This window comes from Pseudomonas sp. FG13, assembly GCF_057809755.1.
Genome location: NZ_JBMDKO010000014.1, coordinates 1 through 115343, shown reverse-complemented (window position 1 = coordinate 115343; position 115343 = coordinate 1). Strand labels below are relative to the sequence as shown.

95 protein-coding genes and 3 pseudogenes are annotated in these 115343 nt (G+C 59.9%); 60 read left to right on the top strand and 38 right to left on the bottom strand.

Annotated elements, in window-relative coordinates:
* Nucleotides 1-13: 13 nt before the first annotated feature.
* The 5 genes from ACODTO_RS14165 to tag all read right to left on the bottom strand — a co-directional run bounded on the left by ACODTO_RS14165 (nt 14) and on the right by tag (nt 3745).
* On the bottom strand, nt 14-184 hold the full coding sequence (locus ACODTO_RS14165) for a hypothetical protein (protein WP_176562970.1): 171 nt from the start codon (nt 182-184) through the stop codon (nt 14-16).
* A gap of 28 nt (nt 185-212) precedes the next feature.
* Entirely contained in the window at nt 213-1001 is a 789-nt protein-coding gene (locus tag ACODTO_RS14160) for an SDR family NAD(P)-dependent oxidoreductase (protein ID WP_139641431.1), read from the bottom strand.
* 166 nt (nt 1002-1167) lie between these two features.
* The gene (locus tag ACODTO_RS14155; RefSeq protein WP_489106600.1) at nt 1168-1524 is read right to left on the bottom strand and encodes a DUF6124 family protein; all 357 of its coding nucleotides are present in this window, start codon (nt 1522-1524) and stop codon (nt 1168-1170) included.
* 733 nt (nt 1525-2257) lie between these two features.
* Entirely contained in the window at nt 2258-3145 is an 888-nt protein-coding gene (locus ACODTO_RS14150) for a lysophospholipid acyltransferase (protein WP_024777765.1), read from the bottom strand.
* 42 nt (nt 3146-3187) lie between these two features.
* Nucleotides 3188-3745 (bottom strand): DNA-3-methyladenine glycosylase I, encoded by a 558-nt coding sequence (gene tag / locus ACODTO_RS14145; RefSeq protein WP_139641429.1) that lies wholly within the window; start codon nt 3743-3745, stop codon nt 3188-3190.
* Between the two features lie 81 nt (nt 3746-3826).
* On the opposite strand from tag, the gene glyQ reads away from it, so the two are divergent.
* The 4 genes from glyQ (at nt 3827) to ACODTO_RS14125 (ending at nt 8228) form a co-directional block, all read left to right on the top strand.
* The gene (gene glyQ, locus ACODTO_RS14140) at nt 3827-4780 is read left to right on the top strand and encodes a glycine--tRNA ligase subunit alpha (RefSeq protein ID WP_024777767.1); all 954 of its coding nucleotides are present in this window, start codon (nt 3827-3829) and stop codon (nt 4778-4780) included.
* On the top strand, nt 4777-6831 hold the full coding sequence (gene glyS, locus ACODTO_RS14135) for a glycine--tRNA ligase subunit beta (protein WP_139641427.1): 2055 nt from the start codon (nt 4777-4779) through the stop codon (nt 6829-6831). Before glyQ ends, glyS begins: the two co-directional genes overlap by 4 nt.
* Nucleotides 6832-6834: 3 nt before the next feature.
* Nucleotides 6835-7368 carry a D-glycero-beta-D-manno-heptose 1,7-bisphosphate 7-phosphatase gene (gene gmhB / locus ACODTO_RS14130; protein ID WP_139641425.1) on the top strand — a complete coding sequence of 178 codons (534 nt, stop codon included), beginning with the start codon at nt 6835-6837 and terminating at the stop codon, nt 7366-7368.
* 80 nt (nt 7369-7448) lie between these two features.
* Entirely contained in the window at nt 7449-8228 is a 780-nt protein-coding gene (locus ACODTO_RS14125) for a lysophospholipid acyltransferase family protein (RefSeq protein ID WP_139641423.1), read from the top strand.
* A 155-nt stretch (nt 8229-8383) separates the two neighbouring features.
* Here the strand turns inward: ACODTO_RS14125 and ACODTO_RS14120 are convergent, their stop codons facing one another.
* On the bottom strand, nt 8384-8755 hold the full coding sequence (locus ACODTO_RS14120; RefSeq protein ID WP_489106605.1) for a sensor histidine kinase: 372 nt from the start codon (nt 8753-8755) through the stop codon (nt 8384-8386).
* A 1038-nt stretch (nt 8756-9793) separates the two neighbouring features.
* Nucleotides 9794-9922: pseudogene (locus ACODTO_RS14115) on the bottom strand (hypothetical protein); the annotation flags it as partial.
* Nucleotides 9923-10134: 212 nt separating this feature from the next.
* Between ACODTO_RS14115 and ACODTO_RS14110 the strand changes: the two are divergent.
* Entirely contained in the window at nt 10135-10869 is a 735-nt protein-coding gene (locus ACODTO_RS14110; protein ID WP_175362262.1) for a response regulator transcription factor, read from the top strand.
* A 115-nt stretch (nt 10870-10984) separates the two neighbouring features.
* Here the strand turns inward: ACODTO_RS14110 and gabP are convergent, their stop codons facing one another.
* The 5 genes from gabP to dnaA all read right to left on the bottom strand — a co-directional run bounded on the left by gabP (nt 10985) and on the right by dnaA (nt 18881).
* Nucleotides 10985-12379 (bottom strand): GABA permease, encoded by a 1395-nt coding sequence (gene gabP / locus ACODTO_RS14105; RefSeq protein WP_175385374.1) that lies wholly within the window; start codon nt 12377-12379, stop codon nt 10985-10987.
* 300 nt (nt 12380-12679) lie between these two features.
* Complete coding sequence (gene gyrB / locus ACODTO_RS14100) at nt 12680-15097, bottom strand: DNA topoisomerase (ATP-hydrolyzing) subunit B (protein WP_139641414.1); 2418 nt, start codon at nt 15095-15097, stop codon at nt 12680-12682.
* A gap of 5 nt (nt 15098-15102) precedes the next feature.
* Nucleotides 15103-16206 carry a DNA replication/repair protein RecF gene (gene recF, locus ACODTO_RS14095; protein ID WP_489106599.1) on the bottom strand — a complete coding sequence of 368 codons (1104 nt, stop codon included), beginning with the start codon at nt 16204-16206 and terminating at the stop codon, nt 15103-15105.
* Between the two features lie 17 nt (nt 16207-16223).
* Nucleotides 16224-17327, bottom strand: coding sequence for a DNA polymerase III subunit beta (gene dnaN / locus ACODTO_RS14090; protein WP_139641410.1), 1104 nt, complete (start codon nt 17325-17327; stop codon nt 16224-16226).
* A gap of 39 nt (nt 17328-17366) precedes the next feature.
* Nucleotides 17367-18881: a chromosomal replication initiator protein DnaA gene (dnaA, locus tag ACODTO_RS14085; protein ID WP_139641408.1), complete on the bottom strand. Its 1515-nt coding sequence runs from the start codon at nt 18879-18881 to the stop codon at nt 17367-17369.
* A 564-nt stretch (nt 18882-19445) separates the two neighbouring features.
* On the opposite strand from dnaA, the gene rpmH reads away from it, so the two are divergent.
* From rpmH to glmS, 21 genes are all read left to right on the top strand, one after another.
* Nucleotides 19446-19580, top strand: coding sequence for a 50S ribosomal protein L34 (gene rpmH, locus ACODTO_RS14080; RefSeq protein ID WP_003213577.1), 135 nt, complete (start codon nt 19446-19448; stop codon nt 19578-19580).
* Between the two features lie 16 nt (nt 19581-19596).
* The gene (rnpA, locus tag ACODTO_RS14075; protein WP_041023039.1) at nt 19597-19998 is read left to right on the top strand and encodes a ribonuclease P protein component; all 402 of its coding nucleotides are present in this window, start codon (nt 19597-19599) and stop codon (nt 19996-19998) included.
* Nucleotides 19991-20236 (top strand): membrane protein insertion efficiency factor YidD, encoded by a 246-nt coding sequence (yidD, locus tag ACODTO_RS14070; protein ID WP_010465488.1) that lies wholly within the window; start codon nt 19991-19993, stop codon nt 20234-20236. Before rnpA ends, yidD begins: the two co-directional genes overlap by 8 nt.
* A 2-nt stretch (nt 20237-20238) precedes the next feature.
* Nucleotides 20239-21921, top strand: a complete 1683-nt coding sequence (gene yidC, locus ACODTO_RS14065) for a membrane protein insertase YidC (protein WP_489106598.1) — start codon at nt 20239-20241, stop codon at nt 21919-21921.
* Between the two features lie 79 nt (nt 21922-22000).
* On the top strand, nt 22001-23371 hold the full coding sequence (mnmE, locus tag ACODTO_RS14060) for a tRNA uridine-5-carboxymethylaminomethyl(34) synthesis GTPase MnmE (protein WP_489106597.1): 1371 nt from the start codon (nt 22001-22003) through the stop codon (nt 23369-23371).
* 539 nt (nt 23372-23910) lie between these two features.
* On the top strand, nt 23911-25803 hold the full coding sequence (gene mnmG / locus ACODTO_RS14055) for a tRNA uridine-5-carboxymethylaminomethyl(34) synthesis enzyme MnmG (RefSeq protein ID WP_139641405.1): 1893 nt from the start codon (nt 23911-23913) through the stop codon (nt 25801-25803).
* A gap of 5 nt (nt 25804-25808) precedes the next feature.
* Nucleotides 25809-26444: a 16S rRNA (guanine(527)-N(7))-methyltransferase RsmG gene (gene rsmG, locus ACODTO_RS14050; protein ID WP_175362313.1), complete on the top strand. Its 636-nt coding sequence runs from the start codon at nt 25809-25811 to the stop codon at nt 26442-26444.
* 18 nt (nt 26445-26462) lie between these two features.
* A complete protein-coding gene (locus ACODTO_RS14045; protein ID WP_139641403.1) occupies nt 26463-27260 on the top strand; it encodes a ParA family protein in 798 nt (265 codons plus the stop codon).
* 9 nt (nt 27261-27269) lie between these two features.
* Nucleotides 27270-28142 carry a ParB/RepB/Spo0J family partition protein gene (locus tag ACODTO_RS14040; protein WP_139641402.1) on the top strand — a complete coding sequence of 291 codons (873 nt, stop codon included), beginning with the start codon at nt 27270-27272 and terminating at the stop codon, nt 28140-28142.
* Between the two features lie 148 nt (nt 28143-28290).
* Nucleotides 28291-28698 (top strand): F0F1 ATP synthase subunit I, encoded by a 408-nt coding sequence (locus ACODTO_RS14035; protein WP_139641401.1) that lies wholly within the window; start codon nt 28291-28293, stop codon nt 28696-28698.
* 16 nt (nt 28699-28714) lie between these two features.
* On the top strand, nt 28715-29584 hold the full coding sequence (atpB, locus tag ACODTO_RS14030; protein ID WP_024777786.1) for a F0F1 ATP synthase subunit A: 870 nt from the start codon (nt 28715-28717) through the stop codon (nt 29582-29584).
* 134 nt (nt 29585-29718) lie between these two features.
* Nucleotides 29719-29976, top strand: a complete 258-nt coding sequence (atpE, locus tag ACODTO_RS14025; RefSeq protein ID WP_003097235.1) for a F0F1 ATP synthase subunit C — start codon at nt 29719-29721, stop codon at nt 29974-29976.
* Between the two features lie 58 nt (nt 29977-30034).
* Entirely contained in the window at nt 30035-30505 is a 471-nt protein-coding gene (locus ACODTO_RS14020) for a F0F1 ATP synthase subunit B (RefSeq protein WP_030139033.1), read from the top strand.
* Between the two features lie 12 nt (nt 30506-30517).
* Nucleotides 30518-31054: a F0F1 ATP synthase subunit delta gene (locus tag ACODTO_RS14015; protein ID WP_003187192.1), complete on the top strand. Its 537-nt coding sequence runs from the start codon at nt 30518-30520 to the stop codon at nt 31052-31054.
* A 21-nt stretch (nt 31055-31075) separates the two neighbouring features.
* A complete protein-coding gene (gene atpA / locus ACODTO_RS14010) occupies nt 31076-32620 on the top strand; it encodes a F0F1 ATP synthase subunit alpha (RefSeq protein WP_024777788.1) in 1545 nt (514 codons plus the stop codon).
* Nucleotides 32621-32670: 50 nt separating this feature from the next.
* Complete coding sequence (atpG, locus tag ACODTO_RS14005; protein ID WP_030139034.1) at nt 32671-33531, top strand: F0F1 ATP synthase subunit gamma; 861 nt, start codon at nt 32671-32673, stop codon at nt 33529-33531.
* A 27-nt stretch (nt 33532-33558) separates the two neighbouring features.
* Entirely contained in the window at nt 33559-34935 is a 1377-nt protein-coding gene (gene atpD, locus ACODTO_RS14000; protein WP_024777789.1) for a F0F1 ATP synthase subunit beta, read from the top strand.
* A gap of 45 nt (nt 34936-34980) precedes the next feature.
* Entirely contained in the window at nt 34981-35406 is a 426-nt protein-coding gene (locus ACODTO_RS13995) for a F0F1 ATP synthase subunit epsilon (RefSeq protein ID WP_024777790.1), read from the top strand.
* 114 nt (nt 35407-35520) lie between these two features.
* Nucleotides 35521-36888 carry a bifunctional UDP-N-acetylglucosamine diphosphorylase/glucosamine-1-phosphate N-acetyltransferase GlmU gene (glmU, locus tag ACODTO_RS13990; RefSeq protein WP_489106596.1) on the top strand — a complete coding sequence of 456 codons (1368 nt, stop codon included), beginning with the start codon at nt 35521-35523 and terminating at the stop codon, nt 36886-36888.
* A gap of 210 nt (nt 36889-37098) precedes the next feature.
* Nucleotides 37099-37875 (top strand): DeoR/GlpR family DNA-binding transcription regulator, encoded by a 777-nt coding sequence (locus ACODTO_RS13985; RefSeq protein ID WP_139641399.1) that lies wholly within the window; start codon nt 37099-37101, stop codon nt 37873-37875.
* Between the two features lies 1 nt (nt 37876).
* Nucleotides 37877-39709, top strand: coding sequence for a glutamine--fructose-6-phosphate transaminase (isomerizing) (gene glmS / locus ACODTO_RS13980; RefSeq protein ID WP_489106595.1), 1833 nt, complete (start codon nt 37877-37879; stop codon nt 39707-39709).
* 32 nt (nt 39710-39741) lie between these two features.
* On the opposite strand, the gene ACODTO_RS13975 is transcribed toward glmS, so the two are convergent.
* From ACODTO_RS13975 to ACODTO_RS13960, 4 genes and pseudogenes are all read right to left on the bottom strand, one after another.
* On the bottom strand, nt 39742-40626 hold the full coding sequence (locus ACODTO_RS13975; RefSeq protein WP_434007059.1) for a methyl-accepting chemotaxis protein: 885 nt from the start codon (nt 40624-40626) through the stop codon (nt 39742-39744).
* Nucleotides 40600-41619: pseudogene (locus ACODTO_RS13970) on the bottom strand (HAMP domain-containing protein); the annotation flags it as partial. The pseudogene ACODTO_RS13970 and the gene ACODTO_RS13975, both read right to left, overlap by 27 nt.
* A gap of 185 nt (nt 41620-41804) precedes the next feature.
* Nucleotides 41805-42512: an NUDIX hydrolase gene (locus ACODTO_RS13965; RefSeq protein WP_489106594.1), complete on the bottom strand. Its 708-nt coding sequence runs from the start codon at nt 42510-42512 to the stop codon at nt 41805-41807.
* Nucleotide 42513: 1 nt separating this feature from the next.
* Nucleotides 42514-43059, bottom strand: a complete 546-nt coding sequence (locus ACODTO_RS13960; RefSeq protein WP_489106593.1) for an adenylyltransferase/cytidyltransferase family protein — start codon at nt 43057-43059, stop codon at nt 42514-42516.
* Between the two features lie 183 nt (nt 43060-43242).
* On the opposite strand from ACODTO_RS13960, the gene ACODTO_RS13955 reads away from it, so the two are divergent.
* The 10 genes and pseudogenes from ACODTO_RS13955 to ACODTO_RS13910 form a co-directional block, all read left to right on the top strand.
* Complete coding sequence (locus ACODTO_RS13955) at nt 43243-43890, top strand: nicotinamidase (RefSeq protein ID WP_464710019.1); 648 nt, start codon at nt 43243-43245, stop codon at nt 43888-43890.
* Between the two features lie 9 nt (nt 43891-43899).
* Complete coding sequence (pncB, locus tag ACODTO_RS13950) at nt 43900-45129, top strand: nicotinate phosphoribosyltransferase (RefSeq protein ID WP_139641389.1); 1230 nt, start codon at nt 43900-43902, stop codon at nt 45127-45129.
* A gap of 1 nt (nt 45130) precedes the next feature.
* On the top strand, nt 45131-45964 hold the full coding sequence (gene nadE / locus ACODTO_RS13945; RefSeq protein ID WP_489106592.1) for an NAD(+) synthase: 834 nt from the start codon (nt 45131-45133) through the stop codon (nt 45962-45964).
* Between the two features lie 63 nt (nt 45965-46027).
* Complete coding sequence (gene nudK / locus ACODTO_RS13940; protein WP_139641384.1) at nt 46028-46624, top strand: GDP-mannose pyrophosphatase NudK; 597 nt, start codon at nt 46028-46030, stop codon at nt 46622-46624.
* A gap of 559 nt (nt 46625-47183) precedes the next feature.
* Nucleotides 47184-48155, top strand: a complete 972-nt coding sequence (locus ACODTO_RS13935; protein ID WP_489106591.1) for a tripartite tricarboxylate transporter substrate binding protein — start codon at nt 47184-47186, stop codon at nt 48153-48155.
* A 69-nt stretch (nt 48156-48224) separates the two neighbouring features.
* Complete coding sequence (locus ACODTO_RS13930; RefSeq protein ID WP_139641380.1) at nt 48225-48698, top strand: tripartite tricarboxylate transporter TctB family protein; 474 nt, start codon at nt 48225-48227, stop codon at nt 48696-48698.
* A 9-nt stretch (nt 48699-48707) separates the two neighbouring features.
* The gene (locus ACODTO_RS13925; protein WP_139641378.1) at nt 48708-50228 is read left to right on the top strand and encodes a tripartite tricarboxylate transporter permease; all 1521 of its coding nucleotides are present in this window, start codon (nt 48708-48710) and stop codon (nt 50226-50228) included.
* An 85-nt stretch (nt 50229-50313) separates the two neighbouring features.
* Entirely contained in the window at nt 50314-51471 is a 1158-nt protein-coding gene (locus ACODTO_RS13920) for an L-talarate/galactarate dehydratase (protein WP_139641376.1), read from the top strand.
* 18 nt (nt 51472-51489) lie between these two features.
* On the top strand, nt 51490-52923 hold the full coding sequence (locus tag ACODTO_RS13915) for an FAD-binding oxidoreductase (RefSeq protein WP_489106590.1): 1434 nt from the start codon (nt 51490-51492) through the stop codon (nt 52921-52923).
* Nucleotides 52924-52934: 11 nt separating this feature from the next.
* Nucleotides 52935-53155 (top strand): annotated as a pseudogene (locus ACODTO_RS13910) (hypothetical protein); the annotation flags it as partial.
* On the opposite strand, the gene ftrA reads toward ACODTO_RS13910, so the two are convergent.
* Entirely contained in the window at nt 53076-54113 is a 1038-nt protein-coding gene (gene ftrA, locus ACODTO_RS13905) for a transcriptional regulator FtrA (protein ID WP_139641372.1), read from the bottom strand. The pseudogene ACODTO_RS13910 and the gene ftrA sit on opposite strands and share 80 nt — an antisense overlap.
* 89 nt (nt 54114-54202) lie before the next feature.
* Here ftrA and ACODTO_RS13900 point away from each other — a divergent pair, with 89 nt between their 5' ends.
* On the top strand, nt 54203-54946 hold the full coding sequence (locus ACODTO_RS13900) for a HalD/BesD family halogenase (RefSeq protein ID WP_139641371.1): 744 nt from the start codon (nt 54203-54205) through the stop codon (nt 54944-54946).
* Nucleotides 54947-55046: 100 nt separating this feature from the next.
* Here ACODTO_RS13900 and ACODTO_RS13895 read toward each other — a convergent pair whose 3' ends face one another.
* Entirely contained in the window at nt 55047-57176 is a 2130-nt protein-coding gene (locus tag ACODTO_RS13895) for an LTA synthase family protein (RefSeq protein ID WP_489106589.1), read from the bottom strand.
* 394 nt (nt 57177-57570) lie between these two features.
* Here ACODTO_RS13895 and ACODTO_RS13890 point away from each other — a divergent pair, with 394 nt between their 5' ends.
* The 9 genes from ACODTO_RS13890 (at nt 57571) to cfaB (ending at nt 70248) form a co-directional block, all read left to right on the top strand.
* Nucleotides 57571-58473, top strand: a complete 903-nt coding sequence (locus ACODTO_RS13890; protein WP_139641367.1) for a LysR family transcriptional regulator — start codon at nt 57571-57573, stop codon at nt 58471-58473.
* A 125-nt stretch (nt 58474-58598) separates the two neighbouring features.
* Nucleotides 58599-59225 (top strand): glutathione S-transferase family protein, encoded by a 627-nt coding sequence (locus tag ACODTO_RS13885; RefSeq protein WP_175362276.1) that lies wholly within the window; start codon nt 58599-58601, stop codon nt 59223-59225.
* 152 nt (nt 59226-59377) lie between these two features.
* Entirely contained in the window at nt 59378-60571 is a 1194-nt protein-coding gene (locus ACODTO_RS13880; protein WP_139641362.1) for a DUF3142 domain-containing protein, read from the top strand.
* Nucleotides 60558-62720 (top strand): hypothetical protein, encoded by a 2163-nt coding sequence (locus tag ACODTO_RS13875; protein WP_489106588.1) that lies wholly within the window; start codon nt 60558-60560, stop codon nt 62718-62720. The genes ACODTO_RS13880 and ACODTO_RS13875 overlap by 14 nt, the downstream gene beginning before the upstream one ends.
* A 205-nt stretch (nt 62721-62925) precedes the next feature.
* Complete coding sequence (hflK, locus tag ACODTO_RS13870) at nt 62926-64896, top strand: protease modulator HflK (RefSeq protein ID WP_489106587.1); 1971 nt, start codon at nt 62926-62928, stop codon at nt 64894-64896.
* Nucleotides 64893-65933, top strand: a complete 1041-nt coding sequence (hflC, locus tag ACODTO_RS13865; RefSeq protein WP_489106586.1) for a protease modulator HflC — start codon at nt 64893-64895, stop codon at nt 65931-65933. The genes hflK (ACODTO_RS13870) and hflC overlap by 4 nt, the downstream gene beginning before the upstream one ends.
* Nucleotides 65930-66982, top strand: a complete 1053-nt coding sequence (hflK, locus tag ACODTO_RS13860; RefSeq protein ID WP_175385395.1) for a protease modulator HflK — start codon at nt 65930-65932, stop codon at nt 66980-66982. The genes hflC and hflK (ACODTO_RS13860) overlap by 4 nt, the downstream gene beginning before the upstream one ends.
* Nucleotides 66979-68886, top strand: a complete 1908-nt coding sequence (locus ACODTO_RS13855; protein WP_139641352.1) for a heavy metal translocating P-type ATPase — start codon at nt 66979-66981, stop codon at nt 68884-68886. The genes hflK (ACODTO_RS13860) and ACODTO_RS13855 overlap by 4 nt, the downstream gene beginning before the upstream one ends.
* A gap of 174 nt (nt 68887-69060) precedes the next feature.
* On the top strand, nt 69061-70248 hold the full coding sequence (gene cfaB, locus ACODTO_RS13850) for a C17 cyclopropane fatty acid synthase CfaB (protein WP_489106585.1): 1188 nt from the start codon (nt 69061-69063) through the stop codon (nt 70246-70248).
* Here the strand turns inward: cfaB and cls are convergent.
* On the bottom strand, nt 70245-71684 hold the full coding sequence (cls, locus tag ACODTO_RS13845; protein ID WP_464710008.1) for a cardiolipin synthase: 1440 nt from the start codon (nt 71682-71684) through the stop codon (nt 70245-70247). The two genes, cfaB and cls, sit on opposite strands and share 4 nt — an antisense overlap.
* Before the next feature lie 141 nt (nt 71685-71825).
* Here cls and ACODTO_RS13840 point away from each other — a divergent pair, with 141 nt between their 5' ends.
* Entirely contained in the window at nt 71826-72347 is a 522-nt protein-coding gene (locus ACODTO_RS13840; RefSeq protein WP_139641346.1) for a DUF3617 domain-containing protein, read from the top strand.
* A 24-nt stretch (nt 72348-72371) separates the two neighbouring features.
* On the opposite strand, the gene ACODTO_RS13835 is transcribed toward ACODTO_RS13840, so the two are convergent.
* From ACODTO_RS13835 to ACODTO_RS13815, 5 genes are all read right to left on the bottom strand, one after another.
* Entirely contained in the window at nt 72372-73247 is an 876-nt protein-coding gene (locus tag ACODTO_RS13835) for a metal ABC transporter substrate-binding protein (protein WP_139641344.1), read from the bottom strand.
* Between the two features lie 11 nt (nt 73248-73258).
* Nucleotides 73259-74125 carry a metal ABC transporter permease gene (locus ACODTO_RS13830; RefSeq protein ID WP_139641342.1) on the bottom strand — a complete coding sequence of 289 codons (867 nt, stop codon included), beginning with the start codon at nt 74123-74125 and terminating at the stop codon, nt 73259-73261.
* Nucleotides 74125-74793, bottom strand: a complete 669-nt coding sequence (locus tag ACODTO_RS13825; protein WP_139641341.1) for a metal ABC transporter ATP-binding protein — start codon at nt 74791-74793, stop codon at nt 74125-74127. The genes ACODTO_RS13830 and ACODTO_RS13825 overlap by 1 nt, the downstream gene beginning before the upstream one ends.
* Entirely contained in the window at nt 74790-75686 is an 897-nt protein-coding gene (gene folE2, locus ACODTO_RS13820) for a GTP cyclohydrolase FolE2 (RefSeq protein ID WP_489106584.1), read from the bottom strand. The genes ACODTO_RS13825 and folE2 overlap by 4 nt, the downstream gene beginning before the upstream one ends.
* 114 nt (nt 75687-75800) lie before the next feature.
* Nucleotides 75801-76154, bottom strand: a complete 354-nt coding sequence (locus ACODTO_RS13815; protein WP_434007060.1) for a glutamine synthetase — start codon at nt 76152-76154, stop codon at nt 75801-75803.
* A gap of 186 nt (nt 76155-76340) precedes the next feature.
* On the opposite strand from ACODTO_RS13815, the gene zigA reads away from it, so the two are divergent.
* Complete coding sequence (gene zigA / locus ACODTO_RS13810) at nt 76341-77549, top strand: zinc metallochaperone GTPase ZigA (protein ID WP_489106583.1); 1209 nt, start codon at nt 76341-76343, stop codon at nt 77547-77549.
* Nucleotides 77549-78199 (top strand): DUF1826 domain-containing protein, encoded by a 651-nt coding sequence (locus ACODTO_RS13805; protein ID WP_489106582.1) that lies wholly within the window; start codon nt 77549-77551, stop codon nt 78197-78199. Before zigA ends, ACODTO_RS13805 begins: the two co-directional genes overlap by 1 nt.
* Here the strand turns inward: ACODTO_RS13805 and ACODTO_RS13800 are convergent.
* Entirely contained in the window at nt 78196-78549 is a 354-nt protein-coding gene (locus ACODTO_RS13800; RefSeq protein ID WP_464710005.1) for an NADH:ubiquinone oxidoreductase, read from the bottom strand. The two genes, ACODTO_RS13805 and ACODTO_RS13800, sit on opposite strands and share 4 nt — an antisense overlap.
* 28 nt (nt 78550-78577) lie before the next feature.
* Between ACODTO_RS13800 and ACODTO_RS13795 the strand changes: the two genes are divergently transcribed.
* Nucleotides 78578-79543: a CobW family GTP-binding protein gene (locus tag ACODTO_RS13795; RefSeq protein WP_139641329.1), complete on the top strand. Its 966-nt coding sequence runs from the start codon at nt 78578-78580 to the stop codon at nt 79541-79543.
* A 12-nt stretch (nt 79544-79555) separates the two neighbouring features.
* Here the strand turns inward: ACODTO_RS13795 and ACODTO_RS13790 are convergent, their stop codons facing one another.
* Nucleotides 79556-79978, bottom strand: coding sequence for a DUF3301 domain-containing protein (locus ACODTO_RS13790; protein WP_139641327.1), 423 nt, complete (start codon nt 79976-79978; stop codon nt 79556-79558).
* A 120-nt stretch (nt 79979-80098) separates the two neighbouring features.
* Between ACODTO_RS13790 and pdxY the strand changes: the two genes are divergently transcribed.
* Nucleotides 80099-80971 (top strand): pyridoxal kinase PdxY, encoded by an 873-nt coding sequence (gene pdxY / locus ACODTO_RS13785; RefSeq protein ID WP_139641325.1) that lies wholly within the window; start codon nt 80099-80101, stop codon nt 80969-80971.
* A gap of 115 nt (nt 80972-81086) precedes the next feature.
* On the opposite strand, the gene ACODTO_RS13780 is transcribed toward pdxY, so the two are convergent.
* On the bottom strand, nt 81087-81572 hold the full coding sequence (locus ACODTO_RS13780; RefSeq protein WP_003187124.1) for an acyl-CoA thioesterase: 486 nt from the start codon (nt 81570-81572) through the stop codon (nt 81087-81089).
* Nucleotides 81573-81849: 277 nt separating this feature from the next.
* Here ACODTO_RS13780 and ACODTO_RS13775 point away from each other — a divergent pair, with 277 nt between their 5' ends.
* Nucleotides 81850-83613 carry a cation:proton antiporter gene (locus ACODTO_RS13775; RefSeq protein WP_139641323.1) on the top strand — a complete coding sequence of 588 codons (1764 nt, stop codon included), beginning with the start codon at nt 81850-81852 and terminating at the stop codon, nt 83611-83613.
* A 13-nt stretch (nt 83614-83626) separates the two neighbouring features.
* On the opposite strand, the gene ACODTO_RS13770 is transcribed toward ACODTO_RS13775, so the two are convergent.
* The 3 genes from ACODTO_RS13770 to uvrD form a co-directional block, all read right to left on the bottom strand.
* Nucleotides 83627-84034 (bottom strand): SMI1/KNR4 family protein, encoded by a 408-nt coding sequence (locus ACODTO_RS13770; protein ID WP_041023443.1) that lies wholly within the window; start codon nt 84032-84034, stop codon nt 83627-83629.
* Nucleotides 84035-84174: 140 nt separating this feature from the next.
* On the bottom strand, nt 84175-85047 hold the full coding sequence (locus ACODTO_RS13765) for a Tim44 domain-containing protein (RefSeq protein ID WP_175385404.1): 873 nt from the start codon (nt 85045-85047) through the stop codon (nt 84175-84177).
* 309 nt (nt 85048-85356) lie between these two features.
* Complete coding sequence (gene uvrD / locus ACODTO_RS13760; RefSeq protein ID WP_139641319.1) at nt 85357-87540, bottom strand: DNA helicase II; 2184 nt, start codon at nt 87538-87540, stop codon at nt 85357-85359.
* A gap of 253 nt (nt 87541-87793) precedes the next feature.
* Between uvrD and ACODTO_RS13755 the strand changes: the two genes are divergently transcribed.
* The 3 genes from ACODTO_RS13755 to ACODTO_RS13745 all read left to right on the top strand — a co-directional run bounded on the left by ACODTO_RS13755 (nt 87794) and on the right by ACODTO_RS13745 (nt 92019).
* Nucleotides 87794-90667 (top strand): putative bifunctional diguanylate cyclase/phosphodiesterase, encoded by a 2874-nt coding sequence (locus ACODTO_RS13755; RefSeq protein ID WP_489106581.1) that lies wholly within the window; start codon nt 87794-87796, stop codon nt 90665-90667.
* A gap of 140 nt (nt 90668-90807) precedes the next feature.
* Nucleotides 90808-91674: a transcriptional regulator HexR gene (hexR, locus tag ACODTO_RS13750; RefSeq protein WP_003187110.1), complete on the top strand. Its 867-nt coding sequence runs from the start codon at nt 90808-90810 to the stop codon at nt 91672-91674.
* 135 nt (nt 91675-91809) lie between these two features.
* A complete protein-coding gene (locus ACODTO_RS13745) occupies nt 91810-92019 on the top strand; it encodes a PA3496 family putative envelope integrity protein (protein WP_024777835.1) in 210 nt (69 codons plus the stop codon).
* On the opposite strand, the gene ACODTO_RS13740 is transcribed toward ACODTO_RS13745, so the two are convergent.
* Entirely contained in the window at nt 91961-92923 is a 963-nt protein-coding gene (locus ACODTO_RS13740; protein ID WP_139641315.1) for a LysR family transcriptional regulator, read from the bottom strand. The genes ACODTO_RS13745 and ACODTO_RS13740 overlap by 59 nt on opposite strands.
* A 187-nt stretch (nt 92924-93110) precedes the next feature.
* On the opposite strand from ACODTO_RS13740, the gene ACODTO_RS13735 reads away from it, so the two are divergent.
* Nucleotides 93111-94526, top strand: coding sequence for an acetyl-CoA carboxylase biotin carboxylase subunit (locus tag ACODTO_RS13735; protein ID WP_024777837.1), 1416 nt, complete (start codon nt 93111-93113; stop codon nt 94524-94526).
* Nucleotides 94527-94538: 12 nt separating this feature from the next.
* On the top strand, nt 94539-96347 hold the full coding sequence (gene oadA / locus ACODTO_RS13730; RefSeq protein WP_139641313.1) for a sodium-extruding oxaloacetate decarboxylase subunit alpha: 1809 nt from the start codon (nt 94539-94541) through the stop codon (nt 96345-96347).
* 207 nt (nt 96348-96554) lie between these two features.
* Here oadA and ACODTO_RS13725 read toward each other — a convergent pair whose 3' ends face one another.
* The 3 genes from ACODTO_RS13725 to ACODTO_RS13715 form a co-directional block, all read right to left on the bottom strand.
* Complete coding sequence (locus ACODTO_RS13725) at nt 96555-98711, bottom strand: autotransporter outer membrane beta-barrel domain-containing protein (RefSeq protein ID WP_489106580.1); 2157 nt, start codon at nt 98709-98711, stop codon at nt 96555-96557.
* A gap of 208 nt (nt 98712-98919) precedes the next feature.
* Nucleotides 98920-99756: an amino acid ABC transporter permease gene (locus tag ACODTO_RS13720; protein ID WP_139641307.1), complete on the bottom strand. Its 837-nt coding sequence runs from the start codon at nt 99754-99756 to the stop codon at nt 98920-98922.
* The gene (locus ACODTO_RS13715) at nt 99753-100574 is read right to left on the bottom strand and encodes an ABC transporter substrate-binding protein (RefSeq protein ID WP_175385407.1); all 822 of its coding nucleotides are present in this window, start codon (nt 100572-100574) and stop codon (nt 99753-99755) included. Before ACODTO_RS13715 ends, ACODTO_RS13720 begins: the two co-directional genes overlap by 4 nt.
* 113 nt (nt 100575-100687) lie before the next feature.
* Between ACODTO_RS13715 and ACODTO_RS13710 the strand changes: the two genes are divergently transcribed.
* The gene (locus ACODTO_RS13710; protein ID WP_175362292.1) at nt 100688-101587 is read left to right on the top strand and encodes a homocysteine S-methyltransferase family protein; all 900 of its coding nucleotides are present in this window, start codon (nt 100688-100690) and stop codon (nt 101585-101587) included.
* A 233-nt stretch (nt 101588-101820) separates the two neighbouring features.
* Nucleotides 101821-106773, top strand: a complete 4953-nt coding sequence (locus ACODTO_RS13705; protein WP_489106579.1) for an OTU domain-containing protein — start codon at nt 101821-101823, stop codon at nt 106771-106773.
* Between the two features lie 58 nt (nt 106774-106831).
* Here ACODTO_RS13705 and ACODTO_RS13700 read toward each other — a convergent pair whose 3' ends face one another.
* Genes ACODTO_RS13700 through ACODTO_RS13690 form a run of 3 tightly spaced genes read right to left on the bottom strand, consistent with a single transcriptional unit; the run spans nt 106832 to nt 108610 of the window.
* Complete coding sequence (locus ACODTO_RS13700; protein WP_024777843.1) at nt 106832-107509, bottom strand: GNAT family N-acetyltransferase; 678 nt, start codon at nt 107507-107509, stop codon at nt 106832-106834.
* Between the two features lie 10 nt (nt 107510-107519).
* Nucleotides 107520-107966: a GNAT family N-acetyltransferase gene (locus tag ACODTO_RS13695; protein WP_053192030.1), complete on the bottom strand. Its 447-nt coding sequence runs from the start codon at nt 107964-107966 to the stop codon at nt 107520-107522.
* Nucleotides 107967-107968: 2 nt separating this feature from the next.
* Nucleotides 107969-108610, bottom strand: coding sequence for an FMN-binding negative transcriptional regulator (locus ACODTO_RS13690; RefSeq protein WP_139641302.1), 642 nt, complete (start codon nt 108608-108610; stop codon nt 107969-107971).
* A 100-nt stretch (nt 108611-108710) separates the two neighbouring features.
* On the opposite strand from ACODTO_RS13690, the gene pdxR reads away from it, so the two are divergent.
* Nucleotides 108711-110336, top strand: coding sequence for a MocR-like pyridoxine biosynthesis transcription factor PdxR (gene pdxR, locus ACODTO_RS13685; RefSeq protein WP_464709995.1), 1626 nt, complete (start codon nt 108711-108713; stop codon nt 110334-110336).
* A 40-nt stretch (nt 110337-110376) separates the two neighbouring features.
* On the opposite strand, the gene ACODTO_RS13680 is transcribed toward pdxR, so the two are convergent.
* Nucleotides 110377-114990 carry a dermonecrotic toxin domain-containing protein gene (locus ACODTO_RS13680; protein ID WP_489106578.1) on the bottom strand — a complete coding sequence of 1538 codons (4614 nt, stop codon included), beginning with the start codon at nt 114988-114990 and terminating at the stop codon, nt 110377-110379.
* Between the last annotated feature and the right edge of the window lie 353 nt (nt 114991-115343).

The window sequence follows — 115343 nt, the reverse complement described above, 5'->3', positions numbered from 1 at the left end:
ATGTGAACAGAGTTCAGGATTTAGCGCCAGCCATTCGGCCAATAGGCTCAAGCTCCTTGCCTTTGGCGAGGCTAACCGACAAGAACTGACGCTCAATACTCGTCGCACAACCAGCCAGACGGCGGGCTTCGGCTTCGTACTGAGCAGCAAGCAACGGCTTTGGAGTGCGCTTAGAAGTCTTCATGGAAACCTCGGCAATAGAACTGGAGCTGCTAAACGATGCTATCCACCACACCCCCATCAACACGCAGCGCCGCCCCCGTGGTCGCCGAGGCCTGTTCCGAGCTGGCATAGATGATCATGTTGGCAACTTCCTCGACCCGCGCCGCGCGCTGGATGATCGAGGTACTGCGGTGCTCATTGACGAAATCCGCCGCCACCTTTTCCAGGCTTTCCCCAGTGCGCTCGACATCGGCCTGGAGCATTTGGGCAACCCCTTCGGACAACGTCGGCCCGGGCAGCACCGAGTTCACCGTAACGCCCGTGCCAGCGAGGCGCTTGGCAAGGCCGCGTGCAATGGAGAGTTGGGCGGTCTTGGTGAAACCGTAGTGGATCATGTCGGCAGGAATATTCACGCCGGATTCCGACGAGACAAACACAATCCGCCCCCAACCACGCTCGACCATGCCCTGCGCATAGGCCCTGGAAACACGCACGCCGGACATCACGTTGGTTTCGAAGAAGCGCTGCCATTCGCTGTCCGGCGTGTCGAAGAAATCTTCCAGCTTGAAGATGCCCAGGTTGTTGATGACCACATCGAAACGCGGGTACTTGGCGACCAATGCCTGGCAGCCTGACGCGTTGCTGAGGTCGCCCACAAAGCCTTCGGCTTTGGAGGCAAGCTCGCCCAAGCGCTGCAACGCGTCCTGCACGCTGCTCTCGCTGCGTCCGTTGAGGACCACATTGGCGCCGGCTTCGAGGAAGCCTTTGGCGGTGGCAAAACCGATGCCGCTGGTGGAGCCGGTGACTAAAACGTAACGGCCGGTGAAGTCGATTTTCATGGGAGGGACTCCTTGAGTAATGGACCAGGGGGCTGTGCGATGTTTGGCGAGACGATATTTACGAGTTCTTCGTACAACGATTGAAGATAGCGACAATCCAGTAAAACGAAGCAAACCCGACAAGCGGTGTCGGGTTTGCTTCGTTGATTGAGCGAATGTCTACCTGCTAGCGCGACTCAACGTTATCCAGCACCCGATTTGCCATCAACGAACCCAGCTCGATCAGTTGCTGAATACCGAGTGCCACATGACGGCGTGAACCTTCCAGTTCGAAGGCGAGGTCGTTGACCATGGCGTCAGCCGAGGCCAGGGTTTCGGTGAGGTTGGCGAGCAGGGATTCGTTGTCGATGTCTTTTACGATTGTGAATATCTGGCCCGGCTGGGGATCGTCGGGTTTCGTCTCTTTGGGTGAGAGATAGAAATCCAGGGCGCGCTCCGCGGCTTCATTGAGCTTTTTGGTCCTGGATTTTGTGCGCGGGGAGGCTTGCTCCGTTTCCGGAGGGTTTGGAGTTACTTTGAACATAAGCTGGAATCCTCAGTGAGGCCGCGACCTCTTCCCTACTAAAAGAAGGGTGGCGGCTGTACGCAGGTTAGTAGACCGGGGATTCCAGCATTGCCGGCGCGCCGAAGCGCCCTGCGCACAGCCACCATCAAGAACAGGGATGGAAAATACCTGCCTGAATGGAGCTCATGCATCTTGCGGGAAACCACGGGCTACTAAACCCGACCACTGATGAGCAGTGGCAGGAAGACAATAGAACCCGGAGACAGGGTGCACAAGCGGGCGGATTCTGGCGTAGTTGTAGGCAAAGGCGCAAGGATGCGTGGGTTGGGGGAAGGGTGGCCTTGGGAGAATAAACAGGCGACGGTAAGGCCTGGAATTCGCGAGCCAGGGGCTGCCTCTGCTTGGTTGGAAAGCAGGGCTGGGGCGGATCGTCTGTAGGAAGTTGGGGCTGCTATTGCGAAGCTCCCTCGCCACAGGAGGGTGGAGTCAGTTAATTCAGCGGCGGCTGTGAGGGCGCTATCGCGAGCAGGCTCGCTCCCACAGTATTTTCCGGGCGGTTCACAGACATCGCATCCATCCCAAATCCTGTGGGAGCTGAGCTTGCTCGCGATGGCGGTGGGTCTGCTTGCACGATGTTGACTGTGTCGCCGTCATCGCGAGCAAGCTCGGCTCCCACAGAGTTTCTTGGGTGCAGCAGACGCTGCATTCACCACAAATCCCAGTGGGACCGATCTTATGAAGCAACAGGCCTTCAGTACCACCGTGCCTCGCCCGGCGGGCGTTTCTTGAAGCGTTTCATGCTCCACATGTATTGGCTCGGGTACGCCCGCACGTAGCGCTCCACGACTTGGCTCATGGCGGCGCAGGCGGTTGCGGTGTCGGTGCTGTACATGGCTTCTGGCGCGGCTTCGAGGATGACTTTGTAGCCGGAGCCATCCGGCAGGCGCAGCGCGTGGAGGAAGACGCCGACGGCCTTGCCGCCGGCGAGCATGTTGGGGACGAACTTGCTGGTCAGGGCCTGGGTGGCGAAGAAGGGCACGAAGATGCCGGCGGATTCGGCCGGTTCCGGGTCGGCGGGGATACCCACCTGGCCGCCCTTGCGCACTTCCTTGATGACGCTGAGGATGCCTTCCTTGGTGGACGCCGCGACCTTGTTGCCCAGTTGTACCCGCTGCTTTTGCAGCAGTTCATCCACCGCCTTGAGCTTGGGCGGGCGGTAGAAAATGATCGGTTTGCACTGGCTGCAATAGAAGTGGTTGAGCACTTCCCAGTTGCCCAGGTGGCTGGTGATGCCCACCACGCCCTTGCCGGACGCCAGGGCTTCTTTCAATACCTCCAGGCCCTCGACTTCGCGCACCAGTTCGATGGAGCGCTGGGCCGGCCAGATCCAGGCGCAGGCGCTTTCGGTCAGGGATTTGCCGATGTCCTTCAGGCTCTGGCCCACCAAGCGTTCGCGCTCGGCCGGGTCCATCTCGGGAAAGCACTTGGCGAGGTTGATCCGCACCACGTCGCGGGAGCGGTTGGGCAGTTTCCACATGAGCCAGCCGATGGCCGACCCCACCGCTTGCACCGCCCGCCAAGGCAGCAGCGCAAATAACCGCAGAGCGCCGACCAGCAAGGCGCCTTTCAACTTATCCACAGGTCACTCCTGAATTCATGGGCGTGTTGCGAGCCGGCTATTCTAACCGCCGTTTGCCAGCTCGGCGTAGCGGTCGCAGTCCTGGGTGTGGTCCATGACCATCCCCGAGGCCTGCATGAAGGCGTAGCAAATGGTCGGCCCGACGAAGGTGAAGCCGGCCTTTTTCAGGCCCTTGCTCATCTGCACGGCTTCGGGAGTGATGGCCGGCACTTCGGTGCGGTCCTTGAAATGGTTGATAAGGGGCCTGTCGCCGACGAACGACCAGAGGAACGCCACCGGGTCTTCCAGGGCCAGCCAGGCCTGGGCGTTGCGGCGCGCAGCCTTGAGCTTGAGGCGGTTGCGGATGATGCCGGGGTCCTGCATCAGGTCCTCGATTTCGGCATCGCTCATCTGCGCCACCCGCTGTACGTCGAAGTTGTACAACACCTCGCGGTAACGGGCGCGTTTGCGCAGCACGGTGATCCAGGACAGCCCGGCCTGGAACCCTTCGAGCAAAAGCAACTCGAACAAACCCTGCGCATCGCGCAGCGGCGTCCCCCACTCCTGATCGTGATAGGCCATGTACAGCGGATCTTCGGAACACCAAAAGCAGCGTGGCATAAGGCTCCAGGGGGCGTGCGCACGAACGAATCGGGTATACTCCCGCTCTTTAAATCGCAGCCCAAGAAACAGGTGAATTTCGTGAGCCAGCCTACGCCAGCCGTGCGTACCTTCCAAGACTTGATCCTCGCCCTCCAGCAATACTGGGCCGAGCAAGGTTGCGTGGTACTTCAGCCCTACGATATGGAAGTAGGCGCCGGCACTTTCCACACTGCCACGTTTCTGCGTGCCATCGGCCCGGAAACCTGGAACGCCGCCTACGTGCAGCCCAGCCGCCGCCCGACTGACGGCCGCTACGGCGAAAACCCGAACCGTCTGCAGCACTACTACCAGTTCCAGGTGGTCCTGAAGCCGAACCCGGAAAACTTCCAGGAACTGTACCTGGGCTCCCTCAAGCGCGTGGGCCTCGACCCGCTGGTGCATGACATCCGTTTCGTCGAAGACAACTGGGAATCGCCGACCCTGGGCGCCTGGGGCCTGGGCTGGGAAGTCTGGCTCAACGGCATGGAAGTGACTCAGTTCACTTACTTCCAGCAGGCCGGCGGCATCGAGTGCTACCCGGTCACCGGCGAGATCACCTACGGCCTGGAACGCCTGGCCATGTACCTGCAAGGCGTGGATTCGGTCTACGACCTGGTATGGGCCGACGGCCCGTTCGGCAAAGTGACTTATGGCGACGTGTTCCACCAGAACGAAGTGGAACAGTCGACCTACAACTTCGAACACGCCAACGTCGACAAACTGTTCGAACTGTTCGATTTCTATGAAAGCGAAGCCAAGCGCCTGATCGAATTGGACCAGCCGCTGCCGTTGCCGAGCTATGAAATGGTGTTGAAGGCTTCCCATACCTTCAACCTGCTGGACGCACGTCGGGCGATTTCCGTGACGGCGCGCCAGCAATACATCCTGCGTGTACGCACCCTGGCGCGTTCCGTCGCGCAAGCCTACCTGATGGCCCGTGCCAAGCTGGGCTTCCCGATGGCGACCCCGGACCTGCGTGATGAAGTGTTGGCTAAGCTGGAGGCTGCACAATGAGTGCTCAAGATTTTCTGGTTGAACTGGGCACCGAGGAACTGCCACCCAAAGCCCTGAATACCCTGGCCGATGCGTTCCTGGCCGGTATCGAAAAAGGCCTGCAAACTGCCGGCCTGAACTTCGAAACCAAGCACGTCTACGCCGCGCCGCGCCGCCTGGCCGTGTTGATCACCGGCCTGGCGACCCAGCAGCCGGACCGCAGCATCAACCTCGACGGCCCGCCACGCCAGGCCGCGTTCGACGCCGATGGCAATCCGACCCAGGCTGCCCTGGGCTTCGCCAAGAAGTGTGGCGTGGACCTGAGCGAAATCGACCAGAGCGGCCCGAAGCTGCGCTATAGCCAGAGCATCAAGGGCAAGCCGACTGCCAGCCTGCTGCCGACCATCGTCGAAGACTCCCTCAATGACTTGCCGATTCCCAAGCGCATGCGCTGGGCCGCGCGCAAGGAAGAGTTCGTCCGTCCGACCCAATGGCTGGTCATGCTGCTCGGCGACCAGGTCATTGACTGCACGATCCTGGCCCAGAAGGCCGGTCGCGATTCTCGCGGTCACCGCTTCCATCATCCGGAAAGCGTACGCATCACCTCGCCGGCCAACTACCTGGCCGACCTGCGTGCCGCCTACGTGCTGGCCGATGCCAACGAGCGCCGCGAGCTGATCAGCAAGCGCACCGAAGAGCTGGCCACCCGCCAGGAAGGCACCGCCATCGTGCCACCAAGCCTGCTGGACGAAGTGACCGCGCTGGTGGAATGGCCGGTGCCGCTGGTGTGCTCGTTCGAGGAACGTTTCCTTGAAGTGCCGCAGGAAGCGCTGATCACCACCATGCAGGACAACCAGAAGTATTTCTGCCTGCTGGACGCCGACGGCAAGTTGCTGCCGCGCTTCATCACGGTTGCCAACATCGAAAGCAAGGACCCGCAGCAGATCATCGCCGGTAACGAAAAAGTCGTTCGCCCGCGCCTGACCGACGCCGAATTCTTCTTCAAGCAAGACAAGAAGCAACCGCTGGAAAGCTTCAACGAACGCCTGAAAAATGTGGTGTTCCAGGAAAAACTCGGCAGCGTCTACGACAAGGCCGAGCGCGTTTCGAAGTTGGCGGCCTTCATTGCCCCACGCATCGGCGGCGACGCCCAGCGCGCGGCTCGTGCCGGCATCCTGTCCAAATGCGACCTGTCCACCGAGATGGTCGGTGAGTTCCCGGAGATGCAAGGTATCGCCGGTTACTACTATGCCCTCAACGACGGTGAGCCGCAGGACGTCGCCCTGGCGCTGAACGAGCAGTACATGCCCCGCGGCGCCGGCGCCGAACTGCCGACCACCCTGACCGGTGCGGCCGTGGCCATCGCCGACAAGCTCGACACCCTGGTCGGCATCTTCGGCATCGGCATGCTGCCCACCGGCAGCAAGGACCCCTATGCCCTGCGTCGCGCGGCGCTGGGTGTGTTGCGGATCCTCATCGACAAGCAGCTGGACCTGGACCTGAACGACGCGGTGGCCTTCACCGTCAACGCGTTCGGCAGCAAGGTCAAGGCCGCCGGCCTGGCCGATGCGGTGCTGGAGTTCATCTTCGACCGCCTGCGCGCGCGTTATGAAGATGAAGGCGTCGACGTCGCCACCTACCTGTCGGTGCGCGCCCTGAAGCCGGGTTCGGCCCTGGACTTCGACCAGCGCGTGCAAGCCGTCCAGGCCTTCCGCAAACTGCCGGAAGCGGCAGCATTGGCCGCGGTGAACAAGCGTGTGTCGAACCTGTTGAGCAAGGCCGAAGGCAATATCGCGGCCACCGTCGAAGCCAAATACTTCGACAACGCCAACGAGTTCTCTCTGTATTCGGCGATCCAGCAGGCAGACCAGGCAGTACAGCCGATGGCCGCGGCACGTCAGTACAGCGAAACCCTGGCACGCTTGGCGGCACTGCGTGAACCGGTGGATGCGTTCTTCGAGGCAGTGATGGTCAATGCCGAAGACGCCAGCGTACGGGCCAACCGTTATGCACTGCTGTCGCGTCTGCGGGGTCTGTTCCTCGGCGTCGCCGACATTTCGCTGCTGGGGTAAACCTTGAAACTGCTGATTCTCGATCGGGACGGGGTGATCAATCACGACTCCGACGCTTATATCAAATCGGTGGAGGAGTGGTTGCCGCTCCCCGGCTCGATCGAAGCCATTGCGCAGTTGAGCAAGGCCGGCTGGACGGTGGCGGTTGCCACCAACCAGTCGGGCATTGCCCGCGGTTACTATGACCTCGCGGTCCTCGACGCCATGCATGAGCGCTTGCGCGCCCTGGTGGCCGAGCAGGGCGGCGAAGTCGGGCTGATCGTCTATTGCCCCCATGGGCCGGATGAAGGTTGCGATTGCCGCAAACCCAAACCGGGCATGTTGAAGGCCATTGCCGAGCATTATGCTGTGCCGCTGGCGGGCGTCTGGTTCGTCGGCGACAGCCTCGGTGACCTGGAGGCGGCCAAGGCCGTCGATTGTCAGCCAGTTTTGGTAAAAACCGGGAAAGGCGAGAAGACTCTGGGCAAGACCCTACCGGTAGGCACCCTGATTTTTGACGACCTGGCGGCGATTGCCGCTGAACTTATCCACAATTAGAGCTCCCAAGACATCCTGATCAAGGATTGTTCGGGAAGCGCTTGAACAGGCGGGCATTGCCCGCAACGGTAAATGCCGCTATGTCGATATTGCAGGCCATCAGATCTTTTCTCTTTTACCTGCTGTTGGGCACCAGTTCCTTGTTGTGGTGCTCCCTGAGTTTTTTTGTCGCGCCTTTCATGCCGTTCAAGGCGCGCTACCGCTTCATCAACGTGTACTGGTGCCGTTGCGCACTGTGGTTAAGCAAAGTGTTCCTGGGTATTCGCTATGAAGTGAAGGGCGCCGAAAACGTGCCTGAGCGGCCCTGCGTGATCCAGTCCAACCATCAGAGCACCTGGGAGACGTTCTTCCTGTCGGCCTATTTCGAGCCGCTGAGCCAGGTGCTCAAGCGTGAACTGTTATTCGTACCGTTCTTCGGCTGGGCCATGGCGATGCTGCGGCCGATTGCCATCGATCGCGACAATCCCAAGGCTGCGCTCAAGCAAGTGGCGAAGAAGGGCGACGAGCTGCTCAAGGACAACGTCTGGGTATTGATCTTCCCGGAAGGTACCCGTGTGCCGTATGGCACGGTCGGCAAGTTTTCCCGCAGCGGTTCGGCATTGGCAGTGAACGCCGATCTGCCTGTACTGCCGATTGCACACAATGCCGGCAAATTCTGGCCCAAGGCTGGCTGGATCAGGACGCCAGGGACCATCACCGTGGTCATCGGCGAGCCAATGTATGCCCAAGGCAGTGGGCCCCGCGCCATTGCCGACCTCAACGACCGGGTCCAGGCCTGGAACGAACAGACCCAGCGGGACATGGGCTCGCTCCCCCCGACCCCCACGACACCGGCGGCTACGGATCAACTCGCTGTCTGATATCTGTGGATAAGCTGTGTACCGTTTATTCGATAGACACAGCTTTTATCTTGTAACTGGTTGTTTTTAATGCATATTTCTTAAAAACATAAAACCAGTCTGAAGGTGCATAAGTTTTTTATAGCGCCTGAGCGATTCGCTGCCTGGAACCGTTTCTATAGAAGGTTGCGATCTTCCGCTTCGTCCCCCAGCAAGGGAAACCGCAAGCTGAACGTCGTACCTTCACCGACCACGCTGTGACATTCGATCTGTCCCCCATGGCGGTCCACCACGGCTTTGACCATCGACAATCCCAAGCCAATCCCATCCACGCCGTGGGCCGACGAGAACCGCCGATACTGACTGAACAGATCGGGAAGCTCATCGACACCAATGCCTTTGCCCTGGTCGCTGATTTCACAGATCAACCAACCCTCCGCGCCGCGAACCACCAACGAAATCCAGCTATCGGGCGCGCTGTACTTGATGGCATTTTCCAGCAGGTTGAACAGCGCACGGGTCAGTAGGGATTGATCCACCCTCACCATCGCTTCTTCATCATCCACGGCATGAGTCAGTTGGATGCGCTTGGCCTGGGCAATGGGTAACGCCTGGTCCAGCACATCCAGAATCAGCATGGCGAACAGGGTCGGCTGGAATTGGTACGCTTCGGATTCCGCCTTGGCCAGTTGCACGAAGCCATCGGTCAGGTCCAGGGCGCGACGAACCTGACGCTCGATCTGATCGAACAGCAGATTACTTCCTCCCGTCTGATGCCGCTGCACGTCGAGCAACGCCAGGATCGCCGAGTGGGGGGCACGCAAGTCGTGGGAGAGAAAACGCAACATCACGCTGCGCTGCTCTTCGGCTTCTCGCTCGGCGCTCAGGTCGATAAGGCTCAGCAACCAGCCAATGGGCGTATCACCGTCCACCGGCATGAGCGGGGCACGCTCCAGGCGCAGGCTGCGTTCGCGAGTGTCGCGAAACTCCACCAAGGGCAGTGTGGATAACCGGTGATGGGGTTCACGCTCCAGCGCTGGGTACCCCAGTTGCACAAGCTGTTCCAGCACATCGCCGCCTGCCAGGACATGGCCGAAAAGATCCCGGGCCTTGCGGTTACCGAGCAATATCCGGCCTTGCGGATCGCTGATCATGGTCGCGACGGGCAGGTATTCCAGGCCGTCAGCAATGAAGCGGCGGGTGTCGCGGGTCCTGCCCATGGCCTGTTCCAGGGCCATGATCTGGCCCTGCAGGCGGTCACTGCCGGTGTAGGGGGTGCGTCGGCGTTCCGGAAACACTTTCGGCTCCGCGTCCAGGCGCGCCAGCTCCCAGCCGAAATAGGCCAGCACTACGCTCAGGCGTCGCCAGTTCCAGATCAGGTAGCCAAACAGCATGCCCAATACACTCGCCAGCGGCGACCACCACCAGCCCTCTAACGCCAGCACAGCACTGATCGACAATGCCGCCGCCATGCCACCCACCATTGTCCACAGGGCCAAGTGAGGGCGCAGCAGTAAAAGTCCCAGCACGCAGGCTACCAGGCACACCGATAATACGACGCTCGATCCATGGCGAGCCGATTGGACACTGAGCGACAACAGCGCCGTCACCGGTAACAGCAGCAGACTTATCCACAACCATTCCCGCACCAACTGACGAAACAATCGCTGGGCCTGGGTGGGTTCACGGCTTTCACTGCGACGCGGATGACTCATGGATGCCCTGACCGAACATGAGAGAGGAGTGGCTTCTTGTTTGATGTGAAGCCCAAGACTATAGCGGACTCGATGGGCGGCGTGCGGTTGCCTTTCCCTCTGCGCCGTGAGCCGGTATTGTCGCAGCCTGCGACAGGGGAACGGCAATAAAAATGGCAGATTGCGTGCCCCTGATGATGTCCGTTACTTTCGAGATCAAGGAATCGCGTCCCATGCGTGTCGCCATATTGGATGACGAACCGGCCGAGCTGCGCCGGGTGGAACAGACACTGCAACAGATCCCCGGCAGGGGTGAGCAAACCTGGACCCTGCACAGTTTCGAACGTGGCGAAGACCTGTTGCGGCAACTGCGGCGGGAGACCTTCGACCTGCTGATCCTCGATTGGCAACTGCCCGATATCAGCGGCCTTTCACTGCTGCGTTGGACCCGCGAGCACATGGATGCGCCACCGGCCGCCATCATGCTCACCAGCCGGGACGGCGAACACGACATCGTCCAGGCGCTCAATGCCGGCGCCGACGATTACGTGAGCAAACCCTTCCGGCCCAACGAGCTCAAGGCCAGGGTCACCGCGGTGTTGCGTCGTCATAACCTGCAACGCGCTCCGGCCAGCGACGTGCTGGTGTTCAACGACCTGGCCTTCGACGACGCCGAGCTGACCGTAACCCGAGCCGGTATCCCGATCAGCCTGACCGAACGGGAATACCGCCTGGCCCGTTGCCTGTTCGCCAACCTGGGTCGCCCACTGTCCCGGGAATATTTCTACGAGCGATTCTGGACCCACGAAGAAATGACCTCGTCCCGTCCGCTCGACACCCATATCTATCGCCTACGCAACAAGCTGGGCCTGACGGCGGACCGAGGTTGGCAGTTGTTGACGATTTATGGGTATGGGTATCGGTTGGAGAGTGTGACGGCGGGAAGCGAAACATCGGTGGCGAGCTAGGTTGATCGTTCCCACGCTCTGCGTGGGAACGCCTCAACGGACGCTCTGCGTTCGGCTCTTTGAGACGCAGAGCGTCTCTGGCTGCATTCCCACGCTGAGCGTGGGAACGATCAAATCAGCCGCGTGCCTGTACCAGGCTTCCTGTTTTTGCAATCCGGCGGCGCTGCACCAGCAATCCGGAGACCACTACCAGCAGGCTCAACAGCCCGGTCGCCAGGATCTCCACACGGTGGGCCTCCTGGAACAGCATGATGGTCAGGGCCGCGACGATGAAAATGATCACCGCGTAGGTCAAGCCTGGGAACAACCACATGCTGAAGGCGATTTTTTCCCCACGGGCCATGCGTTGCTTGCGCATGCGCAGTTGCGAGAACGCGATCACCAGATACACCAGCAGTGCGATGGCGCCGGAGCTGGCCAGCAGGAACTCGAACACCGCCGCCGGGGCCACGTAGTTGGCAAACACCGCCAGGAACGCCGCAGCGGTCGAAAGCATCACCGCCCAGTAAGGCGTGCCGCTCTTGTTGGTGCGCTGGGCAACGGCCGGTGCATCACCGCGCTTGCCCAACGAAAACATCATGCGCGACGCCGTGTAGAGCGCCGAGTTCAAGCAACTGGTCACCGCCACCAGCACCACGATATCGACGATCAGCTTGGCGTTGGGAATGCCCATGCGTTCCAGCACAGTCTGGTAAGAGCCCACGCTGGCGAGCAGCGGGTCATTCCATGGCACCAGGGATACGACCATGAAAATCGACACAAGATAGAACAAGCCGATCCGCCAGATAACCGAATTGGTGGCCTTGGAAATCTGTTGCCCAGGGTTCTTCGATTCGGCCGCCGCAATGGTCACGATCTCAGTACCCATGAACGAAAACATGGTGGTCAGGATCGCGCCCAACACTGCGCCCATACCGTTTGGCAGGAAGCCTTGGGTGTCGAACAAGTGCGAAACACCGCTGACTTGGCTGTTGGGCAAAAGACCGAAGATCGCCAATGTGCCCAGGACAACGAAGCCAATGATCGCTATGACCTTGACCAGGGCAAACCAGAACTCGAACTCTCCGTAGTTCTTCACACTGAACAGGTTGGTGATCGTCAGCAGCAACGTGATGACCAGAGTGAACACCCAGATGGCCACATTTGGGAACCAGGCGTGCAGGATGGTTGCAGCAGCGTTGGCCTCCAGGGGAATCACCAGCACCCAGAACCACCAGTAGAGCCAACCGATGGTGAAGCCAGCCCAATGACCAATCGCTCGATCAGCGTAAGTCGAAAACGAACCGGTGTCCGGCGAAGCCACCGCCATTTCACCCAGCATCCGCATCACCAACACCACCAATGCACCGGCGGCGGCGTAGGCCAACAGCACGGCCGGACCGGCCGCAGCGATAGCATGACCGGAGCCTACGAAAAGCCCGGCACCAATCACGCCGGCGATGGAGAGCATCGTCACATGCCGGGGTTTGAGCCCTTGCTCCAGATTGTTGGAAGTTTGCGTACCACTCATTGAGACTACCCTTGGTCTTGAATTTATTCGTACCGCCTCGTACCACCGCCTCTTTGTAAATTTAAAGAAACGATGTGTTGTTTATTTAACACGCAAGTTTTACGCCAGAAAACCTGAGAACCCGTGGTGCCGGGGGTCTAGGCCGATATGCAAGGGACTGAGAATGAAGGATTTGTTCCGAAGTGTTACCGGGTTACCCGATTTTCGACCGCACGGTCTGCCATGGAATCGCTGCTTTCAGGCGTAAAAAAAAGCCAACGCATGAGCGTTGGCTTTTTTTGTAGCAGCACTGCCGCAGGATCAGAAATCCAGGTTAGACACTGCCAGTGCGTTGCTCTCGATGAAGTCACGACGAGGCTCGACCGCATCACCCATCAGGGTGTTGAAGATCTGGTCCGCGCCAATGGCGTCTTCGATGGTCACTTTCAGCATCCGGCGCGAGCCCGGGTCCATGGTGGTTTCCCACAACTGATCCGGGTTCATCTCACCCAACCCTTTGTATCGCTGGATAGTGTGGCGCTTGGTGCTTTCAGCCATCAGCCATTCAAGGGCTTCCTTGAACTCGGTGACGGCTTTCTTGCGCTCGCCACGCTGGATGTAGGCGCCTTCATCCAGCAGCGTGCTCAGTTGCGCGCCGAGGGATACAACAGTCTTGTAGTCGTTGCTGCTGAAGAAGTCGCGGTTGAAGGTGACGTAGTTCGACAGACCGTGGGAGATCAGTTCGACCTCCGGCAGCCAGACGTTACGCTCGCGGTCTTCACGCAGGCTGGCTTTGTAGACCAGGCCGGACTTCTCGACGGTGCGCAGGCGGACTTCGTACTGGGCCAGCCAATCCTGCATCGCTGCGTGATCGGACAGTTGCTCCATGCTGACGGCAGGCAGATAGATGAAGTGCTCGGTCAGTTCCTGTGGGTACAGGCGGGACAGGCGCTTGAGGGTTTTCATCACCAGGCGGAAGTCGTTGACCAGGCGCTCGAGAGCCTCACCGGAAATGCCCGGGGCGTCTTCGTTCAGGTGCAGGCTCGCATCCTCCAGGGCCGACTGCGTCATGTACTCTTCCATGGCGTCGTCGTCTTTGATGTATTGCTCCTGCTTGCCTTTCTTGACCTTGTACAGCGGCGGCTGGGCGATATAGATGTAGCCGCGCTCGATCAGCTCCGGCAACTGACGGAAGAAGAACGTCAGCAGCAGGGTACGGATGTGCGAACCGTCGACGTCGGCGTCGGTCATGATGATGATGTTGTGATAGCGCAGCTTGTCGATGTTGTACTCTTCGCGGCCGATGCCACAGCCCAGCGCGGTGATGAGCGTGCCGACTTCCTGCGAGGAGATCATCTTGTCGAAGCGCGCCTTCTCGACGTTCAGGATCTTGCCCTTGAGGGGCAGGATGGCCTGGGTCCGGCGGTTGCGTCCCTGCTTGGCGGAGCCGCCAGCAGAGTCACCTTCCACGAGGTACAGTTCGGACAGGGCAGGGTCCTTTTCCTGGCAGTCAGCCAGTTTGCCCGGCAGGCCGGCGATGTCCAGGGCACCTTTGCGGCGGGTCATCTCACGGGCCTTGCGCGCCGCTTCACGGGCACGCGCGGCGTCGATCATCTTGCCGACCACCAATTTGGCTTCGTTCGGGTTTTCCAACAGGAAGTCGGAGAAGTACTTGCCCATTTCCTGCTCGACCGCGGTCTTCACTTCGGAAGACACCAGCTTGTCCTTGGTCTGGGAGCTGAACTTCGGATCCGGCACTTTCACCGAAATGATCGCCGTCAGGCCTTCGCGGGCATCGTCACCGGTGGTGGCGACTTTGTGCTTCTTCGCCAGGCCTTCCTGTTCGATGTAGTTGTTCAGGTTACGCGTCAACGCCGAACGGAAACCCACCAGGTGGGTGCCGCCATCGCGCTGCGGGATGTTGTTGGTGAAGCACAACAGGTTCTCGTTGAAGCTGTCGTTCCACTGCAGGGCGATTTCCACGCCGATGCCGTCCTCGCGCTGGATGTTGAAGTGGAACACCTGGTTGACCGCAGTCTTGTTGGTGTTCAGGTATTCAACGAATGCACGCAGGCCACCTTCGTACTTGAACAGCTCTTCCTTGCCGCTGCGCTCGTCCTTGAGGACGATGCCGACACCGGAGTTGAGGAAGGACAGCTCACGAATCCGCTTGGCCAGGATGTCCCAACTGAAGTGGATGTTCTTGAAGGTTTCGCTGGAAGCCTTGAAGTGGATCTGGGTACCGGTGGTTTCGCTGTCGCCAACGATGGCCATCGGTGCCTGGGGTACACCATGGACGTAGGTCTGTTCCCAGATTTTGCCGCTGCGGCGCACGGTGAGCACCAGCTCCTCGGACAGCGCGTTGACCACAGAGACACCTACGCCGTGCAGCCCGCCGGAAACCTTGTAGGAGTTGTCATCGAATTTACCGCCGGCGTGCAGCACGGTCATGATGACCTCGGCCGCGGAAACGCCTTCTTCCTTGTGCACGTCTACCGGGATGCCCCGACCGTTGTCACGAACGGTGATGGATTCATCCGGGTGGATGATGATGCTGATGTCGTCGCAGTAGCCAGCGAGGGCTTCGTCGATGGAGTTGTCGACCACCTCGAACACCATGTGGTGCAGACCGCTGCCATCGTCGGTGTCACCAATGTACATACCGGGACGTTTGCGTACGGCATCCAGGCCTTTCAGCACTTTAATGCTCGTTGAGTCGTACGTATTTTCTTCGCTCAATGCCTTCACTCCCGATGGTCGTGGGTCTGGGTGATACGGCCCTGTTCCACGTGGAACAGAGCGACTGGCGTTTCCGTCTGCCAGCCTTCCCTCAATAATTCGTGATCTACACAGGTGATGAAAACCTGGCAGCGTAAGTCTTCCAGCAAACGGCAAAGCGCCCGACGGTGGGCCTCGTCCAGCTCGGACGGCAGGTCATCCACCAGATAAATACACTGACCGCGACGGGCCTGGCTGACCAGGTGCCCCTGGGCAATACGCAAGGCACACACCACCAACTTCTGCTGACCCCGGGACAAAATGTCCGCGGCGTTATGGGCGCCCAATCTGAGGCGCAAGTCAGCGCGTTGAGGTCCAGCCTGGGTATGGCCCATCTGCTGGTCCCGTTGCAGCGAGCCAGCCAGTACGGTGCTCAATTCCCGGTCCTTGTCCCAGCCTCGGTAATAGCTGAGCGTCAGGCCCTCGAGCTCAACCAGCTCGCTCAAGGTCTGCTCGAAGACCGGTTTCAAGGCTTTGATGTAAGCGCGGCGGTATTCATCGATTTCAGCGCTGGCCTGGCACAGTTCCCTGTCCCAAACCGCTTGCGAAACGGCGTCAAGTGTACCATGTCGCAGCCAAGAGTTTCTCTGGCGCAGCGCCTTCTGCAAGCGCTGCCAGGTCGCCATGAAGCGCGGCTCCACGTGAAACACGCCCCAATCCAGGAACTGTCGGCGAATCTTCGGCGCACCCTCCAGCAGATGGAAACTGTCCGGGTTGATCAACTGCAATGGCAGGATCTCCGCCAGTTGCGCGGCGCTGCGGGCGTTCTGGCCATCGATCCGGATCTGGAACTCGCCTTGCCGGTCCCGTGAAATGCCCAACGCGCTTTGCCCACCTTCCGCCAGCTCCACCTGTCCAAACACCGTACAGGCCAGTTGGTCGTACTGGATGACCGGTAACAGGCGGGTACTGCGAAACGAACGGGCAAGCCCCAGCAGGTGTACGGCTTCCAGAACACTGGTTTTGCCGCTGCCGTTGGCGCCGTAAAGAATATTGATTCGGGGGGAGGGGGAGAAGGTCACCGGGTGCAGATTGCGCACCGCGGTGACCGAGACGCGACTTAAGGACATCTAGCTTCTGCTGATTATTACAGACGCATCGGCATGACAACGTAAGCCGAATCGTCGTTATCGGACTCCTGCACCAACGCACTGCTGTTGGAATCCGACAGGATCAGGCGTACTTGCTCAGTGGTCATCACACCCAGCACGTCGAGCAGGTAGCTGACGTTGAAGCCGATTTCCAGGGAGCCGCCGTTGTAATCAACGCCCACTTCTTCTTCCGCTTCTTCCTGTTCCGGGTTGTTCGCCTGGATTTTCAACTGACCGCTGGCCAGTTGCAGGCGGATGCCGCGGTACTTCTCGTTGGACAGAATCGCGGTACGGCTGAAGGCCTCGCGCAGCGCCTGGCGGTCACCCAGCACCAGTTTGTCGCCGCCTTTAGGCAACACACGCTCGTAGTCGGGGAACTTGCCGTCTACCAGCTTCGAGGTGAAGGTGAACTCCCCGGTGGTGGCGCGGATGTGGTGCTGGCCCAGCACGATGCTGACGTTGCCGTCCGGCTCGGTCAGCAGGCGCGCCAACTCCAGGATACCTTTGCGGGGTACGATCACCTGGTGGCGATCCGGCTGACCGATATCGGCCTGCATCGAGCACATCGCCAGGCGGTGACCGTCAGTGGCAACGGCGCGGATAACACCGGCAGACACTTCCAGCAGCATGCCGTTGAGGTAGTAACGCACGTCCTGCTGGGCCATGGCGAAGCTGGTGCGTTCGATCAAGCGGCGCAGCTTGCTTTGCTCAAGGCTGCAGGTCAGCGAGCCAGGGCCTTCTTCCACGGTCGGGAAGTCGTTGGCGGGCAGGGTCGACAGAGTGAAACGGCTGCGCCCGGCCTTGACCACGAGCTTCTGCTCATCGACCTTGATGTCGATCAGCGCATCGTTGGGCAGGCTCTTGCAGATGTCCATCAGCTTGCGCGCTGGCACGGTGATGGAACCCGGATCGGCCGGCTCTTCAAGCTGCACACGACCGACCAGCTCGACTTCCAGGTCGGTACCGGTCAGCGACAGTTGCTGGCCTTCGACAACCAGCAGCACGTTGGAAAGTACCGGCAAGGTCTGGCGGCGTTCGACGACGCCTGCGACCAGTTGCAGGGGTTTCAACAGGGCTTCGCGTTGAATGGTGAAATGCATGGTCTAGTCCCTTGCCTTAATAAGCTGCGCTAGTGGTCATCAAGTGGTCAGTGTACGCAGCAGGTTCTTGTAGTCCTCGCGGATGTCCGCGTCGGATTCCTTAAGTTCGTTGATCTTGCGGCAGGCGTGCAACACCGTGGTGTGGTCGCGTCCGCCAAACACATCGCCGATTTCCGGCAGGCTGTGGTTGGTCAGCTCCTTGGACAAGGCCATGGCCACCTGGCGCGGCCGGGCCACCGAACGCGAACGGCGTTTGGAGAGCAGATCGGATATCTTGATTTTGTAGTATTCAGCAACAGTTCGCTGAATGTTATCCACAGAAACCAGCTTGTCCTGAAGCGCCAGGAGATCCTTCAAGGACTCGCGAATCAGCTCGATGGTGATGTCGCGCCCCATGAAGTGGGAATGCGCGATCACCCGCTTGAGCGCACCTTCGAGCTCGCGCACGTTCGAACGTATACGCTGAGCGATGAAGAACGCGGCATCGTGCGGCAGCTCGACCTTGGCCTGGTCGGCCTTCTTCATCAGGATCGCCACCCGGGTTTCCAGTTCCGGCGGCTCGACGGCCACCGTCAGGCCCCAGCCGAAACGCGATTTCAGGCGCTCTTCCAGGCCTTCGATTTCCTTCGGATAACGGTCACTGGTGAGGATGACCTGCTGTCCGCCTTCAAGCAACGCGTTGAAGGTGTGGAAAAACTCTTCCTGAGAGCGTTCCTTACGGGCAAAGAACTGAATGTCGTCGATCAGCAGCGCATCCACCGAACGGTAGAAGCGCTTGAATTCGTTGATGGCATTCAGTTGCAGCGCCTTGACCATATCGGCCACGAAACGCTCGGAATGCAGGTACACGACCTTGGCATTCGGGTTCTTCTTTAATAAGTGGTTACCCACAGCGTGCATCAAGTGGGTTTTACCCAGGCCCACGCCGCCATACAGGAACAACGGGTTGTAGCCATGCTTGGGGTTGTCCGCCACCTGCCAGGCTGCCGCCCGGGCCAGTTGGTTGGATTTGCCTTCGACGAAGTTCTCGAAGGTAAAGGTGCGGTTCAGATAGCTGGTGTGCTTGAGCGCACCTTCGACCTGCACAGTGCGTTGCTCGGCGCGTACCGGCGCCTGTTGGGTACTGGCGCCCGCCATCGGGTCGAAGCTGTCCCGGGAGGGCTCTTCACTGGCTTCGGCCACTTTCTGCGGATTTCTTTTGCTTGGCGCGGGAGTCGGGGCGACCGGGCTTGCCGGTGCCACGGCAGCCTGGGCCTGGGAGGCCGCAGCAGCCAGCGGTGCATTCGGAGCCGCGCGCGGGGCCGAGCTGCGCTTGCTGCCTATTAATAAGGACAACGCAGGCGCCATGCCATTGCCATGCTCGTCGAGCAGCTCCATGACCCGACCCAGGTACTTTTCGTTGACCCAGTCGAGAACGAAACGGTTCGGTGCGTAGACGCGCAACTCGTCGCCTTCGGCTTCGACCTGTAGTGGGCGGATCCAAGTGTTGAATTGTTGGGCAGGCAGCTCATCGCGCAAAAGCTCCACGCACTGCTGCCAAAGTTCCACTGACACGGACATCCCCTAAGTTGAAAGCCGGTGAGGCAAAAACAAGCGGCCATTGTAGCGAGCAGACGTCCACTTATCCACACGCAGGTTCATCCTCATCCACGATTTATCAATGCGTTAACTCATAAAAAGACGACAGGCGGTCAGTGGATAAGCTCTGTGGATAACCGGGCCTGAGGTCGTTGTACAAGTGGGGGCGAAACTCGGTGGATAAGCGCGCTGTGGATAACTCACCTTTCCACACACAGCTTATCCGACTGCGCAGCACAGGCTGGACACTGCTTTCCCCTGTAGTTGTCATTCTCTGTACATGGCGATTTACAAGGGCTTGACTAGGTTATCCACAGACAGATGGCTGCCTAGCCTTTATAAGCTTCACAGAAAAGCTTTAAATAATTCCCTTCTTTATTTCTATATCTGGCGCTGTGTGATCAACGGCCGGCAGCCTGAACATCTATTTAAAGGAAACGTTGGTTGGAAATTGACCTATGGACTTGCTTTCTCTAGAATCCCCGGTCTCTTAAAACGGGGGCCATTCCGGCCCGTTGTGGACGAACCAGGTAACACGACATGAAACGTACTTTCCAACCAAGCACTATCAAACGCGCTCGTACCCACGGTTTCCGTGCTCGCATGGCTACCAAGAACGGTCGTGCCGTCCTGTCGCGTCGTCGCGCCAAAGGTCGTGCGCGTCTGGCAGTTTGATAATCCGGCACTGGAGGTGAGTCAGGACTTCAGTCGGGAAAAGCGTCTGCTTACACCCCGGCATTTCAAGGCAGTCTTTGACTCCCCTACCGGCAAGGTTCCGGGGAAAAATCTCCTGCTCCTTGCGCGCAGCAACGATCTCGATCACCCCCGCCTAGGGCTGGTTATCGGGAAAAAGAGCGTCAAGCTCTCCGTGCAGCGCAATCGCCTCAAACGTCTGATGCGCGAATCGTTCCGCCTGAACCAGGATTCACTGGTCGGATGGGACATTGTTATCGTCGCGCGCAAAGGTTTGGGGGACGTAGAAAACCCTGAACTGATTCAGCATTTCGGCAAGCTCTGGAAACGTCTGGCTCGCAACAAGCCAGCATCACCAGTCAACACCGAAACTGCAGGGGTAGACAGTCCCGATGCGTAAACTGGCACTCGTTCCGATCCAGTTTTACCGCTATGCCATTAGTCCTCTGATGGCCAGTCACTGTCGTTTCTACCCCAGCTGCTCCTGCTACGCGTACGAAGCCATAGAAAATCATGGCCTTCTGCGCGGTGGCTGGCTGACCTTTCGTCGTTTAGGTCGCTGTCATCCGTGGAATCCCGGCGGTTATGACCCGGTTCCGCCTATCCCTACCTCCCGTTCTTCTTCGATGGCCGAGTAATCATGGATATCAAACGCACGATCCTGATCGTCGCCCTGGCAATCGTGTCTTACGTCATGGTTCTTAAATGGAACCAGGACTATGGCCAGGCTGCCCTGCCGACTCAGAATGTTGCAGCCAGCAATACTGCACCGAGCCTGCCGGACACTGCTTCCGGTAACAACGCTGCCAGCAGTGACGACATTCCACGCGCGGCAAGCGATACCAGTGCTCCCGCCGAAGCCCCTGTGGCTGCAAGCAAAGATCTGATCCAGATCAAGACCGACGTGCTCCAGTTGGCAATCGATCCACAGGGTGGTGACGTCGCCCAACTGACGCTGCCGCTTTATCCACGCCGCCAGGATCATCCGGACATTCCGTTCCAGCTGTTCGATAACGGTAACGAGCGGACTTATCTGGCCCAGAGCGGCCTGATCGGCATCAATGGCCCGGATGCCAGTCCGGCCGGTCGTCCGGTGTACGCTTCGGAGAAGAAAAGTTATCAACTGGCTGACGGTCAGGACCAATTGGTCGTGGACCTGAAGTTCAGCAAGGATGGCGTCAACTACATCAAGCGTTTCACGCTGAAACGTGGCCTGTATGACGTAGTCGTGTCCTACCTGATCGACAACCAGAGTGCACAGCCCTGGTCCGGTGCGATGTTCGCGCAGTTGAAACGTGATGCCAGCGCCGATCCTTCCTCCAGCACCGCCACCGGCACCGCGACTTACCTGGGCGCCGCCCTGTGGACAAGTTCCGAGCCGTACAAGAAAGTGTCCATGAAAGACATGGACAAGGCGCAGCTCAAGGAAACCGTCCAAGGTGGCTGGGTTGCCTGGTTGCAGCACTATTTTGTAACCGCCTGGATCCCGCAAAAGGGCGAAAGCAACATCGTCCAGACCCGCAAGGACAGCAAAGGCAACTACATCATCGGCTATACCGGTCCTGCATTGACCGCTGCGCCGGGTGCCAAGGCTGAAACCAGCGCTACGTTGTATGCCGGTCCAAAAAGCCAGGCCGTACTGAAACAGTTGTCCCCAGGTCTGGAATTGACCGTGGACTATGGTTTCCTGTGGTTCATTGCCCAGCCGATCTTCTGGCTGCTGCAACATATCCACAGCATCGTCGGTAACTGGGGCTGGTCGATCATCTTCCTGACCATGCTGATCAAGGGGTTGTTCTTCCCATTGTCGGCCGCCAGCTACAAGTCCATGGCTCGCATGCGCGCCGTGGCACCGAAACTGGCCGCTCTGAAAGAGCAACATGGCGATGACCGGCAGAAAATGTCCCAGGCCATGATGGAGCTGTACAAGAAAGAGAAGATCAACCCGCTGGGTGGTTGCTTGCCGATTCTCGTACAGATGCCTGTGTTCCTGTCGCTGTACTGGGTTCTGCTGGAAAGCGTGGAGATGCGCCAGGCGCCCTTCATGCTGTGGATTACCGACCTGTCGATCAAGGATCCGTTCTTCATCCTGCCGATCATCATGGGCGCCACCATGTTCATCCAGCAGCAGCTGAACCCGACGCCTCCGGACCCTATGCAGGCGAAGGTCATGAAGATGATGCCGATCATCTTCACCTTCTTCTTCCTGTGGTTCCCGGCCGGTCTGGTGCTGTACTGGGTTGTGAACAACGTGTTGTCCATTACTCAACAGTGGTACATCACGCGTAAGATCGAATCGGCTACGAAGAAAGCCGAGGCGTAACTTGCACTGTGGATAACCACACAAAACGCCCCCTAGTGGGGCGTTTTGCTATCTGTCACTTTTGTCTGGATACCGGTTTATGAGCACACCTCGTGAAACCATCGCCGCCGTTGCCACCGCCCAAGGTCGCGGTGGTGTCGGCATCGTCCGCATTTCGGGACCACTGGCCAGTGTCGCGGCCAAGGCCATCAGCGGTCGTGAGCTCAAGCCACGGTTTGCTCATTACGGCCCATTCTTCAGTGACGACCAGCAGGTGCTCGACGAAGGCCTCGCGCTGTATTTCCCGGGACCGAATTCATTCACCGGTGAAGATGTGCTGGAACTGCAGGGGCACGGCGGACCCATCGTGCTGGACATGCTGCTCAAGCGTTGCCTTGAACTGGGTTGTCGCCTGGCCCGGCCGGGCGAATTCAGTGAACGGGCCTTCCTCAACGACAAACTCGACCTGGCTCAGGCCGAAGCGATTGCCGACCTCATCGAGGCCAGTTCGGCACAGGCTGCGCGCAATGCCCTGCGTTCCTTGCAAGGCGCGTTCTCCCAACGCGTGCATGGCCTGACCGAACAACTGATCGGCCTGCGCATCTACGTCGAGGCAGCCATCGATTTTCCCGAAGAAGAAATCGACTTCCTCGCCGATGGCCATGTACTGAGCCTGCTCGACAAAGTGCGAGAGGAGTTATCCACAGTGCTGCGGGAAGCGGGACAAGGGGCCTTGTTGCGCGACGGTATGACCGTGGTGATCGCCGGGCGACCGAACGCCGGCAAATCCAGCCTCCTCAACGCCCTCGCAGGCCGTGAGGCGGCGATTGTCACGGAGATCGCCGGCACGACCCGGGACATCTTGCGTGAACATATCCACATCGACGGCATGCCCTTGCACGTTGTGGATACCGCCGGGTTGCGCGATACCGATGACCAAGTAGAAAAGATTGGCGTTGAGCGGGCGCTGAAGGCCATTGGCGAGGCCGATCGTGTGTTGCTGGTGGTCGATGCGACGGCACCGGAAGCGGATGATCCTTTCGCGTTGTGGCCCGAGTTTCTCGAAGTGCGCCCGGATCCGGCGAAAGTCACGTTGATCCGTAACAAAGCCGACCTGACTGGCGAAGCAATAGCGCTTGAGGCCAGCGCTGACGGTCACGTGACCATCAGTCTGAGCGCAAAGGCCGCGGGACAGGGGCTTGAACTGCTGCGTGAACACCTCAAGGCCTGCATGGGCTACGAGCAAACCTCGGAAAGCAGCTTCAGCGCCCGGCGTCGTCACCTTGAAGCCTTGCGCCATGCCAGCGCCGCCCTGGAACACGGTCGTGCACAGCTGACGCTGGCGGGTGCCGGAGAATTACTGGCCGAAGATTTGCGCCAGGCTCAGCAGTTCCTGGGAGAAATCACCGGTGCCTTCAGCTCCGATGACTTGTTGGGCCGGATTTTCTCCAGCTTCTGCATCGGTAAGTAAGTCCTTCCCTCAAAACGGGCTGCACATCGCGTTCCCTGCGGCCCGGCTTCTCTTCTTGTCTTCCCTCGATTGCCCTTCATGGCGGCTTGCCCATGGGCGGATATGCGTTCCGCTTGTGGATTAAGCCCTGTGGGTAACTGACGTTGAGCTCAGTTGATAAACCCCCTTGGAAATTGAAGATAACCCGCTCTGTGGATAACCACTCACTTAATCCACAGGCTTACACCGTTTATCCAAACCCCTCAGCGCCAGATGACCACAGAGTTCAAGATCTCTGTACACATTGAAAATAAAGGCCTACAGAGTTTTATCCACAGAAAGGGTGGGCAGTAAGAATAAACATAAAAACAAAGGTTTTATAAATTTCTCTCTTTTTTATTTTTTTAACCGCGAGTTCTCCACAGCTGGTTAAATTTTGTGCAAAGGGTTCTTTAGGAAAGGGGAAGTCCCTATACTTGCCGACCTGGTCCAGAAAACGTTTGGGCCAGACTCATAACCTATTTCCGAATTACCTGAATTAAGCAGGCACGAGGTGCGTGGTGGATTTCCCTTCCCGTTTTGAAGTGATCGTCATCGGCGGCGGTCATGCCGGTACCGAGGCAGCACTTGCATCAGCACGCATGGGTGTAAAGACCCTGCTGTTGACGCATAACGTGGAAACCCTCGGTGCCATGAGCTGCAACCCAGCCATCGGTGGCATCGGCAAGAGCCATCTGGTCAAGGAAATCGACGCCCTCGGCGGTGCGATGGCCATGGCTACCGATAAAGGTGGTATCCAGTTTCGCGTATTGAACAGCCGCAAAGGCCCCGCCGTACGAGCCACTCGCGCCCAGGCCGACCGGGTCTTGTACAAGGCGGCTGTCCGCGAAATCCTGGAGAACCAGCCGAACCTGTGGATATTTCAACAAGCGGCCGATGACCTGATCGTCGAACAAGACCAGGTCCGCGGTGTTGTCACCCAGATGGGCCTGCGTTTCTTTGCCGATTCCGTGGTATTGACCACCGGAACCTTCCTCGGTGGACTTATCCACATCGGAATGCAGAACTATTCCGGCGGCCGCGCGGGCGATCCGCCGTCGATTGCCTTGGCTCAACGTCTGCGTGAATTGCCGCTGCGTGTAGGTCGCTTGAAAACCGGTACGCCGCCGCGAATTGACGGTCGGTCTGTGGATTTCTCGGTCATGACCGAACAACCGGGTGATACGCCAATCCCGGTGATGTCGTTCATGGGCTCGAAAGAACAGCATCCGCAACAGGTGAGCTGCTGGATTACCCACACCAATGCCCGCACCCACGAGATCATTGCCGCCAACCTGGATCGCTCGCCGATGTATTCAGGCGTGATCGAAGGCGTCGGCCCACGTTATTGCCCGTCGATCGAAGACAAGATCCATCGCTTTGCCGACAAGGAAAGCCACCAGGTCTTCATCGAACCGGAAGGCCTGACGACCCACGAGCTTTACCCCAACGGGATCTCGACGTCCCTGCCGTTCGACGTGCAACTGCAGATCGTGCAGTCGATCCGCGGCATGGAAAACGCGCACATCGTTCGTCCGGGCTACGCCATCGAATACGACTACTTCGATCCCCGTGACCTGAAGTACAGCCTGGAAACCAAGGTCATCGGCGGCCTGTTCTTTGCCGGGCAGATCAACGGCACCACCGGCTACGAAGAAGCCGGTGCCCAGGGTTTGCTGGCCGGGACCAACGCGGCGTTGCGTGCCCAGGGCAAGGACAGCTGGTGCCCGCGTCGCGACGAAGCGTACATCGGTGTGTTGGTGGACGATCTGATCACCCTGGGCACCCAGGAACCGTATCGGATGTTTACCTCCCGCGCGGAATATCGCCTGATCCTGCGCGAAGACAACGCCGATCTGCGCCTGACCGAGAAAGGCCGCGAGCTGGGACTGGTGGATGACGTGCGTTGGGCCGCGTTCTGCAAGAAACGCGAAGGTATCGAACTGGAAGAACAACGGCTGAAAAGCACCTGGGTTCGTCCCGGTACCGAGCAGGGCGATGCCATCGCGGCGAAGTTCGGCACGCCGCTGACACACGAATACAACCTGCTCAACCTCTTGAGTCGGCCGGAAATCGATTACGCCGGGCTGGTGGAAGTGACCGGCCAGGGCGCGGACGATCCACAGGTCGCCGAACAAGTCGAGATCAAGACCAAGTACGCCGGCTACATCGACCGCCAGCAGGACGAAATCGCCCGTCTGCGCGCCAGCGAGGACACCAAGCTGCCTGTGGATATCGATTACACGGTCATTTCCGGCCTGTCGAAGGAAATCCAGAGCAAGCTCGGCACAACCCGGCCGGAAACCCTGGGGCAGGCGTCGCGGATCCCTGGCGTAACCCCGGCGGCGATTTCCCTGTTGATGATTCATTTGAAAAAACGCGGCGCGGGCCGTCAGTTGGAGCAAAGCGCTTGAGTTCGATGGTCACCTCGCAACACGCCGATGAGTTATCCACAGGCGCCCGTCAACTCGGGGTCAGCCTGAGCGAAGCCCAGCATGCGCAACTGCTGGGTTATCTGGCGTTGTTGATCAAATGGAACAAGGCCTACAACCTGACTGCCGTGCGCGATCCGGACGAAATGGTATCGAGGCATCTGCTGGACAGTCTCAGCGTGATGTCTTTCATCGAAAACGGTCGCTGGCTCGATGTGGGCAGCGGCGGTGGCATGCCCGGCATCCCGCTGGCGATCCTGTTTCCGGACTCGCAAGTGACCTGCCTGGACAGCAACGGCAAGAAAACCCGCTTCCTGACCCAGGTCAAACTCGAGCTCAAGCTGGATAACCTGCAAGTTATCCACAGCCGGGTCGAAGCGTTCCAACCTGCACAGCCGTTCAACGGGATCATCTCCCGGGCCTTCAGCAGCATGGAGAATTTCAGCAACTGGACGCGCCACCTGGGCGATGTCGAAACACGCTGGCTGGCAATGAAGGGCGTCCATCCGGCCGATGAGCTGGTAGCATTGCCGTCGGATTTCCACCTCGATAGCGAACACGCCCTGGCCGTACCCGGTTGCCAAGGCCAACGCCATCTGCTGATACTGCGCCGCACGGCATGATTGGGAACACAAGCAAGAATGGCTAAGGTATTCGCGATAGCGAACCAGAAGGGTGGTGTGGGCAAGACCACCACCTGCATCAACCTCGCAGCATCCCTGGTCGCGACCAAGCGTCGGGTGCTGTTGATCGATCTTGATCCACAGGGCAACGCCACCATGGGCAGCGGTGTGGATAAACATGGCCTGGAAAACTCCATCTACGACGTCCTGATCGGTGAATGCGATCTGGGCCAGGCCATGCATTTCTCCGAACACGGCGGTTATCAACTGCTGCCGGCCAACCGTGACCTGACGGCGGCCGAAGTGGTGCTGCTGGAAATGCAGATGAAGGAAAGCCGTCTGCGCAGCGCATTGGCGCCGATCCGGGAGAACTACGATTACATCCTGATCGATTGCCCGCCGTCGCTGTCGATGCTGACCCTCAACGCCCTGGTGGCCGCCGATGGGGTCATTATCCCCATGCAGTGCGAGTACTTTGCCCTGGAAGGGTTGAGCGACCTTGTGGATAACATCAAGCGCATCTCCGAATTGCTGAATCCGGCCCTGAAGGTCGAAGGCCTGTTGCGGACCATGTACGACCCGCGCCTGAGTCTGATGAACGACGTGTCGGTCCAGCTCAAGGAACACTTCGGCGAGCAGCTCTACGACACGGTCATTCCACGCAACATCCGGTTGGCCGAAGCGCCGAGTTACGGCATGCCGGCCCTGGCCTACGACAAACAATCCCGTGGTGCGCTGGCTTACCTGGCCCTGGCGGGCGAAATGGTTCGCCGTCAGCGCCGCAACCCACGCACCGCTGCCGCCCAGCCAACTTAAGGAAACCCCATGGCCGTCAAGAAACGTGGTCTCGGACGTGGACTGGACGCGCTGCTCAGCGGTCCCACGGTCAGCGCGCTGGAAGAGCAGGCCGTACAGGCCGACCAGCGTGAGCTGCAACACCTGCCGCTGGATCTGATCCAGCGCGGCAAATATCAGCCACGCCGGGACATGGATCCGCAGGCGCTGGAAGAACTGGCCCAGTCGATCAAGGCCCAGGGCGTGATGCAGCCGATCGTGGTTCGTTCGATCGGTAGCGGGCGCTTCGAGATCATTGCCGGCGAACGCCGCTGGCGCGCCAGTCAGCAGGCCGGGCAGGAAACCATTCCGGCGATGGTGCGCGACGTATCGGATGAAACCGCGATTGCCATGGCGTTGATCGAGAACATCCAGCGCGAAGACCTCAACCCGATCGAGGAAGCGGTCGCCCTGCAGCGTCTGCAACAGGAATTCCAGCTGACGCAGCAACAGGTCGCCGAGGCGGTGGGCAAATCCCGCGTCACCGTGGCCAACCTGTTGCGCTTGATTGCGTTGCCGGAAGTCATCAAGACCATGCTGTCCCATGGCGACCTGGAAATGGGTCATGCCCGGGCCTTGCTCGGATTGCCGGAAAATCAACAGGTTGAAGGGGCGCGACATGTTGTCGCACGAGGCCTGACCGTGCGCCAAACTGAGGCACTGGTTCGTCAGTGGCTGAGCGGTAAACCAGCCCCCGTCGAAGCCCCCAAACCGGACCCGGATATCGCCCGCCTGGAACAGCGCCTGGCCGAGCGGCTGGGCTCTACGGTGCAGATTCGCCACGGCAAGAAGGGCAAGGGACAATTGGTAATCGGTTACAACTCCCTCGATGAGCTGCAAGGCGTCCTTGCGCACATTCGCTGAAACAATTGCTCTTGTAGCGCGCAGTCGGAAATCACTACCCGGCAGTTGAATAGGGGCAGAACCGCCCCTATACTCTGCGCGCATTTTGTCGGCACAAATTATGCCAAGTTATTGATTTCAGGCAGCCGACCATTGGAGAGCAAAAGCGATGGAAACCCGCACGCCAAACCGCCTGCCATTCCATCGTCTGGCTGTTTTCCCGGTGTTGATGACCCAATTGGTCGTTGTACTGATCGCCTCGTTGGCGCTCTGGCAATGGCGCGGTGTCGTAGCCGGATATTCAGGTCTTTGCGGAGGCCTGATAGCCTTGCTTCCCAATATTTACTTCGCTCACAGGGCATTTCGGTTTTCCGGCGCCCGAGCAGCCCAAGCCATCGTCCGGTCTTTTTATGCCGGCGAGGCGGGGAAACTGATTTTGACGGCAGTGCTGTTTGCACTGACGTTCGCAGGTGTGAAGCCGTTGGCACCACTGGCTGTATTCGGTGTCTTCCTGTTGACCCAAATGGTCAGCTGGTTCGCTCCCCTGCTAATGAGAACAAGACTTTCGAGACCTTAGGGCGTTTGAGGCAACCATGGCAGAGACAACCGCTTCGGGCTATATCCAGCACCACTTGCAGAACCTGACCTTCGGTCAGCTACCCAACGGCGGCTGGGGCTTTGCCCACTCCGCAGCAGAAGCCAAGGAAATGGGTTTCTGGGCTTTCCACGTCGATACCCTCGGCTGGTCGGTCGCGCTGGGTCTGATCTTCGTTTTCCTTTTCCGCATGGCGGCCAAGAAGGCGACTTCGGGCCAGCCGGGTGCCTTGCAGAACTTCGTTGAAGTCCTGGTCGAGTTCGTCGACGGCAGCGTGAAGGACAGCTTCCACGGTCGTAGCCCGGTGATTGCACCGCTGGCACTGACCATTTTCGTCTGGGTGTTCCTGATGAACGCCGTCGACCTGGTACCGGTCGACTGGATTCCTCAACTGGCCATCCTGATCTCCGGTGACCACCACATCCCATTCCGCGCCGTGTCGACCACCGACCCGAACGCGACCCTGGGCATGGCGTTCTCGGTTTTCGCACTGATCATTTTCTATAGCATCAAGGTCAAGGGCATCGGCGGCTTCATCGGCGAACTGACCCTGCACCCGTTCGGCAGCAAGAACATCCTTGTTCAGGCCCTGCTGATCCCGGTGAACTTCCTGCTGGAGTTCGTGACCCTGATCGCCAAGCCTATCTCTCTGGCTCTGCGTCTGTTCGGTAACATGTATGCCGGCGAGCTGGTGTTCATCCTCATCGCTGTGATGTTCGGCAGCGGCCTGCTCTGGCTCAGTGGCCTGGGCGTGGTACTGCAGTGGGCGTGGGCCGTATTCCACATCCTGATCATCACCCTGCAGGCGTTCATCTTCATGATGCTGACCATCGTCTACCTGTCGATGGCGCACGAAGAAAACCATTAAGGCCAGTCTCGACTAGTCTGATGTCCTTCCCGGTCAAACGGGGAGGGGCCCGAACAGGCCACGATGAAACGATTTGTTTTACCGCTTTAAATTAAAAAAACCTAAACCATACGACGTAAAAGTCGGGAGGAAAGATGGAAACTGTAGTTGGTCTAACCGCTATCGCTGTTGCACTGTTGATCGGCCTGGGCGCACTGGGTACCGCAATTGGTTTCGGCCTGTTGGGCGGCAAGTTCCTGGAAGGCGCTGCGCGTCAGCCAGAAATGGTTCCAATGCTGCAAGTCAAAATGTTCATCGTTGCCGGTCTGCTCGACGCCGTAACCATGATCGGTGTTGGTATCGCTCTGTTCTTCACCTTTGCGAACCCGTTCGTTGGTCAGATCGCTGGCTAATTACTCGGATGTCTCGAGTAGTTTGGTGTGATGGACAACGTAACTGCGAGGTGTTGGCGTGAACATTAATGCGACCCTGATTGGCCAGTCCGTTGCGTTCCTGATTTTTGTACTGTTCTGCATGAAGTTCGTATGGCCTCCGGTCATTGCGGCACTGCACGAACGTCAAAAGAAGATCGCTGATGGGCTGGACGCTGCCAGCCGAGCAGCTCGCGACCTGGAGTTGGCCCATGAGAAAGTGGGTCAGCAACTGCGCGAAGCGAAAGCTCAGGCAGCTGAAATCATCGAGCAAGCCAAGAAACGCGGTACCCAGATTGTCGACGAAGCCCGTGAACAGGCTCGTGTCGAAGCTGACCGTGTGAAGGCTCAGGCTCAAGCCGAGATCGAACAGGAACTGAACAGTGTCAAAGACGCGCTGCGTGCCCAAGTGGGTAGCCTGGCCGTTGGCGGTGCTTCGAAGATCCTGGGTGCCACAATCGATCAAAACGCGCACGCAGAGCTGGTTAACCAACTGGCTGCTGAAATCTAAGCGAGGGCGATCATGGCAGAACTGACCACGTTGGCCCGACCTTACGCTAAGGCGGCCTTCGAGCACGCTCAGGCCCACCAGCAACTGGCCAATTGGTCAGCCATGCTCGGCCTGGCAGCAGCGGTGTCGCAAGACGACACCATGCAGCGCGTGCTCAAGGCCCCGCGACTGACGAGCGCAGAAAAGGCCGCCACGTTCATTGACGTGTGCGGCGACAAGTTCGATGCCAAGGCACAGAATTTCATCCATGTCGTTGCTGAAAACGACCGTCTCCCGCTTCTGCCGGAGATCGCCGCCCTGTTCGACCTGTACAAGGCCGAGCAGGAGAAATCGGTAGACGTGGAAGTCACCAGTGCTTTTGCATTGAACCAAGAACAGCAAGACAAACTCGCCAAGGTTCTCAGTGCACGACTCAACCGGGAAGTGCGCCTGCAAGTCGAGGAAGACAAGTCCCTTATAGGGGGCGTTGTAATCCGCGCCGGCGACCTGGTTATCGATGGCTCGATTCGCGGCAAAATCGCGAAACTTGCCGAAGCATTGAAATCTTGAGTTTGAAGGGGCAGCAGAGCAATGCAGCAACTCAATCCTTCCGAAATAAGTGAAATTATCAAGGGCCGCATCGAAAAGCTCGATGTGACCTCCCAAGCCCGTAACGAAGGCACTGTCGTCAGCGTATCTGACGGTATCGTGCGGATTCACGGTCTGGCCGACGTCATGTACGGCGAGATGATCGAGTTTCCGGGCGGCGTCTACGGTATGGCCCTCAACCTGGAGCAGGACTCCGTAGGTGCCGTTGTACTGGGCGCATACACGACTCTGGCTGAAGGCATGAGCGCCAAGTGCACCGGCCGCATCCTCGAAGTTCCGGTTGGTAAGGAACTGCTGGGTCGCGTAGTCGACGCACTGGGTAACCCTGTTGACGGCAAAGGTCCGCTGAACAACACCGAGACCGACGCGGTCGAGAAAGTTGCTCCAGGCGTGATCTGGCGTAAGTCGGTAGACCAGCCTGTACAGACTGGCTACAAGGCTGTCGATGCCATGATCCCTGTCGGCCGTGGCCAGCGTGAGCTGATCATCGGTGACCGTCAGATCGGTAAGACCGCTCTGGCGATCGACGCGATCATCAACCAGAAAAACAGCGGCATCTTCTGCGTATACGTGGCAATCGGTCAGAAGCAATCGACCATCGCCAACGTGGTTCGCAAGCTGGAAGAGAACGGTGCATTGGCTAACACCATCATCGTTGCTGCCAGTGCTTCCGAATCGGCCGCACTGCAGTTCCTGGCACCGTACTCCGGTTGCACCATGGGCGAATACTTCCGCGACCGCGGTGAAGACGCGCTGATCGTCTATGACGATCTGTCCAAGCAAGCAGTGGCTTACCGCCAGATTTCCCTGCTGCTGCGCCGTCCACCAGGCCGTGAAGCCTACCCAGGCGACGTGTTCTATCTCCACTCCCGTCTGCTGGAGCGTGCATCCCGCGTTTCGGAAGAGTACGTCGAGAAGTTCACCAACGGCGCCGTGACTGGCAAGACCGGTTCCCTGACCGCTCTGCCGATCATCGAAACCCAGGCTGGCGACGTTTCCGCGTTCGTTCCGACCAACGTGATCTCCATCACCGACGGTCAGATCTTCCTGGAATCGGCCATGTTCAACTCGGGCATCCGTCCTGCTGTGAACGCCGGTGTTTCGGTATCCCGTGTAGGTGGTGCCGCTCAGACCAAGATCATCAAGAAGCTGTCCGGTGGTATCCGTACCGCTCTGGCTCAGTACCGTGAACTGGCGGCATTCGCCCAGTTCGCATCTGACCTGGACGAAGCGACCCGTAAGCAACTTGAGCATGGTCAGCGCGTTACCGAGCTGATGAAGCAGAAGCAATACGCACCGATGTCGATCGCTGACATGGCGCTGTCGCTGTATGCCGCTGAGCGTGGGTTCCTGACTGACATTGAAATCGCCAAGATCGGCAGCTTCGAACAAGCGCTGATTGCTTTCTTCAACCGCGATCACGCCGATTTGATGGCCAAGATCAACGTGAAGGGTGACTTCAATGACGAAATCGACGCTGGCCTCAAAGCCGGTATCGAGAAGTTCAAGGCCACCCAAACCTGGTAAGCCGCAGCGGGAGCCGCAAGGCTCCCGCTTGCTAACCTGATAGGTGTTACATGGCAGGCGCAAAAGAGATTCGCAGTAAGATTGCGAGCATCAAAAGCACGCAAAAGATTACCAGCGCCATGGAAAAAGTGGCGGTCAGCAAAATGCGCAAGGCACAAATGCGCATGGCTGCTAGCCGTCCTTATGCGGAGCGCATCCGCCAGGTGATTGGTCATCTGGCCAACGCCAACCCGGAATATCGCCACCCATTCATGATCGACCGCGCTGTCAAGCGCGTCGGTTACGTTGTGGTGAGCAGTGACCGTGGTCTGTGCGGTGGCTTGAACACCAACCTGTTCAAGGCCCTGGTCAAGGACATGGCGGTAAACCGCGAACAAGGCGTCGAGATCGATCTGTGCGTGGTAGGTAGCAAGGGTGCGGCTTTCTTCCGCAACTTCGGCGGTAACGTCGTCGCCGCTATCAGCCACCTGGGTGAAGAACCGTCGATCAATGACCTGATCGGCAGCGTCAAGGTGATGCTGGATGCTTACCTGGAAGGCCGGATCGACCGCCTGTCCGTGGTATCCAACAAGTTCATCAACACCATGACGCAACAGCCGACCGTGGAGCAGTTGATTCCATTGGTTGCGACCCCGGAACAGGAACTCAAGCACCACTGGGACTACCTCTACGAACCGGATGCCAAGGAGCTGCTCGACGGCTTGATGGTCCGCTACGTGGAGTCGCAGGTGTACCAGGCGGTGGTCGAGAACAACGCAGCTGAACAAGCCGCGCGGATGATCGCGATGAAGAACGCTACCGACAACGCCGGTGATTTGATCAGCGATTTGCAGCTGATCTACAACAAGGCGCGTCAGGCTGCGATCACCCAAGAGATCTCGGAAATCGTCGGCGGCGCTGCCGCGGTTTAACGGTTCAAATATTCAGAGGATCCAGCTATGAGTAGCGGACGTATCGTTCAAATCATCGGCGCCGTTATCGACGTGGAATTCCCACGCGACAACGTACCGAGCATCTACGACGCCTTGAAGGTTCAAGGCGCCGAAACCACCCTCGAAGTTCAGCAGCAGCTGGGCGACGGCGTGGTTCGTACCATTGCGATGGGCTCCACCGAAGGCTTGAAGCGCGGTCTGGACGTCAACAACACTGGCGCAGCCATTTCCGTACCGGTCGGTAAAGCGACGCTGGGCCGGATCATGGACGTACTGGGCAACCCGATCGACGAAGCTGGTCCGATTGACACCGAAGAGCGCTGGGGCATTCACCGTCCTGCGCCAACCTTCGCTGAACAAGCGGGTGGCAACGAGCTGCTGGAAACCGGCATCAAGGTTATCGACCTGGTTTGCCCGTTCGCCAAGGGCGGTAAAGTCGGTCTGTTCGGTGGTGCCGGTGTAGGCAAGACCGTAAACATGATGGAACTGATCCGTAACATCGCCATCGAGCACAGCGGTTATTCCGTGTTCGCTGGTGTGGGTGAGCGTACTCGTGAGGGTAACGACTTCTACCACGAGATGAAGGACTCCAACGTTCTGGACAAAGTGGCACTGGTCTATGGCCAGATGAACGAGCCGCCGGGAAACCGTCTGCGCGTAGCCCTGACCGGCCTGACCATGGCCGAGAAGTTCCGTGACGAAGGTAACGACGTTCTGCTGTTCGTCGACAACATCTACCGTTACACCCTGGCCGGTACCGAAGTATCCGCACTGCTGGGCCGTATGCCTTCGGCAGTAGGTTACCAGCCGACCCTGGCTGAAGAGATGGGCGTGCTGCAAGAGCGCATCACTTCGACCAAGCAAGGCTCGATCACCTCGATCCAGGCGGTATACGTACCAGCGGACGACTTGACCGACCCGTCGCCAGCGACCACCTTCGCCCACTTGGACGCCACCGTCGTTCTGTCCCGTGACATCGCTTCCCTGGGTATCTACCCAGCGGTAGACCCACTGGACTCGACTTCTCGCCAGCTGGACCCGAACGTGATCGGCAACGACCACTACGAAACCGCTCGCGGCGTTCAGTACGTGCTGCAGCGTTACAAAGAACTGAAGGACATCATCGCGATCCTGGGTATGGACGAGCTGTCGGAAGCCGACAAGCAGTTGGTAAACCGTGCTCGTAAGATCCAGCGTTTCTTGTCGCAGCCGTTCTTCGTGGCTGAAGTCTTCACCGGTGCCTCGGGTAAATACGTTTCCCTGAAAGACACCATTGCTGGCTTCAAAGGCATCCTCAACGGTGACTACGACCACCTGCCAGAACAAGCGTTCTACATGGTCGGCGGCATCGAAGAAGCGATCGAGAAAGCCAAGAAACTGTAATCCCGGCGCCCGGAAACGGGCGCTAATTTAGGTTGAGGCAATCAGATGGCTATGACAGTCCATTGCGATATCGTCAGTGCGGAAGGGGAAATTTTCTCCGGTCTGGTCGAGTTTGTGGTTGCGCATGGTGAACTGGGGGATCTTGGTATCGCTCTGGGGCACGCACCGCTGATCACCAGCTTGAAGCCAGGTCCGATTAGTCTGACCAAGCAGGGCGGGGAAAAGGAGGTGTTCTACATCTCTGGTGGTTTCCTCGAGGTTCAGCCGAACATGGTCAAGGTCCTTGCCGACACCGTGCAACGTGCTGCCGACCTGGACGAAGCCTCCGCTCAGGAAGCCGTCAAGGCTGCCGAGAAGGCTCTGCACGAAAAAGGCGCAGACTTCGACTACGGTTCTGCTGCTGCACGTCTGGCCGAGGCCGCAGCCCAGCTGCGCACCGTCCAGCAGATCCGCAAGAAGTTCGGCGGCTAAGCCGTCTGCTTTTTGTGTGATTGATTAAAAAGGGTAGCCTCGGCTACCCTTTTTTCTTTTCGCGACACTCATCATCTGTTCGCAGTCGTTGACCACCCAGGATTGGTACCCGTCATGTCTCTCGAAATCGTTATCCTCGCGGCCGGCCAAGGCACTCGCATGCGTTCGGCGCTGCCCAAGGTACTGCATCCGATCGCTGGCAACTCCATGCTCGGTCATGTTATCCACAGCGCTCGCCAACTCGATCCACAGCGTATTCATGTGGTGATCGGCCACGGTGCCGATGCCGTGCGTGAACGGCTGGCGGCCGATGACCTGAATTTTGTCCTGCAGGATAAACAACTCGGGACGGGCCACGCGGTGGCCCAGGCGGTGCCGTTCATTACCGCTGACACGGTGCTGGTTCTTTACGGTGATGTGCCGCTGATCGAAATCGACACCTTGCAGCGCCTGCTCAAGCATGTTGGCCCGCAACAACTGGGCCTGTTGACCGTCGAGCTGGATGACCCTACCGGCTACGGTCGCATCGTGCGTGACGCCGACGGCCAGGTTACCGCCATCGTCGAGCAGAAGGATGCCAACGAAGCCCAACGCGCCATCACCGAGGGCAACACCGGGATCCTGGCGCTGCCGGCCGGGCGCCTGGGTGACTGGATGAGTCGCCTGTCGAACAACAACGCCCAAGGCGAGTACTACCTGACCGACGTGATCGCCATGGCAGTGACTGACGGCCTGGTGGTTGCTACTGAGCAACCCTTGGACGCAATGGAAGTGCAGGGTGCCAATGATCGTCGGCAACTGGCCGAGCTGGAACGCCACTATCAGCTGCGCGCCGCTCGCCGCTTGATGGCCCAGGGCGTAACCCTGCGTGACCCGGCCCGTTTCGATGTTCGAGGTGAGGTCAGCGTGGGCCGCGACGTGGTCATCGACATCAACGTCATCCTTGAGGGCAAGGTCGTCATCGAAGACGACGTGGTTATCGGTCCGAACTGCGTGATCAAGGACAGCACCTTGCGCAAAGGCGTGGTGATCAAGGCCAACAGTCACTTGGACGGAGCGGTGATGGGAGAAGGTAGCGATGCCGGCCCATTTGCCCGTTTGCGTCCTGGCTCCGTGCTGGAGGCCCATGCCCATGTGGGTAACTTTGTCGAGCTGAAGAACGCCCACCTGGGTGAAGGCGCCAAGGCCGGTCACCTGACCTATCTGGGTGACGCTGAAGTCGGCGCCCGCACCAATATTGGCGCCGGCACCATCACCTGTAACTATGACGGCGCGAACAAGTGGAAGACGGTACTGGGGGAGGACGTATTCATCGGTTCCAACAACTCCTTGGTAGCGCCTGTGGATATCTCCAGCGGTGCGACCACAGCGGCCGGTTCGACCATTACCCAGAATGTGGATAACCGACAGCTGGCTGTGGGGCGTGCACGCCAGAAGAATATCGACGGCTGGAAGCGTCCGGAAAAAATCAAGAAACCTTAAAGTTATCCACAGTCCACCCTGTGGGAGCGAGCCTGCTCGCGATAGGGGTATATCAGCCAAGTAGTCATCGACTGACACAACGCAATCGCGAGCAGGCTCGCTCCCACAGGATCTCCCTCTTTTCTGAATTTTTCTCCCTTCGCCTTGACGATCGCCGCACAATAGGTTTTGATTGCTTACGTTATCTTTCGAATCGAAACTTAAACTGCCATGTCAAAGCGCAACACCCCCCAACGCCGCCACAACATCCTTGCCTTGCTCCAAGAGCAGGGTGAAGTCAGTGTGGACGAGCTGGCCAAGCGCTTCGAAACCTCGGAAGTTACGATTCGCAAGGATCTTGCCGCCCTGGAGACCAATGGGCTGCTCTTGCGTCGTTACGGTGGCGCGGTCCCGATGCCGCAGGAGTTGGTGGCCGATAACGCCCAGACCGTGTCCAAGTACAAGCAAGCCATCGCCCGGGCGGCGGTGAAGCGGATTCGCGAACACGCGCGCATCATCATCGACAGCGGCAGCACCACTGCCGCCATGATCCCCGAACTCGGCCTGCAACCGGGGTTGGTGGTCATGACCAACTCTCTGCACGTCGCCAGTGCCTTGAACGAACTGGAACACGAACCGGTACTGTTGATGACTGGCGGCACCTGGGATCCTCATTCCGAATCCTTCCAGGGCCAGGTGGCGGAACAGGTCCTGCGTTCCTATGACTTCGACCAGCTGTTCATCGGTGCCGACGGCATCGACCTGATTCGTGGTACCACCACCTTCAACGAGTTACTGGGGCTAAGCCGGGTCATGGCTGAGGTGGCCCGTGAGGTAATCGTGATGGTGGAGGCCGATAAAATCGGTCGCAAGATCCCCAACCTGGAACTGCCGTGGAGCAGCGTCCATACCCTCATTACCGATGATCGCCTGCCCGTAGAGGCTCGCGATCAGATTCAGGCGCGCGGCATCCAGGTGATCTGCGCGTCTGTCAGCCAGGAGAAATAACATGTGTGGAATTGTCGGCGCCGTTGCTGAACGCAACATCACAGCCATCCTGCTCGAAGGCCTCAAGCGTCTGGAATACCGTGGCTATGACAGTGCGGGTGTGGCAGTGCTCACCAACGATGGGCAACTTGAGCGCATGCGTCGGCCGGGCAAGGTCAGTGAGCTGGAGCAGGCGCTGGAAGCCGAGCCGCTGATCGGTCGCCTGGGCATTGCCCACACCCGTTGGGCCACCCACGGTGCGCCGTGCGAGCGCAATGCCCATCCGCATTTCTCCGGCGACCTGGCAGTGGTGCACAACGGCATCATCGAGAACCACGAAGCCTTGCGTGAACAGCTCAGGGCCCAGGGCTACGTCTTCACCTCGGACACTGACACTGAAGTCATCGCCCATCTGCTCAATCACAAGCTCAAGGAACTGACGGACCTGACCGTGGCCCTAAAGGCCACCGTCAAGGAGCTTCACGGCGCCTATGGCCTGGCAGTCATCAGTGCGAAACAGCCGGATCGTCTGGTGGCGGCCCGCAGTGGCAGCCCGCTGGTGATTGGCCTGGGCCTGGGGGAAAACTTCCTGGCGTCTGACCAGTTGGCACTGCGTCAGGTCACTGACCGTTTCATGTATCTGGAAGAGGGCGATATCGCTGAAATTCGCCGCGACAGCGTGCAGATCTGGGATCTCGATGGCCAAGTGGTAGAGCGCGAAATCGTGCAGTACCGCGACGGTGCCGAAGCCGCCGACAAGGGCGAGTTCCGCCACTTCATGCTCAAGGAAATCCACGAGCAACCGGCTGTGGTGCAACGTACCCTGGAAGGGCGCATGAGCCAGAGCCAGGTATTGGTCCAAGCCTTTGGCCCACAGGCAGCCGAATTGTTCGCCAAGGTTCGCAATGTGCAGATCGTCGCCTGCGGCACCAGCTATCACGCCGGCATGGTCGCTCGTTACTGGCTGGAGGAATTGGCCGGTATTCCGTGCCAGGTGGAAGTTGCCAGTGAGTTCCGTTATCGCAAGGTGGTGGTGCAACCGGACACGCTGTTCGTCACCATTTCCCAGTCCGGTGAAACCGCCGATACCCTAGCGGCCCTGCGCAATGCCAAGGCCTTGGGTTTCCTCGCCAGCCTGGCGATCTGCAACGTCGGCATCAGCTCGTTGGTGCGCGAATCCGACCTGACCTTGCTGACGCAGGCTGGCCGCGAGATCGGCGTGGCGTCGACCAAGGCCTTTACCACCCAGTTGGTCGGTCTTCTGCTGTTGACCTTGTCGTTGGGCCAGGTGCGCGGGACCTTGGCCGAGGGTGTAGAGGCAACACTGGTGGAAGAACTGCGCCGCCTGCCGGCCCGTCTGGGTGAAGCCCTGGCGATGGACAACACTGTGGAAAAAATCGCCGAACTGTTCGCCGAGAAGAACCACACCCTGTTCCTGGGCCGTGGTGCGCAATTCCCGGTAGCGATGGAAGGCGCCCTGAAACTCAAGGAAATCTCCTATATCCACGCCGAAGCCTACCCGGCCGGTGAGCTCAAGCATGGCCCGCTGGCTCTGGTGGACAACGACATGCCGGTGGTCACCGTGGCCCCGAACAACGAGCTGTTGGAAAAGCTCAAGTCCAACCTTCAGGAAGTGCGTGCCCGTGGCGGCCAACTGATCGTCTTTGCTGACGAAAAGGCCGGCATGACCAATGGCGAAGGGAATCACGTGGTGCATATGCCGCACATCCACGACGCCCTGGCGCCGATCCTCTATACCATCCCGCTGCAGTTGCTGTCGTACTACGTGGCCGTGCTCAAGGGGACGGATGTCGATCAGCCGCGGAATCTGGCGAAGTCTGTGACGGTGGAGTGAGGGACGTCTGCCGAACGGGTCCTGGATCACCTTCAGATCTTGAAGGTGTTGACCATTTGCTGCAGGCGGATCGACTGTTTTTCCAGTTCATTGCACGCCTGCAAAGTGGATTGCAGATTGCCGACAGTCTTCTGGTTCAGGTCATTGATGTGGCTGATGTCCCGATCCAGATTGTCCACCACTGAGGTTTGTTCTTCGGTAGCGGTGGCCATGGATAGGTTGATTTCGTCGATCTCGCCAATGCCCTGCAGTACCTGATTGAGTCGTTCACCGGCAAGCCTGGCGGTGCTGACGTTGGTGTCGCTGTGGCGCTGGCTTTCCAGCATGGCATTGACGGCGCTGCCGGCGCCGGCTTGCAACTCCTCGATCATATTGTGAATTTCCTGCGCCGATTGTTGAGTGCGATGGGCGAGGGTGCGCACCTCGTCCGAGACCACCGCAAAGCCACGTCCGGCGTCTCCGGCACGGGCGGCCTCGATGGCGGCGTTGAGGGCCAGCAGGTTGGTCTGGTCGGAAATACCCTTGATCACGTCGAGGATCCGGCCTATTTTCAAGGTTTTTTCATTCAGGCTTTCGATGTCCTGACGGGTATTGAGCACTTGTGATGAGAGCTGTGCCATGGCGCTGATGCTGCGCTCCACTACCTGTTGGCCTTCCTGGGTCTGGTTCTTGGTATCCGAGGCGCGATTTGACGCATGTGCGGCGCTACGGGCGATCTCCTGGGCGGCGGCGCCCAGCTCGTTGATGGCTGTGGCGATGTTGTGGGTCAACGCCGCCTGGGTGTCGGAGCTTTTCAGGGACGAGTGCGATGCCTGGCTGACCTGCGCGGCCAGTTGGGTGAGTTGGCTACTGGACGTCAGGACTTCGCGTATCGAGTGCTGAATGCGTTCGACGAAGCGGTTGAACCCGCCAGCCATCACGCCAAACTCGTCCTGGGACAGGCTCTGCAGGCGTTGGGTCAGATCGCCTTCGCCATCGGCAATGGATTGCATGGCCAAGCCCATATTGCGTAAAGGCCGCATCAGGGCATTGATCAATAGACCGAGCAAGACAACGGTGATCAGTATCGCAATCAGCGTTGCGATCAGGGCCGAGGTGCGAAACTCATGGAGCGCGGCGTAGGCCTTGTCCTTGTCCACCGACAGTCCGATGGACCAGTGCAATGACGGCAGGCCGTTGATCGGCGTGAATGTAACGATCCGGGTGCTGCCGTTTTCCTGTACTTCATTCAGGTTGTCATTGATACCCGGAGCACCTTCGGGGAACGCTTGGGCCAGAGTCTTGGTGACCAAGGCACTGTCCGGATGCACCAGGATCTTGCCGTCGTCACTGACCAGGAAGGCATAGCCGATGCCGTTGAGATCAACGGAGTTGACGATGCTGGCGAGCTTTTCCAGGCTCAGACTCGCCCCGAATACGCCGGCTGCCTTGCCGTTGATCTTGATCGGCACCGCCTCGGTCATGATCAGATAATCGATGCCGGCTCCAATGTAGGGTTCGGTCAGGACGGGGCTGAGGGAGGCTGCCGCCTCCTTGTACCACTGGCGCTGACGGACATCGTAGCCATCGGGCATCACCCGCTCGGGATAAATGAAGAAACGACTATCTTGGAGCCCGACATAGCTGGCGATAAAGGTCTTGGTGATGATGTCTTGAGAGAGCATCTTGCTGATGGTAGCCGGGGTGGGGTCGGCGGCAATGGTTTCGGCGGCGCCCTCGATCAGCAGGAGCCGGCCAGCCAGCCAATTGTCGAGGTTGGCGCCGAGCAACTTGCCAGTGGTTTGCAAGCTGCTGTGCAGCGCTTCGCGGGTACTTGCTTGTTGTCGATGGTCATTGAGCAGTGAGAACGACAGGAATACTGCCACTGAGATGACACAGGCGCCGAGAAGGATCTTGTGGCCGAATTTCATACTGATGCCCATGAAGCACGCTCGTCAGGTCTTGTTTTTATGAGTCCCCGCCAGGGTTGGGCGAAGATTTGACGAGTGGACAGGTTTTGTCGAACTAGAAAAGATGATGGGCAATCGTAGGAATTTTTATGGCATCAAGTGACGCGGATGCGCGCTTGCCGAGCGCCCGGATTCCGGGCTGAGCATCACTCCAGAAAACACCGGTCAAAAAGGTAGACGCTGCCCGGTTTGAGGTTTTCCACGGTGCGTTGCGGGCGGCCGCCATCGCCGCTTTTCTTGCGGCCGGTTTCCTGCAGGTAGCCCGCTTCGGTCATCTTCAGCAGACGCTGGCGCATACTGGTCTTGAGCACCGGACGCTCGAGTACCAGGGAAAAAATGCCCACGGCTTCCGGCGCGCTGAACTCGGGGCCTAGGAACATCAGCGGCAGGCTGCTGTAGAGCGCTTTGGAGAACAGCCGCTCCTGCACGGCAGCCACCAGGCTGTTGTGGTCGAAAGGGAGTTTTATCGTGGCGTCAGCGACGTCCTTTAGCGCAAAGAATCCCTGGTGTTCGGCGAGCGGGGGCGTATCGCTGACAATGGCCAGGTAGAACGTCGATGATGACCAGCAGCGTGGATCGCGGAACGCGTCGCCGACGGTGCCGACCTGTTCGATCCAGGCCAGCGGCATGCCCACTTTGTTCGAATTGCGCAGGCGCTCCACGGCGTCGTTCAGCGTGAGATCTTCGACCCCTCCATTCACCACGATCCCTGGCAGCGCCCAATGGCCGGCGAACGGCTCTGCTTCCCGGCGGTTCAGGAGGATTTCAAGGGCCTGGGCTTCCCGGTTGAAGCGCAGCACACACAGGTCGATGGTGTGCAGATAATCGCGCGCAGCGGCTGTGCGGTTCGGCATGTCAGTTTCCGTGGGTAGCGTAAAGGTCGTAGTTTACCGGGTCCATGCCGGGTGCCATCCAGTGATTGGGCAGCAGTTCGCCTAAAGCCAGTCGTTCGCGAACCAGCGTGCTGCGCACATGGATCTTCTCTTCCACACAAAGGATGGAAAAGCGCTCCAGTAATTCCTGGCCGCGGTAGAAGGTCGGTAACAGATCCGCGACGTCCTGGCCCACCACTAACGCTATCCGCTTGCCGTCCAAGGCCAGGCTGTCGGCCAGGTGGGCAAGCAGGGTGTAGCTGTAGATGGCGCCTTCGACACCACGCGCGACGACCTGCTCGACCCGGCTTGCATGCACTGGCGCGCAGCACAGCGGCTGAACGTGCTCGACGATCGACTCCAGCCATTTCAGGCGAATTTCATAGTCAACCATTCGCTTGCCGTAGGGATGCCTGAAGCTTGGGGCGACCAGCACGCGCCTGGCCTGGAATGACGCCTGGATCATCACCTGGGCGTGACCGGCATGAGGGGGATTGAAGGCGCCGCCATAAAGGGCCAGTTCGAACATGGCTTATTCTCTTTAGGTACACGACATGTACCGTATCATCAAAAACGTGTCCGGTGAAATTTATCTGAGTCATGTCTATTTCAGGCTTGCATGAATCGATAGGCAAGAAAAATTCTTTTCACGGTGGCTTGTCATTAAAGTACACGTTATGTACTCTCGTTTCCGTGAACAGGAGAAACCAGTATGAATAGCCTGAACCGTAAGACGGCTTCCTTCGATGTCGATGCGCAAAAGAGCTTTACACCGCTTTGCCCTGATGAGCTGCCAGTGCCTGGTGGAGAACAAATTGGCGACGAGCTGAATTTCATCGCTTCCCTGGCCAGCCTGCGTGTCGGCAGCAAGGATGCCCATTCGCCTCAGGCGCCATGGGTGGTCGCCGAGCATTCACAGATGCTCACCCCGACCGGGCTCGAGCACGCCGACGTCACTTGGGTCAGCCACTGTGTCCCCGGTACCGAAGGTTTCACCTTGTTGGACGAACTGCCGACTCCCTACGACTACGACTATTTCGTCTGGAAGGGCGTCGAGCCGGATTTTCACCCGTACGGCGCCTGTTACCACGACCTGCACGGCAAGCTGTCCACCGGGGTGATCGAGTACCTGAAAGGCCTGGGTGTGGAGCAGGTTCTTGTCGGCGGGCTGGCGCTGGATTTCTGCGTCAAGACCACGGCCCTGCAACTGGCTGCCGCCGGCTTCAACGTGATCGTTCACCTTCCGGCCTGCCGGGCCATCAGTGAGGAGGGCGCCACGCAAGCCATTCAGGACCTGCAGCAAGCGGGGGTCTGGGTTGCCAGGACCCGCGAAGAAACCATCCGCCTGGCAAGCGAGTAAGGAGCAAACATGGACAGCGCATTCGACTCAAACAGTGGCGTCATCCAGAGCCTGCTGGATACCGATTACTACACCTTCACCATGATGCAGGCGGTTTTGCACCAGCACCCGAACGTGGAGGTGGAGTATCAGTTCATCGTGCGTTCCAAAGAGCGGCTCGGTCACCTGATCCCGGACATTCGTGTGGAACTGGAAAAGCTTGCCGGATTGCAGTTGCGCGAGGGGGAGCAAAGGTTTTTGTTCAACAAGCGTTTCCGCGAATACCTGACACCGGACTTCGAACAGTTCCTGGGTCTGTTTCGCTTCAATCTGCGCTACATCCATGTGTCGGAGGTTGACGGCCAACTGCACATCCGCGTTCGTGGTCCGATGTTGCACTGCATCATGTTCGAGCAGCCGGTACTGGCGATGGTCAGCGAGCTGCGCAACCGCGAGAAGTACCCCGAAGTCGAACTGGCCGACGTTACCCGCAAGCTGTACCAGAAGTTCGAGTGGCTGGAGAAAAACGCCAGTCGTGAAGAACTTGCCGAGTTCCGTGTTTCCGACTTTTCCACCCGTCGCCGGCTGTCCTTCAGGGCGCAACGTGAAGTGGTGAATATCATGCGCAGTGATTTTCCCGGCGTGTTTGTCGGCACCAGTAACGCTCACCTGGCGTATGAGTTCGATCTCCCACTGATCGGCACGATGGCTCACCAATGGCTGATGGTCCATCAGCAACTCGGGCGCCTGCGCGAGAGTCAGAACGCGGCCTTGGAAAACTGGGTGCGCGAGTATCGTGGCCGGCTCGGTATCGCGCTGACGGACTGCATCAGCACCGACTTCTTCCTCAAGGATTTCGACCTGTACTTCGCCAAGCTCTATGACGGGCTGCGCCAGGATTCAGGTGACCCGATTGTCTGGGCTGACAAAGTGCTGGGGCGTTACCGGGAATTGGGTGTCGATCCACGGACCAAGGACCTGATGTTCTCCGACGGTCTCAATTTCGAGAAATGCTTGCCGATCCTGCGTCATGTCCGCGGCAAGGCCAAGTTCGGTTTTGGCATGGGCACCAGCCTGGCCTGCGATGTCGAGGGGGTCGAGCCGCTGAGCATTGTCATGAAACTGGTGCGCGTTCATGGCGAGCCGGTGGTGAAGTTCTCCGATGATCCGATCAAGAACGTCTGTGAAGATGTTTCGTTCCTTCGCTATGCCGCCCAAGTGTTCAACGTCGCCCTGATCAATCCACAGATGGGAGCCTGATATGACTTCACTTCAGCAAGAGCGCATTGCCCGGGAACTGGGCATCGATCGCCAACTCAAACAGGGCGGTGAGCACCTCGAGATTGCCCGTCGCGTTGGGTTTATCAAGCAGGTTTTACGTGAGTCGGGTTGCACGTCCCTGGTACTGGGTATCAGCGGCGGCGTCGACTCGCTCACAGCCGGGCGTCTATGCCAGTTGGCGGTGGAACAATTGCGAGGCGAGGATTACGAGGCGCGTTTCATCGCCGTGCGACTGCCTTACAAGACCCAGGCCGATGAGCCAGACGCCCAAGCATCCTTGGACTTCATCCGGCCGGACCTGATCACCACGAGCAACATTGCCGCGTGTGTGGATGGCCTGATGGCCAATATCGCGATCGACGGCTTGCAGCCTTCGGCCGAGCACACTGACTTTGTCAAAGGCAATGCCAAGGCCCGGGCACGGATGTTGGCACAATACGCCATTGCCAATATGAGCAATGGGCTGGTGGTCGGTACCGACCATGGCGCGGAGGCGGTGATGGGGTTCTTCACTAAATTCGGCGACGGTGCATGCGACTTGGCGCCGTTGTCCGGGCTGACGAAGACTCAGGTGCGGTGGTTGGCCGATGCCATGGGCGCGCCTGCGTCGCTGGTGCAAAAGGCGCCGACCGCCGATCTGGAAGACTTGGCACCCGGTCGGTTGGATGAGGTGGCGTATGGTTGCAGTTACATGGAGATCGATGCGTATCTGATGGGTGAAGAGGTGTCGCCTCAGGCGCGACACATCATCGAACGCGCCTACGGCAAGACGGCTCACAAACGAGCATTGCCGCGTGTTCCGGCGGTGTCATGAACGACATCAAGCCAGCGTAAGCAGGCTTTCAAATGCAACCCTGGTCCCGAATGGAGTGGATGAATGACCCAGGCAACCGGTATCAACGATCGCGTACGCATCAAGAACGTCGAAGTGCTCTCGGACAACTGGTACGTACTGCGCAAGACCACCTATGACTACCTCGGTCGCAACGGCCAATGGCAGGAGTTGACCCGCGAGACCTATGACCGCGGCAATGGCGCCACAATCCTGCTGTACAGCAAGGCCAAGCAGACCGTGGTGTTGACCCGGCAATTCCGCTTTCCGGCCTTCGTCAACGGACACGATGACCTGTTGATCGAAACCTGTGCCGGCCTGTTGGACAACGACGATCCGCACACCTGCATCCGCAAGGAAACCCAGGAAGAAACCGGCTACGTCATCCAGGACGTGCGCAAGGTCTTCGAAGCCTTCATGAGCCCGGGCTCGGTGACGGAGCGGCTGCATTTTTTCGTCGGCGAGTATTTCGACGAAGACAAACGACACGCCGGCGGCGGGTTGGAAGAGGAGGGCGAGGAAATCGAGGTGCTGGAGCTGCCGCTCGACCAGGCCCTGGGCATGATCGAGAGCGGAGAAATCTGCGACGGCAAGACCATCATGCTGTTGCAGTACGCCAAGCTGCATCGGTTGCTGGATTAGGTTCACTCTCAGGCCTCCAGCCAGGACGCTCCAGAAACTTACGGTGAGCTCTTCCCCGGCCAAGAATCGAGCTTGATCGGGGTTTTCCACAGCTTCGTTGGATGAAGCGCTACAAGCTTGAATCCAGAAGTTTTTTCTGCTCGATACGCCATGCCTTGGTGCGCTAGAACGCAGACCCAACCCGCTCCTGTCGGCAGCCGGTTCGTCGTATTCACGAAGAACCGCTGAACAACTGCGTTGACAACCTGGGACATAGGTGATGATATTCAGTCATACGACAACGTATGACATCAAAAAATAATAAAAACGAAAGGCTCCGATATGCCTTCTACATTTGCAGCCCAGCAAGTCTGTAATACGTCGGCCTTGCTTCTCTCCACAGAGCGCCAACGGCCTTCGCCACTTTCTGAAAAGCCTTATGCAGGCTTGCAAGTGCAATCGAATTTTCCCCTATCGACATTCAAGCGACGTCAGCTGTCCAGCCAGGCGAGGGTGTCTGTCGCTTGCGTTTCCTCCTTAGTTCCTACCCCCAATGAATGGCAGTACTTGGAGAACAATAATGAGAAAAACATTCTGCGCCTCTTTAATCGCCTCTTTTCTGAGCCTGACCGCCGGCACGGCAATGGCCGCCGACGCCAGTGACTGGCCAAGCCGACCCGTGCAGGTGGTGGTCATTGCCAATGCCGGTGGTGATACCGATTTCAATGCCCGAATGATGGCCAAGTACTTCACCAAGCTCACTGGCAAACCCATGGTCGTCACCAACATGGCTGGCGGGGGCGGGACGATTGCCGCCGATGCGGTCAAGAGCGCGGCACCGGATGGCAATACCATTCTGTTTACCCATACCGGCCAGTTGATCGTGAACGAGGTGGCAGGGCTCTCCGAGGACCGTTTTGACGCATTTGATATCTCCTGCATCGCTGGCGTCGACAAAGGTGCGGTGTTTGTCTCGGCGAAAAGCTCGAGCATCGACACCCTTGATCAACTGATTGAAAAAGCCAAGGCCAAGCCCGGCACCATCACCTACGGTACCGAAATGGGCAACTTCTCCCATCTTCAAGGGCTGATGTTCGAGAAGCTGGCCGGCGTGAAATTGAAAATGGTCGACAGCGGCACAGTGTCCGAAAAAATCGTCGCCTTGCTGGGCAAGCGCATCGACCTCGGTGCCATCAGCTATGGCTCGGTCCAGGATTACATCACCAGCGGCAAAATGACCGCCCTGGGTCAACCCAACGCCGAGCGCAACGCACTGCTGGGTGACGTCAAGACCTTCAAGGAACAAGGCGTGGACCTGGTCCTGGACAAGCCTTACGTCGTGGCCTTCCCGAAGGGTACGGACCCGGCCATCGTCAAGAAAATGGCCGATACGATGAAGAAGATCACCGAAGAGCCGGAATACGCCGAGGAGCTGAAGAAGTCGTTCAAGCAACCGGTCAGCTTCCAGGGCAGCGAAGAAGCCATTGCGACCCTCAACAAAACCCGCGACAGCTTCATGCAGTTCAAGGACGAGATGCGTAAGGCCAAATAACACCGCATGACGGGCTCGGGTGCGTACTGGCACCCGACAGCCCAGTCCTTCCCAGCAAGAGGAGCCTGTATGGATTCCTATAAAAGAAACGAGCTGATTGCCGGACTGGCAATGCTCGGTGCCGGCGTGGCGTATCTGGTATTGACCCTGAATCTGCCGCGCCGCAGTTTCGTCGATGCTGCGTTTGTGCCCTGGGTGCTCGCCGTTGCGTTGTGCCTGTTGGGCGCGTTGCAATTATGGGCGTGGCGAAAGCTGCCGGACCAACCTGCCGAACCCGCTGAAAAAACCGAGCAGATTGATTATCCGACGGTTTTCAAGTCCCTCGCGTTGGTGCTGCTTTACACCGCGTTGCTGCAACCCGTGGGATTCATCGTCATGACCGTGCTTTATCTGTACGTCCAATTCATCGTGTTGACCCCTGCGGAACAGAAGGTCAAGCACCTCCTGTACGGGTTCATCGCGGTCGTTTCGTCAGTGTTGATCTTTTACATTTTTCGCCATGGCTTCGACTTGCTCCTGCCTGTCGGTCTATTGGATTTCTAGGAGACGGCCATGATTGAACTCATGCAGCAAGGCTTCGGTGCCGTACTGACTCCCTATGTGTTTTTCCTCATGACACTCGGTGTTGCGGTGGGGATTGTTTTTGGTGCGGTGCCCGGGCTTTCGGCCACCATGGCTATCGCGTTGTGCCTGCCGCTGACTTACTCGATGGGCCCTGGCACGGGCCTGGCGCTGCTGGTTGCGCTGTTTGTCGGTGCCACCTCGGGAGGACTGATATCGGCGATATTGCTCAACATACCGGGAACGCCGGCATCGATCGCCACGACATTCGATGGTTGGCCGTTGATGAAGAAGGGAATGGGCGTCAAGGCGCTGGGGATCGGCGTGGTGTTCTCGTTCCTGGGCACTATTTTCAGTATCGCCGCGCTGATGTTCATCGCTCCGATCCTGGCGGATCTGGCCTTGAGTTTTGGCCCGCACGAATACTTTTCCATCGCGATTTTCTCGCTGACGTTGATCGCCACGCTGTCCACCGGCTCGTTGGTCAAAGGCCTGTTCGCCGGTGCCCTGGGCTTTGCCTTTTCCACCGTGGGGATTGCCCCGGTCGAGGCGATCCGCCGTTTTACGTTTGACCTGCCGAGCCTCAATGGCGGCTTTGCCATGCTCACTGTCATGATCGGTATGTTTGCAGTGGCCGAAGTGCTGAAGTTTGCTGAAAGCGCACGCCTGAGCCATCGAGCCAAACCACAGCACGTCAGCATGAAAGGCGTAAAAGGTTTTGGTTTTTCGATGAAGGAGTTCGTCGGTCAACTGCCCAATGCCACCCGTTCATCCCTGATCGGCCTGGGCATTGGTATCCTGCCCGGTATCGGTGCCGGTACCTCGAATATCGTTTCTTATATCGTGGCGAAGAAACGTTCCAAAACCCCGGAAGAGTTCGGCAAAGGCAAGATCGACGGCGTGGTCGCCAGCGAGACGGCAAACAACGCCGGCATTGGCGGCGCGATGATTCCGCTGTTGACCCTGGGCATTCCCGGCGATACCACCACGGCTGTGATGCTCGGCGGTTTCATGATTCACGGCATCCAGCCGGGGCCTCTGCTGTTCATCAGCCAGGCGCCGTTGGTCTATACGATCTTCGCCGCGCTGATCCTCGCTTCGGTCCTGATGCTGGTGCTCGAGTTCTACGGACTGCGCATGTTCATCAAACTGCTGGCGGTGCCCAAGCACATTCTGTTGCCGATCATCCTTGTGCTCTGTGTGGTTGGCGCATTTGGCCTGAACAGCCGGATCTTCGACGTCTGGGCGGTGCTGCTGTTTGGCTTGCTGGGCTACGGGTTCGTCAAGAGCGGGTTGCCGATTGCGCCGTTCATCATCGGTTTCATCCTGGGCCCCATGGCGGAGACCAATTTGCGTCGTGGCTTGATGCTGTCCGATGGCAATTTCACCGGCTTCCTGTCCAACCCCATCTCAGCGGGCTTTCTCATCCTGGCCGCCGCGTCTATCTCCTGGCACCTGGTGACGGTCATTCGCAACAGGAAAAGCGCTGCTATCGAATTGATGCGCAGTTAGTGGCCTGTTTTCATTCCCGCGTATATGCCGCTGTCACACGAACCCGTGCGGCAGCGGCTGACTCCAAAACGTTCGGAGCATAGCCATGCAAGAGACGCCGCAAATACCTTCCTCCGACGACGACCGTATTGCCTGGGTGCGCGTGGCCTCGGTCTACCTGCCGCTGGCCAATCCCATCAGCGACGCCAAGGTGCTCACCGGTCGGCAGAAGCCGATGACGGAAATCGCCATTCTGTTTGTGGAAATCGAAACCAGGGACGGCCATCGGGGCTTGGGATTCAGCTATTCCAAGCGCGCCGGTGGTCCTGGGCAATTTGCCCATGCCCAGGAAGTTGCCCCCAGCCTCATTGGCGAAAACCCCAGCGACATTTCCAAGCTGTGGGACAAGCTCTGCTGGGCCGGTGCTTCGGTGGGGCGGAGCGGTCTGGCCACCCAGGCGATTGGTGCGTTTGATGTCGCCTTGTGGGATCTGAAAGCCAAGCGGGCAAATCTTTCCCTGGCTCGCTTGCTGGGCGCCCATCGCGATTCTGTTCAGTGCTACAACACGTCGGGTGGGTTCCTTCACACTCCGCTTGACCAATTAATGATCAATACCGACCTTTCCCGGGAGAAGGGCATAGGGGGCATCAAGCTCAAGGTCGGCCAGCCTGACCAGGCGCTGGATCTGCGCCGTGTCAGCACCATCCGCAAACATCTGGGGGATGACTTTCCGTTGATGGTGGACGCCAACCAGCAATGGGACCGACCTGCTGCGCAGCGAATGTGTCGACGTCTCGAGCAGTTCAACCTGGTCTGGATCGAGGAACCGTTGGATTGCTACGACGCTGAAGGTCATGCCGCGCTGGCCCTGCAATTCGACACGCCGATCGCGACCGGTGAAATGCTCACCAGCGTTGCCGAGCACTGGGAATTCATCAAGCTGCGCGCCGCCGATTACCTGATGCCCGACGCGCCCCGTGTCGGTGGCATTACCCCTTACCTCAAGGTCCAGGCGTTGGCCGAGCAAGCGGGACTGATGATCGCGCCGCACTTTGCCATGGAACTGCACATTCATCTGGCCGCCACGTATAGCCGCGAGCCATGGGTTGAGCATTTCGAATGGCTGGAGCCTCTGTTCAACGAACGCATGCAAACCCGCGATGGACGCATGTTAGTGCCTACCCGCCCTGGCCTTGGGTTGTCCTTGAGCGAGCGTGTGGCGGGTTGGACGGCGAGCCAGGCGGCGTTCGGGCAGCGTCCGTAAACCGGTCGAGGACAGAGGATGCCATCATTGAGCCAAGAGGTGCTGCAACGCATCGAGCAGGTGGTCGGGCAAGCAGGATTGGTGCGCGACCCAGAGCTGATGCAAAGCTATCTGACAGATTGGCGTAACGCTTATCAAGGCCTGGCGGCCTTGGTGGTACGTCCGGCGACGACCGAAGAGGTGGCCGAGGTTGTACGGATCTGTCATGACGCCCAGGTTGCCTTGGTGCCGCAAGGCGGCAACACCGGCTTGTGCGGCGGCTCGATTCCTGACCCCTCTGGCAATCAGCTGGTGTTGTCCTTGACCCGGATGAAACGTATCCGTGACATCGATCTGGCTAACGAAACCATCACGGTCGAGGCCGGGGTGATCCTGCAACAATTGCAGGATGCCGCCCACCAGGCCGGTCGCCTGTTTCCGCTCTCGCTGGGAGCGGAGGGCAGTTGCACGGTGGGCGGCAACCTGGCGACCAATGCCGGCGGCACGGCAGTGCTGCGATACGGCAACATGCGTGAGCTTACCCTCGGCCTGGAAGTGGTGCTGCCTGACGGTCGCGTCTGGAACGGGTTGCGGGGGCTGCGCAAAGACAATACCGGTTACGATCTCAAGCACTTATTCATCGGCTCGGAGGGCACGCTCGGGATCATCACGGCGGCGGTGCTCAAACTGTTCCCGATGACCCACAGCACGGCGACAGCCTGGGTCGCGCTGCCTTCGCCGCAGGCGGCGGTGGACTTGATCGGCCATGTTCGCGGCTTGTGTGCCGACCGCCTGACGGGCTTCGAAATGATGTCGCGCCAGAGCCTGGATTTTGTCCTGGACCATGTGGCCGGCTGCTGCGACCCGCTGGCAACGAAGCACCCCTGGTACGCCTTGATTGAATTGCGCGACACCGTGCCCGACGCGCCGTTGGCACTGCTGCTTGAAAACGGCCTGGCCGACTCCTTTGAGCGTGGGTGGGTCATTGATGCGGTATTGGCCGGCAACCAGGCACAAGCCGCGGCGCTCTGGGCACTGCGCGAAGGCATTTCCGAGGCGCAGAATCATGAAGGTCCGAGCCTCAAGCATGACATCAGCGTGCCCGTGAGCCGGATACCGGAATTCATCGAGTGCACCGACAAGGCCCTGCAACGGGACTTTCCTGGCGTGCGCATTGTTTCTTATGGCCACATGGGCGATGGCAACCTGCACTACAACATCAGCAAGCCGCTCGGCGATGCGGACGCCTCGTTCAGGACTCATGAACACGCGATCATGCAAGTCATCTACCGGATGACGAGCGCCTTCAACGGCAGCATCAGCGCCGAGCATGGCTTGGGGCAAGCCAAGCCTGAGGCGGCAGTTCGCTTCAAGGACCCCCTGGAGATCGAGTTGATGCGTGCCATCAAACGCACGCTGGACCCCGCCGGGTTAATGAACCCAGGCAAAGTGTTCACCACTGTACTGGAGTGACCGCGCCGGGCTTCGTCGACGAGTATGACGACGAAGACAAACGACACGCCGGCGGCGGGTTGGAAGAAGGCGAGGAAATCGAAGTGCTGGAGCTGCCACTCGACCAGGCCTCGGGCATGATCGGGTGAGGGAGATCTGTGACGGCAAGACCATCATGCGGTTGCAGTACGCCAAGTGGCATCGGTTGGTGGATGGGGTTCAGCCGCTGCAACCCGGGACGCTTGCCGGCTGATCTTCGCGCTGCCAAATCTTTCACGGTAGGCCGAGGGCGGCAACCCGACGGCGTTCCTGAACGCCGCCCGGAAACTTTCCACTGAGCGATAACCACAGGCCTGCGCAATGCCGGTCGCGCTCTGATCGGTAGTTTCCAGCAGTTCCCTGGCCCGGTTCAGGCGTTCCTGTTGCAGCCAGGCCCTTGGCGAAAGGCCGGTCGTTTCTATGAAACGACGCAGGAAAGTGCGCTCGCTCATGGCCACGCGAGCGGCCATGTCGGACACGCTCAGGGGTTGGTCCAGGTGTTCGCGGATCCACTGCAGGACCTGGCTCAGTTCGTTGCGCGGCGACTTGCCCACGGGGGCGACGATGAATTGCGATTGACCACCGGTTCGCTGTGGCGCCATGACCAGGCGACGGGCCACCGAGTTGGCGATATGAGTACCAAAATCCCGTGCGATCAGGTGCAGGCAGGCGTCGATGCCGGCGGCACTGCCGGCTGAGGTAATGATTTGCCCCGAATCGACATACAGCACATTCGGGTCCACGTTGATGAGAGGGAAGCGTTCGGCAAGCTCATCGGAAAACTGCCAATGGGTGGTTACCGTTTCACCGTCGAGCAGTCCCGTGGCGGCGAGTACGAACACACCCGAGCAGATCGAAAGCAAGCGGGCGCCTCGGGCATGGGCGTTTATGAGAGCGTTCAGCAACGCTTGCGGAGGTGGGTCGCGATAGCGCCAGCCGGGAATGATGATGGTGTCTGCGGTGTCCAGCTCTTCCAGCCCGGCGTCGACCGAGATTTGGATGCCCCCCAATGCCCGCATGGGGACCGGATCGACAGCAACGATGCGGTGGGCGTACCACGCAACGTCCAACTCTGGACGAGGCAGGCCGAATATCTCCAGCGCAATACCGAATTCGAATACGCAAAGACCCTCGTAAACGAGAATGGCCACTGTTCCTGGGTGGGTGTGCATTTGGCGTAAAACTACCGTTTGTTGTCGTCTGTTGCACTGTAGCGAACAGTTCCGTCGTCCTACAATCGGGCTATGGAATGGAGCAATGAATGAGTAATCGAAAAACAGGTCGGATCCTGGCGGATGTGGAACAGCAACTTTCCAGGCACTTCCGGGATTTCTTGAGCAATGAAATCCGGATGAAGCAGGTTCGTAATTCGTTTCACCGAGAGGGCTATTTCCACTTCAAGGACTTTTCATTTCTACCCGGCGAGATGCCGGAAGCGCTCCAGTCCGAAGTACATGGGTTGCTCGATGAATATTCGGCAGGTCGCGATGCGACCGTCCTGTTTATCCATGATCCCTACCGCAAGATCCATGTGATCCCTCAGGCGGAAATCGCCGAGGGCGGGGTCGTGATCCCGGCGCTTTACCACTCCGGGTCGCTACGCCATTTCCTCGGCAGCATCGCAGGCGAAGACTTGGCGTCCTGCCTGGACCGCGGACAGTACCTGATCAGTCGGCTGAATCATCCAGACGATACCCATGGTTGGCATTGGGGCGATTACCCCTACACCCTGGTCTGGATCATCGAGGCGCCTGAAGACCCGGAGGGGGGCGACGTGCTGCAATGCGTGCCCCACAGCAACGGGAACAAGGATGACCTGAACGCATGGGAATACCGCCTGGACAACCCCGGCAAGGCCTGCCACCACCTCAAGGGTGACGTGTATTTCCTCAAGTCCGGTACCACGCTGCATCATCTGGTGCCGATTCAACGAAACGCCACGCGCATTATCCTCAGTACCAGTTGGCAGGTGGCTCCGGCCGGTGAAGCGATGCCCTGTGGATAAGTATTGAAGCGCAGCGATCAATCCCGGCGTTACAGCGCCGTGAGTGGTCAGGCCAGGCCCGAACAAACGCGCAGCCGTCCAGCGGCTGCGCGCTTTTTGTTCAACTGGACTGGGCCTGGCTGTCCTCCTGCATATCGTCCAGGTATTCCGGCTGGTCCGTCTGGCCCGGCAGCTCGGTCACGACGCTGAAGTCGCTGATCTCGATAGCACCCTCCCCGTGGCCCAGCAAATGGAAGGAAAAGGCTTTGCGGGTCTGCGGGTTATCGAAACGGATGTTCATCACCAGCGGTTGTTCGGACGTCACCGCTACATCGGTCGGCAGTTCCATCGGCACATCCTGCTCGAACTCCTTGGCCTTGAGGGAAATATAGGCCGTATGGTCCGTCTCGATGGCGCGGATGCTCAGGCTGACGCGGGTCTGCGAACCCTGGGGCATTTCCAGGTATTGGGCGCCGATCAGGTTGTCGGTCCAGTCGTTGGAAACCTGGGCGGGAAGTGGAATTTTCTCGGTGCTGCCGAATTGATAATGCTGGTTCAGAGGCGTGCGTAGCAGGGTCTGGTTGAGGGCCGTTGCCCGTGCGCTGATCAGCCTGGCCCGCTGGCCGCTGTAGTGCCCGCCGTAGGTCGCCCGGTCGGCGATGAAACCTTCGCTGGCGTAGTAGCGGCAACGCTGCAGGAAATCGCATTCGGTGAACGTGCCCTTGCCGTCGTGGTAGCGCAGCATGCCATTGGTGAACGACATGATTTCCCGTCCCGTTGTGTAGTCCCTGAACATCGAACGACCGGACAGCGACGCAGGCACCGGGAAACCGAAGTAGTCGAGGATCGAGGCGGTGAGGTCGACGTGCCCATAGGTGCCTGGCTTGATGCGCGGCAAGGGTTCCGGCGCCAGCGTCAGGTTGAATCCCCAGGATGACGCCAAGCGTACATCGTCGATGCCATGGGACTCGTCCGAGGTGATCACCACCAAGGTGTCTTTCAGGATGCCCTGGCGTTCCAGCCCGATGAGGAAGTTATCCAGCGCATCGTCCAGGTAACCCACGGCGGCCTGTTTGGCGGTTTCATAGCGCTGCAGGTAGTCATCCGGTGCGGAGTAGGGCTGATGCGTGCCCACGGTCAGCAGGGTGAGCATCCAGGGTTTGTTCGTTTGTTGCAGGTGTCCGACGTAGTCCAGCGCGCCTTCGAAGAAGGTCTTGTCGTCCTTGCCCCAGGGAAACTCCAGGTAAGCGGGTTGGGTGAACCATTCCATACCCAGGGTCGTATCGAAGCCGATGTGGGGCATGATCCGGTCCTTGGCCATGAACCGCAGGCCCGCACCCTGGAGGAAATGCGTGGCAAAGCCATGCTGGCGCAACTGGGCCGGCAGGCAGTCCTGGTTGCGCTGGGTCTGGTTGAGCATTTCGACGCCCTTGGGCGTGCCATCGTCGAGCTTGTCGTAGTCGCCACACAACATCGAGTACAGGCCGCGGATGGTCTGGTGGCTGTGCAGGACATAATCGGGCGTGTTCATGCCTCGCTCGGCCCAGGCACTGAGGCGCGGCATGGGGCTATCCTGATAACCGGCTTTCAGGGCCTGGCGGTTGGTTTCTATATAGGCACCCGGTATGCCTTCCAGGGCGATGACCAGCACGTTGCGCGCCTGGCCTGGCGCGGTCAGCAGTTTCTCTCCATCAAGGTCCAGCCGGGTAAGGCCTTCCATCGGCGGAATCTGGGCATCCGTATCGCCTTCAAGCCAGTGCTGGATCCGGTCCTGCCCGGTTGCGACCGCCGCCGTGGCGAGTTGATGGGGTAGATTGAACACGTTCCACTGGTCCGCCCCGGTGGGGCGCCAGGATTGTACGGTGCCGTGGACCAGCAGGAGCAGCGCCGGCAATGCCCAGGCGTGGCGTGGCAAGGGCAGTGCGCGGTGTGAGCGGCCTGGCCATTGCACCATCAGCCAGAGCGCCAGCGCTGTCAGTTGCAGCGTGGCCAACCAGGGATGGGCGAAGCCGCCGCTGCTGGAGTTTTCGACGAATTGCGGATCGGTCAGGTAGTGCAGGTCCGAGGGGTTGGGCATGCGTCCGACGGCGCTGATCAACTCGATGTTGGCCAACGTCAGCGCGGTCCAGGCCAGCAACACAGGCAAGGCCAGCCAGAGGGGGCGGCGGTAAAGCAGCGCTAGCAGCAAGCCGCCAACGCCCAGGTCGGACAGGTAGCCCAACGGATCGGACCAACCCAGTGCGATACGCATTGCGAGGGGAACGATCAGGACCAGGCTGCCCAAAGTGATCAAAGGGGCGAAGGGGGAAAAGAGTCCGCGTAAAAAAACGTTCACGAAAACAGGCCTTGTACGGAGTCTGGAACCAGGCACACAGCCTTGTGGGAGCGAGCCTGCTCGCGATAGCTACGGGTCATTCATATGGATGGTGACTGATTCACCGCTATCGCGAGCAGGCTCGCTCCCACAGGATTCTGTGCTGTTTATTAGTCATCAAAGGGTAATGATGGGCGCGATGGTAGCAAGCTTGTTCATCAGTAGCCGGGTCGTGACGCTACGGTTCGTTTGCTCAGGCCCTACAATGGCCGTGCGGCGCTGCTTTGCGGCGTTTGGAAAACTTGTATCAGGATTTCTCATCGGGGGATGGATGGACAGGTTTCAGGAAATGCAGGTGTTTATTGCTGTTGCCCAGGAGTCGGGTTTTTCGGCGGCATCGCGGCGCTTGGGTCTGTCGGCAGCCAGTGTCACCCGTGCGGTGGCAGCGTTGGAGCAACGCATCGGCACGCCGTTGCTGGTTCGCACCACCCGCAACGTGTACCTGAGCGAAGCCGGCCAGCGCTTTCTGGAGGACAGTCGCCGGATCCTGGGCGATCTACAGGAAGCCGAGGATTCGGCGGCCGGCAGCCATGCCCAGCCCAGGGGGCAACTGACGATCACCGCACCGGTGCTGTTCGGTCAGTTGTTCGTCACGCCCCTGCTGGTGGAATACCTGCAGCAGTATCCGGAAGTCAGCATCAATGCCTTGCTGCTGGACCGCAACGTCAACATGGTCGAGGAAGGCATGGACATTGCCGTGCGCATCGGCGAGCTGCCCGACAGCAATCAGCACGCCGTCCGCGTCGGTGAAGTGCGGCGGGTCGTCTGCGGCTCTCCCACGTTTTTCGCTCAGCACGGTCGACCCCAGCATCCGCAAGCGCTTGAGCGACTGCCGGTAGTGGCCTCTTCGGCCATTGGCCAGGTCAGAAGCTGGACCTTCCTCGATGCCGGGCAACCGCTGGCGGTCCGGCCAGTGCCTCGGTTGGTGGTCACCGCCAATCAGGCCGCCATTACGGCAGCCTGCCAGGGTCTGGGAATGACCCGTGTGCTGTCTTATCAAGTGGCGGGGGAGATTGCCAGCGGGGAGCTGGAAATCGTCCTGGCCGATTTTGAACTGCCGCCCCTGCCGATTCATGTGCTGTACCAGGGGGGGCGCAATGCACCGGCTCGGGTTCGCAGTTTTGTCGATTTCACGGTCAGCGCCCTGCGTAGGCACCCGGCCTTGAGAAACTGATGCATTGTTTCGCTGAAGGAAATAATGGATTGCGTTTACGGGTGATTCTCTAGCTTTTAATTGAGGGGGAAGATGACGCCATCGATGCCGTTCTGCTGACGGCGTCATTTCCAGCGGAGTCGACCATGAACCCTATCAAGCTCTATCACTTCCCGCTTTCCGGACATGCCCACCGTGTGCAATTGATGCTTTCGCTGCTCGAGTTGCCAGTCGAGGTCATCTTCATCGATCTGGCCAAGGGGGCGCATAAACAGGCGGACTTCCTGGCCCTCAACCCATTTGGTCAGGTACCAGTGATCGACGATGACGGCGTGGTACTGGCCGACTCCAACGCCATCCTGGTGTACCTGGCGCAGAAATATGGCAAGGGCCGCTGGCTTCCGAGCGACCCTGTGGGTGCCGCTCAGGTGCAGCGCTGGTTATCGACGGCAGCTGGCGCAATCCATACGGGGCCAGCCACCGCGCGGCTGATCACGGTGTTCGGTGCGCCTTATAACGCCGAGGAGGTGATCGCCCGGTCCCACGGTCTGTTGAAAGTCGTCGATCAACATTTGAGCAGCCACACCTGGTTGGCGGGTGATGCGCCTACCATCGCCGATGTCGCCGGCTACACCTACATCGCCCATGCGCCGGAAGGCAACGTGTCGCTGGACGACTACGTCCATGTCCGCGAGTGGCTGGCGCGGATCGAGGCCCTGCCCGGGTTCGTGGGCATGCCGCGTACGGCTGTCGGTTTGCAGAAACACGTCTGAGCGTAGCCTGTCGCACGTGGGAAGGGCCGTTGGGCATACGGCGGCCCTGACCTCGTTGTGACACATGAAAACTTCGGCGCAATGGTGTGGCCCTATGCCCGTTCGGTGCAAGACACGGTAATCTGCCGGGTTTTAGCGGGTGATGAAGGTTCATGACTTTTCTTTTCCGGACATCGCTGGCACTCGTCGCGCTGCTTTTGCAGGGCTGCGAGCAACCCCCCGCCGCGCCCCTCGATCAACAACTCTATATCTGGCAACGCCAGTGGACGCCGGCCCACGCATCGGCGCTGCGCCAGAGCCATCAGGACTTCTCAAGCTTGCGTGTGTTGGCCTTGCAGGCGTTTCCCCGTGCGGGCTGGAGCCGTGCGCGGATCGATCCGGCCTTGCTCAAGGCCGATGGCCGGCCGCTGATTGCGGTGATCCGCCTGGACGGTCAGCTCGGAACGCTGGATCGGGACGAGGTCATTGCGCAGATCCAGCAAGTGCTGAGTGACTGGCAAGCCCAGGGTCTGACACCGGTGGGCGTGGAGATCGACCATGACGCCGGTAACGCGCGGTTGCCGGCCTATGGGACATTCCTGAGCCAGTTGCGCCAGACCTTGCCGTCTACTTTGCGGTTGAGTATCACGGCCTTGCCGGCCTGGCTCGACAGCCCCGCGCTGCCCGGGTTGTTGGAGGCCGTGGACAGCAGCGTGCTACAGGTCCATGCGGTGAGCGACCCGCGGCAGGGGTTGTTCGATCCGAAACAGGCCCGGCACTGGGCCGAGCGCTGGAGCAAGGTCACCCGGCGGCCGTTCTACCTGGCCCTGCCGGCTTATGGCGTGGCGCTGTTGACCCAAGAGAGCGGCGTGCCAGTGGTTGAAAGCGAAGTACCCATCGACAGAGGAGGCGAGCGGCTGGAACTGCTGGCAGACCCGCAACAGGTGGCTGGCCTGGCCGCGGATCTGCGTGCCGAACCGCCGAAACACCTGGCTGGCTTGATCTGGTTTCGCTTGCCGCTGGCGGGTGACCGCCGTGTCTGGAGCCTGACCACCCTCGGCGCGGTGGCTCGAGGAGACAAACTGGACAGCCACCTGGCCCTGGCGGTGGAGGAAAAAGACGGTTTGTACGATATCCGGTTGGCCAATCGGGGCAATCTCGACAGCCCCTGGCCCCAACGCGTGACACTTGCCGTTGGTGCATGTGATGGGGTCGATGCCTTGGCGGGTTATACGTTGCAACAAACCCCCGGACTGCTTACCTTCACCCGCATTCAGGAAGGTCGCCTCGCTGCCGGTGCCCAACGGGCCATGGGTTGGGCGCGCTGTACAAAAATTGAACAAGGAGCTTTCAATGTCTACCCGTAAATGGCCTCGTCGTTTGCTCTGCCCGGTGTTTTGTATGAGCCTCGGCTTGCCGTTGGGCCAGGCCTTGGCCTGTGGTCCGGAGTTTCCGATGCGCTTGCTGGACAACCGCGCCCAATCCTTGGCCGAATTACCCGAAGGCAGCTTTCGCTTCGAGATCAAGCGTCTTGGCCATGCCATCGCGGGACTCAAGCCGGCCAGTGAGGCGACGCGCAATCCGGATTACAACTACGACGACATGTCTGCCTACGTGGCACAGCGCAGCGAGGCTGAACGGATTGGCCTGACCCCACCGCAGCAAGCGTTGGTGGAGCGGTTGCGGGCGTTGACCGACGTCGACGAGGTCGCGGCGCAAGCGGCGAACCTGCCGGCCGAGCTACGGTTGTACGCCATCGGCGCGGCCGCCTTTGGTGCCGGTGAAAACCAGAGGGCTGCCCAGGCGTTCCAGGAGTTGCTGGCATTGCCAGCGGACCAGCGCCCGTTGCGCAGTACCTGGGCGGCCTATTCCCTGGGGCGGGCTTTGTTTGCCGTGAGTACCGAGGCGGGCAATGAAGATCCGGCGGCGTCGCGGGATCAGGCCCGTGCGGCGTTTCGCCAGGTCCGAGACTTGAGCGTTGCCGGCTTCAGTGATCCGCTGGAGCTGGCTATCGCCAGTCTCGGCGAAGAAGCCAGGGTAGCCTATACCGCAGACGACTGGGACAGTGCTATCAAGCTGTATGCGACCCAGTCGCTGCACGGTTCCGAGGTCGGTTACAGCTCGTTGTTGTATCTGGCGGCGGACCTGAATGGCCAGCCGGATGATCGCCTGAGGGAGTTGCTCAAGAGCGAAGCCGTGCAGCGGTTGGTGACGAGCTACTTGCTCAGCCGCGTCAGTTGGTGGGATGGGGAGGAGCCATCCGGTGATAAAAGGCTGGTCAAGCTGCTGCAAGCCAGCAGTCACGGCAATCTGGATGATGCCGATCGGCTGGCGGCGGTGAGCTACCAGCACGGCGATTACGCCAGCGCCAAAGCCTTTGTGGAAAAAGCCGGCGACAGCGGATTGGCCTGGTGGCTGCGGGCCAAACTGGCGGTGCGTGACGGTGACAAGACGGCTGCGGCTGCGGCCTATTCCAAGGCGGCCCAGGCGTTTCCAAAGGACGAATCCTGGGGCAATCGGCGCACGCCGGATTGGGATTACGAAACGGTGCAGCCCAAGTGCCGGGTCGAAGGCGAGAGCGCGATCCTGGCCCTGCAACGGGGTGATTACCTGCAAGCGTTCGATCAGCTCTACCGTGGCCAGGGCAACTACTGGTACGACGCCGCTGCAGTCGCCGAGCGGGTACTGACCGCAGAGGAATTGAAACAGTACGTCGACGCCCAGGTCCCGGCGCCACCGCCATTGAGCCAGCAGGATCGCGACAACTACGTGCAACTGCCGGTCGCCGCCCAGTTGCGCAACCTGCTGGGCCGTCGCTTGTTGCGGGAAGGGCGGTATGACGAGGCACCGGCTTACTTCGATAACCCCGATCTGCAGAACAAGGCCCGGGCCTACGGGCAACTGCGCCAGGAGGCAGAGTCCAAATGGTGGCCGACCCGGCGCGCCGAGGCGTATTTCTATGCGTCCAGGATGGCGCGCGATTGGGGCATGGAGATGCTCGGTTACGAGATGGCGCCGGACTATGCCGTCATGGGAGGCGGCTACAGCCTGGAGCCGGTTGAGCTGAAGGTCGGGCCGTTGGTGGCCGAAGGGGAGGTGCAACGCCAGCAGGCCAGCGCCGCGCAACCGAACGAGCGCTATCACTACCGTTTTGTCGCCACCGCCCTGGCAAGCAAGGCGGCGGACAATGTGCCCCATACCAGCCAGGCATTTGCGGCGGTGTTGTGCAGAGCCGTGGCGTACAACTCGAGTCTCGAGGAACAAAGCGCGTTGTATCAGCGCTACGTGAAAGAAGGTCCTTATGTGACGTGGGCTGGGGATTTCGGTCATCAGTGCCAGGAGCCGGATTTCCGTGCGGCTGACAAACGCTACGTGACCCAAGCCCTCGATCCGATTCGTTCCGAATTGCGTCCCTACAAGCGTTGGTTGCAGATCGGTGGCGTGCTGTTTGTGGTCGCAAGCGCGTTGGGCCTGATCAGTCGACGTCGTCGCAAGGCGCAGAGTTCGTCTGGCTGACTTCGATCCATTTGACAACCTTGTGGCGAGGGGATAAATCCCCGCGCCACAAAGGCCCTGTTCATCTCACCGGTTTTGCCATCCAACATGAAGAATTAAAAACAGAAATTTCACAGCTATGGTTATAAGGTAACGCCTTATAACGAAGCGGTGGTGAAGTCTGTCCACACGCCCGGTCTTTGATCGCCACAAGTGCTGGGGTGGTATGCAAGTCGATCTTGATGTCGAGGGGACACAGGTGGCCGAGTGGCCACGCTTTCAGCAGGCACAATCCCACGGGCGGCGTCTGAAGCGGATCGCTTTTGCCCTGGCCTTCCTGGCGGGTCTGGGGTTGGTGACGGGGTTCTTTGTCGGGCTGTTTTCGCCGCAATCACTGTGGCCGGCCTTGTTGGCGAGTCAAAGTGCCGCGTTGCTGGTGTTGGTGGCCGGTCTGCAATCCGCCTGGTGGGTGACGCAGTGGCGCAACAGGGCATTGCTACCGGCGTTATCGACGGCGCAGATCCCAGCCGTCGAGCGTGAACCGATTGATCAATCCGGCTGGTATGAGCGACTGCTGGAGCGCATCAGCGCGCGGTGGATCGGCCTGCTGAAACAGATCGGCGCGCCGACGTTGTGGTTGGCCGGTTGGGCAGGGGTGGTGCTGTTGAGCCTGGAACAAGCCTGGAATCTGGCGTTGCCGGCGACCACGCTTGGTGCGTCGGCCAGTGTCGGGGCAGCGCTTTCATTATTGCTGGCGTTCGGCTTGTTGGTATTTGAACGGCAACTGGCGCAGCAACCCACCCTTGAATGGCCGGAAGCGCTGCCGTTGGCGCAGCTGACCCGCCTGGCGATTATCGTGCTGGTGCTCGGCGCACTGTGTCTGTTGTTCGCCGGCGAATCGTCCGTCTGGCCGGTGCGCCTGGCGGTGCTGATGGGGGTGTTGCCGGGGCTGGCGGCGGCGGAGCTGTTGCTGCGGGCTGTGCTGTCATTGTTCAGCCCACGCCGGGATTCCCTGGAACCCACCTTGCTGGGTCGCAGCGTCATCGCCGACCTGCTGCGCTGGCCGCCGCAGCCGTTGCTGGCCCTGCAACACGAATTGCACAATCGTTTTGGCATCGACCTGCGTCAGATCTGGGCGTTCAGCTACATGCGCCGCGCTTTTTTGCCGGTGCTGGCGCTGGTGTCGCTGGTGGGTTGGCTGCTCACGGGCGTGCATGAAGTACCGCTGCAAGGGCGCGGTATCTACGAGCGTTTTGGTAAGCCGGTGGAAGTGTTCGGTCCTGGCCTGCAGTTCGGCTTGCCCTGGCCGTTGGGTCGGGTGCTTAACGTCGAAAACGGCATCGTCCATGAACTGGCCACCAGCGTGGGCGAAAGCGGGGCGAGCACCGAGACCGAGTCGGCGGAAGGTCCAGCACCGGCGATTGCCAATCGCTTGTGGGACGCCAGCCATGTGAACGATAAATCCCAGGTGATTGCCAGCCGTCGTGCCGATCAGCAGAGCTTCCAGATCGTCAACATGGATGTGCGTTTTGTCTATCGCATTGGTCTCACCGATGCGGCGGCGCTGGCCGCCACCTACAACAGCGCCGACATCCCCACACTGATTCGCAGCACCGCCAGCCGCGTCTTGGTGCATGAGTTTGCCTCGCGCACGCTGGATGGTTTGCTGGGAGCAGATCGGGTCAGCCTGGCCGATGAAATCGGTCGGGCTGTACAAGCCGATTTGCAGAGGCTCGACAGTGGCGTGGAAATCCTCGCCACTGTCGTCGAAGCGATCCACCCACCAGCGGGTGCGGCTAATGCCTACCATGGCGTGCAAGCGGCGCAGATCGGCGCCCAGGCTTTGATTGCCCGGGAGCGCGGCGCTGCGGCGGAGCAGACCAACCAGGCACAACTGCAAGCCAGTATTGCCCACGACCAGGCCCAGGCCACTGCCCGGGAAATCAACGCGACCGCCCAGGCTTCCGACTTGCGCTTCACTGCTGAACGCAAGGCCTACGCCACGGCCGGCCACGCCTTTGTGCTGGAGCAGTACCTCAGCCAACTGAGCCGGGGCCTTGGCAATGCCAAGTTGCTGGTTCTCGATCACCGTCTGGGCGGCAGCGGTAACGCGCCGACCATCGATCTACGCACTTTCACGCTTCCGGCAGATCCCGCATCGCCGCGTAACCTTGTCCAGCCAGGAGCTGCCCATTGAGCCAGTCTTCTTCCCACGATCATCACGATCACACCGGTCATGATCACGGCCATGCCGGTCATCATCATGGACATCACCATCATCATCACGGGGATCCGCAGGAGGCCGGGCCATTTCCCTGGCGGCGCATGGGTTGGGCGGCGCTGCTGGTAGCGTTTGCCGTTGCGGCCGCGAGCCTGGTCCAGGTGCGTTCGGGGGAGGCGACCGTGATCACCCGTTTCGGCAATCCGGCACGGGTGCTGCTGCAACCTGGCCTGGGGTGGCGCTGGCCGGCGCCGTTCGAGGCGGCGCTTCCGGTGGACTTGCGGCTGCGCACCACGTCCAGCGGGCTGCAGGATGTCGGTACCCGTGACGGCTTGCGCATCATCGTTCAAGCCTACGTGGCGTGGCAGGTTCAGGGTGATCCAGATAACGTCCAACGCTTCATGCGTGCTGTACAGAACCAACCGGACGAAGCCGCCCGGCAGATTCGCACGTTCGTGGGCTCGGCCCTGGAAACCACGGCTGCCAGTTTTGACCTGGCGAATCTGGTGAACACCGACGCCAGCCAGGTACGCATCGGCGATTTTGAAGCGCAGTTGCGCCAGCAGATCGAACAGCAGTTGCTCGCCACCTATGGCGTGCGAGTACTGCAAGTGGGCATTGAGCGTCTGACGTTGCCTTCGGTGACGTTGACCGCGACGGTGGATCGCATGCGTGCCGAGCGGGAAACCATCGCCACTGAACGCACCGCCATCGGTAAACGCGAAGCCGCGCAAATTCGCTCCGCCGCCGAACGCGATGCGCGGATCGTGCAGGCTGACGCCACAGTGAAAGCCGCCGATATCGAGGCCCAGTCCCGAGTAGAAGCCGCTGAAATCTATGGCAGGGCCTATGCCGGTTCGCCTCAGCTTTACAACCTGCTGCGTTCGCTGGACACCTTGGGCACCATTGTCAGCCCCGGTACCAAACTGATCCTGCGCACGGATGCGGCGCCGTTCAGGGTGCTGGTGGACGGTCCGCCGTCTGTGGAACTTAAAGGTGGAACACAACCATGAGTGTGGTTCCACGTGGAACAAATGAGTTATCCAGCCCCTGGATTCAGGCTGGACGCGTGGCATTCCTGGCACTTTACGCTGTCACGATCCTGGCTGCGTTGGCCTGGGTCTTTTCCAATGTTCGGCAGATCGACCCTCAAAACCGAGCCGTGGTACTGCACTTTGGCGCTCTGGATCGCATTCAGAATGCCGGGCTCCTATTGGCATGGCCGCGTCCTGTGGAACAAGTGATCCTGCTTCCGGCGGCGGACCGGGTCTTGGAGCGCCGCGTGGAAAACCTGCTGCGCTCGGATGCGGCCTTGCAGGCTGATCGTGTCGCCAGTTTTGCCTCGCCGGTCAGCGATGCCCTGGCCGGCTCTGGCTATTTACTAACGGGTGACGCCGGGGTGGTGCAGCTGGATGTGCGGGTGTTCTACAAAGTCACCGAACCTTATGCGTTCGTCTTGCAGGGTGAGCACGTCCTGCCAGCGCTGGATCGCCTGGTCACCCGTAGCGCGGTGACCCTCGCAGCGGCTCGGGACTTGGACACGATTCTGGTCGCCCGTCCTGAACTGATCGGCAGTGACAACCAGGCCGCCGAACGCCGCGAACGCCTGCGCGGTGATCTTGTGCAAGGCATCAACCGACGGCTGGCCGATCTTGCCGCTACGGGGCAGGGGCTGGGGATCGAAGTGGTACGGGTCGATGTTCAGTCGAGTTTGCCGGGCCCTGCGGTAAGCGCGTTCAATGCGGTGCTGACGGCCAGTCAGCAGGCCGACAAAGCCGTTGCCAATGCCCGCACCGAAGCCGAGAAACTGACCCAGACCGCTCGCCAGGATTCCGACCGCGCCCTGCAGGTGGCTCACGCCCAGGCCAGCGAACGGCTCGCCAAGGCCTCGGCCGACACCGCTACGGTGCTCAGCCTGGCGAAGACCAAAGACGCTGATCCGCAACTGCTGCTGCGCCTGTATCGCGAGCGCATGCCCGGCATTCTCCGCCAGGCCGGGTCAGTGACCACGGTCGACCCGAAAGATGATTCCCGCCTGATCATTCAGGGAGCTGAGCAATGAGCGCGCAAACTGCCGCCGTTCCGATGTTGTCTTCCGCTGAGCAACGCACGGCCGCTCGCCAGTTGACCCTGGCGATGCTTGCCCTCGGTCTGCTTGCGCTAGGTCTGGTATGGCGCGGCTGGTCGCCGGAGCAGACCGGGGTCAGCCAGTTGCTGTTGGGTGTCGCTTCGCTGTTGGTCGCGGTGCCGGTGATGCGCTCGGCGTGGTATAGCCTGCGTTATCCGAGTCTGCATGGCATCACCGATCAGTTGATCGCCTTGGCGATGCTGGGGGCTTGGGCCACGGGGGATCTGCTGACGGCTGCGCTGCTGCCGATCATCATGATTTTCGGCCATGTGTTGGAAGAGCGCAGCGTCATCGGTTCCCAGGAAGCCATCCACGCCTTGGGTCAACTGACGCGCAGCCTGGGACGCAAGGTGCTGGCCGATGGCTCGATCATTGAAGTCGACAACGCCACGCTACGGCCCGGCGATACGGTCGAGGTGCGTGCCGGTGATCGCGTACCGGCTGACGGACGAGTGTTGTCCGGCCAGGCCAGCCTCGACACTGCGCCTATTACCGGTGAATCCGTGCCGCTGGAAGCGGTGATGGGCACCGAGGTGTTCGGTGGGGCGATCAATCTCGATGGATTGCTGCGTCTGGAAGTGACCCGCACCGGGCACGAGTCGACGCTGGGCAAGGTTATCGCCCTGATGCAAAACGCCGAACGCTCAAAGCCGCCCATCACCCGGTTGCTGGAGCGTTATGCTGGCAGCTACCTGGTGTTGGTGCTGTTGCTGGCGGCGGTGACCTGGTTCATTACCAACGATGCCCAGGCGATGCTGGCTGTGTTGGTGGCGGCCTGTCCTTGTGCCCTGGTGTTGTCGGCGCCGGCGACCGCTATTGCAGGGATTGCAGTGGCGGCACGCCATGGCATCCTGATCCGCAGCTCGGCTTTTCTCGAAGAGCTTGCGGACCTGACGTCACTGGTTGTCGATAAGACCGGAACCCTGACCTACGGCACCTTGCGCCTGCAATCCATCGAAAGTGCAGAGAGCGATCAGCCGTCCCTGTTGCCATTGGCCGCCAGCCTGGGCTCGGCCAGCAGCCATCCGGTCAGCCGGGCGTTGGCTGGGCTGGTGGAGCAGGAAAAATATCTGCCATTGACGGACATTCACGAGCGTCAGGGCCTGGGTGTCGTGGCGATGACCAGCCAGGGCGAAGCGGCTCTTGGTCGACCTGAGTTGTTTGCTCAGCTGGGCATCGAAACGTCAACGGTACCTGATCATGACGGTCCGATTGCCGGGCTGGCCCTGGATGGACGGTTCCTTGCCTGGCTGTTGCTGGCCGATAGCGTCAAGCCGGAAGCGCAGGTCGCCATGGCTGAGCTGCGGACGCTGGGCCTGGGACGGCAACTGTTGCTGACGGGTGATCGGCGGAGCGTGGCCACTACGCTTGCCCGCGAAGTGGGAATCGCCGATGTGCAGGCCCAGGCCTTGCCGGAGGACAAACTCAAGCGAGTCATGACAGAAATCGACAACGGCTTTCGCCCCATGGTCGTCGGCGACGGCATCAATGATTCGCTGGCGCTCAAGGCCGGGGTGGTGGGTGTCGCCATGGGGGCGGGTGGAGCGGACATTGCCCTGGCGTCTGCGGACATCGTCCTGATCGGCAGCGACCTGAGGCGGCTCGGTACCTGCGTGCGGCTCAGCCGCCAATGCCGGCATACGCTTCAGGTCAACGTGATCATTGGCCTGGGCTGGACGCTGGCGATTGTCGCCTTTGCTGCCTTCGGCTGGCTTGGCGCGGCGGGGGCAATGATCGCGGCGCTGCTACATAACCTGAGCACGTTGCTGGTATTGGGAAATGCCGGAAGGCTGCTACGCTTTCAGGAACCGTTGCTGAAGGTCCAGGACGAGGGGTAGAACTTGTCCGTAGAACTTGCAGTCCATGGTGGGAGAGGGTCCAAACAGTTGGCAGTACCGGCTCAAGGAGCGAATTCGGGCGACGATAGAAAAAGGCTATAAATTCGATAGCCTGCTATTTTTCTACGATGGTCTACCCTCATTTCAGACGTCTGAAACAAGGGGGGTTATTTCATGCTCGCGCAACTTCCACCGGCCTTACAGAATCTCCAACTGTCGCTTCGGCTGCGGCTCTGGGACGGCCACGAATTCACGCTGGGTGCCGATCCCAGCGTCACGATCGTGGTCAAGGACCCACAGATGGTCGCGCAACTCACCCATCCCAGCCTGGACGCGCTGGGGGCGGCGTTTGTCGAAGGCAAGCTCGAACTCGAAGGCTCGATCAGCGAAGTGATCCGGGTCTGCGATGAATGGAGCCAGGCCCTGGTGGACGAAGAGGGCGATAGCCTGCCGGTACGTTCAGTCCACGACAAGGAAACCGACGCCAAGGCGATTTCCTATCACTACGACCTTTCCAACGCGTTTTATCAGCTGTGGCTCGACAGCGACATGGCCTATTCCTGCGCCTATTTCGAAACGGGCAGCGAAACCATCGAGCAGGCCCAACAAGCCAAGTTCCGTCACCTGTGCCGCAAACTGCGGCTGCAGCCCGGTGAATACATGCTGGATGTCGGTTGCGGATGGGGTGGGTTGGCGCGTTATGCGGCACGGGAATTCGGCGTGAGGGTCTTCGGTATCACCTTGAGCAAAGCGCAACTGGCCCTGGCCCGGGAGCGGGTCAAAGCGGAGGGCCTGGAGGGCCAGGTGGAATTGCAGTTGCTGGATTACCGGGACCTTCCGCAGGACGGTCGCTTCGACAAGGTCGTCAGCGTTGGCATGTTCGAGCATGTGGGGCACGCCAATCTGGAGCAGTACTGCAAGACGTTGTTTGGTGCGGTCCGCAAGGGTGGGCTGGTAATGAACCATGGCATCACAGCCAAACATACTGATGGCCGTCCGGTCGGACGCGGCGCGGGGGACTTCATCGAGAAGTACGTTTTCCCCAATGGGGAGCTGCCGCACCTGTCGATGATTTCAGCCCAGATCAGTGAGGCCGGGTTGGAAATTGTCGATGTGGAGAGCTTGCGCTTGCACTACGCGCGCACCTTGGATCACTGGAGTGAGCGGCTCGAAGACAATCTGGAGGCCGCGTCGAAAGAGGTGCCGCAGCAGGCGCTGCGAATCTGGCGCTTGTACCTGGCCGGATGCGCCTATGCATTCGCCAAGGGGTGGATCAATCTGCATCAGATCCTGGCGGTGAAGGCTTATGCCGATGGCAGCCATGACTTGCCTTGGACCCGCGACGATATCTACACCCCTTAAAGGATCGGCGAAATAAGTCGGGCGACCCGCATGCCGACTTTCTGTAGGCGGTGGGTTTCCCGGCTTTCCTCTTTGGCGACTTCGTGGGCTTGAGCGAGGTCTTTTTCGAGCATCTGCTCGACCTCGGTGGCGAACGGAATATCCACCGTCAGCAGCATCACTTCAAAATTCAACCGGAACGAACGATTGTCCAGGTTAGCGCTGCCGATGGCGCTGATTTCCCGGTCGATCAGTACCACTTTCTGATGCAGGAAACCTGGCTTGTAGCGGAAGACGCGCACACCGGCGCGGACCGCTTCGAATGCGTACAGGCTGGAGGCGGCGTAGACGATCTTATGGTCCGGTCGTGAAGGCAGGAGGATGCGCACGTCCACCCCGCGCAGCACCGCCAGGCGCAATGCGGCGAATACCGACTCATCAGGAATGAAGTAGGGCGTAGTGATCCAGACCCGTTCGCTGGCGGCATGGATGGCTTCGACGAAAAAAAGCGAGCAGGTTTCCTGGGCATCCGCCGGCCCGCTGGCCAGCAACTGGCAGAGCACGCCGTCATCGGGGTAAGTGTCCGGCAGGATCAAGGGGGGCAATGAACGGGCAGCCCAGAACCAGTCTTCAGCAAATGACTCCTGCATGCTCGCCACCACGGGGCCGCGTACTTCGACATGGGTGTCGCGCCACGGCGACAATGGTGGCATCTCCCCCATGTATTCGTCCCCCACGTTGTGCCCGCCGACGAACCCCAGCACACCGTCCACCGTGACGATCTTGCGGTGGTTACGAAAGTTGACCTGGAAACGATTGAGCCAGCCGCTGCGGGTGGCGAACGCCTTGACGTGGACACCCCCATCGCGCAATGCCTGGACATAGCGGTGGGGCAGGGAATGGCTGCCGATCCGGTCATACAATAGATACACCGCTACACCTTCGGCGGCTTTCTTTAAAAGCAGCGTCTGCAGGCGTTGGCCAAGTCGGTCGTCATGGATGATGAAGAACTGGATCAGCACCGCTTCACGGGCGCTTTCGATGGCCCGGAAAATGGCCTCGAACGTGGCGTGACCGTTGACGAGCAAACGCACTTCGTTGTTTGCCAGGCAGGGTGTGCGACCCAGTTTGGGCATGGCGCGTAGCGAGTCGTAGGCCTGGGAGGCACGGGCGGTCAGGGCCTCTTCGACCCATGGGCGCCAATTCAGCTCGGACACGGCCTTGCGCATTTCTTCGTTGGCTTGCCGGCGTGCCTTGATGTAACCATCAAAGGTGCTGCGACCGAACACCAGATAAGGAATCAACGTCAGGTAGGGGATGAACACCAGTGACAGGGCCCAGGCGATCGAGCCTTGGGCGGTGCGCACCGTAAGCACGGCATGCACCGCGGCGATGGAACCCAGGGTATGAAGCAACGCAATCAGGTAACCGAAAACATGCGGTCCGAAATAATCCATGGGGCAGCCTTGCTCCTGAAGTTTCAATGCCTAACAGACCATGTTCCATGACGAATGTCGCTAATTAATTCACCGCCGCCGAGCTTGAACCGAAGCCCGTAGGCGGCGTCTAACGGCCACTTGTCCTCTGGAGTTCTTGCAATGAATGTTCGTCTGCTGGGTTTGGCCTTGGCGGTTGGCTTGTCAGTTCCTGTGGCGGCTCAGGCACAGATGCTTCAGCCAGGTTTGTGGGAACTGACTTCAAGCAACATGAAAGTCGATAACCAGAACCTGCCAGACCTGCAACTTATTCTCGGCCAGTTGCAGAACCAGATCACGCCGGAGCAGCGGGCGATGCTGGAAAAGCAGGGCATTACCATGGGTGGGAAGGGGATTCGGGTATGCCTGACGCCGGCCCAAGTCCAAACCAATGACATCCCGCTGCAAGATCCGCAGTCGGGATGCAAACAGCAGATCACCGAGCGCACCGGCAATCAGTGGAAGTTTCGCTTCAGTTGCCCGAAAGCCCAGGGTAACGGCATCGCCACCTTTCAGAGCGATCGGGAATTTACCACCAAGGTCAATGGCACCTTCAATGCCACCGGTATCCAGCAGAATGGCAGCCTCGATACCCGCGCCGTGTGGTTGGGGCAGGATTGCGGAACGGTCAAGCCGAGGGCTTGACCGCTGTGTAGGTGAAACTGACGGTTACGGCTTGGACAGCGCGTCGTACAGCGTGTTGAGGTTGTATTCGAACAGGCCGGTGAAGGTACTGGCCGGTCCGCTGGCGGCGAGGGCGTCGGAGTACAGCGTACCGCCAATGTGCGCGCCGCTTTCATCAGCGATCTGCTTCAGCAGGCGGGTGTCCTTGATGTTTTCCATGAACACCGCTTTGACGTGTGCCTGACGAATCTGGGTGATCAGCGCTGCGACTTCGGCGGCTGACGGCTCGCGTTCGGTGGACAGTCCCTGGGGTGCCATGAAGTCGATGCCATAGGCCTGACCCAGATAACCGAATGCGTCGTGAGACGTCACGATCTTCCTGTTGCCAGGCGGCAGGGAACCGAGCTTGGCTTTGGCATCGGCAAGCAGCGCATAAATCTTCTTCAGGTACGCCTGGCTGTTGCGCTCATAGTCGGCTTTGTTGGCTGGGTCGGCGACTTCCAGTGCCTTGGTGATATTGCGCACGTACAGCTCGGCATTCGCCAGGTTGTGCCAGGCGTGTGGGTCCGGAACGGTCTCACCGTCTTCATCCAATGAGCGCGGAATCACGCCTCGGCTGGCACTGATAACCGGCGCGCCGGTTTCGGTGCTGGTGACCAGGCGATCCAGCCACGGCTCGAAGCCCAGTCCATTCTTGATGATCAATTTTGCACCGAGCAGCGCCTTGGCATCGTCCGGCGTCGGTTCATACGTGTGCGCATCGGCGTCTGGTCCGACCATGTTGGTGATCTGGATATGCTCGCCACCGACCTGTCGGGTTATGTCGGCGAGAATGCTGAAGCTGGTGACCACCTGAAGTTTCTCGGCAGCGGACAAGGACATCGACAGCATCAGACTGAACAGCACGAGCAGAACGCGCATCGGGAAACACCTCATGGGGATGTGAGCAGGGGCGGGCGGCGCAGCAGACCGTGTACCGGACCGACTATCACGGACAGTAGATAAAACATCCCCGCAACCAGCACGATGGCCGGACCGCTGGGCAGCGAGAAATAGAAGGACAACAACAGGCCAAACCAGACCGAGAGGCAACCGAGCAGCGCAGCGATGGCCATCAGGGGCGGTAAGCGACGACTCCAGAACCGCGAGGCGGCGGCCGGCAACATCATCAGGCCGACCACCATGAGGGCGCCAATGGCCTGAAAGCCGATCACCAGGTTCAGCACCACCAAGGTCAGGAATACACCATGGGCCAACGGGCCTAGACGGCTGACGGTTTGCAGGAACAGCGGATCCAGCGTGTCGAGTAATAAAGGGCGGTAGATCAGCGCCATGGCAATCAGGCTCGCCGCCGACACCCAAAGCATGCCGGTCAGAGTCGGGCCGTCCACCGCCAAGGCTGATCCGAATAACAGGTGCAGCAGGTCCAGGCGTTTACCGGCCACGCCGAGGATCAGCACGCCAGCCGCCAGTGAGATGGGATAGATTGCCGCGAGACTCGCATCTTCCCGCAGACCCGTTCGACGGGTGACCCACGCCGCAAGCCCGGCCATGCCCAGGCCCGCGCCGAGGCCGCCCAAGGTCAAGGCGGGCAGGCTCAGTCCCGCGAACCAGAAGCCCAGCGCGGCGCCGGGCAGGATGCCGTGGGCCACGGCGTCGCCGATCAGGCTCATGCGTCGCAGGATCAGAAACACCCCCAACGGCGCTGTGCTGCAGGCCAGTACCAGGCCGCCAAGCAACGCTCGGCGCATGAAAACGAATTCCTGGAAGGGCTGCCAGAGATGGGTGGCCGCGAGCATCAAGCCACCTTTATATGAGGTTGTTGGGTAATCACTTCGACGCTGCGACCCAACGTGCAGCCTGTGGCGCTGACCAACAAAGTGTGGGGAATATGCTGGCGTACAGCGGCAAGGTCATGACACACCACCACCAAGGTGCGGCCCTCGGCATGCCAGGTGTGAATGTGTTTCCACAACAACGCCTGACCCTCTTCATCGAGCGCCGCATGGGGTTCATCAAGTAAGAGCAACGGCGCTTCAGCCAGACTCAAGCGAGCGAGTAAAGCGCGTTGTAACTCGCCTCCAGACAACGCCATGAGTGGGCGATTCTCCAGGCCGGTCAATGCCCAGTTCTCCAGCGCGGTTCCGAGTCGCTGGCTTCGCTGGGCCGGTGTGTGTCGACTACCCCAAGCTCCTGCGGCTATCAGCTCTTGCAGGCTGATGGGAAATTGTCGATCCAGGTGTTGCTGCTGCGGCAGGAACGAGACGCCTCCCCGACGTGGAACCGTCAGGGTGAGTTTTCCGGAGAGGGGCTTTTGCAACCCCGCGAGGACTTTCAGCAGGCTGCTTTTGCCCGAACCGTTGGCACCGATGATCGCCGTCAGGCTGCCTGCGGGGCGCTCAACATACAGCTCGGGTGTGAGCGGACGCCCCGGTGGGCCCCAACGCAAGGCTTGGCAACTGATCATGCTGCCTCCCGTGTCCAGCGGCTTTGCGCCACGGCGTCATGGGCATGCAGGCTTTCCGCGTGAACGACGCGCACATTGAGTGCCATTACGTCGGGTGACTGCCTCAAGGCCTGACTCAATCGTCGAGCGGCATCCTCGCAGAACATCAGGTTCTGACCATTGGCGAGGGCGAATGCTTGTTCGTCGGCGCGTTTGACTGCGGTTTGTACCGCGGTGCCCAAGGCGGCTTCGGCCTGATTGATGATCCGTAGCAGCGGCAAGTGGCTGCTACCCGTGCTCAAGCGAATGTTCAGGGAGGCGATGCTGCGTTGGCTGTGTGGCGTAGCAACGATCCCTTGTGAGGAACCCAGCCAGGCCAGAACCTCAGCATGCTCCAAAGATTTATTCGCGAAATCATCCATGAACTGCTGTTGGATCAGCTGCCTGGCAAGTGCCGCCGAGCATGGACAGGTGGATGAGTAGGGTATTTCAATGCTCAGTTCCACGTGGAACACATCATGTTTCAGGTGCGCTTCGATACTCACCGGGTAGCGCTTCCAGCCTGATAACGGACTGACCAGGGCAGGGCGTTTTAGCAGCAATTCGGTGTGAAGGGTCAGGGAGGCGGCTTGTGAAAGGCCTTCATGACTGTCCAGGAAATGCAGTAAGACACGTTGCAACAGCGGGGGAGAAAGCGTCGAGTTTTCGAGCATCTCCAATGCCAGGTACAGACGGGACATATGGATACCGCGAGCGTCCACATCGTCGAGGCTGACGCCAAGGTCGGCTATAGCACTCAGTTGTTGTCCCTCGATCAACACAGGCAAGGCAACGCCACACATGCCCACCCAATCGAGAGGCAAGGCTTGGCGCGAAGCTTGGGCAGCGATGTCCGGAAGCGCAAACGCATTCATGATCAAGATCCGTCATGGGGTCAAAGCTTATGTTATAGTGTAACAATAAATTCAACCAGATCTTTTTCATGAACAGAGTTTCATGCGGTTCTTATGATCGTTCCACGTGAAACATCAGCGTGAATCCTGGCAGCCGTTTATGCGTCCGCAGATGAATTTACCGGCTGCACCGCCTGAACTGGAAAAGCGATTCAGGGTGGTCCAGCCCACGCGTCGACTGTAACCAACCCAAGCTTCACCGTCGGAGGCCAAGCCCGTGAAGAACGTCAATTGCCCGTAACGGCTGGTCGTTTGCGCCCAATGTCGGCTGCCCTTCACCTCAAAACCGCGCAAATAAACCGTGTTCCCTGCCGTCATGACGCTATAGGCATTGCCTTGCTCATCGGAACAAGCCAGCAAGTTCGCGCTGCGTGTGCAGTTTGCCAGTAACGAGGTTCGGGCAGACGCCTCCAGAGCGCCTGACAGCATCAGGCCCGCCAGTACGAATTTCAAAAGAATGCGCATCAGTAATTCTCGAAGAGTTGGAGTTTCGGGCTAGCGAGCATTTGTTGTTATACTATAACATAAAATAAATCGCCCTGACCGAAGCGACAGCCTGACAAAACGCGCCACAACACACACTTCCAACACGGCCGTCCGATGAGGATATACCTGATGCCCAATCGTCTTCCCGTAACTGTGCTCTCCGGGTTTCTCGGTGCCGGTAAGAGCACGCTGCTCAACTACGTTCTACGAAATCGTGACAACCTGCGTGTTGCGGTCATCGTCAACGATATGAGCGAGATCAATATCGATGGCAGCGAAGTTCAGCGTAATGTCAGCCTGAACCGCGCCGAGGAAAAGCTGGTGGAGATGAGCAACGGTTGCATCTGCTGCACCTTGCGTGAGGACCTGCTGGAAGAAGTCGGGCAACTGGCCAGGGAAGGGCGCTTCGATTATCTGCTGATCGAATCCACCGGCATTTCCGAGCCTTTGCCGGTGGCTGAAACCTTCACGTTCCGTGATGAAGAAGGCCGAAGCCTGGCGGATGTGGCACGGCTCGACACCATGGTGACGGTAGTCGACGGCCTGAACTTCCTGCCGGATTACCAAGCCGCCGAGAACCTTGCATCGCGAGGCGAAACACTGGGCGAGGAAGATGAGCGTTCGATCACGGATCTGCTGATTGAACAGATCGAGTTCGCCGACGTGATTCTGATCAGCAAGATCGACCTGATTAGCCGCCACGAGCGGGAAGAACTGATGGCTATCCTCAAGCGTCTCAACGCTCACGCGAAGATTATGCCCATGGTCATGGGGCAGGTGCCCCTGGGAGAAATCCTCGACACCGGTCGTTTTGACTTCGAGCGTGCGGCTCAAGCGCCCGGCTGGCTGCAGGAGTTGCGTGGCGAGCACTCGCCTGAAACCGAGGAATACGGCATCGCTTCGACAGTCTACCGGGCGCGCGGGCCTTTCCATCCCCAGCGCTTCTTCGACCTGATAGAACGACCCTGGATCAACGGCAAGCTGCTACGCTCCAAAGGCTTCTTCTGGCTGGCCAGCAAACCTGAAGACGCGGGCAGTTGGTCTCAGGCAGGCGGATTGATGCGACATGGGTTTGCCGGGCGCTGGTGGCGGTTCGTGCCCAAGGATCAATGGCCCCAGGATGCGGAAAGCACCGCGGCCATCATGAAAAACTGGTTGCCCGGCACTGGGGATTGCCGCCAGGAACTGGTCTTCATCGGCCAGAACATTGACTTCGACCTGCTCGCTGAAGAGCTGGACGGATGCCTGCTCACAGATGCGGAAATGGCCCAGGGTATGGAGAGTTGGCGCTTGCTGCCAGACCCGTTCGGCTCCTGGCATGACGAGGTCGCGGCCTGATGCTGGCGCCCACTCTGAAACAGGAGCGCCAGGTTCGGCAGGTTCTGGGCGATACCCCGCGGACCCTGGCGCAGATTCTGGAAGACGGCACCAACCTGGCGGTCTGGCAGCGTCAGCTTCCGGCGCACATCAGTGACTTTGCGGCGTTGGTGCTTTCGATGGATCAAGCGCTGGCCGAGTCGCTGGTACTCGAGATCCCGGAGGAGGACTCGCAACCTGAACTGAAGGGGCTTGCCGCCGGTTTCAGCGACCTGCACGGCTACGAAGGCTTCGTTGCCGATGTCGCCTGGCTGGTCAGCGCGTTTGCCTGCCTGCTGGGCGCCAAGCGGATCGGCATGCGTCTGCGGACGCTGGACAAGGCCATGTGCCCACGCTTTCACGTCGATCATGTGCCGGTGCGGCTGATCACAACGTATGCCGGTGCTGGCAGCGAATGGCTTGAGGAGGGCGTCATGGAACGTCGACGGCTGGCTCAACCTGACGCCGAGCCCCGTGATCGGCAGGTGATCCAGCAGCTGTGCAGTGGCGAAGTGGCGTTGCTAAAAGGTGAAAAGTGGCTGGGCAATGAAGGCTTCGGCCTGATTCATCGCTCGCCGGAGCCGGCCCCGGGAGAACGCCGCTTGATCCTCACGCTGGATTGGCTGGCCTAAGGCTTGAGCCAGATACCCTGGCTTTTCCCTTCACAAAACGGCTTGAGATAAGCGGCGTCGGTGGTGACGCCGTAATAGTGAATATCCTGGCGGTAAGGCATATTGGCGACTTGGGCGTTGCTGCAGATGCCAAAGGCCCCTCCAGGGCACTGATCGACGTATTGCACCTCGACTTTCTGTCCGGCAAGGTTCGGTTGGCAGAAGCCGTCAGCGAACAGTTTGGGCGGGATGTTGCGGTTCTGCTGGCAGACTTTTACATCGAGCCGCTCCGCTTGACTGTGAACCACACAGGCCTGGGCCAGTGCTTGGTTTGAAATCAGCGCCAACAAGCACCAACCGATTATCCGCATCGTTCACCTCCATCAAAAGTCGCCGATTATGTTGCAGAACATCCCCACCCATGTCATTGCCGGTTCCTTGGGCGCCGGCAAGACCAGCCTGATCAGGCAACTGCTGGCCCAGCGTCCGGCCGATGAGCGCTGGGCAGTGCTGATCAATGAGTTTGGCCAGATCGGCCTGGATGCCGCCTTGCTGACTCAGGAGGCCGATGGTATCGCACTGGGCGAGGTGGCCGGGGGCTGCCTGTGCTGCGTCAATGGCGCGCCGTTCCAGATCGGCCTCGGCCGTCTACTGCGCAAGGCACGACCGGACCGGCTGTTTATCGAGCCGTCCGGCCTGGGTCATCCTGCGCAACTGCTGCGGCAACTCCAGCTGGCGCCGTGGCTTGGCGTTCTGGCGGTCCAGCCCTGCGTAATGGTCCTGGATGCCCAGGCGCTGGCCCAGGGCAGACCTTTGCCCGAGGCGCAGCAGCAAGCGCTGGCCGATGCCGGACTGCTGGTGATGAACAAGTCCGAAGGCCTCAGTGAAACCGACCGCGCTCGAATCGCCGCCCAGCTACCGCCTCTTACGCAGCACTGGACGCAACAGGCTGCATTGCCCCTCGACAGGCTGCCGGGGTTTGGTGTGCAGGGAAGTGGGGCTGTGGATAACTTGAATCTGCCAAGGGATGTGGGCCAGATGCCGACGATCTGGAGTGATCCGACGTTGCCGATTTGCCTGCATCAACAGCAGGAAGAGGGCTGGAGCATCGGCTGGCGTTGGCACCCGAGCCAGCGCTTCGATCCGACGGCCCTGACGGAATGGCTGCAAGGCGGAAACTGGACACGGGCGAAACTGGTTATCCACAGCGTCGATGGCTGGGTGTCGGCCAATGCACTGGATAAGGGAGCGCTGACCTGGCAAACCAGCGAGTGGCGCCAGGATTCGCGGCTAGAACTGATTTTCGGTCAGCCGCAAGACGTTGACGCGTTGCAAGCCGGCCTGGCGAACTGTCGGCGATTCTGAGTCAGACCCGTTTCAAGGCTTCCACTTGTTGTGTTCCTGGCGCCATTGGCTCAACTCGATAACCTCGGCCCGAGGCCTGGTCTGGATCGGTTCAATCGGCGCTTCGGGTGCTTCTTCGAAGGGCATCGGATACGGCGCGAGTTCGATTTGCGCGCTGTGGGCACCGAACTGGGTAATGGTGCCCGCATGACGGGACTCCCCCGTGACGGTGAACTCGAAATTGTAGACACGGGCCAGCCTGCGCCGCCCACTGCCATCCTTCACGAAGCCGATTTTCTTCAGCGCTACGTTGCCGTCCAACAGCTCGATCTTGAGGTTGGCGCAATGCTGCACGACCCTCGCCAGGGCCCGTTCGCGCAAGCCATGGTTGTGCCACAACCAGGCGCCGCCGGTGGCCAGCAGCATCAGCACGAAAATGTTTCCAAGAGTCAGCATGAACGAAGTGCTCCCACAAGTTGCTATCAGCTTAACTGTGTCGCCGGTCTGTCGTACAGGCTGCGTTTAGTCGCATACTGCGCGGCTTGAATTTCAATCGTTTTACGGAAACCTCTCCCCATGAAACGGACGCCCCATCTGCTTGCCATCCAGTCCCACGTGGTATTCGGCCACGCAGGCAACAGCGCTGCGGTATTTCCCATGCAGCGTGTCGGCGTGAATGTCTGGCCGCTCAATACCGTGCAATTTTCCAATCACACCCAGTACGGCCAATGGGCCGGCGAGGTGCTTGCGCCGCAGCAGATACCGGCATTGGTCGAAGGCATCGCCGCGATTGGCGAGCTGGGCAATTGCGACGGGGTGCTGTCCGGTTATCTGGGCAGTGCCGCTCAGGGGCGGGCGATTCTGACGGGCGTGGCTCGGATCAAGGCTTCTAACCCCAAGGCGTTGTATCTGTGCGATCCGGTCATGGGGCACCCGGAGAAGGGCTGTATCGTGGCGCCCGAGGTCAGTGAGTTCCTGTTGGATGAAGCGGCAGCCGTGGCTGACCTCATGTGCCCGAATCAACTGGAGCTGGACAGTTTCTCGGGGCGCAAGGCGCAGTCGCTGTTCGACTGCCTCGCCATGGCTCGCGCGCTCATGGCACGCGGACCGAAGGCTGTCCTGGTCAAACACCTGGCCTACCCCGGCAAGCCCGAAGATCGCTTCGAAATGCTGCTGGTGACCGCCGATGGCAGTTGGCACCTGAGCCGTCCTCTACTGGCTTTCCCTCGCCAGCCCGTGGGCGTGGGAGACCTGACGTCGGGGCTGTTCCTGGCGCGGGTCCTGCTGGGAGACAACCTGGTGGCGGCCTTCGAATTCACCGCGGCTGCGGTGCATGAGGTGCTATTGGAAACCCAGGCGTGCGCCAGCTATGAGTTGGAGCTGGTCCGTGCCCAGGACCGGATCGCACATCCGCGGGTACGGTTCGAGGCGGTGCCGATCAGTCTTTGATCCTCACCGGCCCCTTTGCGAGCAGGCTCGCTCCCACCGTTGACCGAGTAGGTTCAGATACTGTGGGAGCGAGCCTGCTCGCGAAGGGCGCGACTCGGTCCCACAGGCTGAATGGTTAAGGCCCGTCCGCCTTGATCTCCTGATAACGCTTTTCCAGTTCCTGACGGATCTGCCGGCGCTGCTGCGCTTGCTCGTAGCGGCGTTTTGCTTCGCTGTTCTGCGGTTGCAAGGGCGGGACTGCCGCGGGTTTACGCTGGTCATCCACCGCCACCATGGTGAAGAAGCAACTGTTGGTGTGGCGCACCGAGCGTTCGCGAATGTTTTCGGTCACGACCTTGATGCCCACTTCCATCGACGTGTTGCCGGTGTAGTTCACCGACGCCAGGAAGGTCACCAGTTCGCCGACATGAATCGGTTCGCGAAAGATCACCTGGTCCACTGACAAGGTCACTACGTAGCGTCCCGCATAACGGCTGGCACAGGCATAGGCGACTTCGTCGAGGTATTTGAGCAAGGTGCCGCCATGGACATTGCCAGAGAAGTTGGCCATATCGGGGGTCATCAACACCGTCATCGACAGTTGGGCGTTTCCGGGTTCCATAACGTACTCACGGTTCAAGGCAGCAATTCAGGGAGTGCACCTCTGCGGGCGCTGGTCGCTGGCCCATAGGCCATCAGGTTTATCAAAACCATCGATATCGGGACGCTGCGCCTGTGCCTGCCGTCACGCGCCGATGGATCTGTTTCCATATATTGCACCGTCTTTTTGTCGGAAGTCGCGGTGTTAACCTGCAAAAGCCCATTGCATGGGCATTTCCTACAAAGGAAGCGGACTTATCCAGCTTGGCGATGAGTCATTTGATCAGGGAGCCCGACCGATGCATGCCATCAATTTCATTCAAGACCTGGCAATCATCATGATGGCAGCCGGATTGGTAACCGTGCTCTTCCATCGTTTCAAGCAACCGGTGGTATTGGGCTACATCGTTGCCGGTTTCCTCATCGGCCCCCATACGCCGCCGTTCGGTTTCATCCATGACGAAGACACCATCAAGACCCTCGCCGAGCTGGGTGTGATCTTCCTCATGTTCTGTCTGGGCCTGGAGTTCAGCCTGCGCAAGCTGTTCAAGGTCGGCGCCACGGCCTTCATCGCGGCGTTCCTCGAAATCGTGCTGATGATCTGGATCGGCTATGAGATCGGTCGCTGGTTTGACTGGAATACCATGGACTCGCTGTTCCTGGGCGCGATCCTGGCCATTTCCTCGACTACGATCATCGTCAAGGCGCTCAACGACCTGAAGATGAAGAACGAACGCTTCGCGCAGCTGATTTTCGGCGTGCTGATCGTTGAAGACATCCTGGGCATCGGCATCATCGCCTTGTTATCAAGCATCGCTGTCAGCGGGACGGTGAGTTCCGGCGAAGTATTCTCCACCGTCGGCAAGCTGTCTTTGTTCATGATCGTCGCACTGGTCGTCGGCATCCTGCTGGTGCCGAGGCTGTTGGCCTACGTGGCGAAGTTCGACAGTAACGAGATGCTGCTGATCACCGTACTGGGCCTGTGTTTCGGCTTCTGCCTGCTGGTGGTGAAACTGGAATACAGCATGGTGCTCGGGGCGTTCCTGATCGGGGCGATCATGGCCGAGTCCCGGCAGTTGCTGAAGATCGAGCGCCTGGTGGAGCCGGTGCGTGATCTGTTCAGTGCGATTTTTTTCGTGGCGATAGGCCTGATGCTCGATCCGGCCATATTGCTGCAATACGCCTGGCCGATTGCCGTGATCACGGCGGCCGTGGTGCTGGGCAAAATGTTGTCCTGCGGTCTCGGCGCCTTTATCGCCGGCAACGATGGACGTACTTCTCTGCGGGTCGGGATGGGGCTTTCGCAGATTGGCGAGTTCTCCTTCATCATCGCCTCATTGGGGATGACGCTGCAGGTCACCAGCGACTTTCTCTACCCGGTGGCGGTCGCCGTCTCGGTGCTGACCACGTTGCTGACGCCGTACCTGATCCGTGCCGCCGATCCGTTGTCTCTTAAATTGGCGACCGTGATGCCGCGACGGCTGACCCGGGTGCTGGGCATGTACGGTGAATGGTTGCGCAGCATCCAGCCTCGCGGCGAAGGTGCGTTGATTGCTTCGATGATCAGGCGAATCCTGCTGCAGGTGGGCATCAACCTGGCACTGGTCATCGCGATTTTTGTGTCGGGCGGGTATTTCGCCGAGCGGATGTCGGTCTATCTGCAAGACTGGATCAGCGACCCGAGCTGGCAGAAAGCGCTGATCTGGGGCGGGGCGCTGCTGTTGTCGCTGCCCTTCCTGATCGCGGCCTATCGCAAGCTCAAGGCGCTGTCGATGCTGCTGGCGGAGATGGGCGTGAAGGCCGAGATGGCCGGTCGTCACACCCAGCGGGTGCGACGGGTGATCGCCGAAGTGATCCCCATCCTCTCGTTGCTGGTGATTTTCCTGCTATTGGCAGCCTTGTCGGCCAGTATCCTGCCGACCAACAAGCTGCTGGTGTTGATTGCGGTGGTAGCGACTGCCGTGGCGGCATTGCTCTGGCGCTGGTTTGTCCGCCTGCATACAAGAATGCAGGTGGCCTTGATGGAAACCCTGGACAACCACAAGGAGTCGTCCGGGCATTGATCCCTGATACTGATCAGCTTTCCAGCCAGACGTCCCGCGCCCAGTGCCAAACGGACTCCCAGGTTTCTTCGGCAATCAGTTCTTCTTCGGCTTGCCAGAGCACCACGGTACCGTCTTCTTCGACGCAATAATAATCGTCGCCGTCCTGGCAGATCGGAATCAGGCTGCGGTCGACACCCGCATCCCAGGCGGTGGCGGCCACTTCCGGCAGGTAGGTATGGGAGTTGGGATCGGTAACGGTGACCGGTTCCAGGCTGCCATAGATGACATCGCTGACGGTCAGCAAAAACTCCCTGAAGACGAACGGGATATCGATGAACAACTGCTCTTCGATCTCTACCAGCAAGTCTTCGTCGGGCAACTCCAGTGGAACCGGTACCGGTTCGTTGGCTTCACGCAATTGTTCGATGATTTCTTCCACGTCCGGGTGTCCTCTTTCTCGATGGCGCGGTTTTACATGAGGCGGTTTATACAGTAGCGCGCCATAGATGCAACCGCGAAATAGAAAACCCCGGCTTGAGCCGGGGTTCTCTTATTTCAACAGGCGAAACGCGCAAAGGTTCAACCGTTCTGGCGAATACCTGCCACCAGCCAAGGCTGGTTCTCGCCTTGGGCACGCTCCATGTTCCAGCTTTCGCTGAACGCTTCGCCCTGATCGAAGCGAGAGTCCTTCGACACACCGCTGAAGGTCAGGGTAGCGATGGTCTTGTCGGCGCGATCATCGACACCGTCCAGTTGCACCTGAAGATTGTCGATGTAGGTGGACTGGTAGCCATCACCCAGGTCGGCACGTTCGCGCTTGAGGAACTCCAGCAGTTGCGGGGTCACGAACTCGGCGATCTTGTCCATTTCGTTCGCGTCCCAATGCTGCTGCAGGGAGTGGAAGTGGGTGCGCGCGGCCTCGACGAAGTTCCGTTCGTTGAACCAGGCAGGAGCGTTGATGACCGGGCGAGCGGCCACGGGTGCAGAACCGCCGAAAATCGAGCCACCGGCAGGCTGCTGGTTGAACGTTTCACGCTGCATTGGCGCATGGCCGGCCGGAGCGTACTGCTCCTGCTGCTTGCGACGACGGGCGGCAACGAAGCGGAACACCAGGAAGGCGATGACCGCCAGGATCAGGATGTCGAAGATCTGCATGCCCTGGAAACCGCCACCCATGAACATGGAGGCCAGCAGGCCACCGGCGGCGATACCGGCCAGGGGGCCGAGCCAGCGCGAAGCACCGCCGGCCTTGGTGGCTGCGCCCGCGGCACCGGCCGCGCCTGCGGTGGCGGCAGTTGGACCGGCTGCGGAGGACGGCGCCATCTGGCTGGTCTGGTGAGTCGGGGCCGCGCCCGCACTTTTACCACCGCCAAAGCGCTTGGCGGCATTGGCGTCGATGGCCATCGTCAGGCCGATGCACAACGCCATGGCGATGCTCAGAAAACGTTTCATATAAAGGCATTCCCATTTGTGAATAGCACGCGCGCCATGTTGCACAGGTGAACTGTTGCTGGCTAGCGGCAGAGTGTTTCGGGCTTTTGCGTGACAGCTTAGGTTCAGCTTCAGAAGCGCAAGAGGGCCTGTTCGCTTTGGGCTGTAGGAAAGGTGGACAAGTTCTATCGGAAAGCAGCCAGATGCTGAAAGGTCAATGTGGGGGCGAGCCTGCTCGCGATGGCGTAGTGTCAGTGAACATCAACGTTGTCTGATTCACCGCCATGCGAGCAGGCTCGCTCCCACATATGAAAGTGTCGAGAAAACCTTCTAGATTGCCTCGAGCTTGGCGTACCCCAGCATCAGCCATTTGCTGCCTTCGCTGAAATTCACCTGCACCCGGGCCTGGGCGCCGGCGCCTTCGAAATTGAGGATCACGCCATCGCCGAATACCGAGTGCCGCACGGCCTGGCCGAGGCTGAAGCCGGTCTCCGGGATGTCGCTGCCACCGAACAGGCTGCTGGTGCCGTGCTGTTGGCTGCCACCGAACGGACGGCTGACACTGTTGGACAGGCGCACTTCCTGAATCAGACCCTTCGGCACCTCACGTACGAAGCGCGACACCTTGTTGTAGGTCTCGCTGCCATACAGACGCCGGGTTTCGGCGTAGGTCAGCACCAGGTTCTGCATCGCCCGGGTAATGCCGACATAGGCCAGGCGGCGTTCTTCTTCCAGGCGCCCCGGTTCTTCCAGGCTCATTTTATGAGGGAACAGGCCTTCTTCCATGCCCACCAGGAACACGTAGGGGAATTCCAGGCCCTTGGCGCTGTGCAGGGTCATCAACTGGATGCTGTCTTCATGTTCCTCGGCCTGGGTGTCACCGGCCTCCAGGGAGGCGTGGCCGAGGAAGGCCGCCAGGGGCGACAGGTCCGCGTCTTCTTCGGTGCTCTCGAAGTTACGGGCGGCGCTGACCAGTTCCTCGAGGTTTTCTACCCGGGCCTGGCCTTTCTCGCCTTTTTCCGCTTCGTGATAGGCAATCAGGCCGGACTGCTCGATGACGGTCTGGGTCATCAAGTGCAGTGGCATTTCTGCGCATTTGGCGGCCAGGTCCTCGATGAGGTCCATAAAGGCCTTCAGTGCGCCGGCGGCACGACCGGTCACGCCTTTGTTGTCGACCAGCAGACGCATGGATTCCCACATGGACACATGGCTGTGGCGAGCATGATCGCGGATCGCTTCGACGGTCTTCTCGCCAATGCCCCGGGTCGGTACGTTGATCACTCGCTCCAGGGCTGCGTCGTTGCCGCGGCCTTCGAGCAAGCGCAGGTAGGCCATGGCGTTCTTGATTTCGGCGCGCTCGAAGAAGCGCTGGCCGCCGTAGATGCGGTAAGGGATCCGCTCGCGCAACAACGCTTCTTCCAATACCCGCGACTGGGCGTTGGAGCGGTACAGGATGGCGATGTCACTGCGGGCCAGGCCGGTTTTCAGCGCGCTCTCGATGGTTTCCACCACATAGCGCGCTTCATCGTGTTCGTTGAAGGCGGCATAGAGGTTGATGGCTTCGCCTTCGCCGCCGTCGGTCCACAGCTCCTTGCCCAGGCGCCCGGTGTTGTTGGCGATCAGGGCGTTGGCAGCTTTGAGGATACCGGCCGTGGAGCGGTAATTCTGTTCCAGGCGGATAACTTCGGCGTCAGGAAAATCCGCCGAGTACTGATGGATGTTCTCGATTTTGGCGCCGCGCCAGCCGTAGATCGACTGATCGTCGTCACCCACCACCATCAGGCTGTCGCCGCCTTTGGCCAGCAGGCGCAACCAGGCGTACTGCACGGCGTTGGTGTCCTGAAATTCGTCCACCAACACATGCCGGAAGCGCTTCTGATAGTGCGCCAGCAGCCCTGGATGATCACGCCAAAGGTCGAGTGCCCGCAGCAGCAGTTCGGAAAAATCGATGACCCCGGCGCGCTGGCACGCGGCCTCGTAGGCTTCGTAGATGCTGCGCATGGTCGCCAGGAACAGGTCGCCGCTGGCCTGGATGTGCTGTGGGCGCAGGCCTTCGTCCTTCTGGCCGTTGATGAACCACTGGGCCTGGCGGGCCGGCCAGCGCTGCTCGTCCAGCCCCAGCTCGCGGATCACCCGCTTGACCAGACGTTGCTGGTCGTCGCTGTCCAGGATCTGGAAGGTCTGGCTCAGGCCGGCCTCCTGCCAATGGGCCCGCAACAGGCGGTGTGCCAGGCCGTGGAACGTACCGACCCACATGCCGGCCGGGTTGATGCCCATCAACTGTTCGATGCGGTGGCGCATCTCGGCAGCGGCCTTGTTGGTGAAGGTCACCGACAGGATCGAATGGGGCGAGGCGTTCTCGACCTGGATCAACCAGGCGATACGGTGCACCAGCACCCGGGTTTTACCGGAACCGGCACCGGCCAGGACCAACTGTCTACCCACGGAGGCTGCTACGGCCTGGCGTTGGGCATCGTTGAGGGAGTTCAGCAGAAGAGAGAGATCATCACGCATCGGCGCATTCTAGGGTGCGGCGGCACCCCGGGCAAACCAAGCTTTACCTCTGCCGATAAAAGACCGATTGGGATGACCGGTCAGTCATGGGTGCAAGCGGCGGCAAAACACGCTTGAAGGGGCTGTCGTCCAATGAAATAGCGACATTTTTAGACATTTTTGTGAGCGGGAGCAGTGTGGGATGGCCTCTGGCTTGTGTATGCTCGGTGCTCGTTTCGGGTTCTCCGTGCCCCTAAGAACAAGAACAGTGCCTATGACCCTCAATTCCGATCTGGCGGGCCCCTGTGTGGAACCGCGGGTCATCTGCAAGCAGTACGCCACGGAGATGGCTGTAGAGCGTACACGGTTGCTGTACCAGGGCTCGCTGCTGCCCACGTTATTCATGCTGGTCAACGGGCTGGTCTGCGCCGCCCTGTTGTGGGAGCCGTCACGCTATTTCCTGGTCAGCGTATGGCTGGTCTGGCTGTTGTCGCTGGTGGCGCTACGGGTGATACAAGTCGCGGCCTTCGATTCGGCGATCCCCAGCCGCCAGGCGCACCCGATCTGGTTGCGCATGTTCCTGCTCGGTTCGGCGATGACTGGCTTGACGCTGGCCGGGGCCGGCATCGCCCTGGTCCCGGCCGACAGCTTCCAGCAACAGGCCTGGGTGTTCGGCCTGATCGGCGCAGCCACGCTGTCGGCCAGTGTTGCCTATGCCGTGAGCCTACCGGCATTCCTGTCTTTCACCTTGCCCTGCCTGTTGCCGGCCATCGGCTTCCTCTTCTGGGGCGGTGACGAACAGCAGCGCGGATGGGGTTGGCTCGGTCTGGTGGTGCTGGTATCCCTGAGCGTGGTGGCCTGGCAGGTCAATCGATTGATGCAAAGCGGCATGCTGCGACGGTTCCAGAATCAGGCGTTGATCGAGCATCTGCAACAGACGCAAATCCGCAGTGCGCAGCTTAACGGGGCCTTGGGACGGGAGGTCGAACAGCGTCGTCTCGCCGAGGAGCAACTGCGTGCGGCCCAAGTGAGTCTCGAGGCGCGGGTCGCACAGCGCAGTCTCGAACTGGAGGCCGCCAGCCAGGCCTTGAGCAAGAGCGAGGCGCGCCTGGCCCTGGCCCTCAAGGCCAGTGAGTTGGGGTTGTGGGACTGGAACCTGCAGACTGATGAAGTCCATCACACCCAGCTCAAGGAATTGCTGGGTCTGGAGCCGGAATACATCACGGCGATGCTCAGCCACCTCACGCCACGCCTGCACCCCCAAGACCTGCCAGCGCTCAAGCGAGCCCTGGTCGAACACCTCAAGGGCCGTAGCGAGGACTATCAGATCGAGTACCGCATCCGTCACGGTAATGGCCATTGGGTCTGGATCGAAGACCGTGGCCGGGCCGTGGAGCGCAGCGCCAGCGGCCGGGTGTTGCGCATGGTGGGCACTCGAAGAAACATCAGCGTCAGTAAAGAGCTGGAACAGCAACGGCAACTGGCGGCGACAGTGTTCGAGGCCGCCAGCGAAGGTATCGTGATCTTCGACCCCCACTATGCGCTGCTCGCCGCCAACCAGGCATTCACTCGGATTACCGGTTTCAATATCGAGGACATGCTGGGACGTAACGTCGTCGACCTGCCGTGCAGCCGCGATGCGCGCCGGCACTATCCCGTGATTCGCCAGGCACTCAAGCAACACGGCACCTGGCAGGGTGAACTGGTGGAAGCGCGGGCCAATGGCGAGTTGTATCCGCAGTGGCTGCAATTGAGCATTGTGCGAGATTTTCGCGGAAGCGTTAGTCATATCGTGGGCTTCTTCGCCGATCTATCGGCCAGGCGCGAATCCGAAGAGCGGATGCGCTATCTCACCCATTACGATGAGTTGACCGGATTGGCGAATCGCTCGTTGTTCCGCGAACGCCTGCAGGAAGCGCAGCAGCGGGTGCGCCAAGGCGGGCGCCGCAGCCTGGCCTTGCTGCATATCGACCTGGACCGCTTCAAGCTGCTCAACGACAGCCTTGGCCACGACATCGCCGACCAGTTGTTGCAGAAAATGGCCCGGCGCCTGATCAATGCGCTGCCGGAGGCCAACACCATCGCGCGGTTGTCCGGCGATGAGTTCGCGGTGCTGTTCGATGCCTATGGCAATCTCTCAAGCCTGGCGCGCATGGCAACCCGCTTGTCCGCCAAGTTGCGGTTGCCACAGACCATTGAAGGTCACGAGCTGGTGGTCAGTGCCTCCATCGGTATCAGTCTGCTGCCCGACAACGCGCGGGATGTTTCCACCCTGGTCAACCAGGCGAACATGGCCATGCAACACGCCAAGCACCTGGGTGGCAACAACTTCCAGTTCTACACCGACAGCCTCCAGGCCAGCACGCTGGAGCGCCTGCAATTGGAGAACCAGCTGCGCAAAGCCCTTGAAGAGCGGCAGCTGAAGGTCTTCTACCAGCCCAAATTGTGCCTGGCGAGCGGTCGTCTGAAGGCGGCGGAAGCGCTGGTGCGCTGGGATCATCCGGCCATGGGGCGGGTGCCGCCGGGGCATTTCATCGGCCTCGCCGAGGAGACCGGACTGATCGGGCCCATTGGCGAATTCGTGCTGCGCCAGGCCTGCTGGCAGGCGTGCGAATGGCAGCGCCAGGGGCTTGCACCGATCCGGGTATCCGTGAATCTGTCGGTGCATCAGTTGCGCCAGGGCAAGCTCGTCAGCCTTGTGCGCCAAGTGCTGGAAGAAACCGGCCTGGCTCCCGAGTACTTGGAGTTGGAGTTGACCGAAAGCCAGTTGCTCGACAGCGTTGAACACATCATCGCCACCTTCCAACAGTTGCGCGACCTTGGGGTCAAGCTGGCGATCGACGACTTCGGCACCGGCTATTCTTCCTTGAGTTACCTCAAGCGTATCCCGGTGGATTACGTGAAGATCGACCAGGCGTTCATCCGCGGGCTGGAGGAGGGGGGCGAGGATGCGGCGATCACCCGGGCAATCATCACCATGGCCCATGGGCTATCGCTCAAGGTGGTGGCCGAAGGTGTCGAGCGGCCGGGACAACTCGAATTCCTGAAAGCCGAGCGTTGCGACGAAGTCCAGGGCTACCTCATCAGCCGTCCCGTCGAGGCAGAAGGCCTGGCCGCGTTGCTGCAGGCCGACGAAGACGGTTTATAGCGCCTGGCTGCTACATGGCGTGCATACAGCATGAAATCGGGATATCGAGTTACGTATTGGGCAGGCAAAAAGGCAATTCCTGTAGTATAACTACAAACTTGCTACATCCCGGCCACCGCCAATAACAAGAGTCCATCCCCTTGAACCTGTTGCAACACATCGCCCAGTCGCGCCACCTGCTGCGCAAATCGGAACTGAAAGTCGCCGATCACGTACTGCTTGATCCCGCGGCCGTGATGCACAGTTCCATGGCTGATCTTGCCCACAGTGTCGGCATCAGCGAACCGACCATCGTGCGCTTCTGTCGCGCCATCGGTTGCTCCGGGTTCCAGGACCTGAAACTCAAGCTGGCGCAGAGCCTGGCGGCCGGTGCGAGCTTCGGCCAGTTTGCGATCCATGAAGACGATTCGGTCGCCGACTACAGCCTGAAGATCTTCGACACCACCCTGCACACCCTCATGGAGGTCCGCGAGAAGCTCGACCCGGTGGCGCTGCAGAAAGCGGTCACGGCCATGTCCCAGGCCCAGCGTGTCGAGTTCTACGGTTTTGGTGCGTCGGGCGCGGTGGCGGCGGATGCGCAGCACAAGTTCTTCCGGCTGTTGCTCACGGCGGCTGCCTATTCCGATCCGCACATGCAGGCCATGTCGGCGGTCACCCTGAAGCCCACCGATGTGGCGATCTGCATTTCCCAGTCGGGGCGCTCCAAGGATCTGTTGATCACTGCCAACCTGGTTCGCGAAAGCGGCGCCTCGTTGATTACCCTGTGTCCGAGCCAGACGCCTTTGGCCGAACTCTCGACGGTAAACCTGGCCATCGACGTGCATGAAGACACCGAGATCTACACGCCGCTGACCTCGCGCATCGCTCACCTGGTGGTGATCGATGTGCTGGCGATGGGCGTTGCCATGGCCCGTGGGCCGAGCCTGGTCAACCACCTCAAGAGCGTCAAGCGCAGCCTTCGCAGCCTGCGGCTGTCGCCCAAATCGGTGAAGGCGTTGGATGACTAGAAGCTGCAAGCTACGAGCCTCAAGCTGCAAGAGGCCACTAGTCGCAACATTCATCGATCTGTAACCCCTGCGCCGCTAAATCGTCATCCCGTATTGTCATCGTAAAACTCCCGTATACGTCTTGGGAGTCTCGACATGACCCAGTCCTACGAAGAACGCAGCGCCGTCAAAACCCGTCGTCAACAGGAAGACCAGCGCCGCATGGCGTTTCGTCGTGCGATCGAAGACCGTTATGAGCAGCGCCAGCTCCTGGCGGAAATCAGCGAATATCCTGACGTCACAGAATTCAATTACTGGCAGGCGACGCCGGCGGCTTCCCGTCGAAACGCTCAACCAGGCCAATGATCTGAGCGCGTTCGCCGCGCACAAACGCCAGGAAGGCGTGGGCCACTGGCGACAGTCGTTTCGCCCTGGCCTGTACCAGGCACCAACTGCGGTACAGCGGCAGTTCCTCGACCGGCAGCTCGATGAGTGCGCCGGACGACAGCTCCCGGCTCACGGCGTGGCGCGTCAACAATGCCACGCCCAGGCCGGCCACCACGCATTCGCGTTGGGCCTCCGCGGATGCCACCTCCAGTGTCTGGGTGAAATGCACCCGTTTCTCCTTGAAATACTCCTCGCAGGCTAGCCGCGTGCCTGATCCTGGCTCGCGCAGCAGCAACGTATATGGCTCCAGATCCTGCAAGCGCAGCGGGCCCATGTGACACAACGGATGATCCGGCGGCGCCACGGCCACGATCGGATTGTTGAGGAATGGCAGGAACTCCAACCCCATGTCCTGAGGGACCATGGACATGATCACCAGGTCGTCCCGGTTGTCCGAGAGCCGGCGAATGACTTGTCCGCGATTGACCACCGTGAGGCTCAGGTTGACCTCCGGGTGCTGGCGCTTGAACGCGGCAAACAGGTGCGGCACGAAATATTTGGCGCTGGACTCCACCGCCAGCTTCAGTTGACCTTGCAGCGAGCCCTGCATGTCCGAAAGCTGCATGTCGAGGTTTTCCAGGCGTCCGAAGATGTCCCGGCTGGCGCGTTGCAGGGCTTCGGCGGCTTCGGTCATGTAGAGTTTTTTGCCAACGTACTCAAACAGCGGTTGGCCAATCAGCTCTTCCAGGGATCGAATCTGTAGGCTAACGGCCGGCTGAGTGAGAGACATTTCATCGGCTGCGCGGCTGTAGGACCTCAGGTCGCACACCTCGTTGAAAATCTGAAGTTGACGCAATGTCATACGCATCAATGACTTACGCATTTTCTAGCCACTCTGGTCCACGACGGGTAGGTCAACTATAAGTCTTCCCTTATGCCTGACCCAATAAATATTCATTTTTGTTAATCAACGGCCGGGACTAGTGTGGTGCTGCGACCGATTGTTACATCTGGTCACGCGTCGGCCTGAACCTCAGGCCGTGGTATCACCGGCTCAAGGGAACCTCCAATTGATAAAAAAGATCCTGATCGCCAACCGTGGTGAGATTGCCGTCCGCATCGTGCGCGCTTGCGCGGAGATGGGCATTCGCTCGGTCGCGGTCTATTCCGACGCTGATCGCCATGCCCTGCATGTCAAGCGTGCGGACGAGGCCCACAGCATCGGCGCTGACCCGCTGGCCGGCTACCTCAACCCGCGCAAACTGGTGAACCTCGCCGTGGAGACTGGCTGTGATGCCCTGCATCCCGGTTATGGTTTCCTCTCGGAAAACGCCGAACTGGCGGACATCTGCGCCGAACGCGGAATTAAATTCATTGGTCCTGCGGCCGAAGTCATTCGCCGCATGGGCGACAAGACCGAAGCGCGCCGCAGCATGATCAAGGCCGGTGTGCCGGTTACACCGGGCACCGAAGGCAACGTATCGGGCATCGAAGAGGCGTTGGCCGAGGGCGACCGGATCGGTTACCCGGTGATGCTCAAGGCCACGTCCGGCGGCGGCGGTCGGGGTATTCGACGCTGCAACAGCCGTGAAGAACTGGAACAGGCTTTCCCACGGGTCATCTCCGAAGCCACCAAGGCGTTCGGTTCGGCGGAAGTGTTCCTGGAAAAATGCATCGTCAACCCCAAGCACATCGAAGCGCAGATCCTGGGCGACAGTTTCGGCAACGTGGTGCATCTGTTCGAACGGGATTGCTCGATCCAGCGGCGCAACCAGAAGCTGATCGAAATCGCCCCCAGCCCGCAACTGACGCCCGAGCAGCGCGCCTACATCGGCGACCTGTCGGTGCGCGCCGCCAAGGCCGTGGGCTATGAGAACGCTGGCACCGTGGAGTTCCTGCTCGCCGAGGGCGAGGTGTACTTCATGGAGATGAACACCCGGGTGCAGGTGGAACACACCATCACCGAAGAAATCACCGGTATCGACATCGTTCGCGAACAGATCCGCATTGCGTCCGGGCTGCCGTTGTCGGTCAAGCAGGAAGACATCCAGCACCGTGGCTTTGCCTTGCAGTTCCGGATCAACGCCGAGGACCCGAAGAACAACTTCCTGCCCAGCTTCGGCAAGATCACCCGCTACTACGCCCCTGGCGGCCCGGGTGTGCGCACCGATACGGCGATCTATACCGGCTACACCATTCCACCGTTCTACGATTCGATGTGCCTGAAACTGGTGGTCTGGGCGTTGACCTGGGAAGAAGCCATGGACCGAGGCCTGCGTGCCCTGGATGACATGCGCCTGCAGGGGGTCAAGACCACTGCCGCGTACTACCAGGAAATCCTGCGCAACCCGGAATTCCGGAGCGGCCAGTTCAACACCAGCTTCGTCGAAAGCCACCCTGAACTGACCAACTACTCGATCAAGCGCAAACCCGAAGAGCTGGCCCTGGCCATCGCCGCCGCCATTGCCGCCCACGCAGGCCTGTAAGGAAGTATGACCATGTCCAAGAAGATCTTTGTTACCGACACAATCCTGCGCGACGCCCACCAATCGCTGCTCGCCACCCGCATGCGCACCGAAGACATGCTGCCCATCTGCGACAAGCTCGACAAAGTCGGCTACTGGTCGCTGGAAGTCTGGGGCGGCGCGACGTTCGACGCCTGCGTGCGTTTCCTGAAAGAAGACCCGTGGGAGCGCCTGCGCCAGCTGCGCGCCGCGCTGCCCAACACCCGTCTGCAAATGTTGCTGCGCGGCCAGAACCTGTTGGGCTATCGCCATTACAGCGATGATGTGGTCAAGGCGTTCGTGGCCAAGGCCGCGGTCAACGGCATCGATGTTTTCCGCATTTTCGATGCGATGAACGATGTACGTAATCTTCGCGTGGCCATCGAGGCGGTGAAGGCTGCCGGCAAGCATGCCCAGGGCACCATCGCCTACACCACCAGTCCGGTGCACACCATCGACGCTTTCGTGGCCCAGGCCAAGCAGATGGAAGCCATGGGTTGCGATTCGGTGGCGATCAAGGACATGGCCGGCTTGCTGACCCCGTACGCCACTGGCGAACTGGTAAAGGCGTTGAAGGCCGAGCAATCGTTGCCGGTGTTCATCCACTCCCATGACACCGCCGGCCTGGCCGCGATGTGCCAGCTCAAGGCTGTCGAGAACGGCGCCGACCACATCGACACTGCTATCTCCAGCTTTGCCTGGGGCACCAGCCACCCTGGCACCGAATCGATGGTCGCTGCCCTCAAGGGCAGCGAGTTCGATACCGGCCTGGACCTGGAGTTGCTGCAGGAAATCGGCCTGTACTTCTACGCGGTGCGCAAGAAGTACCACCAGTTCGAAAGCCAGTTCACGGCGGTGGACACCCGTGTCCAGGTCAACCAGGTACCCGGCGGGATGATTTCCAACCTGGCCAACCAGTTGAAAGAGCAGGGCGCGCTGAACCGCATGAACGAAGTGCTGGCGGAAATCCCGCGAGTGCGCGAAGACCTCGGCTTCCCGCCATTGGTCACGCCGACCTCGCAGATCGTCGGCACCCAGGCCTTCTTCAACGTGCTGGCCGGCGAGCGCTACAAGACCATCACCAACGAAGTGAAGCTCTACCTGCAAGGCGGCTACGGCAAGGCGCCGGGTGAAGTGAACGAGAAGCTGCGTCGCCAGGCTATCGGTAGCGAAGACGTGATCGACGTGCGCCCGGCTGATCTGCTCAAGCCGGAAATGACCAAGCTGCGCGGCGAAATCGGCGCCTTGGCCAAATCCGAAGAAGACGTGCTGACCTTTGCCATGTTCCCGGATATCGGGCGCAAGTTCCTGGAAGAGCGCGAAGCCGGCACCCTGACTCCGGAAGTGCTGTTGCCGATCCCTGAGGCAGGCAGTGTGGGCTCGGCGGGCGGCGAAGGCGTACCGACCGAGTTCGTCATCGACGTTCATGGCGAAACCTACCGCGTCGACATCACCGGGGTAGGCGTCAAGGCCGAAGGCAAGCGTCATTTCTACCTGTCCATCGATGGCATGCCGGAAGAAGTGGTGTTCGAACCGCTCAATGAATTCGTCAGCGGCGGCAGCAGCAAGCGCAAGCAAGCCTCTGCACCTGGCCACGTCAGCACCACCATGCCGGGCAACATCGTCGATGTGCTGGTCAAGGAAGGCGACGTGGTGAAGGCTGGCCAAGCTGTGCTGATCACCGAAGCCATGAAAATGGAGACCGAAGTACAGGCGGCCATCGCCGGCAAGGTCACCGCCATTCATGTGGCCAAGGGCGACCGGGTCAATCCGGGCGAGATCCTGATCGAGATCGAAGGCTGAGCTAACAGCCTCGATACAACGCTTTAACCTCGGGGGGGCATGTGCTCCCCTTTTTTTTTTGCGCAAATGCCTGCCCCACACCAAACCTCTGTGGGAGCGAGCCTGCTCGCGATAGCGATGTACCAGCCGCCATCGATACTGGCTGACCTGACGTCATCGCGAGCAGGCTCGCTCCCACACGACTTTCCACAGCCTCTCCTTAGGCGATCAGAACATCATCCGCCAGTGGCCCATCAGCGCCTGGTTACGATTGTCGTTGCCTGTTTCACCGCTATAGCCCAGTCCCAGCGTATGCCAGGCTGAAACAGCCAGGTCCAACCCCGCTTCGACGAGCAAGCTGTCGCGGTCCAGCTCGGTGCCTTCCACCCGATAGGTACTGCCGCCGCTCACCAGGCCCTGGCGAGAACGGCCGGTGACGTCGCCGTAGAGGTGTTTCCAGCCGACATTCAGGCGAGGAGTCCATTGCATACCGCGATCCAGGGCAAAAGGCCGGGCGAGGCGCAGGCCCAGGTGGCTGCTGTAAGCGTCCTGGGTCTGGCCATGGACCTTCAACGCAGCGTACCCGCCTTTTTCCTGATAGCGGTCACGTTGATAACGTTGGTAGCCCAAATGGGCATAGGGTTCGATCTCAAGATGAGCGAGGTCGAAGCGGTAGCCCATCTGTCCAAAGACCTGTTGCGTGTTGGCATCGTAACGACCCTTGAGGCGATCACTGAAACCATTGAAGGCCACGTGACGTTTGGTACTGCCGTCATGGTCGCCATGAACGGCGCCCAGCCGCAGCGCCAGCGGGCCATCCTGGCGCAGCGCGTATGCACCCAGGTACCAACTGTCGAGTTCGCCGTCGAAGCGGTGGCCGTCCAGCCGCGTCTGCGTCTTGCTGCCGATGATGCCCAGGCGCCATTCAGGGCTGACCGTCCAATCGGTCCCCAGCATCAGCCCCGTTGTTGAATGCTTGAGGGCATCGCTTCCCCATTGCCTACCGACAACGCCATTGTTGCCGATGGCCTGGACCCAGACCTGACCGTCGACAGGCTCGCTCTGCGGTTTTCTCCGGGCCATGACCGAGAGCATCCCGGTGCTGATCGGAGCGCTGCTGCTCAAGGTAGCGTTGGCGAGGTTGGCGGTGTCGTAACCCGTGAGCTGGTCGATAGCGTCGGCAGCCGTGAATATGTTGGTGCCCAGTAAAGCGTTGATGGCGGCGTTGGGCTTTGCGGCGGGTTGGGCGGCTGGCAGCGGAGCGGCAGGCGCTTGCGCAACGGCCGCAGTTCTCGCTGGCTCGGAAGCTTTGGGTGCTGGGGCTACAGCAGGCGCTTGCACATCGGGTGGCGCAACCGATTCAACCGGCTGTGGCTCGTCGATGTGGGCTGCGAATTCGCGCGCGTTTTTGGTAGCCGCTAGCGACTCAATCGGAACCTCGTTCCGGGCATAGGTTAGATTGACCTGTGTCTCCAGGTAACGGGGCGTCGCAGTCATGAATGCGAGTTCGCTGATGACCTGTCCGAATTCGCCTTCGACCCTGGATGCGTTGATAACGGTATGTTCGTTTGTACCGACATATTCGCCCGGGGCGGCGTTGATTTTCAGCGTGGCGTTATCCAGGGTCGCGATTCCCCCGACCGTGATCGTGGCACTGCCTCCCTGGGCGTTGACGCCGTAGACGAGCTCAGCACCTTGCGCCAGCCTGAAGTCCTTGGCAATGAAAGGCGCACCCATTGCCGGACCGACTTCCAACAGTCCTGCCACATCGAGGCTCTCCACCGTTCCGCTGCCGCTGAACCGGGCTGTTTCCGCCACAACGACAGTCCCAGCGGTGCCCGGGTTCGTCATGTGGGCATTGGGCCCGACAAATACGCTGCTGGTGACAATGCCCTGATTATCGAAGCCGCCCAGAACGTGTACCTCACCACCGAGATGCCCGGTATTGATCAGCTTGGCTTTCGGCGCAATCAGGCTTCGGCCATCGAAGCCCTGGGCGTTCGACCATTCCCCTCGCTTGACATGCAGGTCCTGGAAATTGCGTACCTCATCCAGCTTGCCCCCTGACACGGTGTCCAACTGCAGGACATTGATTCCGCCTCCGCCGTCGACAAGCCCCATGAGCTTGCCGCGTCCGCTCACGATGACCAGATCGTCGTCGCTGCCCGTTTCCAGCGCGAGCACGGTCCTGGTGACCCTGGTGCGATTTCTCTCCGGTGCACTGGCGAACGCCTTGAGGCGGGCTTGTACCTGGGCGGTGGTTTCCGGGGGTGAGGGCAGGGCGTCATTGACGATTGGCTGAGCCATGGAGACATCGGCGCAACCGAGCATCAGGGCAATCGCCAAGGCAAGGTATTGGAGTGGATATGCGTGTTGGTCTGGCATTGAATGCGGCCTCTCATGAAGGGAGTCCGCACTTTAAAAACTCACTCTGGAGCGCGATGCCGGCTATGGCTGTGCCTCTGGCGAGAGATCGCGACGAAGCCTGTAGGCCGGTCGCGTCTTGAGCAAGGCCTCGTCGCGTCAGCGCTCACGGTACGTGGCGTTGCCCTACATCACTCTCGGAACGGTCCGTTTGACAGCGATGGGGCTGTCAACTGCGCTTGAGGTACGCCTTCCCATAATGCCGCTCCATGCGCGCCTGGATCAGTTCCAGTGCGATGGACATCAGCCAATAGATGATCGCCGCCGTGGTGAGCATTTCGATGTAGCGATAGCTGGAGCGGCCATAGGATTGCGCGAGGAACATCACCTCCCAGACGCCCATCACCGAAATCAGGGAAGAGTCCTTGAGCATGGAGATGAACTGGTTGGTGGTCGGCGGGATGATGGTGCGCATGGCCTGGGGCAGGGTGACGCGCCAGAAGATCACTGTCTCGCTCAGGCCCAGCGCCAGCGAGGCTTCGCGTTGGCCTTGGGGGACGCCGACGATGCCGGCGCGGAAAATTTCGCTCAGGTAAGCGCCGTAGTTCAGCGACAGGGCAATGATCCCGGCGGTGACGGCGCCTGGGACCACCCCCAGTTGCGGCAAGCCCAGGTAGATCAGCAGGATCTGGATCAGCAGTGGCGTGCCACGGAAGAACGACGCATAGAAACTGGCAATGCCGAACGCCACCGCGCTGTTGGACAGACGTGCCAGGGCGGTGATGAAGCCCAGCAATGACGACGCGACGATCGAACACAGACACAGGAACAGCGTCAGCACCGCGCCCTGCAGAAAGCCGTTGGGTGCCAGGTGCAGGCCGATCAGGTTCGGCAACTTGTCCAGGATGATCGAGAACTTCAGGTCGAAGCCCAGGAAAAAACTCGCGAACAGCGCCAGCATGACCGCCCAGGTCAGGTACAGCCGTGTGCGAAAACCGAAGATTTTCTTCAGGCGCGACTCAGCCACCGGTTGCGGTGGCTGGGAAGGGGATGGAAAAGAGGTCATTGAGTGATGTCGGCGCCGATCCATTTCTGCGAGAGTTTGCTCAAGGTGCCATCTTGTTTCAACTGGGCGAAGACTTCACGCACCTTGCTGTCCCACTGGGCATCGCCCTTTTCGATGGCCACCGAGTTCGGTTCGGAGTACAGCGGCTCGCCGGCCAGTTTGAAGCGTTTGTCTTCGGTCAGGCGTGGCTGTGCGGTCACCAGATTGGTCAGCACCGCGTCCAGGCGTACCCCGGCGCCCAGGCCCAAGTCCTGGAAGGCCACGTTGTCGGTGTCATACGGGGCGATCTGTACGTTGTCGAACGGATAGCTCAGTTGGGTATCCTCGGCGCCTTCGATCACCAGGTTCTTGTTCAGGTAACTCTCGTAGCTGGAGGCACTGGTGAGGCCGACTTTCTTGTCGCTCAAGTCCTTGGCGCCGTGGATCCGGTCGTCCTTGGCGTTGACCACGATGACCGCCGGCGAGGCGTAATACTGCACCGGGAAATCGAACACTTCGGCGCGGGCCTTGCTCGGTGTCATGGAGCAGATGCAGATGTCGTAGCGCCCGCTCCAGTGTCCGGCGGCGATCACGTCCCAGGACGGCGTTTCCAGGCGCAGCTTCACACCCAGCTTCTGCGCCACGGCTTTGGCTACGTCCACATCAAACCCGTCGAGCTGGTTCTGATCGTTGAGAAACGAGAAGGGCGGATAGCTTTCCATCAATACGCCGACCAGTTCTTTTTTCTGCTCGACACGGTCCAGCGTGGTACCGGCGAAAGCTTGCGAAGCGGCGGCCAGCAGAGTCAGGCCCAAGGCCATCAATGGTTGAAGTTTCATGTAGGGCCCTGGCTGAAAATACAGGTTGTGGTTAACTGAAGAGTGCGTATTAAATAGTTATAAGAACAACTCCGGTAGTGAGTTATTTTCATAAGCTTATGAGTGAATCGTATATGGGCTCAGCAACGACAGTCATTCTCGACGGCGGCATGGGCCGCGAACTGCAACGCCGTGGCGCGCCGTTCAGGCAGCCCGAATGGTCGGCGTTGGCCCTGAGCGAAGCCCCGCAGGCCGTAGAGGCCGTGCACGCGGCCTATATCGCCAGCGGCGCCAATGTCATCACCAGCAACAGCTATGCTGTCGTACCGTTTCACATTGGCGAAGCGCGCTTCGCCGCCGAAGGCCAGGCCCTGGCAGCGCTGGCCGGCGAACTGGCCCGGCGGGCGGTGCAAGCTTCCGGCAAAGCCGTGCGGGTTGCCGGCTCGCTGCCGCCGCTGTTCGGTTCCTATCGGCCTGATCTGTTCGATGCCTCCCGCGCCAGTGAGCTGTTGTCGCCTCTGGTAACCGGCCTGGCGCCCCATGTCGACCTGTGGCTGGCCGAAACCCAAAGCTCGACGGTGGAAGCGAAGGCGATTCATGCCGGGCTGCCCCAGGATGGCAAGCCGTTCTGGCTGTCGTTCACCCTCAAGGACGAAGACACTGATGAAGTGCCGCGCTTGCGTTCCGGCGAGCCGGTGGCGGAGGCTGCGGCCGTTGCGGCCGAACTGGGCGTCGAGGCGCTGCTGTTCAACTGCAGCCAGCCGGAGGTGATCGGTGCTGCGATCGATGCTGCCCGGCAAACCTTCGAGCGCCTGGGGGTGAAGATCCACATCGGCGCCTACGCCAACGCCTTCCCGCCGCAACCCAAAGAAGCGACCGCCAACGACGGGCTGGATCCGCTGCGTGAAGACCTCGATCCACCGGGCTACCTTCAATGGGCGGCGGACTGGCAGAAACGTGGGGCCAGTCACCTGGGTGGTTGCTGCGGAATCGGCCCGGAGCATATTGCGGTGCTGGCGCAGAAGTTGGTTTGAGCCTTTAGCGAATCATCAGCTGATCGATTGTCATCGCGAGCAGGCTCGCTCCTACAGGGGAAATGCATTCCCAATGTGGGAGCGAGCCTGCTCGCGATAGCGGACTTCAGCTGTCCATAAATATCAGCTTACGTTTCCCTCCCAGTTCCACTGCCCTCTATACATATGTACGTCATCTCGGGACGAACAGCGCGATAAGGTCCGGACTCTTCAATCAGAACCGGACCATTGAGATGTCGATTTCCCCCAAGGATGAACCGGGTGTTGCGTCACCTATACCGCAATCAGAAACGATCAATGCCCAGGCGAAGGAACAGCTCAGGCAACTGGACTTGCTGGACACCCACCAGGTACAGCTGACCCTGCTGTTCGCAGCCGTTCCCACCTTCGACAGGGTGATGGGCGCGCTGCTGGTCGGCCTGCTCAAGACCAGGATTCCCGCCAAGAAATTTCGTGCATCGCTGCTTCCGGACATCGAACCGGATCAATGCTATGTGAGCCGCTTCACCACGGGCCCGGACGGTGGGCGCATCCTGGCCGCCTCGGACAGCTTTACCCACGTCATGCGCAACTGTTTGCTCAGCGACACGGCGCCCGACTTTTCGAAGGGGGGCGTCGGGTTCTTTACCCGTCCGGATTCCCTGGAGGAGGCCGACAGCGTCTTTGCCGGCCCGCTGGATGAGCACACGTTGCGGGCCATGGAAGCCGTGTTCTATGTGGCCCATCCAGCCACGAATGAACGGGTGAAGCGACAGTTCCGCGACGAACTGGAGCTCTTTCGTCAGCGCAAGGGCTGGGAGGTGTTGCCAGGCGTGGCGGCGTCATCCACGACCGAAGTCGCCCTGGCGCAGTTATTGTCTCGGCGCTTCCTGCATCTTTTCGACCTGTACAAAGCCGATCGGGATCCTGCCGCTCGACTCAGCCAGGGTGAGCGAATCCAGCAAAGCGATGAAGATCGCCTGTTGGACATCATCACCACCCATCCTTCCCAGGCGGACAGAAGTCGCCTGTTGCGCGCACCGGTTCCCCATGTCTATGCGGTCAGGCTCGATAGCGGCGCCGCGCAGCCGCAAAAATGGCCTGCCGCGATGGTGGTCAAGTTTACCGACCGGCCATCGCTGTTCCTGTATTCCCTGGAGCATGGGCTTCAGCGCTTCAACGCTTTCCAGGACCTGGTCAGACAGGTATTTCCCACCCTTGAGGGCCAGGCGTGCAAGATCCAGGACATTTCCGTCGAACTGTCCGGGCATGTTTTCGAAGTGGCGGCGGCGGATCTGCTGCAAATGCAAAGTACGGCGCTGGAGAAAGTCCTGGATGCGCCAGGAAACGCAACGGTGACAGTGAGTGACTTTGCCCGGCAAACGGAAGATGCCCTTGGCTTGCCCCTGTTGTCACTGGCCGGGCCACTGGCGGCCCGTCAGGAAACCTTGGTGGAAAACCGTCGCCCCGGTTTCTACAAGACCGCGACGTTTGCCGAGCGAGCCCACTATCGCCGCCTCGAAACAAAGGTATTCGAGGCCGTCTACACACTGGGCAGCGGTGTTCCGACCCTGGTGCAGTTCGCTCGCCAGAAGATCAAGCAGTACCTGCAGCAAACCATTCACCCGCGCATCGACGTGGACCCGGACCAAACCCTGGTCAGGCTGTTCTACGGTGACCGGGCCAGCCCCAGGCAGTCCCGTACCAGCAGCTTGACCCAATTGATGCTCGACAATCTGCGGCCACGGCAATACCCGAACGCCATGCGCGAAGTGTTGGCGGTCTACCTTCTCGATCAACACGGTCAACGGATCCGCCATCCGGAAAACGGTTTCCTGATCACGGTGACTGGGGGCGAACTGGCCAGGATGGCGACGAGCCTCGATGTCGGTGGCAATTATGAAATCCTGCTGCGCCAGCAAATGAATGAACCTCGGTACAAGGCGGCTTGGCAGGCGTCGTACCGGGCCCACCTGGAGTTCAAGGGCTATGAGGCTGCACTCAGGGGCGACACAGTGTTCCAGGCCAGAGTGACGGATCCGGTTGCCAAGCCAGCCCATCCGCGAAAACTGCTGGCTAGCTGGCTGGAGGCGGTCCTGCAATCACCCACGGCGGCGAATCGGGCCTGGGTTGGCGGGCACAGGGTCCATGTCCATGGTCTTCTCCTGGGGGGCAGTGTCAGCGCGCAAGGTGGTACACCGCGCAACGCGCTCGGCATCGATGGTGTGCTGATCTTTTCAGACCAGCTTGGGCCGGACATCAAGGGCACCGTGGGCGTGTATTTACCGGACAGCCCCCAGGGCCATGACCTGCAAGAGTTTTCCGACCTGAGCGATGGCATTACCGGGCTGCTGCAACAGGAAGAATGGCGAGCGTATTTCCGTTCGCGCATTTGCGCCCTCGATCCAGAGGAGATAAAGCGCGCCTTGGGGCAGCACCGCGGTCGGCCCCTGATCAGTGGCGTCTTGATTACCGATGATTGGCTTGAGCGCTTTCACCGGGCCCACGTCAACTTCCACAGCGCATACGCGGATCACCGCTCCAACAGCAACCGGGACATCGGCCTGCAGACCGTCGCGCGGCTGGTGATGATGACGGTTGAAATTGTCATGGACCTGGCCGGCCTGCTGTTGATCCCCGGTTTCCAGATGCTGACCCGTGCCGTCAGGACCGGCCTTTTGGTGGTCAGGACCGGTGCCGTGCCAACGAATACGACGACACTGGCGTTCGTCCATGCGGTGGCAAACACCCGGAAGGCTGTCGGCTTCGGTGGCGTGAGCGTCAACGTGCGAGGGCGCTCCTCTTTCCTGGCGATAACGGCTCGCCAAAGCCAGGCTAAAGCGCCATTTGGATTGCCCTTGGAAGAAACGCTTTATCGGCGCTATGCCGTGGCGGATAGGTCGGTGCTCCGGGGAGTGTCAGCGGATGCCCAGGGCTTTTATCGCCCCACGATCACGAACAGCGTCACGGGGCGCTCTGCTCGCCAGGTGTATGTGCAGCAACCCGATGGCACGGTATTCCGGGTCCATGACCATACGTCGCTCAAGGCCATCGAGGCCACCATTGTCGACCCGGCGACGGGCTTGAATATTCGCTCCAGTGGCGTGATGAGGAGCACGGTGGCCCGCGCGCCCGATGGGCAGTGGCATGCCGTGGGCTTTGGCCTGGGCGGAGGGGGCAAACGCCCGCGCGGAGGACCTCCCCAACCGGGCCCGTCAGCCCCTAAGCAACCTTCGACATCGCTTCGCGCCGTGGCCGATCTGATCCGCACGTCAAACGAGTGGGACGTCGAGATCATGGATCTGGTCCCGTCACTCATCACCCGCCTTCCAAGCTGGCCGCAACATCGCAGCTTGTTGATCGTGGATCAACGGCGTGGACGCCAGGACTGGTCGATACGCTTCACCCCCGGGCAAGAGGAAAGCGGCTATCCGACGGGCGCGCATCCGCTCAGGTCCAACACTGACGTGGTGCTGATACGCACCGGTGAAAATCATTACACCTTAAGGTTGGCTGATAACACTGACGTCACGTTCGATGCCGACGGCAATTGCTTCTTCAATGCCGTTGCCCGGGGACTGAACGAGGGGCAGCCCCAGCCAACGTTTTCGATGCAGGGGCTGCGCAATGAAACCGCCGCTTATATCGATCTACACCCGGAGATGAGTCATTACCTGGTGTCACCGCCCACCGGTTTGCAGCAGGCGCTGGCGGATAACGCACGCTCCCTGGAGAACTTGTTGGGCAAGGCCGCTGTGTATGACGTGAGTCAGATTGTCTATGGCACGCGCAACCCGCATAACCTGTTTCGACCGTTGGTGCATTTCCTGAACCTGTATGCCGACGACATGGTGCGCAGGACCTTGAACCAAGCCCGGAAAGCCGACTTGCCCCCCGAGATCCTGCAACACATCGGTAGCTACTTGTCCCCCCGGGCTCCGGGTCGTCCGATACTGAGCAGCATTCCTTACTACATGCAAAGCGATCGATCCGTGCGGACCTTCTTCGAGGACACGCTACTGCGCCCCGTCGAAAGCTCGGAGATTGAAGAACTGCTCAACAATGAACACCTCATGTTCTCCCAGGACGTGATTCATATCATGCTCGAATACGGGGTCAGGGCCCGAGAGTTGACCGATCACCATCCCAAGAACAGTCTGGCATATGTCCTCTACGATGACGCTCTGCATGGTCATCTCGACGATACGCAGCTAGAGGAGCTGCTCAATGGTGCCTATCTGGTGGATCGTGATGATTTGAAAAAGGTCAAGAGACGGTACGAGCAAGAGACCGGCAATGCCATGGATGACGACTCGGAGCTGTTGGAGCAGCACATTTATTACGACCGTGCCGAGGACCTGGCCGACCTGCTCACCGTGGCGCTCGAGCGATTTCCTATGTTGCAGACGCGGGCAAATATTCTTCTCAAGTCCCCGGTGATCGCTTCCAACCTGGGTGGCCTGTTTCCCGTGAGTCTGCTTTCACAATGGATACGCAACCCGAGCATATCCAACATGCGACTTCAGCTCATCGGCGATTATGTCAGTAGTCGTTATGACGAATTGACGAGGTACGCTGGCGTCGATATCAACTGGATGCGACCGTTCGATGACTGGAACCTGAACAGTCTGTTCACGCATCGGCAGGCTTTACTGGACTTCTTCAACTTTCTCCAGGAGGTCCGGTACTTCAAGGACAGTGACCTGTCGGCTGTCGCCAGGTTGTTCACTGCGCCAGGGCAGCGGCTTTCCAACAGCCGGGTGGCGATCCTGTTCAGCAGGCCGAACCTGTGGATGTCCATTCGTGCCATGCGCGGGATCTCGCGGGAAAGCGCCAGGGCCATCTGGCAGGATTTGACGGGTCCGGCATTCAGCGACAGCAATATTCGCTTCACCCTGGGGCGGCCCGGCTCGCTCAACAGCGAGTCGGCTTTCACGGAGGCGTTGATAGACAGCCTGGTCAATGAAGAGGCCCGGGCGCATCAGTTGATCATGGGGTCGTACACCATGAGCGAAAGACAGGCCCAGTACTTTCTCCATAATTTCGATTTCTCGCAGAGCCCGGCGGGGCACAGTCGGCTGGATTTCGCCAGCTACGTGAGCGCTCATGGATCGATACCGCAATGGGCCTGGCCCTATGCCCGAAGTGCGGTGACGCCCGAGGTGCTCAAACCCTTCCTGGCCACCCGGAAACCGCCTGAGTCCTGATAGCTTGCCTTGATCGATCGCCATCGCGAAGGGATTCGCGGTGGCGATCATCTATCACTCACTGCGATGAGCGACATTCCGCCAGGCTACGCACCTGTCCGTTCTCGCTTTGATTCTCTTCACTGAGCCATTGCTCGAACGCCGCGCCGATGGCCGGCCATTCCGAATCCAGCATCGAGTACCACGCGGTGTCGCGGTTCTGTCCCTTGACTACCATGTGCTGGCGGAAGACGCCCTCGAACGTGAACCCCAATCGTTCGGCAGCGTATTTCGAGCGGGCGTTGGCGTTGTTGCATTTCCACTCCAGGCGTCGATAACCCAAAGCGAAGGACTCTTTCGCCAGCAGGTAAACCGCCTCGGTGCTTTTCGGCGAACGTTGCATGGAAGCGCCGAACGTCACATGGCCGATCTCGATGCGACCCTGGGCTGGCACGATGGACATCAGGCTGAGAATGCCCTGCACCTCGCCATTGGCGCGGTCGATCACCGTGAAGAAGTATGGGTCGATGTTCGCGGCATGATTACCCAGCCAGGCATCGAACGCCTTGCGCTCGGAAAAGGGGCCGTAGGGCAGATAGTCCCAGAGTTTCGGATCGGCCCCGGGGCCTTCCAGTGCTTGCCACAGACCGTCGGCGTGCCGTGCCGGATCGAGTTTTTCCAGGCGGATGAAGCGCCCTTCGATCAACTGTGTGAACGGTGCCGGAACCCCTTTCCAATCGGCAAGTGAAGTCAACATGCGGCGCTCCTTACAAGGCTTTGCGAAATTGGATGAAGCCGGGACGTTCGGCGATGCGCTCGTAGAGCTGGATCGCCGTGGCATTGGTTTCATGGGTCAGCCAGTGCACTTTGCAGCAACCATCGGCCTTGGCGGTGGCGTAGACGTACTCGATGAGCTGACGACCGACGCCGGTGCCACGGCTCTGCTCCGTGACCAGCAGGTCCTGCAGGTAACAGGAATTCTCGATGCTCCAATTGGACCGGTGATAAATGAAGTGCACCAGGCCGATGGCCGTGTCGCCGCGCCAAGCCAGGGCCCCATGGGTCGGTTCGCGCTCATCGAGCAAGCGTTGCCAGGTGCTTTGGCTTACCGCATCTGGCAGTTCGGTGTTGTAGAACCTCAGGTAGGCCTGCCACAGCGGCAGCCACGCGGCGTGATCGTCAGCGGTAACAGGGCGGATCTCGATCTGGCTCATGTTCATTCCTTGGTCGAAAATTCGGACATCAGGCTCGCGACGGCATGGTCCTGGGCATTGTGGCTGGCGGCCAATCCCTGGCGCACACCCGCTGCGTCGGCGGGAGCGCGGTTCTGACTGAGTTTGCGTTTGCCTTCCAGGCGCTGGATGGGCAGGGCGAAGCCGACGATGGCCTTGAGCATGCTGTCGATGTACTCAGCCGGCGCATCGTCGATGCGCCACGGCTGGGCCCGGCCGCTTTCGTGGCGGTCGGTGAGGGCACTCACCAGGTTGCGCAACCGATGGGCATCATTGAACACCTCGGCGCCGCCATAGGCGTGTACGGCCTGGTAGTTCCAGGTTGGCACGACTTTGCCATGTTCGGTCTTGCTGGGATAGAAACCCGGGCTGACGTAGGCGTCGGCTCCGGCAAATATCACCAGCGCCTCGGCCCCGGATTCCAGGTCGCGCCATTGTGGATTGGCCCGGGCCATATGCCCGTAGAGGCTGCCGTTGGGGCCTTGTCGGGTGTCCAGCAACAGCGGCAGATGGCTGGCCTGCAAGCCATGCTCGCCATGGGTGACCAGCAAGGCCAGGCGACACGCTTCCATCATCCGGTGTAATTGGGACAGGTCTTCGACGGCAAAGGCTTTGGGGTTGTACATGACGATTTTCCTTGGCGAATGCGAGCATCCTAGGCAGGCTATTGGTCTGTTGTAAGAGCCACTTAAGACCAATTCGATAGGTCCATTTGCGAGGGTTGTCATGAGCAACGTCGTGCCGCCGCTGTCATTCAACCCAGCGGGAATCGAGCTGGACCGTCGTCAGGGGCTCAGCCGCCAGCTTTACCAGGCGCTGCGGGCGCGGGTGCTGGATGGACGGCTGGGCAGCGGCACCCGGCTACCGGCCAGTCGTGACCTGGCGGCGGCGCTGTCGATTTCTCGCAACAGCGTGGTCCGGGCCTACGACCAGCTCTATGCCGAGGGTTTCATTGAAGGGCGGGTAGGGGACGGCACTTACGTGGCAGAGCTGTCTTCTCTCATGCTGGGCCGGCCTCATCGCGAGCAGGCTCGCTCCCACATTGGAATGGGTACCGCCGGGGAAGCGAGTTTGCGCGCGAAGAGGCCCGGAGAGAAAAACATATCCACAAAAGTGTCCACAGGGTTCTCAACAGGCTTATCCACTGGGTTATCCACAGATTGGTTGGATTTGCCTGTGATTTCATCCAGTAAAGTTATCCACAGTGGTGCGTTGGATCGGGTCGAAAAGCACCATTTACCAGCGCCTCCCAGTGGTCCGCCACGAGCGTTTCGGGTGGGCGTCCCGGCTTTCGATCTGTTCCCTTTCGACGTCTGGGCCAAGCTGAACGCGGCTTTCTGGCGCAAACCGGACTTGCAACAGCTGTGCTACGGCGACTCCCAGGGCGATGCCCGCTTGCGTGGGCTGATCGCAGCATATTTGCGTAGTTCCCGTGGCTTGCACTGCACGGCTGAGCAAATTGTGATCACCAGTGGCGCGCAGCAGGGCATCAGCCTTTGTGCACAGTTGCTGGTGGACCCTGGAGACGTCGTGGCAGTGGAAAACCCAGGCTACCGCGCAGCCGGGCATGCCTTTGCCGTGGCCGGTGCCGACGTGAGAGGCGTGCCGGTGGACGGTGAGGGCCTGGATTGCAGCGCGCTCGCCTCGTTGAACCCTTGTCGACTGGCCTACGTGACACCGTCCCACCAATACCCCACCGGGGTGGTGATGAGCCTCGCGCGGCGGCTGGAGTTGCTGGCCTGGGCCGAGCGTAATGACGGCTGGATCGTCGAGGACGATTATGACGGCGAGTACCGCTACAGCGGCGCGCCACTGGCGCCGTTGGCTGCATTGGATCGCCAGGGACGCGTGCTCTACGTTGGGACGTTCGGCAAGGTGGCGTTCCCGGCCTTGCGTCTGGGCTACCTGGTGCTGCCTCCCGGCCTGGTGGACGCCTTTGCCCGTCGCCGTGCGGTGGATGTGCGCCACTCCGAAGTCAGCACCCAGGCGGTGATGGCCGAGTTCATGGCGGCGGGGCATTTCCAGCGTCACATCAGGCGTATGCGGCGGGCCGCATTGGCGCGGCGTGATGCGCTGCTGGCGGGCTGGCCAAAAAATATTGCGGGTGTCGGCGCCATGCCGACCGTCGTGGCCGGGCTGCATGTCACGGTGCCGGTGGACAGTGTCGAACGTGAGCGTGAACTGATCGCCCAGGCGACTGCGGCAGGGGTCGAAGTCAATGGCTTGAGCAACTATTGGTTGCCCAGCGCCACCTCGCCGGTTCGTGGCGGGCTGGTGCTGGGTTTTGCAGCCGTGCCACCCGCGGCAATCGCTGCCGCGTTGGCGAGCCTGGTGAATGTCTGGAAGAGCTGAGGCGTGAAGGCCGGGCATTGGAGGATGCCCGGCTGTGCATTTATGGTCGCGTTTTTCTAAAGAACACGTCCTTGGCCTGATCCACGGCGATTTCAGCGCGATAATGGTCGATCAGTTGGCGTTGGGTGAGGGATTCGGTGTCGGCGATGACGGTGGTCCTGTGATTGGCTTGGGCAACGGTTTTCAGGCGTGCGGAAAGGAACGTGTAAGCGGGTACCCAGTTTGTCGAGTAACGGAAGTCTGCAAACCAGAGCGCTTTACCGGTTTTCATGTCCTTGATCTCGTACCGGTCGAGGAAGCCATAGGGCGGATACTTGATGCGTTGCCGGCTCTTCTGTTTGGTGATGGAAATCAGGTTCCGACTTTTAAGCCATATGATGCTGCTCATGGTCGGCGGACGTTGTTTGATGACATTCAGAACGGTTTCGAACCCCAGGACATAAAGGGCGCTCGCTTCCTTCTCAAGCTGCGTGCGCAGGGTCTCGGCCGAGCGTCGCTGCTCTTGCGGCAGTTCGAACGTTTCGTTTGAGGTCACGCCTTGCGCCTGGTCGAGGGCCTTCTTGATGGCCGCGCTGACTTTCTCCATCCTGCCTGCGTGGGCATTGAGGATCATCCCGATGCCGGCAGGTGTCTTGCTGGGCTGGTTCACGGTTTCCTCGATCTGTGCCTTGAACGCCGCCAGCCCGTTGATCAGGTCGTTGCCCTTCGTGATGCTGATGTTCAAGGCCGGGACGGTGGAGGTCGAGGCGTCGGGTTTCATATGCGGGATCCATTCGCCGGTTTCCTTGCGATGGAACGTGACGATGATGTCTCCCGAGAACGGATTCTTCACATCGAGCCAATCGGTTTCCTCCATCGATCGGGATAAACGCGGCTCGCCGCTGACCAGGCCCCAGAAGCGCGCCCGGATGAACTTTTTCCTCGGCCTGGGGCGTTGCTCATACGGGGAACCAGCGTTTCGCCGATCTCTTCTCTCGTCGAGGGCGGTCGCCAGATGACGCAACGTCCATTGTTCAAGCGTAGCGATCCCCGTGCGCAGTCGGGCGAGTTGGGGCTGACGCACGCTGCTCTTGTACTCGTTACTCAGGTAGTGGAGGTGTTCGTCGATGGCGGCGAACTGCTCGGCCAGGCTACCGAATGCATCGATCCGCTCATCCAGCCGGATCACGCTGCGCTCATCGATGGCGTCGCGCAGGCTTTGGTACGCGACCGTGGCGTTATCGACAACCTGGTTGAGCGCTTCCCAGCCTTCGGGCATCGACTCGACACTTTCCAGCGTCAGGCACAGGTGACGAAACATATCGATCTTGATCAGGCGAAGGTCGGCGGCCGTATAGATCGGCATCTTCTTACGGTGCCGCCGGATGAATTCGAAACCTTCATAGCCGACGTTCTTCAGTTCGGTGAAGCGCGTCTCCATATAGTCCAGGCGCTCGATCATGTCGTCACCGACGCTGACCATGCTCTCGGCGGCGTCAATGTGCTGTTGTTCCAGCACCTTCACCCCGGACGTGATCAAGCCTTTGGCTTTGTCCAAGGCCGGAATGAAGCGTTCCTGGAGAGCTTCCAACTCGGCGAACGTGAAGTTGACCTGGGCGTTCAGGTAACCAAGTCGGGTGCGAGGGTAGTCGGGCCTTGACTGGAAAAGTGGCCATTCCATCAAAGTTCTCAACGCTTGCTCGTAGTTTTCTCGCTGGGTTTTCAGCGTGGCGACATACACATCGCGCTTGATTTCCCTGGCCGCGCCCGACGCTTCGTCCATTGCCTCGGCCTGCATCGTCAGCGCTTTCTGGTTCTGCGGCTTCTTTGCTTCGAATTGATTCAGTGCAGCTAGCAGATCGATCCGACGCCGCTGTGCGTCGGCGATGACTTTCTGCCTGACACCTTTGGACCCGCCACCGCGTATCCGCAGACGTGTGTCGATGTGCCATTTGCCGTGGGCATCACCCATCAGGGGAGGGCCCTCGCGGGCGGGATTTTTTCCGTCGACGATAGAGACCAGCTCGCCTTCGACCCGTACCTTGAACCACTTGCCGGCCATTTTTGCGTGCCAGTCCCCCGTCTGTTCGTAGAGTCCCTTGAGCACGCCCTCGGTTTGGAGCTCTCCCGGATCTGCGGGTTCATCGATGCTGAAGGTGTCGATGAACTGTGCGCTTTCCCGCGATCTGCCCATCAAGGCGCCAATGGAACGGATGGTCTCGTAGTGCTCGGTCGGCAGCGACGTACTCGGAAGCGCTCCGAGTTGCTCTATCACCAGTTTGTGTGGGGTTTTTGGCAGGTTTTCCAGTTCGCGCACCTCTGGCGGGGCTTTTACCCGATGAGGACTCCTGGCAGCCCTGGCGCGGTCGATGGCGTGGGTAATGATCGCCAGCGCGATGTTCAGCAGCAGGTCAGTGAATGCCTCCCACTTGGCCGGTCGTTCGGCCTCTGGTTTGTTTTGCATCAACGTGTCGACGTCGTCCAGGATTTGCCAGAGCCAGGCTGCGGTACCAACGGCGGTTCCCAGGTAAGGCAAGGTCAGGTTGAACATCAGCCAGCCCGCGCGTTTGAAGGTTTCCCAGCGATTTTCCTGGTTGGACACCGATTGCCGATCGGCCAGTTCGACCAAGGCATCGGCATTGGCCTTGAACAACTGTGGCAGGAAATCCGTCCCCAGGGTTTTGTCGGTCAAACTGACGGGACCGCTATAGGCCAAGGAGGTCAAAGGGTCGGTCACGAACGACACGATGCCCCAAGGGGAGGGCAACAGGTCCGGAAAAACCAATCGGCCGTAATCGTTACGCACCCCATCAGGCAGCCAGGCCAGCACCGATTGGCGTAACGAAGGGATTTGCCTGATCGCATACAACAGGTTGCTGAACGATGGGTACTGGCTCAGTTGCGGCTCCAGCATGGGCCGATACAGCAGGCAAGGCCCGGCGCTCGCATCCTCGGGGCCGATGACGAACATATTGGTCACGACGTCTTCCGAGTCGCCCAGTTGCAGTTCGGGTACGAAGGCCAGTTGGCGCACGACAATGGTTTTTCCATCCACCTTGCGATCGGCTTCATCAAGCTCCATCAGCGCGGCGACGTAGCGGTAACCCCTATCGTCCAGGCGTCCTTCCCCACGGATTTTGCATTCCAGCGCCAGCATTGGCAGCTGGATGCGCAACTGGGAGGTGTACAACTTTTCGCGGCGGCTCGACTCTGCCGGATCGTCGAGCAGTTTGCCCTTCACCAGCTCGAGGTAAGTGCGACCGATATCGACTTGGGTGATGAGGTTTTCGATGTACGCCACGGTCATCCACTCGGGCAACTCGTTCTCGCCCAGGGACTGGACGGCTTTGTCGCCCAGGGGAAGGGCGATCAGGTTCTGCAAGGCGAGCTCGACCAAGGTGAAGCGGGTGGTATCGATCTTTCCGGGCACGACGAAGCTTCCCCAGATAACGGGGCTGCGTACCTCGAACTCGATTTCATTCAGATCGAGCGTCGAGGCATCGGGGTGGTCCAGGACTATCTGTTTCTTCAGCTCGCTTAACGCGTAGTCCTTGATGGCAGGAATCCCATCCAGATAGGTTTTGCCGGCATGGGATTGATTGAGTATCGACAGGTTCTTCATGTACTGGGCAAACAGCGTCTGATCGGACGGCGAGGCCTCCAGCAACCAATGGGGCATCTGTCTCTGGAACCAGGCCACGAGCTCGTCCTCAGCGGCTTCTTCGCCGTTGACAGGGGGCTCGTAGGTCACCCAGGTCTGCGGGGAGGACCCGATGACCTTGACCTGCTCGGCAATCATCCCGCAGGCCTTGTGATCGAAAATGTTGCCGTCGGGCTCATACAGCCGCCACTGGATTTTGCGATAGCTGGCCGTACCGAAATGGTTCGGGAGGGATTGGCCCAGGGCCTGCCGTGAGGCGAACTTCTCGTAACCGTTGACGATCGAGTACTTGAGGATGACTTCCTTGCCTTCGATGGTGCCGATCAGGACCACGATTGAGTTGTCGCCCAGCCGTTTCACCTCTGGGCCATCCACCTTGTCGACGTCGATCAGATACGCGTGGGTGTCATAAGGGTCGCTCTCCTTGCGGTCCTTGCGGTCGGGGTAATGGAACAGTTGCCTGGCCATGTCGCACTCAGTCGTCGTCCAGCCCTCGATACGCCCGACGTTCCACGCCTTGCGCAGGGTGCTGGAGAGTTCATGCCAGCGTGGGCCGGACTCGCCAACGGATGCATTCCAGTACGCCAGTTGTTGCTCCTGACAGGCCGTCAACATGGCCGGCACCAGCTCATTGACCAGGCGCCCGATCTGGTCGATGCGCACTGGCAAATGCACACTCGGGGACGTCAGTGGTAGCTGGGTCAGGTAATGCAACCCTTCGATCAACAGCATCGGATCGCTTTTTTCGTTCACCAGGCCGGCCAGCATTTCGGCAAGGGTTTCATAGCGGGTCGGGCGTGGCACGATTTCGCCGTCGACAATGTCCCAGCTCGGTTCGCCGACCACTGTGTTGTGTGGGTCAAGGTTCAGCGTGGGGTAGAGTTTCTTGAGGCCGTCGCGCAGAAGTATGGACGCGACCTCCGGATACGTGGGGCCGGCGAGCAACTGATTCAATATAGCGTCCCTGGGGTTGGCGTCGGCCTTGGGGATCGTGGTGGTAGAAGTGTTTGTCATCTGAGTCTCCCTGTCTCGCGATGAATGGAATCCCGAAGTCGAACGCTTCGGGATATCCATGCTAGTGGTGCGAGAAACAGCGGAGGTGGTAACTATGTATTGCTCGTGTCGTTAAGGGCCTGGTGACGCCGCTCCCTGTGGGAGCGGGCTTGCTCGCGAAGGCGTCGGCCCATCCAACATCACGGGTAACTGACCCATCGCCATCGCGAGCAGGCTCGCTCCCACATTGGGATTGGTGGCGTACCCGATCTTCATGCACAACGCAGAACCTGTGGGAGCGAGCCTGCTCGCGATGACATCGGCCCATCCAACATCACGGGTAACTGACCCATCGCCATCGCGAGCAGGCTCGC

What these genes read in the sequence shown, in the direction of transcription:
- ACODTO_RS14165 (WP_176562970.1), bottom strand. Translation starts at nt 184, where the DNA reads ATGAAGACTTCTAAGCGCACTCCAAAGCCGTTGCTTGCTGCTCAGTAC.
- ACODTO_RS14160 (WP_139641431.1), bottom strand. Translation starts at nt 1,001, where the DNA reads ATGAAAATCGACTTCACCGGCCGTTACGTTTTAGTCACCGGCTCCACC.
- ACODTO_RS14155 (WP_489106600.1), bottom strand. Translation starts at nt 1,524, where the DNA reads ATGTTCAAAGTAACTCCAAACCCTCCGGAAACGGAGCAAGCCTCCCCG.
- tag (WP_139641429.1), bottom strand. Translation starts at nt 3,745, where the DNA reads ATGCCACGCTGCTTTTGGTGTTCCGAAGATCCGCTGTACATGGCCTAT.
- glyS (WP_139641427.1), top strand. Translation starts at nt 4,777, where the DNA reads ATGAGTGCTCAAGATTTTCTGGTTGAACTGGGCACCGAGGAACTGCCA.
- ACODTO_RS14125 (WP_139641423.1), top strand. Translation starts at nt 7,449, where the DNA reads ATGTCGATATTGCAGGCCATCAGATCTTTTCTCTTTTACCTGCTGTTG.
- ACODTO_RS14120 (WP_489106605.1), bottom strand. Translation starts at nt 8,755, where the DNA reads ATGGTGAGGGTGGATCAATCCCTACTGACCCGTGCGCTGTTCAACCTG.
- ACODTO_RS14110 (WP_175362262.1), top strand. Translation starts at nt 10,135, where the DNA reads ATGCGTGTCGCCATATTGGATGACGAACCGGCCGAGCTGCGCCGGGTG.
- gabP (WP_175385374.1), bottom strand. Translation starts at nt 12,379, where the DNA reads ATGAGTGGTACGCAAACTTCCAACAATCTGGAGCAAGGGCTCAAACCC.
- recF (WP_489106599.1), bottom strand. Translation starts at nt 16,206, where the DNA reads ATGTCCTTAAGTCGCGTCTCGGTCACCGCGGTGCGCAATCTGCACCCG.
- dnaN (WP_139641410.1), bottom strand. Translation starts at nt 17,327, where the DNA reads ATGCATTTCACCATTCAACGCGAAGCCCTGTTGAAACCCCTGCAACTG.
- rpmH (WP_003213577.1), top strand. Translation starts at nt 19,446, where the DNA reads ATGAAACGTACTTTCCAACCAAGCACTATCAAACGCGCTCGTACCCAC.
- yidD (WP_010465488.1), top strand. Translation starts at nt 19,991, where the DNA reads ATGCGTAAACTGGCACTCGTTCCGATCCAGTTTTACCGCTATGCCATT.
- yidC (WP_489106598.1), top strand. Translation starts at nt 20,239, where the DNA reads ATGGATATCAAACGCACGATCCTGATCGTCGCCCTGGCAATCGTGTCT.
- mnmE (WP_489106597.1), top strand. Translation starts at nt 22,001, where the DNA reads ATGAGCACACCTCGTGAAACCATCGCCGCCGTTGCCACCGCCCAAGGT.
- rsmG (WP_175362313.1), top strand. Translation starts at nt 25,809, where the DNA reads ATGGTCACCTCGCAACACGCCGATGAGTTATCCACAGGCGCCCGTCAA.
- ACODTO_RS14045 (WP_139641403.1), top strand. Translation starts at nt 26,463, where the DNA reads ATGGCTAAGGTATTCGCGATAGCGAACCAGAAGGGTGGTGTGGGCAAG.
- ACODTO_RS14040 (WP_139641402.1), top strand. Translation starts at nt 27,270, where the DNA reads ATGGCCGTCAAGAAACGTGGTCTCGGACGTGGACTGGACGCGCTGCTC.
- ACODTO_RS14035 (WP_139641401.1), top strand. Translation starts at nt 28,291, where the DNA reads ATGGAAACCCGCACGCCAAACCGCCTGCCATTCCATCGTCTGGCTGTT.
- atpB (WP_024777786.1), top strand. Translation starts at nt 28,715, where the DNA reads ATGGCAGAGACAACCGCTTCGGGCTATATCCAGCACCACTTGCAGAAC.
- atpE (WP_003097235.1), top strand. Translation starts at nt 29,719, where the DNA reads ATGGAAACTGTAGTTGGTCTAACCGCTATCGCTGTTGCACTGTTGATC.
- ACODTO_RS14015 (WP_003187192.1), top strand. Translation starts at nt 30,518, where the DNA reads ATGGCAGAACTGACCACGTTGGCCCGACCTTACGCTAAGGCGGCCTTC.
- atpA (WP_024777788.1), top strand. Translation starts at nt 31,076, where the DNA reads ATGCAGCAACTCAATCCTTCCGAAATAAGTGAAATTATCAAGGGCCGC.
- atpG (WP_030139034.1), top strand. Translation starts at nt 32,671, where the DNA reads ATGGCAGGCGCAAAAGAGATTCGCAGTAAGATTGCGAGCATCAAAAGC.
- atpD (WP_024777789.1), top strand. Translation starts at nt 33,559, where the DNA reads ATGAGTAGCGGACGTATCGTTCAAATCATCGGCGCCGTTATCGACGTG.
- ACODTO_RS13995 (WP_024777790.1), top strand. Translation starts at nt 34,981, where the DNA reads ATGGCTATGACAGTCCATTGCGATATCGTCAGTGCGGAAGGGGAAATT.
- glmU (WP_489106596.1), top strand. Translation starts at nt 35,521, where the DNA reads ATGTCTCTCGAAATCGTTATCCTCGCGGCCGGCCAAGGCACTCGCATG.
- ACODTO_RS13985 (WP_139641399.1), top strand. Translation starts at nt 37,099, where the DNA reads ATGTCAAAGCGCAACACCCCCCAACGCCGCCACAACATCCTTGCCTTG.
- glmS (WP_489106595.1), top strand. Translation starts at nt 37,877, where the DNA reads ATGTGTGGAATTGTCGGCGCCGTTGCTGAACGCAACATCACAGCCATC.
- ACODTO_RS13975 (WP_434007059.1), bottom strand. Translation starts at nt 40,626, where the DNA reads ATGGCTGGCGGGTTCAACCGCTTCGTCGAACGCATTCAGCACTCGATA.
- ACODTO_RS13965 (WP_489106594.1), bottom strand. Translation starts at nt 42,512, where the DNA reads ATGCCGAACCGCACAGCCGCTGCGCGCGATTATCTGCACACCATCGAC.
- ACODTO_RS13960 (WP_489106593.1), bottom strand. Translation starts at nt 43,059, where the DNA reads ATGTTCGAACTGGCCCTTTATGGCGGCGCCTTCAATCCCCCTCATGCC.
- ACODTO_RS13955 (WP_464710019.1), top strand. Translation starts at nt 43,243, where the DNA reads ATGAATAGCCTGAACCGTAAGACGGCTTCCTTCGATGTCGATGCGCAA.
- pncB (WP_139641389.1), top strand. Translation starts at nt 43,900, where the DNA reads ATGGACAGCGCATTCGACTCAAACAGTGGCGTCATCCAGAGCCTGCTG.
- nadE (WP_489106592.1), top strand. Translation starts at nt 45,131, where the DNA reads ATGACTTCACTTCAGCAAGAGCGCATTGCCCGGGAACTGGGCATCGAT.
- nudK (WP_139641384.1), top strand. Translation starts at nt 46,028, where the DNA reads ATGACCCAGGCAACCGGTATCAACGATCGCGTACGCATCAAGAACGTC.
- ACODTO_RS13935 (WP_489106591.1), top strand. Translation starts at nt 47,184, where the DNA reads ATGAGAAAAACATTCTGCGCCTCTTTAATCGCCTCTTTTCTGAGCCTG.
- ACODTO_RS13930 (WP_139641380.1), top strand. Translation starts at nt 48,225, where the DNA reads ATGGATTCCTATAAAAGAAACGAGCTGATTGCCGGACTGGCAATGCTC.
- ACODTO_RS13925 (WP_139641378.1), top strand. Translation starts at nt 48,708, where the DNA reads ATGATTGAACTCATGCAGCAAGGCTTCGGTGCCGTACTGACTCCCTAT.
- ACODTO_RS13920 (WP_139641376.1), top strand. Translation starts at nt 50,314, where the DNA reads ATGCAAGAGACGCCGCAAATACCTTCCTCCGACGACGACCGTATTGCC.
- ACODTO_RS13915 (WP_489106590.1), top strand. Translation starts at nt 51,490, where the DNA reads ATGCCATCATTGAGCCAAGAGGTGCTGCAACGCATCGAGCAGGTGGTC.
- ftrA (WP_139641372.1), bottom strand. Translation starts at nt 54,113, where the DNA reads ATGCACACCCACCCAGGAACAGTGGCCATTCTCGTTTACGAGGGTCTT.
- ACODTO_RS13900 (WP_139641371.1), top strand. Translation starts at nt 54,203, where the DNA reads ATGAGTAATCGAAAAACAGGTCGGATCCTGGCGGATGTGGAACAGCAA.
- ACODTO_RS13895 (WP_489106589.1), bottom strand. Translation starts at nt 57,176, where the DNA reads ATGCGTATCGCACTGGGTTGGTCCGATCCGTTGGGCTACCTGTCCGAC.
- ACODTO_RS13890 (WP_139641367.1), top strand. Translation starts at nt 57,571, where the DNA reads ATGGACAGGTTTCAGGAAATGCAGGTGTTTATTGCTGTTGCCCAGGAG.
- ACODTO_RS13885 (WP_175362276.1), top strand. Translation starts at nt 58,599, where the DNA reads ATGAACCCTATCAAGCTCTATCACTTCCCGCTTTCCGGACATGCCCAC.
- ACODTO_RS13880 (WP_139641362.1), top strand. Translation starts at nt 59,378, where the DNA reads ATGACTTTTCTTTTCCGGACATCGCTGGCACTCGTCGCGCTGCTTTTG.
- ACODTO_RS13875 (WP_489106588.1), top strand. Translation starts at nt 60,558, where the DNA reads ATGTCTACCCGTAAATGGCCTCGTCGTTTGCTCTGCCCGGTGTTTTGT.
- hflK (WP_489106587.1), top strand. Translation starts at nt 62,926, where the DNA reads ATGCAAGTCGATCTTGATGTCGAGGGGACACAGGTGGCCGAGTGGCCA.
- hflK (WP_175385395.1), top strand. Translation starts at nt 65,930, where the DNA reads ATGAGTGTGGTTCCACGTGGAACAAATGAGTTATCCAGCCCCTGGATT.
- ACODTO_RS13855 (WP_139641352.1), top strand. Translation starts at nt 66,979, where the DNA reads ATGAGCGCGCAAACTGCCGCCGTTCCGATGTTGTCTTCCGCTGAGCAA.
- cfaB (WP_489106585.1), top strand. Translation starts at nt 69,061, where the DNA reads ATGCTCGCGCAACTTCCACCGGCCTTACAGAATCTCCAACTGTCGCTT.
- cls (WP_464710008.1), bottom strand. Translation starts at nt 71,684, where the DNA reads ATGGATTATTTCGGACCGCATGTTTTCGGTTACCTGATTGCGTTGCTT.
- ACODTO_RS13840 (WP_139641346.1), top strand. Translation starts at nt 71,826, where the DNA reads ATGAATGTTCGTCTGCTGGGTTTGGCCTTGGCGGTTGGCTTGTCAGTT.
- ACODTO_RS13835 (WP_139641344.1), bottom strand. Translation starts at nt 73,247, where the DNA reads ATGCGCGTTCTGCTCGTGCTGTTCAGTCTGATGCTGTCGATGTCCTTG.
- ACODTO_RS13830 (WP_139641342.1), bottom strand. Translation starts at nt 74,125, where the DNA reads ATGCTCGCGGCCACCCATCTCTGGCAGCCCTTCCAGGAATTCGTTTTC.
- ACODTO_RS13825 (WP_139641341.1), bottom strand. Translation starts at nt 74,793, where the DNA reads ATGATCAGTTGCCAAGCCTTGCGTTGGGGCCCACCGGGGCGTCCGCTC.
- folE2 (WP_489106584.1), bottom strand. Translation starts at nt 75,686, where the DNA reads ATGAATGCGTTTGCGCTTCCGGACATCGCTGCCCAAGCTTCGCGCCAA.
- ACODTO_RS13815 (WP_434007060.1), bottom strand. Translation starts at nt 76,154, where the DNA reads ATGCTGTCAGGCGCTCTGGAGGCGTCTGCCCGAACCTCGTTACTGGCA.
- zigA (WP_489106583.1), top strand. Translation starts at nt 76,341, where the DNA reads ATGCCCAATCGTCTTCCCGTAACTGTGCTCTCCGGGTTTCTCGGTGCC.
- ACODTO_RS13805 (WP_489106582.1), top strand. Translation starts at nt 77,549, where the DNA reads ATGCTGGCGCCCACTCTGAAACAGGAGCGCCAGGTTCGGCAGGTTCTG.
- ACODTO_RS13800 (WP_464710005.1), bottom strand. Translation starts at nt 78,549, where the DNA reads ATGCGGATAATCGGTTGGTGCTTGTTGGCGCTGATTTCAAACCAAGCA.
- ACODTO_RS13795 (WP_139641329.1), top strand. Translation starts at nt 78,578, where the DNA reads ATGTTGCAGAACATCCCCACCCATGTCATTGCCGGTTCCTTGGGCGCC.
- ACODTO_RS13790 (WP_139641327.1), bottom strand. Translation starts at nt 79,978, where the DNA reads ATGCTGACTCTTGGAAACATTTTCGTGCTGATGCTGCTGGCCACCGGC.
- pdxY (WP_139641325.1), top strand. Translation starts at nt 80,099, where the DNA reads ATGAAACGGACGCCCCATCTGCTTGCCATCCAGTCCCACGTGGTATTC.
- ACODTO_RS13780 (WP_003187124.1), bottom strand. Translation starts at nt 81,572, where the DNA reads ATGGAACCCGGAAACGCCCAACTGTCGATGACGGTGTTGATGACCCCC.
- ACODTO_RS13775 (WP_139641323.1), top strand. Translation starts at nt 81,850, where the DNA reads ATGCATGCCATCAATTTCATTCAAGACCTGGCAATCATCATGATGGCA.
- ACODTO_RS13765 (WP_175385404.1), bottom strand. Translation starts at nt 85,047, where the DNA reads ATGAAACGTTTTCTGAGCATCGCCATGGCGTTGTGCATCGGCCTGACG.
- uvrD (WP_139641319.1), bottom strand. Translation starts at nt 87,540, where the DNA reads ATGCGTGATGATCTCTCTCTTCTGCTGAACTCCCTCAACGATGCCCAA.
- ACODTO_RS13755 (WP_489106581.1), top strand. Translation starts at nt 87,794, where the DNA reads ATGACCCTCAATTCCGATCTGGCGGGCCCCTGTGTGGAACCGCGGGTC.
- ACODTO_RS13745 (WP_024777835.1), top strand. Translation starts at nt 91,810, where the DNA reads ATGACCCAGTCCTACGAAGAACGCAGCGCCGTCAAAACCCGTCGTCAA.
- ACODTO_RS13740 (WP_139641315.1), bottom strand. Translation starts at nt 92,923, where the DNA reads ATGCGTAAGTCATTGATGCGTATGACATTGCGTCAACTTCAGATTTTC.
- oadA (WP_139641313.1), top strand. Translation starts at nt 94,539, where the DNA reads ATGTCCAAGAAGATCTTTGTTACCGACACAATCCTGCGCGACGCCCAC.
- ACODTO_RS13725 (WP_489106580.1), bottom strand. Translation starts at nt 98,711, where the DNA reads ATGCCAGACCAACACGCATATCCACTCCAATACCTTGCCTTGGCGATT.
- ACODTO_RS13720 (WP_139641307.1), bottom strand. Translation starts at nt 99,756, where the DNA reads ATGACCTCTTTTCCATCCCCTTCCCAGCCACCGCAACCGGTGGCTGAG.
- ACODTO_RS13715 (WP_175385407.1), bottom strand. Translation starts at nt 100,574, where the DNA reads ATGAAACTTCAACCATTGATGGCCTTGGGCCTGACTCTGCTGGCCGCC.
- ACODTO_RS13710 (WP_175362292.1), top strand. Translation starts at nt 100,688, where the DNA reads ATGGGCTCAGCAACGACAGTCATTCTCGACGGCGGCATGGGCCGCGAA.
- ACODTO_RS13705 (WP_489106579.1), top strand. Translation starts at nt 101,821, where the DNA reads ATGTCGATTTCCCCCAAGGATGAACCGGGTGTTGCGTCACCTATACCG.
- ACODTO_RS13700 (WP_024777843.1), bottom strand. Translation starts at nt 107,509, where the DNA reads ATGTTGACTTCACTTGCCGATTGGAAAGGGGTTCCGGCACCGTTCACA.
- ACODTO_RS13695 (WP_053192030.1), bottom strand. Translation starts at nt 107,966, where the DNA reads ATGAGCCAGATCGAGATCCGCCCTGTTACCGCTGACGATCACGCCGCG.
- ACODTO_RS13690 (WP_139641302.1), bottom strand. Translation starts at nt 108,610, where the DNA reads ATGTACAACCCCAAAGCCTTTGCCGTCGAAGACCTGTCCCAATTACAC.
- pdxR (WP_464709995.1), top strand. Translation starts at nt 108,711, where the DNA reads ATGAGCAACGTCGTGCCGCCGCTGTCATTCAACCCAGCGGGAATCGAG.
- ACODTO_RS13680 (WP_489106578.1), bottom strand. Translation starts at nt 114,990, where the DNA reads ATGACAAACACTTCTACCACCACGATCCCCAAGGCCGACGCCAACCCC.